The sequence below is a fragment of the Weizmannia sp. WK01 genome, assembly GCF_025905465.1.
GTDB classification, from domain to species: Bacteria; Bacillota; Bacilli; order Bacillales; family Bacillaceae_C; genus Weizmannia; species Weizmannia faecalis.
In genome coordinates, this window is record NZ_CP109616.1 from 1,958,343 (window position 1) to 2,072,084 (window position 113,742).

126 protein-coding genes, 1 pseudogene and 1 riboswitch (2 of these 128 running past the window's edge) are annotated in these 113,742 nt (G+C 49.2%); of the genes and pseudogenes, 16 read left to right on the forward strand and 111 right to left on the reverse strand.

What is annotated here, in order from left to right:
- The 22 genes from OF158_RS09215 to OF158_RS09320 form a co-directional block, all read right to left on the reverse strand.
- A protein-coding gene (locus OF158_RS09215) for a YpiF family protein (protein ID WP_014098170.1) crosses the window boundary here: on the reverse strand, positions 1–239 show its 5' portion. Its footprint begins 223 nt before the window's first position; the window shows 239 of its 462 coding nt (coding positions 1–239); it begins with the start codon at positions 237–239; its stop codon lies off the left edge, out of view.
- A gap of 45 nt (positions 240–284) precedes the next feature.
- Positions 285–830, reverse strand: coding sequence for a ReoY family proteolytic degradation factor (locus tag OF158_RS09220; RefSeq protein ID WP_014098169.1), 546 nt, complete (start codon positions 828–830; stop codon positions 285–287).
- Positions 831–965: 135 nt separating this feature from the next.
- A complete protein-coding gene (locus tag OF158_RS09225) occupies positions 966–2,231 on the reverse strand; it encodes a tetratricopeptide repeat protein (RefSeq protein WP_014098168.1) in 1,266 nt (421 codons plus the stop codon).
- A gap of 458 nt (positions 2,232–2,689) precedes the next feature.
- Positions 2,690–3,973, reverse strand: a complete 1,284-nt coding sequence (gene aroA, locus OF158_RS09230; protein WP_014098167.1) for a 3-phosphoshikimate 1-carboxyvinyltransferase — start codon at positions 3,971–3,973, stop codon at positions 2,690–2,692.
- A gap of 15 nt (positions 3,974–3,988) precedes the next feature.
- Positions 3,989–5,089, reverse strand: coding sequence for a prephenate dehydrogenase (locus OF158_RS09235; protein WP_014098166.1), 1,101 nt, complete (start codon positions 5,087–5,089; stop codon positions 3,989–3,991).
- A gap of 63 nt (positions 5,090–5,152) precedes the next feature.
- Positions 5,153–6,247 carry a histidinol-phosphate transaminase gene (gene hisC, locus OF158_RS09240; protein WP_014098165.1) on the reverse strand — a complete coding sequence of 365 codons (1,095 nt, stop codon included), beginning with the start codon at positions 6,245–6,247 and terminating at the stop codon, positions 5,153–5,155.
- Positions 6,248–6,338: 91 nt separating this feature from the next.
- Complete coding sequence (aroH, locus tag OF158_RS09245; RefSeq protein WP_014098164.1) at positions 6,339–6,701, reverse strand: chorismate mutase; 363 nt, start codon at positions 6,699–6,701, stop codon at positions 6,339–6,341.
- Complete coding sequence (gene aroB / locus OF158_RS09250; protein ID WP_014098163.1) at positions 6,698–7,780, reverse strand: 3-dehydroquinate synthase; 1,083 nt, start codon at positions 7,778–7,780, stop codon at positions 6,698–6,700. The genes aroH and aroB overlap by 4 nt, the downstream gene beginning before the upstream one ends.
- A complete protein-coding gene (gene aroC, locus OF158_RS09255; RefSeq protein WP_017550464.1) occupies positions 7,781–8,950 on the reverse strand; it encodes a chorismate synthase in 1,170 nt (389 codons plus the stop codon).
- Positions 8,951–9,032: 82 nt separating this feature from the next.
- Positions 9,033–9,821 (reverse strand): CheR family methyltransferase, encoded by a 789-nt coding sequence (locus OF158_RS09260; protein ID WP_035184690.1) that lies wholly within the window; start codon positions 9,819–9,821, stop codon positions 9,033–9,035.
- 104 nt (positions 9,822–9,925) lie between these two features.
- Positions 9,926–10,372 (reverse strand): nucleoside-diphosphate kinase, encoded by a 447-nt coding sequence (gene ndk / locus OF158_RS09265; RefSeq protein ID WP_014098160.1) that lies wholly within the window; start codon positions 10,370–10,372, stop codon positions 9,926–9,928.
- A 151-nt stretch (positions 10,373–10,523) separates the two neighbouring features.
- On the reverse strand, positions 10,524–11,486 hold the full coding sequence (gene hepT, locus OF158_RS09270) for a heptaprenyl diphosphate synthase component II (protein ID WP_014098159.1): 963 nt from the start codon (positions 11,484–11,486) through the stop codon (positions 10,524–10,526).
- A gap of 18 nt (positions 11,487–11,504) precedes the next feature.
- Positions 11,505–12,209, reverse strand: a complete 705-nt coding sequence (locus OF158_RS09275) for a demethylmenaquinone methyltransferase (protein WP_014098158.1) — start codon at positions 12,207–12,209, stop codon at positions 11,505–11,507.
- A gap of 2 nt (positions 12,210–12,211) precedes the next feature.
- Positions 12,212–13,021 carry a heptaprenyl diphosphate synthase component 1 gene (locus OF158_RS09280; RefSeq protein WP_035184688.1) on the reverse strand — a complete coding sequence of 270 codons (810 nt, stop codon included), beginning with the start codon at positions 13,019–13,021 and terminating at the stop codon, positions 12,212–12,214.
- Between the two features lie 96 nt (positions 13,022–13,117).
- On the reverse strand, positions 13,118–13,348 hold the full coding sequence (mtrB, locus tag OF158_RS09285) for a trp RNA-binding attenuation protein MtrB (protein WP_017550470.1): 231 nt from the start codon (positions 13,346–13,348) through the stop codon (positions 13,118–13,120).
- A 247-nt stretch (positions 13,349–13,595) separates the two neighbouring features.
- Positions 13,596–13,868, reverse strand: a complete 273-nt coding sequence (locus OF158_RS09290) for an HU family DNA-binding protein (RefSeq protein WP_013859513.1) — start codon at positions 13,866–13,868, stop codon at positions 13,596–13,598.
- A 290-nt stretch (positions 13,869–14,158) separates the two neighbouring features.
- Positions 14,159–15,637, reverse strand: coding sequence for a stage IV sporulation protein A (spoIVA, locus tag OF158_RS09295; RefSeq protein ID WP_014098155.1), 1,479 nt, complete (start codon positions 15,635–15,637; stop codon positions 14,159–14,161).
- A gap of 243 nt (positions 15,638–15,880) precedes the next feature.
- Positions 15,881–16,600, reverse strand: a complete 720-nt coding sequence (locus OF158_RS09300) for a hypothetical protein (protein WP_014098154.1) — start codon at positions 16,598–16,600, stop codon at positions 15,881–15,883.
- A gap of 18 nt (positions 16,601–16,618) precedes the next feature.
- Positions 16,619–16,825, reverse strand: a complete 207-nt coding sequence (locus OF158_RS09305; RefSeq protein WP_014098153.1) for a DUF2768 domain-containing protein — start codon at positions 16,823–16,825, stop codon at positions 16,619–16,621.
- 239 nt (positions 16,826–17,064) lie between these two features.
- The gene (locus tag OF158_RS09310) at positions 17,065–18,105 is read right to left on the reverse strand and encodes an NAD(P)H-dependent glycerol-3-phosphate dehydrogenase (protein WP_043052498.1); all 1,041 of its coding nucleotides are present in this window, start codon (positions 18,103–18,105) and stop codon (positions 17,065–17,067) included.
- Between the two features lie 20 nt (positions 18,106–18,125).
- Complete coding sequence (gene der, locus OF158_RS09315) at positions 18,126–19,436, reverse strand: ribosome biogenesis GTPase Der (protein ID WP_014098151.1); 1,311 nt, start codon at positions 19,434–19,436, stop codon at positions 18,126–18,128.
- Positions 19,437–19,524: 88 nt separating this feature from the next.
- Complete coding sequence (locus OF158_RS09320; RefSeq protein WP_017550473.1) at positions 19,525–20,121, reverse strand: YphA family membrane protein; 597 nt, start codon at positions 20,119–20,121, stop codon at positions 19,525–19,527.
- 100 nt (positions 20,122–20,221) lie between these two features.
- On the opposite strand from OF158_RS09320, the gene OF158_RS09325 reads away from it, so the two are divergent.
- Positions 20,222–20,350 carry a YpzI family protein gene (locus OF158_RS09325; RefSeq protein WP_014098149.1) on the forward strand — a complete coding sequence of 43 codons (129 nt, stop codon included), beginning with the start codon at positions 20,222–20,224 and terminating at the stop codon, positions 20,348–20,350.
- A 94-nt stretch (positions 20,351–20,444) separates the two neighbouring features.
- Here OF158_RS09325 and rpsA read toward each other — a convergent pair whose 3' ends face one another.
- From rpsA to OF158_RS09375, 10 genes are all read right to left on the reverse strand, one after another.
- Positions 20,445–21,581 carry a 30S ribosomal protein S1 gene (gene rpsA, locus OF158_RS09330; RefSeq protein WP_014098148.1) on the reverse strand — a complete coding sequence of 379 codons (1,137 nt, stop codon included), beginning with the start codon at positions 21,579–21,581 and terminating at the stop codon, positions 20,445–20,447.
- A gap of 112 nt (positions 21,582–21,693) precedes the next feature.
- Complete coding sequence (gene cmk / locus OF158_RS09335) at positions 21,694–22,398, reverse strand: (d)CMP kinase (protein WP_017550474.1); 705 nt, start codon at positions 22,396–22,398, stop codon at positions 21,694–21,696.
- Positions 22,399–22,519: 121 nt separating this feature from the next.
- Positions 22,520–23,164: a flagellar brake protein gene (locus tag OF158_RS09340; protein WP_014098146.1), complete on the reverse strand. Its 645-nt coding sequence runs from the start codon at positions 23,162–23,164 to the stop codon at positions 22,520–22,522.
- Positions 23,165–23,285: 121 nt separating this feature from the next.
- The gene (gene ypeB / locus OF158_RS09345) at positions 23,286–24,635 is read right to left on the reverse strand and encodes a germination protein YpeB (protein ID WP_035184684.1); all 1,350 of its coding nucleotides are present in this window, start codon (positions 24,633–24,635) and stop codon (positions 23,286–23,288) included.
- Between the two features lie 15 nt (positions 24,636–24,650).
- Complete coding sequence (gene sleB, locus OF158_RS09350; protein ID WP_014098143.1) at positions 24,651–25,445, reverse strand: spore cortex-lytic enzyme; 795 nt, start codon at positions 25,443–25,445, stop codon at positions 24,651–24,653.
- Positions 25,446–25,556: 111 nt separating this feature from the next.
- The gene (prsW, locus tag OF158_RS09355) at positions 25,557–26,237 is read right to left on the reverse strand and encodes a glutamic-type intramembrane protease PrsW (protein WP_035184682.1); all 681 of its coding nucleotides are present in this window, start codon (positions 26,235–26,237) and stop codon (positions 25,557–25,559) included.
- A gap of 105 nt (positions 26,238–26,342) precedes the next feature.
- On the reverse strand, positions 26,343–27,326 hold the full coding sequence (locus OF158_RS09360; protein WP_035184680.1) for a YpdA family putative bacillithiol disulfide reductase: 984 nt from the start codon (positions 27,324–27,326) through the stop codon (positions 26,343–26,345).
- 156 nt (positions 27,327–27,482) lie between these two features.
- The gene (locus OF158_RS09365) at positions 27,483–28,760 is read right to left on the reverse strand and encodes a Glu/Leu/Phe/Val family dehydrogenase (protein WP_035184678.1); all 1,278 of its coding nucleotides are present in this window, start codon (positions 28,758–28,760) and stop codon (positions 27,483–27,485) included.
- Between the two features lie 97 nt (positions 28,761–28,857).
- Entirely contained in the window at positions 28,858–29,403 is a 546-nt protein-coding gene (locus OF158_RS09370) for an adaptor protein MecA (RefSeq protein WP_017550477.1), read from the reverse strand.
- A 59-nt stretch (positions 29,404–29,462) separates the two neighbouring features.
- On the reverse strand, positions 29,463–30,242 hold the full coding sequence (locus OF158_RS09375) for a metallophosphoesterase (RefSeq protein WP_026683317.1): 780 nt from the start codon (positions 30,240–30,242) through the stop codon (positions 29,463–29,465).
- Between the two features lie 176 nt (positions 30,243–30,418).
- On the opposite strand from OF158_RS09375, the gene OF158_RS09380 reads away from it, so the two are divergent.
- Genes OF158_RS09380 through OF158_RS09390 form a run of 3 tightly spaced genes read left to right on the forward strand, consistent with a single transcriptional unit; the run spans position 30,419 to position 31,496 of the window.
- Positions 30,419–30,646 (forward strand): spore coat associated protein CotJA, encoded by a 228-nt coding sequence (locus OF158_RS09380; RefSeq protein ID WP_014098137.1) that lies wholly within the window; start codon positions 30,419–30,421, stop codon positions 30,644–30,646.
- Entirely contained in the window at positions 30,643–30,903 is a 261-nt protein-coding gene (locus OF158_RS09385; RefSeq protein WP_014098136.1) for a spore coat protein CotJB, read from the forward strand. The genes OF158_RS09380 and OF158_RS09385 overlap by 4 nt, the downstream gene beginning before the upstream one ends.
- A 23-nt stretch (positions 30,904–30,926) precedes the next feature.
- Positions 30,927–31,496, forward strand: a complete 570-nt coding sequence (locus OF158_RS09390; protein ID WP_014098135.1) for a manganese catalase family protein — start codon at positions 30,927–30,929, stop codon at positions 31,494–31,496.
- 64 nt (positions 31,497–31,560) lie between these two features.
- Here the strand turns inward: OF158_RS09390 and OF158_RS09395 are convergent, their stop codons facing one another.
- The 5 genes from OF158_RS09395 to OF158_RS09415 form a co-directional block, all read right to left on the reverse strand.
- Entirely contained in the window at positions 31,561–32,007 is a 447-nt protein-coding gene (locus tag OF158_RS09395; RefSeq protein ID WP_013859532.1) for a YpbF family protein, read from the reverse strand.
- Between the two features lie 130 nt (positions 32,008–32,137).
- Entirely contained in the window at positions 32,138–32,377 is a 240-nt protein-coding gene (locus tag OF158_RS09400; RefSeq protein WP_014098133.1) for a hypothetical protein, read from the reverse strand.
- Between the two features lie 24 nt (positions 32,378–32,401).
- Complete coding sequence (locus tag OF158_RS09405) at positions 32,402–32,980, reverse strand: CPBP family intramembrane glutamic endopeptidase (protein WP_035184675.1); 579 nt, start codon at positions 32,978–32,980, stop codon at positions 32,402–32,404.
- Positions 32,953–34,437, reverse strand: a complete 1,485-nt coding sequence (locus OF158_RS09410; protein WP_035184673.1) for a RecQ family ATP-dependent DNA helicase — start codon at positions 34,435–34,437, stop codon at positions 32,953–32,955. Before OF158_RS09410 ends, OF158_RS09405 begins: the two co-directional genes overlap by 28 nt.
- Complete coding sequence (locus OF158_RS09415; protein WP_035184671.1) at positions 34,409–35,485, reverse strand: YpbB family protein; 1,077 nt, start codon at positions 35,483–35,485, stop codon at positions 34,409–34,411. Before OF158_RS09415 ends, OF158_RS09410 begins: the two co-directional genes overlap by 29 nt.
- A 265-nt stretch (positions 35,486–35,750) precedes the next feature.
- On the opposite strand from OF158_RS09415, the gene OF158_RS09420 reads away from it, so the two are divergent.
- Positions 35,751–35,999, forward strand: a complete 249-nt coding sequence (locus OF158_RS09420) for a ferredoxin (RefSeq protein WP_014098129.1) — start codon at positions 35,751–35,753, stop codon at positions 35,997–35,999.
- A gap of 31 nt (positions 36,000–36,030) precedes the next feature.
- On the opposite strand, the gene OF158_RS09425 is transcribed toward OF158_RS09420, so the two are convergent.
- The 13 genes from OF158_RS09425 to OF158_RS09485 form a co-directional block, all read right to left on the reverse strand.
- Positions 36,031–36,609 (reverse strand): ECF transporter S component, encoded by a 579-nt coding sequence (locus OF158_RS09425; RefSeq protein WP_014098128.1) that lies wholly within the window; start codon positions 36,607–36,609, stop codon positions 36,031–36,033.
- A 147-nt stretch (positions 36,610–36,756) separates the two neighbouring features.
- Positions 36,757–36,892: riboswitch (FMN riboswitch) on the reverse strand.
- Positions 36,893–36,962: 70 nt separating this feature from the next.
- On the reverse strand, positions 36,963–37,679 hold the full coding sequence (locus OF158_RS09430; protein ID WP_014098127.1) for a peptidoglycan DD-metalloendopeptidase family protein: 717 nt from the start codon (positions 37,677–37,679) through the stop codon (positions 36,963–36,965).
- A 108-nt stretch (positions 37,680–37,787) separates the two neighbouring features.
- On the reverse strand, positions 37,788–39,557 hold the full coding sequence (locus OF158_RS09435) for an ATP-binding protein (RefSeq protein ID WP_035184669.1): 1,770 nt from the start codon (positions 39,555–39,557) through the stop codon (positions 37,788–37,790).
- Entirely contained in the window at positions 39,554–40,270 is a 717-nt protein-coding gene (locus OF158_RS09440; protein ID WP_014098125.1) for a response regulator transcription factor, read from the reverse strand. Before OF158_RS09440 ends, OF158_RS09435 begins: the two co-directional genes overlap by 4 nt.
- A gap of 150 nt (positions 40,271–40,420) precedes the next feature.
- Positions 40,421–41,620 carry a c-type cytochrome biogenesis protein CcsB gene (gene ccsB / locus OF158_RS09445; protein ID WP_026104515.1) on the reverse strand — a complete coding sequence of 400 codons (1,200 nt, stop codon included), beginning with the start codon at positions 41,618–41,620 and terminating at the stop codon, positions 40,421–40,423.
- A gap of 43 nt (positions 41,621–41,663) precedes the next feature.
- The gene (locus tag OF158_RS09450) at positions 41,664–43,304 is read right to left on the reverse strand and encodes a cytochrome c biogenesis protein ResB (protein WP_035184667.1); all 1,641 of its coding nucleotides are present in this window, start codon (positions 43,302–43,304) and stop codon (positions 41,664–41,666) included.
- A 15-nt stretch (positions 43,305–43,319) separates the two neighbouring features.
- Positions 43,320–43,859 (reverse strand): thiol-disulfide oxidoreductase ResA, encoded by a 540-nt coding sequence (resA, locus tag OF158_RS09455; RefSeq protein WP_035184665.1) that lies wholly within the window; start codon positions 43,857–43,859, stop codon positions 43,320–43,322.
- A gap of 117 nt (positions 43,860–43,976) precedes the next feature.
- On the reverse strand, positions 43,977–44,714 hold the full coding sequence (locus OF158_RS09460) for a pseudouridine synthase (protein WP_035184663.1): 738 nt from the start codon (positions 44,712–44,714) through the stop codon (positions 43,977–43,979).
- Between the two features lie 131 nt (positions 44,715–44,845).
- Complete coding sequence (locus OF158_RS09465; protein ID WP_019720473.1) at positions 44,846–45,379, reverse strand: spore maturation protein; 534 nt, start codon at positions 45,377–45,379, stop codon at positions 44,846–44,848.
- Entirely contained in the window at positions 45,379–45,969 is a 591-nt protein-coding gene (locus OF158_RS09470) for a nucleoside recognition domain-containing protein (protein WP_013859547.1), read from the reverse strand. The genes OF158_RS09465 and OF158_RS09470 overlap by 1 nt, the downstream gene beginning before the upstream one ends.
- Positions 45,962–47,242, reverse strand: coding sequence for a D-alanyl-D-alanine carboxypeptidase family protein (locus tag OF158_RS09475; protein WP_080666377.1), 1,281 nt, complete (start codon positions 47,240–47,242; stop codon positions 45,962–45,964). Before OF158_RS09475 ends, OF158_RS09470 begins: the two co-directional genes overlap by 8 nt.
- Positions 47,208–47,810, reverse strand: coding sequence for an SMC-Scp complex subunit ScpB (scpB, locus tag OF158_RS09480; protein WP_014098117.1), 603 nt, complete (start codon positions 47,808–47,810; stop codon positions 47,208–47,210). Before scpB ends, OF158_RS09475 begins: the two co-directional genes overlap by 35 nt.
- Position 47,811: 1 nt before the next feature.
- A complete protein-coding gene (locus OF158_RS09485) occupies positions 47,812–48,555 on the reverse strand; it encodes a segregation/condensation protein A (protein ID WP_017550482.1) in 744 nt (247 codons plus the stop codon).
- A gap of 156 nt (positions 48,556–48,711) precedes the next feature.
- Between OF158_RS09485 and OF158_RS09490 the strand changes: the two genes are divergently transcribed.
- The gene (locus OF158_RS09490; RefSeq protein ID WP_014098115.1) at positions 48,712–48,804 is read left to right on the forward strand and encodes a YjcZ family sporulation protein; all 93 of its coding nucleotides are present in this window, start codon (positions 48,712–48,714) and stop codon (positions 48,802–48,804) included.
- A gap of 70 nt (positions 48,805–48,874) precedes the next feature.
- On the opposite strand, the gene OF158_RS09495 is transcribed toward OF158_RS09490, so the two are convergent.
- From OF158_RS09495 to OF158_RS09570, 16 genes are all read right to left on the reverse strand, one after another.
- Positions 48,875–49,234 (reverse strand): GNAT family N-acetyltransferase, encoded by a 360-nt coding sequence (locus OF158_RS09495; RefSeq protein ID WP_014098114.1) that lies wholly within the window; start codon positions 49,232–49,234, stop codon positions 48,875–48,877.
- Positions 49,235–49,382: 148 nt separating this feature from the next.
- Positions 49,383–50,699, reverse strand: coding sequence for a diaminopimelate decarboxylase (gene lysA / locus OF158_RS09500; RefSeq protein ID WP_035184659.1), 1,317 nt, complete (start codon positions 50,697–50,699; stop codon positions 49,383–49,385).
- A 142-nt stretch (positions 50,700–50,841) separates the two neighbouring features.
- The gene (locus OF158_RS09505) at positions 50,842–52,320 is read right to left on the reverse strand and encodes a spore germination protein (protein ID WP_014098112.1); all 1,479 of its coding nucleotides are present in this window, start codon (positions 52,318–52,320) and stop codon (positions 50,842–50,844) included.
- Entirely contained in the window at positions 52,313–52,885 is a 573-nt protein-coding gene (locus OF158_RS09510; RefSeq protein WP_014098111.1) for a stage V sporulation protein SpoVABEA, read from the reverse strand. The genes OF158_RS09505 and OF158_RS09510 overlap by 8 nt, the downstream gene beginning before the upstream one ends.
- A 16-nt stretch (positions 52,886–52,901) precedes the next feature.
- Complete coding sequence (locus tag OF158_RS09515) at positions 52,902–53,327, reverse strand: stage V sporulation protein AB (protein WP_014098110.1); 426 nt, start codon at positions 53,325–53,327, stop codon at positions 52,902–52,904.
- Entirely contained in the window at positions 53,314–53,934 is a 621-nt protein-coding gene (locus OF158_RS09520) for a stage V sporulation protein AA (RefSeq protein WP_014098109.1), read from the reverse strand. The genes OF158_RS09515 and OF158_RS09520 overlap by 14 nt, the downstream gene beginning before the upstream one ends.
- Before the next feature lie 205 nt (positions 53,935–54,139).
- Positions 54,140–54,898 (reverse strand): RNA polymerase sporulation sigma factor SigF, encoded by a 759-nt coding sequence (gene sigF, locus OF158_RS09525; protein ID WP_014098108.1) that lies wholly within the window; start codon positions 54,896–54,898, stop codon positions 54,140–54,142.
- Positions 54,899–54,910: 12 nt separating this feature from the next.
- On the reverse strand, positions 54,911–55,354 hold the full coding sequence (spoIIAB, locus tag OF158_RS09530) for an anti-sigma F factor (RefSeq protein WP_014098107.1): 444 nt from the start codon (positions 55,352–55,354) through the stop codon (positions 54,911–54,913).
- Positions 55,355–55,705, reverse strand: coding sequence for an anti-sigma F factor antagonist (gene spoIIAA / locus OF158_RS09535; RefSeq protein ID WP_014098106.1), 351 nt, complete (start codon positions 55,703–55,705; stop codon positions 55,355–55,357). It abuts the gene before it with no gap.
- A 111-nt stretch (positions 55,706–55,816) separates the two neighbouring features.
- Positions 55,817–56,980: a D-alanyl-D-alanine carboxypeptidase family protein gene (locus OF158_RS09540; RefSeq protein ID WP_035184655.1), complete on the reverse strand. Its 1,164-nt coding sequence runs from the start codon at positions 56,978–56,980 to the stop codon at positions 55,817–55,819.
- Between the two features lie 273 nt (positions 56,981–57,253).
- Positions 57,254–58,147 (reverse strand): site-specific tyrosine recombinase XerD, encoded by an 894-nt coding sequence (xerD, locus tag OF158_RS09545; protein ID WP_035184653.1) that lies wholly within the window; start codon positions 58,145–58,147, stop codon positions 57,254–57,256.
- Between the two features lie 5 nt (positions 58,148–58,152).
- Positions 58,153–58,371 (reverse strand): YqzK family protein, encoded by a 219-nt coding sequence (locus OF158_RS09550; RefSeq protein WP_013859564.1) that lies wholly within the window; start codon positions 58,369–58,371, stop codon positions 58,153–58,155.
- Positions 58,372–58,514: 143 nt separating this feature from the next.
- On the reverse strand, positions 58,515–58,988 hold the full coding sequence (locus OF158_RS09555) for a ferric iron uptake transcriptional regulator (protein WP_035184651.1): 474 nt from the start codon (positions 58,986–58,988) through the stop codon (positions 58,515–58,517).
- Between the two features lie 109 nt (positions 58,989–59,097).
- Positions 59,098–59,742 carry a stage II sporulation protein M gene (gene spoIIM / locus OF158_RS09560; protein WP_014098103.1) on the reverse strand — a complete coding sequence of 215 codons (645 nt, stop codon included), beginning with the start codon at positions 59,740–59,742 and terminating at the stop codon, positions 59,098–59,100.
- 93 nt (positions 59,743–59,835) lie between these two features.
- Positions 59,836–61,011: an endonuclease Q family protein gene (locus OF158_RS09565; RefSeq protein WP_035184649.1), complete on the reverse strand. Its 1,176-nt coding sequence runs from the start codon at positions 61,009–61,011 to the stop codon at positions 59,836–59,838.
- Positions 61,008–61,556, reverse strand: coding sequence for an NUDIX hydrolase (locus OF158_RS09570; RefSeq protein ID WP_035184647.1), 549 nt, complete (start codon positions 61,554–61,556; stop codon positions 61,008–61,010). The genes OF158_RS09565 and OF158_RS09570 overlap by 4 nt, the downstream gene beginning before the upstream one ends.
- A gap of 85 nt (positions 61,557–61,641) precedes the next feature.
- Between OF158_RS09570 and mciZ the strand changes: the two genes are divergently transcribed.
- Complete coding sequence (gene mciZ, locus OF158_RS09575) at positions 61,642–61,773, forward strand: Z-ring formation inhibitor MciZ (protein WP_035184645.1); 132 nt, start codon at positions 61,642–61,644, stop codon at positions 61,771–61,773.
- Positions 61,774–61,842: 69 nt separating this feature from the next.
- Positions 61,843–62,754, forward strand: coding sequence for an aldo/keto reductase (locus OF158_RS09580; RefSeq protein WP_017550488.1), 912 nt, complete (start codon positions 61,843–61,845; stop codon positions 62,752–62,754).
- 205 nt (positions 62,755–62,959) lie between these two features.
- Here OF158_RS09580 and OF158_RS09585 read toward each other — a convergent pair whose 3' ends face one another.
- Positions 62,960–63,208 carry a YqkE family protein gene (locus OF158_RS09585; RefSeq protein ID WP_026104517.1) on the reverse strand — a complete coding sequence of 83 codons (249 nt, stop codon included), beginning with the start codon at positions 63,206–63,208 and terminating at the stop codon, positions 62,960–62,962.
- A gap of 329 nt (positions 63,209–63,537) precedes the next feature.
- Between OF158_RS09585 and OF158_RS09590 the strand changes: the two genes are divergently transcribed.
- The 4 genes from OF158_RS09590 (at position 63,538) to OF158_RS09605 (ending at position 67,996) form a co-directional block, all read left to right on the forward strand.
- Positions 63,538–64,188 (forward strand): 5-bromo-4-chloroindolyl phosphate hydrolysis family protein, encoded by a 651-nt coding sequence (locus OF158_RS09590; RefSeq protein ID WP_014098097.1) that lies wholly within the window; start codon positions 63,538–63,540, stop codon positions 64,186–64,188.
- The gene (locus OF158_RS09595) at positions 64,185–65,393 is read left to right on the forward strand and encodes a toxic anion resistance protein (RefSeq protein ID WP_035184640.1); all 1,209 of its coding nucleotides are present in this window, start codon (positions 64,185–64,187) and stop codon (positions 65,391–65,393) included. Before OF158_RS09590 ends, OF158_RS09595 begins: the two co-directional genes overlap by 4 nt.
- A gap of 198 nt (positions 65,394–65,591) precedes the next feature.
- Entirely contained in the window at positions 65,592–66,512 is a 921-nt protein-coding gene (locus OF158_RS09600; protein WP_017550494.1) for an alpha/beta hydrolase, read from the forward strand.
- A 74-nt stretch (positions 66,513–66,586) separates the two neighbouring features.
- Positions 66,587–67,996, forward strand: coding sequence for a glycoside hydrolase family 18 protein (locus OF158_RS09605; RefSeq protein ID WP_014098094.1), 1,410 nt, complete (start codon positions 66,587–66,589; stop codon positions 67,994–67,996).
- Between the two features lie 150 nt (positions 67,997–68,146).
- Here OF158_RS09605 and OF158_RS09610 read toward each other — a convergent pair whose 3' ends face one another.
- The 3 genes from OF158_RS09610 to OF158_RS09620 form a co-directional block, all read right to left on the reverse strand.
- Positions 68,147–68,488: a YolD-like family protein gene (locus tag OF158_RS09610; RefSeq protein WP_014098093.1), complete on the reverse strand. Its 342-nt coding sequence runs from the start codon at positions 68,486–68,488 to the stop codon at positions 68,147–68,149.
- Positions 68,485–69,720: a DNA polymerase IV gene (locus OF158_RS09615; protein ID WP_014098092.1), complete on the reverse strand. Its 1,236-nt coding sequence runs from the start codon at positions 69,718–69,720 to the stop codon at positions 68,485–68,487. Before OF158_RS09615 ends, OF158_RS09610 begins: the two co-directional genes overlap by 4 nt.
- Before the next feature lie 151 nt (positions 69,721–69,871).
- Complete coding sequence (locus OF158_RS09620) at positions 69,872–70,669, reverse strand: SDR family NAD(P)-dependent oxidoreductase (RefSeq protein ID WP_035184637.1); 798 nt, start codon at positions 70,667–70,669, stop codon at positions 69,872–69,874.
- A 500-nt stretch (positions 70,670–71,169) separates the two neighbouring features.
- Between OF158_RS09620 and proC the strand changes: the two genes are divergently transcribed.
- Entirely contained in the window at positions 71,170–71,997 is an 828-nt protein-coding gene (gene proC, locus OF158_RS09625) for a pyrroline-5-carboxylate reductase (protein WP_017550497.1), read from the forward strand.
- A gap of 41 nt (positions 71,998–72,038) precedes the next feature.
- Here proC and rnz read toward each other — a convergent pair whose 3' ends face one another.
- The gene (gene rnz / locus OF158_RS09630; RefSeq protein ID WP_014098089.1) at positions 72,039–72,956 is read right to left on the reverse strand and encodes a ribonuclease Z; all 918 of its coding nucleotides are present in this window, start codon (positions 72,954–72,956) and stop codon (positions 72,039–72,041) included.
- A 269-nt stretch (positions 72,957–73,225) separates the two neighbouring features.
- On the opposite strand from rnz, the gene zwf reads away from it, so the two are divergent.
- On the forward strand, positions 73,226–74,725 hold the full coding sequence (gene zwf / locus OF158_RS09635) for a glucose-6-phosphate dehydrogenase (RefSeq protein ID WP_014098088.1): 1,500 nt from the start codon (positions 73,226–73,228) through the stop codon (positions 74,723–74,725).
- A 70-nt stretch (positions 74,726–74,795) separates the two neighbouring features.
- Here zwf and OF158_RS09640 read toward each other — a convergent pair whose 3' ends face one another.
- The 4 genes from OF158_RS09640 to OF158_RS09655 form a co-directional block, all read right to left on the reverse strand.
- Positions 74,796–76,010, reverse strand: a complete 1,215-nt coding sequence (locus OF158_RS09640) for a DNA polymerase IV (RefSeq protein WP_014098087.1) — start codon at positions 76,008–76,010, stop codon at positions 74,796–74,798.
- 19 nt (positions 76,011–76,029) lie between these two features.
- Positions 76,030–76,557, reverse strand: coding sequence for a chemotaxis protein CheW (locus OF158_RS09645; protein ID WP_017550498.1), 528 nt, complete (start codon positions 76,555–76,557; stop codon positions 76,030–76,032).
- Between the two features lie 6 nt (positions 76,558–76,563).
- Positions 76,564–77,685 carry a M20/M25/M40 family metallo-hydrolase gene (locus OF158_RS09650; RefSeq protein ID WP_035184634.1) on the reverse strand — a complete coding sequence of 374 codons (1,122 nt, stop codon included), beginning with the start codon at positions 77,683–77,685 and terminating at the stop codon, positions 76,564–76,566.
- 375 nt (positions 77,686–78,060) lie between these two features.
- Positions 78,061–79,476 carry an ISLre2-like element ISBco6 family transposase gene (locus OF158_RS09655; RefSeq protein WP_048339812.1) on the reverse strand — a complete coding sequence of 472 codons (1,416 nt, stop codon included), beginning with the start codon at positions 79,474–79,476 and terminating at the stop codon, positions 78,061–78,063.
- A gap of 162 nt (positions 79,477–79,638) precedes the next feature.
- On the opposite strand from OF158_RS09655, the gene prli42 reads away from it, so the two are divergent.
- Complete coding sequence (prli42, locus tag OF158_RS09660) at positions 79,639–79,731, forward strand: stressosome-associated protein Prli42 (protein ID WP_017550500.1); 93 nt, start codon at positions 79,639–79,641, stop codon at positions 79,729–79,731.
- A gap of 30 nt (positions 79,732–79,761) precedes the next feature.
- Here the strand turns inward: prli42 and OF158_RS09665 are convergent, their stop codons facing one another.
- The 9 genes and pseudogenes from OF158_RS09665 to OF158_RS09705 form a co-directional block, all read right to left on the reverse strand.
- Positions 79,762–80,265, reverse strand: coding sequence for a L,D-transpeptidase (locus tag OF158_RS09665; RefSeq protein ID WP_026683295.1), 504 nt, complete (start codon positions 80,263–80,265; stop codon positions 79,762–79,764).
- Between the two features lie 165 nt (positions 80,266–80,430).
- Positions 80,431–80,868 carry a BrxA/BrxB family bacilliredoxin gene (locus OF158_RS09670; protein WP_035184628.1) on the reverse strand — a complete coding sequence of 146 codons (438 nt, stop codon included), beginning with the start codon at positions 80,866–80,868 and terminating at the stop codon, positions 80,431–80,433.
- Positions 80,869–81,134: 266 nt separating this feature from the next.
- A complete protein-coding gene (pfkB, locus tag OF158_RS09675) occupies positions 81,135–82,046 on the reverse strand; it encodes a 1-phosphofructokinase (protein WP_035184626.1) in 912 nt (303 codons plus the stop codon).
- Between the two features lie 215 nt (positions 82,047–82,261).
- Complete coding sequence (locus OF158_RS09680) at positions 82,262–83,539, reverse strand: dihydrolipoamide acetyltransferase family protein (protein WP_014098081.1); 1,278 nt, start codon at positions 83,537–83,539, stop codon at positions 82,262–82,264.
- A gap of 24 nt (positions 83,540–83,563) precedes the next feature.
- Positions 83,564–84,547, reverse strand: a complete 984-nt coding sequence (locus OF158_RS09685; protein ID WP_014098080.1) for an alpha-ketoacid dehydrogenase subunit beta — start codon at positions 84,545–84,547, stop codon at positions 83,564–83,566.
- Positions 84,548–84,558: 11 nt separating this feature from the next.
- Positions 84,559–85,548 carry a thiamine pyrophosphate-dependent dehydrogenase E1 component subunit alpha gene (locus OF158_RS09690; RefSeq protein WP_014098079.1) on the reverse strand — a complete coding sequence of 330 codons (990 nt, stop codon included), beginning with the start codon at positions 85,546–85,548 and terminating at the stop codon, positions 84,559–84,561.
- A gap of 23 nt (positions 85,549–85,571) precedes the next feature.
- Entirely contained in the window at positions 85,572–86,984 is a 1,413-nt protein-coding gene (gene lpdA, locus OF158_RS09695; protein ID WP_264302923.1) for a dihydrolipoyl dehydrogenase, read from the reverse strand.
- Positions 86,985–87,006: 22 nt separating this feature from the next.
- Positions 87,007–88,110: a Leu/Phe/Val dehydrogenase gene (locus tag OF158_RS09700; RefSeq protein ID WP_017550506.1), complete on the reverse strand. Its 1,104-nt coding sequence runs from the start codon at positions 88,108–88,110 to the stop codon at positions 87,007–87,009.
- Positions 88,111–88,380: 270 nt separating this feature from the next.
- Positions 88,381–90,446: pseudogene (locus OF158_RS09705) on the reverse strand (sigma 54-interacting transcriptional regulator).
- 133 nt (positions 90,447–90,579) lie between these two features.
- On the opposite strand from OF158_RS09705, the gene OF158_RS09710 reads away from it, so the two are divergent.
- Positions 90,580–90,822, forward strand: a complete 243-nt coding sequence (locus OF158_RS09710) for a DUF2627 domain-containing protein (protein WP_014098074.1) — start codon at positions 90,580–90,582, stop codon at positions 90,820–90,822.
- 9 nt (positions 90,823–90,831) lie between these two features.
- Here the strand turns inward: OF158_RS09710 and OF158_RS09715 are convergent, their stop codons facing one another.
- The 27 genes from OF158_RS09715 to OF158_RS09845 all read right to left on the reverse strand — a co-directional run.
- Positions 90,832–91,575, reverse strand: a complete 744-nt coding sequence (locus OF158_RS09715) for a glycerophosphodiester phosphodiesterase (RefSeq protein WP_014098073.1) — start codon at positions 91,573–91,575, stop codon at positions 90,832–90,834.
- A gap of 118 nt (positions 91,576–91,693) precedes the next feature.
- A complete protein-coding gene (gene spo0A / locus OF158_RS09720) occupies positions 91,694–92,479 on the reverse strand; it encodes a sporulation transcription factor Spo0A (protein ID WP_014098072.1) in 786 nt (261 codons plus the stop codon).
- Positions 92,480–92,644: 165 nt separating this feature from the next.
- Complete coding sequence (gene spoIVB / locus OF158_RS09725; protein WP_014098070.1) at positions 92,645–93,928, reverse strand: SpoIVB peptidase; 1,284 nt, start codon at positions 93,926–93,928, stop codon at positions 92,645–92,647.
- Positions 93,929–94,106: 178 nt separating this feature from the next.
- Positions 94,107–95,810, reverse strand: coding sequence for a DNA repair protein RecN (recN, locus tag OF158_RS09730; RefSeq protein WP_014098069.1), 1,704 nt, complete (start codon positions 95,808–95,810; stop codon positions 94,107–94,109).
- A gap of 17 nt (positions 95,811–95,827) precedes the next feature.
- Positions 95,828–96,277 (reverse strand): transcriptional regulator AhrC/ArgR, encoded by a 450-nt coding sequence (argR, locus tag OF158_RS09735; RefSeq protein WP_014098068.1) that lies wholly within the window; start codon positions 96,275–96,277, stop codon positions 95,828–95,830.
- Positions 96,278–96,446: 169 nt separating this feature from the next.
- Positions 96,447–97,271: a TlyA family RNA methyltransferase gene (locus tag OF158_RS09740; protein WP_014098067.1), complete on the reverse strand. Its 825-nt coding sequence runs from the start codon at positions 97,269–97,271 to the stop codon at positions 96,447–96,449.
- Positions 97,272–99,173: a 1-deoxy-D-xylulose-5-phosphate synthase gene (gene dxs, locus OF158_RS09745; protein WP_014098066.1), complete on the reverse strand. Its 1,902-nt coding sequence runs from the start codon at positions 99,171–99,173 to the stop codon at positions 97,272–97,274.
- Positions 99,174–99,321: 148 nt separating this feature from the next.
- A complete protein-coding gene (locus OF158_RS09750) occupies positions 99,322–100,191 on the reverse strand; it encodes a polyprenyl synthetase family protein (protein WP_017550507.1) in 870 nt (289 codons plus the stop codon).
- Positions 100,192–100,193: 2 nt separating this feature from the next.
- Complete coding sequence (locus tag OF158_RS09755) at positions 100,194–100,421, reverse strand: exodeoxyribonuclease VII small subunit (protein ID WP_013859605.1); 228 nt, start codon at positions 100,419–100,421, stop codon at positions 100,194–100,196.
- Positions 100,399–101,754, reverse strand: a complete 1,356-nt coding sequence (gene xseA, locus OF158_RS09760) for an exodeoxyribonuclease VII large subunit (RefSeq protein ID WP_017550508.1) — start codon at positions 101,752–101,754, stop codon at positions 100,399–100,401. The genes OF158_RS09755 and xseA overlap by 23 nt, the downstream gene beginning before the upstream one ends.
- A gap of 158 nt (positions 101,755–101,912) precedes the next feature.
- On the reverse strand, positions 101,913–102,764 hold the full coding sequence (folD, locus tag OF158_RS09765) for a bifunctional methylenetetrahydrofolate dehydrogenase/methenyltetrahydrofolate cyclohydrolase FolD (RefSeq protein WP_014098063.1): 852 nt from the start codon (positions 102,762–102,764) through the stop codon (positions 101,913–101,915).
- A 13-nt stretch (positions 102,765–102,777) separates the two neighbouring features.
- Positions 102,778–103,173: a transcription antitermination factor NusB gene (nusB, locus tag OF158_RS09770; RefSeq protein ID WP_026104520.1), complete on the reverse strand. Its 396-nt coding sequence runs from the start codon at positions 103,171–103,173 to the stop codon at positions 102,778–102,780.
- A gap of 106 nt (positions 103,174–103,279) precedes the next feature.
- Positions 103,280–103,690, reverse strand: a complete 411-nt coding sequence (locus OF158_RS09775) for an Asp23/Gls24 family envelope stress response protein (protein ID WP_014098061.1) — start codon at positions 103,688–103,690, stop codon at positions 103,280–103,282.
- 25 nt (positions 103,691–103,715) lie between these two features.
- Positions 103,716–105,065 (reverse strand): acetyl-CoA carboxylase biotin carboxylase subunit, encoded by a 1,350-nt coding sequence (accC, locus tag OF158_RS09780; protein ID WP_014098060.1) that lies wholly within the window; start codon positions 105,063–105,065, stop codon positions 103,716–103,718.
- A gap of 13 nt (positions 105,066–105,078) precedes the next feature.
- The gene (accB, locus tag OF158_RS09785) at positions 105,079–105,561 is read right to left on the reverse strand and encodes an acetyl-CoA carboxylase biotin carboxyl carrier protein (RefSeq protein WP_014098059.1); all 483 of its coding nucleotides are present in this window, start codon (positions 105,559–105,561) and stop codon (positions 105,079–105,081) included.
- A 323-nt stretch (positions 105,562–105,884) separates the two neighbouring features.
- Positions 105,885–106,427 (reverse strand): SpoIIIAH-like family protein, encoded by a 543-nt coding sequence (locus OF158_RS09790; protein WP_013859613.1) that lies wholly within the window; start codon positions 106,425–106,427, stop codon positions 105,885–105,887.
- Between the two features lie 12 nt (positions 106,428–106,439).
- On the reverse strand, positions 106,440–107,093 hold the full coding sequence (gene spoIIIAG / locus OF158_RS09795) for a stage III sporulation protein AG (protein WP_014098058.1): 654 nt from the start codon (positions 107,091–107,093) through the stop codon (positions 106,440–106,442).
- Complete coding sequence (gene spoIIIAF / locus OF158_RS09800; RefSeq protein WP_014098057.1) at positions 107,083–107,724, reverse strand: stage III sporulation protein AF; 642 nt, start codon at positions 107,722–107,724, stop codon at positions 107,083–107,085. The genes spoIIIAG and spoIIIAF overlap by 11 nt, the downstream gene beginning before the upstream one ends.
- A 12-nt stretch (positions 107,725–107,736) precedes the next feature.
- On the reverse strand, positions 107,737–108,933 hold the full coding sequence (gene spoIIIAE / locus OF158_RS09805; protein ID WP_014098056.1) for a stage III sporulation protein AE: 1,197 nt from the start codon (positions 108,931–108,933) through the stop codon (positions 107,737–107,739).
- Between the two features lie 4 nt (positions 108,934–108,937).
- Positions 108,938–109,327 (reverse strand): stage III sporulation protein AD, encoded by a 390-nt coding sequence (gene spoIIIAD, locus OF158_RS09810; RefSeq protein WP_014098055.1) that lies wholly within the window; start codon positions 109,325–109,327, stop codon positions 108,938–108,940.
- A gap of 34 nt (positions 109,328–109,361) precedes the next feature.
- Positions 109,362–109,565 carry a stage III sporulation protein AC gene (spoIIIAC, locus tag OF158_RS09815; RefSeq protein ID WP_013859618.1) on the reverse strand — a complete coding sequence of 68 codons (204 nt, stop codon included), beginning with the start codon at positions 109,563–109,565 and terminating at the stop codon, positions 109,362–109,364.
- A 31-nt stretch (positions 109,566–109,596) separates the two neighbouring features.
- Complete coding sequence (spoIIIAB, locus tag OF158_RS09820; protein WP_014098054.1) at positions 109,597–110,112, reverse strand: stage III sporulation protein SpoIIIAB; 516 nt, start codon at positions 110,110–110,112, stop codon at positions 109,597–109,599.
- Positions 110,105–111,031 carry a stage III sporulation protein AA gene (gene spoIIIAA / locus OF158_RS09825; RefSeq protein WP_017550511.1) on the reverse strand — a complete coding sequence of 309 codons (927 nt, stop codon included), beginning with the start codon at positions 111,029–111,031 and terminating at the stop codon, positions 110,105–110,107. Before spoIIIAA ends, spoIIIAB begins: the two co-directional genes overlap by 8 nt.
- A gap of 209 nt (positions 111,032–111,240) precedes the next feature.
- Positions 111,241–111,798: an elongation factor P gene (gene efp / locus OF158_RS09830; protein WP_017550512.1), complete on the reverse strand. Its 558-nt coding sequence runs from the start codon at positions 111,796–111,798 to the stop codon at positions 111,241–111,243.
- Positions 111,799–111,847: 49 nt separating this feature from the next.
- A complete protein-coding gene (locus OF158_RS09835; protein ID WP_017550513.1) occupies positions 111,848–112,909 on the reverse strand; it encodes a M24 family metallopeptidase in 1,062 nt (353 codons plus the stop codon).
- Positions 112,903–113,358 carry a type II 3-dehydroquinate dehydratase gene (aroQ, locus tag OF158_RS09840; protein ID WP_017550514.1) on the reverse strand — a complete coding sequence of 152 codons (456 nt, stop codon included), beginning with the start codon at positions 113,356–113,358 and terminating at the stop codon, positions 112,903–112,905. Before aroQ ends, OF158_RS09835 begins: the two co-directional genes overlap by 7 nt.
- Before the next feature lie 125 nt (positions 113,359–113,483).
- On the reverse strand, positions 113,484–113,742 hold the end of the coding sequence (locus OF158_RS09845) for a YqhR family membrane protein (protein ID WP_035184604.1). Its footprint extends 260 nt past the window's final position; the window shows 259 of its 519 coding nt (coding positions 261–519); its start codon lies off the right edge, out of view; its stop codon occupies positions 113,484–113,486.

A 113,742-nucleotide genomic window follows, 5' to 3' on the forward strand; every position in this document is an offset into this window, starting at 1 on the left:
ATGGCAGGCCCCGCACTGTCCGGGATCGTCTGCTGCAAATAAGGGAAAGCGGGCAGCAAAACAATCCGGCCTTTAAATTGCGACTCGAGGCAGCCTGCGATCATCTGGATCCATTCATATCCGGAAGCGAGCTGTCGGATATGGTCTCCGAATGAAACCGGGACAAGCGGCAGGACTGCCGTGTCAATAAAGTAACGTTCCTGTTGATACAATTCCATGTCTTTTGCACGCCAGCGCACAGATGATACCCCTTTCATTTTCCCCGCGGGCAGAAACCGGAAAGATTAATCATCCAGTTTTTTCATCTCCCCGCTTAATTCGACAAAACGGCCGTAATCTTTCTCATCGAGCGCTTTGTCGATTTCTTCCCGCAGTTTATTCCGTTTAAAGTCTTTCATGCTTTTTTCCAATAATTTTTCCGCCATTTGCCGGTCTGTCTCGTTTATATGGAGATCTTTCGGCATATACGGGTTTTCTTCAAGCACAGCCGCATACTGGTACGATAAATGGGATTTTTTGAAATTGAGCTGGATATAAATGTCTTCCTCACGGTTCAGCCGGATATCATGGAAAGACTTTTCCGCATCCGTTGTCATAATATTATCTTTATAAAAGCGGAACGGCACATTGTCCACGCAATGCGTCGACATGATAATGCCGCGCGGGCAAAGATGCGCTTCCTCGACGAAATGGACTTTTTCCATCAGCTGGTCGTGGCTCATTAAATAATTCAAAATCCAGACTGACTCCCGTCTTTTTAATTGGTAATGATTTAAAAACCAACGGATAAACTCCTTTTTCTCGTTGATTGAAACAGGGGTGAGAGCCATCGTAATCCCTCCTCTGCAAATTGAATGGCCGTGTTTACAGCGGGCAGCTTTTTTGATAAAACATTGGTTTACACCTTCATTATACCTTTTCCCGTCTAAACCGCCTACGAAAAAGTCCGGCAACGATGGCCGCAATTAATTTCCGTCTTCAAGCCTTTCAAGAAGTGCAATCCATTCATCATTTGCCGGATCTTCGCGCAAAAGCTTTTGGAAAATGCCGTAAGCCTCTTTCCTTCTCCCTTCTTCAATCAGGAAATAACCGTAATCCTCCAGAAACACCGTGTCGTTTTGTAAATCATTATATGCATATCCATAATACTTTAATGCCTGAGAATATTCTTCCAAATGCTTAAGCGATATGGCCAGATCCCAGTAAAGCCGAGGGTCGGTATCCCCTTCTTTTTCCATGCTGAGGGCCCGGTCACGGACTTCTTCGTACCGCTCCTTTTGAAGCAGCAGCTCGTTGTAGGAAAGGGCCGCATCCAAATAGCCGGGATCCAGTTCCAGCGCTTTTTTAAAATAATTTTCCGCTTTTTCCTCATCGCCTGCTTTTGTAGCCATTTTTCCAGCAAAATGATAAAGTTCTTTATCATACTCGTCTTCTTTTATGCCCTTTTCAGCAGCAGCAAGCGCTTCTTCCGGCATTTGTTCGTGCTCATATGCACGGCCAAGATACAGGTAAAGCGGATGGTAGCCGGGATCCGTTTCCCGCAATTCTTCAAACAGCTCTATCGCTTTTTCATAAAATCCTGCCTGGTACGCGGTTAAGGCATATCCAAATAATGTGTTCGCCTCAAAGCGGCCTTCCATCGCATGCTCATATTGGTGCAAGGCCTCTTCAAACGCGCCCGCTGCGCTCAGCACTTCTGCAAGGCGCCCGTGGATGTTTGTATCCGCAAATGTATCGATCCCTTTGCCCAAAAGCCACTCATATTCACGGGAAGCTTCCGCATATCGGGCACAGGAAGCGTAAAACTCGGCAAGCGCAAAATGGATGACAGGTTCTTCCGGCAAAAGCGATGCAGCTTCCATCAGTTTGTTTTCGCTGACCTCATACAGGCCCTGCATTTGATACAAATCCGCAAGCAAAAGCAGTGCACGCGGGTAATCGGGGTCCGTCTCCGGAATGCGGTCGAGGTATAATATGGCTTCTTCTTCATTGTCCATATCAATAAGCGTTTCCGCCATTAAGATCACAAGCTCGCCGTCATCCGGATAAGACGCAAGCAAATCTTTATATAATTGCTGTGCTTCATTCAGAAAACCGAGGCCCTCAAGTTGCCCGGCAAGCGCATATTTCTCTTCGTCCGTGCCGAGCGCGAGAAAATCTTCAAATGTTTTTTTCGCCTCCTCGAGCCGGCCTTCTTCCAAATGATCCAACAATTGTTCCATTAAGCTCATGAAAATCTTCCTTTAATCTTTGATGTGTTTCCTTTTGCTGAACCTTTTGCAACGTTAGCCGCGGGATTTTTGCAAAGCCAGAATCTTGCAAAGCCAAAATCCCCGGTTGCCGCTAAAAGCGCTCCCCCGGTCCCCTGGTAAAATGGCAATCGCCCTTTCCCTGGAGCCCACTTGCCTGCAGGAAAAACCGCGGGTGGCCTTTGGCTAAATCATAATGAATTTTGAAGGCCAGGGCAAATCATTTGCCTTTCCGGGTTCCCTGTTTAAGTATTTCTCCGCCGTGCATGAAAATCCCTTTTTTTCACAGCAAAAATAAAGCGGGGCACGGGATTTTGAATTTCCGCACCCCGCTTTTCCACGGGCATCATGATCAAGCTGTTCTCTGTTATCCTGAAAACAGGCGCCGGCTGATTTTCATTCTTTTGCTGGTGCCTGTTTTCAATAGGCGTCTAAAGCCGTTACAGAACGGATTTCAGATCATCAAAAAACTGCGGGTATGATACGGCGATTGCTTCCGCCCCTTTCAGGCAGACAGCATCCTTTGCCACAAGTGATGCAACGGCAAGCATCATCCCGATTCTATGATCCCCGTGGCTTTCCACCGTCCCGCCTGAAAGCCGGCAAGGGCCTTCAATGATCATGCCATCCGCTGTCGCTTCAATATGGGCGCCCAGTTTCTTTAATTCCCGGACAACCGTGTCAATCCGGTTTGTCTCTTTCACTTTCAGTTCTGCGGCATCTTTTATGACCGTCCTGCCTTCCGCCTGTGTAGCAAGAAGGGCAATGATTGGAATTTCATCAATGAGGCGCGGAATCAGCCCGCCGCCGATTTCAACGCCTTGTAAAGCAGCCGGACGGATCACCAACGTGCCTGTTTGCTCGCCGTCAGATGGGGCATGTGTTTCGATCACTTCCATATCCGCGCCCATTTGCTTTAAAACGTCAATGATCCCGGCACGGGTCGGATTGAGCCCGACATCCGGCAAGACGATTTCACTCCCGGGCACGAGCGAAGCAGCAGCCATAAAAAAGGCGGCGGATGAGATATCGCCGGGCACAACGATCTCCGTGCCATGGAAAACCGTGCCGCCCCGGACGGAAATCGTTCTCCCTTCCGTCCTGACCTCGCCGCCAAATGCCCGGATCATTCGTTCAGTATGGTCGCGGGTGGGCTGCGGCTCATGCACGATTGTAGTGCCGTCTGCCTGAAGACCGGCTAAAAGAAGCGCGGATTTTACCTGCGCGCTTGCAACAGGCAGCCGGTATTCGATTCCCTGAAGCGCCCCGCCCCTTATAGAAAGAGGGGTGAAATTGCCGCCCATTCTTCCGTCAATGTGCGCGCCCATTTCGCAAAGCGGTTTTGTGACGCGCTGCATTGGGCGCTTTGCAATCGATTCGTCGCCGGCAATGACCGAATGGAAGGGCCGGCCGGCAAGAAGACCGAGCATCAGGCGGGTCGTCGTACCGGAGTTTCCGGTATCGAGCACCGTTTCCGGCTCCGCCAAACCGTCCCATCCTTTTCCAGCAATCACCACCCGGGTGCCATCCCGTTCGATCGGCACGCTCATTTGCTGAAAACAATGAATGGTGCTCAAACAGTCGGCGCCGGGGAGAAAATTTTCTACCATCGTTTTTCCCCTGGCGACAGCGGCAAACATAACCGACCGGTGGGAAATCGATTTATCCCCCGGAACTTTAATCGTACCTTTTAACCCTGTTTGCGCGGGTGCCAATTTTTCCATTGCAGCCACCACCTTCTATTGGATATAGACTTCATGCGGGGTTTCTTTTTTTAAAAGATTCATGGCTAGATCGCGGTCGTTTTCCGAGCGAAAACTGATCCGGAGCACGCCGTATATATCTTCCCGCGCCTCAAGGATGCGGATATTCGTAATAGAGATTCCTTTTTCCGCCAGTTTATTGGTAATTTGAGAAACAACCCCCGGGACATCCGGAATATCGACAAATAAATCGTAAAAAGACGGGATTGCGCCCGATCCGCTGATTGGAAGGCAGTCGCGGTATTGTTTCGCTTCCGCATAAAAGCGGTGGAGAAGCTCATACTTGTTGTCTGCAAGCGCCTTTTTCACTTCCTGAAGATTTTTCGCCCATCTATCCAAAAGCCTGATCAGGTTTTCCCTGTTACCGCAAGAGATGTCCGCCCACATTTGCGGGCTTGAGGAGGCAATCCGTGTAATATCACGGAAACCCCCAGCAGCAAGCCTTTTTAAAAGGGGATATTCCGCATCTGCATCTTTCACAAGATGGACAAGTGACGCTGCGATAACATGCGGAAAATGGCTGATGACCGCAACCATTTCATCATGCATTTCCGGAGAAACGGTGATGAAATTTGCCTTTGTTCCTTTCAGCCACTGTTTCAATTCTTCCGTCCGCTGATCTTGTTCATGGAAAGGCGTAAGCAAATAAAAGGCATTTTCAAACAGGGACAGGCTGGCGGCCGTAACGCCGCTTTTATGGGAACCGGCCATCGGATGCCCGCCGATAAAAACGGTGTTGTTGCCGGCGAGCCGCTGCGCCTTTGCCATGATGCTTTCTTTCGTGCTGCCCGTATCGGTGATGATCACATTTTCCTTCAATTCCATTTGCCCGAGCTGCCCGATCAATTTTTCCGTTACAAGCACCGGCGTGGCCAATATAATTAAATCCGCGCCACGCACGCCGTCTTGGATCGTTTCCACGTAATCATCCACGACCATCAGGGCTTTTGCCATTTTCATTTCTTCCAATTTGGCATCATACCCTGTGACCTTGGCTTCCGGATGTTCCTTTTTAATCGCTAGTGCAATGGATCCCCCGATTAACCCGAGCCCGATCACAAACACATTTCCTTTCAAAGGTGCCACCTCTTTTTGTAAAAAGGCGGCCTTTTGCTGTCAAAAGGCCCGCCGTTGTCAAGTTCATTTGCGGCTTTCCAGAAAAGCCCCGATCGCCCCGAGTACGCCCCGGTTCTGTTCTTCCGACCCGATGGTCACCCGGACCGTCCCCGGCATCCCGAGCGCTTCCCCGGAGCGGACGATATATCCCCTGCCAAGCAAAAACCGGCAAACTTCCTCACTATCGCATTGAAAATCGATTAAAATAAAATTTGCCTGCGACGGGTAAAATGCAAGGCTGTTGCGGCGGCAAAACGCATAAAAGTGTTCGAGCCCCTGCCGGTTTTTGTCGCGGCAGCTCTGGATAAACGCCTGGTCCTCCAACGCCGCCTGGGCAGCCAGCTGGCCAAGGACATTGGTATTAAATGGCGGGCGCACCGGCTCGAGCTTTTGGATGATCGTTCGATCGGCAATCCCGTAGCCGACGCGTAAACCGGCCAGTCCGTAAATTTTCGAAAATGTCCGGCTGACAATCAAATGATGATACCGGCGGAATAATGTCAGCGCCTGTTCGTAATCTTTTGCGACCACGTATTCGCTGTACGCTTCATCGATAAAAACGAGCACGTCTTCCGGCACGCGGTCAAGAAAAGCGGTCAACTCCTGTTCGGTCGTATACGTCCCCGTCGGATTGTTCGGGCTGCAAATCCAGACAACCGCCGTGTTTTCATCAATTTGCCCGAGCATCGCCTCCAGGTCATGCCGCCCGTCTTTTAAGGGTACTTCACGGACTTCGGCGCCCTCGATGATGGCATTATGTTTGTATTGGGAAAATGTCGGTGCGGCCATCACCGTATTTTTGCCTGGTTCGAGGAGTGACCTGGAAACGATTTGGATCAGTTCGTCCGTCCCGTTTGTAAAAATCAGTTCGGTTGGATCAACGCCGAGATGTGCGGCCATTTTCTGTCTCAGTTGTAAGGCGTGCCCGTCCGGATAACGGGTAAAAGCAGGCTGAAAGTTTTTCAAAGCCTCATCCACTTTCGGGGAATAGCCGAACGGATTTTCATTGGATGCCAGTTTCACGATTGAATCGAGCCTGTATTGTTTTTTCACTTCATCAATGGTCTTTCCGGGCACATATGCATGCAAATCCGTAATTTTTGTTCTCCATTTCATCATCTTTAGCGAGAGTCCCCTGCTTCCATGCAAGAGCGCAAGCCAGGGGGTGATCGCATTCTCTCCTTTCGGTTCGTGACACGTTAGCATTCTCTTATTTTGTTAAATCCGGACGAAGCACGGCTGCACGGCGCAAATACACATGTTTTATGTCCTCCTGCCCAATGTCCGTGTCGACATGGATCAGGATACGGATGCAGCGGACAAGGCTTCCTTCAACCGGAATTTCTTGCATATTCATAATCGGGACATACTTCCAGCCGCTGAATTGGCGCATGACTTTCGAAGGAAAAGCCGAACGGATATCGGCTGTTGCCGAGAACAAAAGGGAAGCAACGCGGTCCGGCTTGATCCCGTTTTTTTCGATCAAGGCATTCATCAGCTCAGAAGTAGCAGCAAGGACTTCGCTTTCGTGATCGCGCTCGACCGTAGTCGCTCCGCGTATTCCGCGTATCATGTATGCAAATCCCCCTTTTGCTGCAGCAGAAACAGACGGCTCAGCCGGTCTTTGTCCACTTCAGCCAGCACCGGTTTGCCGACAGACTCAAGCAGGACGAAGTGAATATTGCCGGCAATTGTTTTTTTATCGCGTTTCATATAAGCATAGATTTCGTCAAATGCTGCGCCAGCCGGAATTTTCCAATCATAGCCGAGCGTTTCGATCCAGCTGAGAAATTGCGGCAAATCAAATTGAAGGCCGGTCTGTTCCCTGCTGATCAAAAGCGCGTAGACGATACCGGTCATGACCGCTTCGCCATGGGTGATTTTCCCGAACCCGCCGTGCGCCTCAAGGGCATGCCCAAGCGTATGCCCGAAATTCAAAAAGGCACGCACACCCGTTTCTTTTTCATCTTTGCGGACAATATCTGCCTTTACTTTGATCCCTTTTTTCAACAAGTCCGGAAGATGCGGGGATAAAAGATGCCCGCCGTCCGGAATCTTTGTTTGCAATTCTTTAAGGAACTCCTTATCCGAAAGAAGCGCATGCTTTACAAGTTCGGCAAATCCGCTTAACAGCTGCTTTTTGGGGAGCGTGCGCAGGAAATCTGTGTCATACAATACAAATTCCGGCTGGTAAAAAGCGCCGACGAGGTTTTTTCCAAGCGGGTGATTGATCGCTACTTTGCCGCCGACCGCGCTGTCATGGGCCAAAATGGTTGTCGGGATTTGAATAAACGCAATGCCGCGCATATAGGTTGCCGCCACAAAACCGGCAAGATCGCCGACCGCGCCCCCGCCAAAGGCAAGAATGCATGATTTCCGGTCTAAATGATGTTCCACGGCAAACGTCAAAGCTTCTTGGTAGACTTCAAACGTTTTGGCATCTTCCCCAGCTGGCACGGTCAGTACACACTGTTCCGCGCTTTCCGGAAGCTGTGAAAGCAGTTTGTCCAAGTGAAGCGGCCGGACATTTTGATCTGTTATGACCATGCAGCGCGTATATTTGCGGACGAGCGGACCTAGCTCCTGGAGCGCGCCGCTTGCTATGTATACCGGGTACTGTTTTGTTTCTGTATCAATGATGATCGTTTCCATTTAAAACAACCTTCCGTATTCTCTTTGCTCCGCAACCGTTTTTTTCAGCACATCCATCCTGTCGCTGTAAAACTGGGCAGTGATCGCTTCCGCCAGCTCCCAGGCGACAACGGCCTCACAGACGACGCTCGCTGCCGGCACCGCACAGCTGTCGGAACGTTCGATGCTCGCTGCAAAAGGTTCCTTCGTTTCGATATCAACGCTTTGAAGCGGCTTATACAATGTCGGGATCGGCTTCATGACGCCTCTTACGACAATCGGCATGCCGGTTGTCATACCGCCTTCAAAGCCGCCGAGCCGGTTTGTTTTGCGCGTATAGCCCGTTTCTTCCGACCAGGCGATTTCATCATGGACTTCGCTCCCGGGCCGGTGTGCCATTTCAAAGCCAAGCCCGAATTCCACCCCTTTAAACGCATTGATGCTGATGATGGCGCGTGCCAGCTTTGCATCCAGCTTCCGGTCGTAATGAACATAACTGCCGACACCGGCCGGCATCCCGGTTGCGATCACTTCGACAATGCCGCCGATCGAGTCGCCGTTTTTCTTTGCCGTGTCGATCGCTTCCATCATTTTTTGCGCCGCCCCGTCATCCAAACAGCGTACCGGTGAACCGTCCGCTTTTTCCTGCAAGGAAGCAAGGGAATCATATGGCACCTTTTCCGCGCGTACACCCCCGATTTCAAGCACGTGCGAGGCCACTTCAATGCCAAGCTCTTTCAGCAGTTTTTTCGCGACAGCCCCAGCGGCCACACGAACGGTGGTCTCGCGTGCGGAAGAGCGCTCGAGCACATTGCGCAAATCCCTGTGCCCGTATTTGATCCCGCCGGCAAGATCGGCATGCCCCGGGCGCGGACGGGTCACACGCCGTTTCACATCGTCCGCATCATCTGGAAGGGGCTCAATGCCCATGATCTTATTCCAGTGCACCCAGTCCCTGTTTTCAACCGTGAGCGCAACCGGCGAACCGAGCGTCAATCCGTGGCGAACGCCGGCAGAAATGATTGCCCTGTCCTTTTCTATCTGCATTCTCCGTCCCCGGCCGTAACCTTTCTGCCTTCTGGCAAGGTCAGTGTTAATTTCTTCAGCTGTCAGCGGCATGCCCGCTGGAAGGCCTTCAATAATGGTGGTCAGCGCCGGGCCGTGCGACTCGCCTGCTGTCAAATATCTCATTCTGCATCCCCCTTCATCACTTTAAAGCATTACATATCTATTACTATACCACAATCGCTATAAATCGAATAGATGGAGCACTTTATATTTTTCTATAGAAAAAGGTGTCTACAATTTCAAATCCATACGCAGCCGGATTGAAAATCTGCTCCGTGCTGCCGACAAATAATATGCCGTTTGCCGACAGCGTTTTGCTGAAATTCCGGTAAACAGACACTTTGGCTTCTTCTGTAAAATAAATCAGCACGTTCCGGCAAATAATCAGATCCGCTGCCGGATAAGGGTCGTGCAGCAAATTATGTTGTTTGAACACCACCGCCCGCCTGATTTCGTCCGCAATTCGATAGAACGGACCTCCGCTGCTTTTTTGAAAATATTTTTGTTTCATTTCGCGCGGCACTTCCAGGATGGAACGTTCGGAATAAACGCCGGCTTCTGCTTTCTGCAGGGCTTTTTGATCAATATCGGTCGCCAGGATCTGAATCTTATTAAGCGGTAAATACTTGGACAAGATCATCGCCATCGTATACGGTTCTTCGCCCGTAGAAGAAGCGGCACTCCAGATTTTCAGTTTTTCTCCTTTTTCTTTCAGCAGCCCGGGCAAAATGTTCCGTTCGAGCACATCCCATCTTGACTTATTTCTATAAAATTCTGAAACATTAATCGTCATTCTGTCCAAAAATTCTTCCAGCAAATGTTCGTTTTTGTCCAATCCGTGAAAAAATTCACTGAAAGATGAAAAACCTCTTTTTTCATATAATGTCGTCAGCCTTCTTTTCATTTGCGCTTCTTTATACAAAGATAAATCGATCCCCGTTTTCTTTTTGACTTGCGCAATGAACCGGCCGTAATCATCCAGTTCTGTTTTCATTATGCAATCCCCGTATTTTTATTCAGATTTGTTGGTTCATACCGTTTATTTTAACATAAAAAAAGATTGGCGCGGAGAGGATCGCCAATCTTTTTTTGCATGATTTAATAAATCGAAGCATCCGCCGGCCGACTGTATGAGATCAGCTCATCTTCCCGGAAAAACAGGGAAATTTCACGTTTCGCGCTTTCTGGTGAGTCGGAACCGTGAATAATGTTTTTGCTGACAATCACGCCGTAATCGCCGCGGATCGTCCCCGGGGCGGCTTCGGCCGGATTCGTTTTGCCCATCATTTGCCGTGCGGTAGCGATGATGTTTTCGCCTTCCCAAACCATGGCAAAGACCGGACCGGAAGTAATAAATGCCACGAGATCATTGAAAAAAGGGCGTTCTTTATGCTCAGCGTAATGCTTTTTTGCAAGTTCATCCGAAATTTGCATCAATTTTGCCCCCGCAAGCCGAAACCCTTTCTTTTCAAAGCGGGAAACGATTTCGCCGATCAGCTGGCGGCTGACCCCATCCGGTTTTACCATTAAAAAAGTCCTTTCCATCTTCATCCACTCCATTCGCATTTCTACTATGTAAGACATCTTGGCCATAGAAAATCGTACCATGGTGGCGGGAAAATCTCAATATGTTTGAAGTAAGCGCTTCAAAACCGGGCCGCCAACGCAGGGCACTGCCCGGCAGCCCTGCTTTCTTTTAAAACTTTCTTTTTCCCATATAACGCGCCAAATCTGCCAGCATTTTTTTAAAACGGGTATCCGGAAGCTGCTCAAGCGTACCGAGCGCTTTCTCTAGATAGCAGTTGCTCACTGCATAAGACCGTTCGATCGCGCCGGACTGTTTGACCAGTCTGACAACGTCTTCAAGCTCCGCTTTTGGCATGTGCTCATGGACATATTCCAGCTTTTTTCTGATTTTTGGGTCTTCCCTTGCAAAAAGCACCGGAAGCGTTACATTGCCCTGGCGCAAATCTTCGCCTGCCGGTTTTCCAAGCTGCTTCTCCGTGCCGGTAAAATCCAGGATATCATCAATAATTTGATAGCTCATCCCGACATTGTAGCCAAACCGGTACAATTGGCGGTGGATGTTTTCGTCGGCGCCCGATGCAATCGCCCCGAGCTGGCAGCTAGCTGCAATCAGCAACGCCGTTTTCCGCTTGATCCGCCTTAAGTAACAGCGCAAATTTTGATGAAACCGGTATTTATCCTTAATTTGCTCAATTTCGCCGACGCACACTTCAACAAGTGTATCCGCCAGAATTTGGTGGGCGGAGAGATCCTCCACTTTTGTAATATATTCAAGCGCGGTTGCGAGAATATAATCGCCTGTATACATGGCAATCCGGTTGTCCCATTTGGCTTTTACGGTCGGTTTTCCCCGGCGCAATTCGGCATCATCAATGACATCATCGTGCACGAGCGATGCCATATGGATCAATTCCAGTGCAACAGCGACATTTTTGACACGTTCGATTTCGTAATCTCCGAATTTCGCGCCGAGCAGTACAAATACGGGGCGGATCCTTTTTCCTCCCGCTTTCAGCAAACTTTCAGATGCCTGCTGTATCAAAGCAGCGTTTGATGCGACAGCGTTGGCCAGCTCTTGTTCAATAAGCTCAATATCCGTTTTTAAAAACGAGTACAGCATTTGTACCTTCATTCCGTCTCCATCCGATCATCATTTCTCTTTCAAGGCAATATGTGCAGCTGCGGCCCCGCCGGCAAACGGCTTGTACAAAATCCGGCCAAAACCCGCATCGGAAAAAGCAGCCGCCAGTTCTTCCATTCCCGGAAACTGCAGTGCCGATTCCTGAAGCCAGGAATATTCCCGGTAGCTTTTTGCGAGCCATTGTCCGAGAAGCGGCATGATCCGGCGGAAATAAAAGTAATAAAGCTGCCTGTACCCGGGAATCACCGGCTGGGAGGTTTCCAGGCAGGCCGCCATGCCGCCGGGCTTCAGCACCCTGTACATTTCCTGCAAAACCTGTTTGTAGTCCGGGACATTCCTGAGTCCGAACCCGACCGTCACATAATCAAACGTTGCATCTTCAAATGGCAGTTCCATTGCATTTCCGTAACGGAGCGCGACATTTTTTAAGCCAAGCGTGTCCACTTTCCGCTTCCCGACTTCAAGCATGCTTTCACTGAAATCGAGCCCTGTCACACTGCCGGATTCGCCCACTGCCTGTGCGAGGGCAATCGTCCAGTCCGCCGTCCCGCAGCACAGATCGAGTGCGTTGCTCCCTTCTCTTACCGCCATTTTCCGCATCAGGTCTTTCCGCCACCGTTTATGCTGGCTGAAGCTGATCACCGAGTTCATCCTGTCGTAGTTTTGCGAAATTTTTTCGAAAACGGCGTGTACCCGCTCTTCTTTTGGCATCATGGTTACCCTTCCTCCGCATATAATCTCGTTGCATCGCCATACCGCCCCATCAGCAGGCGGATCCGCTCTGAAAGCATTTCATTTCCGCATGACATGGCCGCAGCCTGCAACGCACGGATGCTTTCTTTCAAATACTTCTCACAAATATAAAACAGTTTTCGCTTTTTCTCATGCGGCAGCTGCTCAAAAGGGCGCCCGTCACCCGGGTAGGCCATTTTGTTCAGGGCTTCAAACAGGATGGAGCGCTTCCCGTTTTCGGCCTGCTCCTTTTCCCTTAACAGCCGGTTAAACAAAAGCAGTTCCTCGCTTAAGCGGATGAGCGGCTGTGAACCGAAAAACTGCATAAATTTTGTAATAATCGCGGATTCGGTTTTTTTCAAATGCCCGACGAACGTCTCCGCGTCGGAATTGTCAAATTGGTAAAGCATCACTTTATATTCATTTACGGATTTGATTCCTTCCGCCAGTATGCCGACAAGCCGGACGTTGTGCACGCCCGCAAGCAGTTTGTAGTAAAGGCTGCTGAAATAATCCCCCGCCAGAACGGTAAGCTGGCGGCTTTTTTGATTTTCTTTTGCATTGGTTACTTTTTCATGGGTGTCAAGGGCAATCTGGATCAGCATGGCAGTCGCAACAAACTGCTTTACTTCATGTTCCGTATACGGCTGCCCCGCAAGGCTGCTTATCAAAAGCAGGATCCGGTCTTCATCTATGTATGGGGCGTCAATAAACTGATTTAAATAGTCGTGTGCCACTTCTTCTTCAATCGCCTGTTTGATTGCGGCAATTTGCTGCTCCCTCTGGTATGACATAACCCTTTCCCCGTTTCTTCGTTGATCTGGCCTAAAAATAAGCTGTAGTTTATTATATCACATATGTAAAACGGCCGTTAACAAATTGATTTCGGTTTATTTTTTCGCTTCGCTTTGCAAACTCCCGATGCCGGTCATGATTTGCGCTTCACCGCGAATCTTGATCATGGAAGTATGTTCGGTAAACTGTGCGACCAGCACTTCGCCATCATCCAGCATTTCCGTATGGTTCAGCTTCGTATCGGTACCCCTTGACAGCCCAATGACGCTCACCCCGTCCTGCAACGCTTTCACGACGATATAATCCGCCTGCGCCTCTGCTTTCATTTTCGGGCCTCCTTTTTATTCGTTTAAAAAACTTTTCATATATTCATCTTACCACAGCGCCGTTTGCAGTCAAAGCGCCGGAAACGCCGCGCTCAGGCTTTCCCCGGCTGTACCGGGATTTCGCAGGCATTTGCCCCGGGAAAACGGGTGCCAAACGTATGCGCGTTTCCCTTTTTTGGGCCCTGCTGTATTAAAAAAAAAGGCTGCCCAGGCAGCCTTTTTTCCGCTCAAAGCCAACCATATGTAATTACTTCACTGCGTCTTTAAGCGCTTTCCCCGGCTTGAATGCAGGCACTTTGCTTGCCGCAATGTCGATTTCCTCGCCGGTTTGCGGGTTTCTTCCTTTACGGGCAGCGCGTTCGCGCACTTCGAAATTACCAAACCCAATCAGTTGGACTTTATCTCCGTTTGCCAATGCATTTTGAATTGTATCAAAAATAGCGTCAACTGCTTTTGTCGTATCTTTTTTGGAAAGTTCGGTAGCTTCTGCCACTGCATTGATTAAATCCGTTTTATTCATTCCATTCACCTCCTCCAAAAGAAACGTAGAAGTCATTTCCAGTTTCTTCTCTTCAGTGTATACGGTTTTCCCTCATCATAAACGTTTAAAACCGGATGGAATCAGGCTTTTCAGCACCAATTCTGTTAAAAGATTATCATAATCGCAAGAGAGGTGCAAGAACTATTCGCTAACAAAGGAAAACTTTTCAATTTTTTTCGGATTTAAAGTACTTTTCCCGAAAAAATTCTAACTTGCGGCCAAAGATGCTCGTCCCACGTATACAAAAAAGGGATACCGCGGTATCCCTCTTACAAAATAATGGCGATCAGGCCGCCTGACCCTTCGTTAATGATCCGTTCGAGCGTTTCTTTTAACTTATAGCGGGCATTTTCCGGCATAAGCGATAATTTTGCCTGGATGCCTTCCCTGACAATGGAACTTAAGTTGCGCCCGAAAATATCCGAATTCCAGATGGACAGCGGGTCATCTTCAAAATCCTGCATCAGGTACCGCACAAGCTCCTCGCTCTGCTTTTCCGTCCCGATGATCGGGGCAAATTCCGATTCGACATCGACTTTGATCATATGGATGGACGGCGCCACTGCCTTCAGCCGGACGCCGAAACGGGATCCTTGGCGGATGATTTCCGGCTCATCCAGGCTCATATCCTGCAGGGAAGGTGAGGCAATCCCGTAGCCGGTTTGTTTCACCATTTTCAGGGCATCGGAAATTTGGTCGTATTCCGATTTTGCATGGGCGAAATCCTGCATCAGCTCGAGCAGATGATCCTTGCCGCGGATTTCAACGCCGACGATTTCCTTTAAGACCTGGTCGTACAGTTCATCCGGCGCCTCGAGGTCGATTTCCGCCACCCCTTGCCCCATTTCAATGCCAGCAAGGCTTGCAGATTCAATAAATTCATATTCGTTAAAAGCCTGGACAACGCGGTCCACATCGCGTAGCCGCTTAATGTCTTTTACTGACTCTTTCACGGCGTCCTGATAATTTTCACGCAGCCAGTGGTTTTCTTTTAACACCATGACCCAGCTCGGCAGGTTCACATTGACTTCCAGTACCGGAAATTCGTACAGCGCTTCCCGCAGCACATTCAGCACATCGGCTTCACGCATGCTTTCCACTGACATGGCGAGCACCGGAAGATCATACTTTTCCTGCAATTCCGCCCTCAGCATTTCCGTCTCCGAATGATGCGGCTTTGCCGAATTGACAACAATGATAAACGGTTTGCCGACTTCTTTTAACTCGGCAACAACCCTTTCTTCCGCTTCCACGTAATCCTCACGCGGAATTTCGCCGATCGTGCCGTCTGTCGTGATCACAACCCCAATGCTTGAATGTTCCTGAATGACCTTTCTCGTGCCGATTTCCGCCGCTTCGTGGAAAGAAATCGGTTCTTCATACCACGGCGTATGGATCATGCGCGGGCCGTTTTCATCTTCATATCCTTTCGCGCCCGGAACCGTGTAGCCGACACAGTCGACAAGCCGGATGTTCACATCAAGCCCTTCGTCGACATGGACAGCAACCGCCTGGTTCGGCACAAATTTCGGTTCTGTCGTCATAATCGTTCTCCCAGCCGCGCTTTGCGGGAGTTCATCCTGCGCCCGGTTTCTGTCCGCTTCGTTTGTAATGTTCGGAAGCACAACGAGTTCCATGAATTTTTTAATAAAAGTGGATTTCCCCGTTCTGACGGCGCCCACGACCCCCAAATAAATATCGCCGCCCGTACGTTCTGCAATATCTTTAAAAATATCAACTTTTTCCAATTTGTTTCCCTCCCCACATTCGTTCCCGGGACACCATCATTCGCGCTGATGATAGGACATTATATGTGTATGATGTTGTCCGACCGCCTTATGTCTATAAAATGATTTTTTATAGATTTTCAAAAAGTTGCTGTACAGGATTTGCCCCTGTTTATTTTTTCAAAATTTTTCCTTACGAAGAGACGCAGGACCAAAAAATAAACCCTTTCTCTAACAATATATTGGGATGAGAAAGGGTTATGACTATTTTGCCATAAATACCGGTTCATTTTTTTGATTTACGGTGCAGGGAAGGGAATAAGCCGGTACAAACGGGGAGCCTTCAGTTAACAGCACGCGGATATCTTCCCCGGGTTTAAACGCCCGCTTGCCCGTTTTGAGCGCTTTTGCCAGATCAGCCCGGTAATCGACATAAATGCCGCCTCTCCCGGTAATGACAAACGGCAGTTTCCGGCCGGTATACGGAGACACCACGTACGGATCTGTTTTGTAACCGAGCTTTTTAAAATCTAAAGCGTATACATTTCTTGCAATCTCTTTTTTAAATGGCGGATAGCCCTGGGACGCAATCCGGATTTGCAAGTCTCTTATTTTCTCGGGTATTCTCGTATCAAACACTTTGACCGTCGGATGATGTTCCGGATCAAGGAGCACATATTGCAACGTGCCGCCGTTGTCATACGCATTTGCCGGCGGATCGGGCAGGTAGTTTTTCGGGCTTTTCAGCTTGTTGAAATCAATCGGGTATTTTAAATAGACCGGCGTATTTTGCGGCTTTGTCTTGATCGGAAGCAGGCCGCTATTGTCTTTCCGGTATTCATCTACAGCTTTTTGCACCATTTGAAGCTGCATGTCATCCGGCAGCCCGCTTTCTTTTTCCTGTGCCCCCGGATAAAGGCAGCCGCCTAAACTGATGCAGGCGCAAACAGCTACAAGCAATAGCAGCATATTTTTGAAGTGCAAAACGATCTCCCCCTCCGGTTAATTTGCCGGCCCGCTCAGCACGATATAAGCCATAATCAGGCCGCCCAGCGCCAGGCAGGCATACGCAATCACAGCAGCCGCCCATTTGAACAGTTTTTGTTTCAGCCTGTATCGGCTTGCAACAATCAATACCATCGCCAAACAGAGCAGGCCCATGCCAAAAAGCGAAATCCACATATTCGCCATCCCCCGGGACAAAACCATCTCCCCTTTCTCCCTTGTAAAATTCGTAAACTTTTCGGACTTCGGACATTATATCATAAGCTTTTGAAATGTTTCAATTTACGGCATAAAAAAGGCCGGGGCGAACGTCTGCCCCGGAGAAAAGGTTGACTATACCCAGCCTGCGCAGTTTAAAGCGAATTCTTTTTCCTTGCAGTTTATGCAACATGCATCCATCCGGTATCGTCCGAAAGCCTACCGGGACTTTTTTGCCAAGATGCCTAGTACTGTTCCCCCAGCATATCCATCAAACCTTCCATTTCATGTTTTTTCAGCCGGCCCATTAAATTGTCGACTGCTTCTTTCGGATCAAGTCCTTCAAATAAGACATGGTAAAGGGCATCGGTAATCGGCATTTTCACTTCGTACCGGCTGGAGAGCTGGTAAGCCGCCTTTGTTGTCCGGACGCCTTCCACGACCATTCCCATTTGTTCCAGCACATCATCGAGCTTTTTGCCTTTGCCGAGCATATTGCCGGCCCGCCAGTTCCGCGAGTGGACACTCGTACACGTCACGATCAGGTCGCCAATTCCGGCAAGCCCGAGAAAAGTGAGCGGATTTGCACCCATTTTAGTGCCGAGCCGGGCGATTTCCGCAAGCCCTCTTGTCATTAAAGCCGCTTTCGCATTGTCCCCGTAGCCGAGGCCGTCCAAAATGCCGGCTGCAAGCGCAATAATATTTTTCAGGGAACCGCCCAATTCGACGCCAATGATGTCGGGATTCGTATAGACGCGAAAATTCGAGTTCATAAAAATGTCCTGCGCTTTTTTGGCAGCTGCCATTTTTTTCGATGAAACGGTTACGGTCGTCGGATGGCGCAGGCTGACTTCTTCAGCATGGCTCGGCCCCGATAAAACCGTGAGATCCCGCAGCAACGATTCCGGCATTTCTTCTTCAATCATTTCCGAAATGCGCATCAGGGAACCCGGTTCAATCCCTTTCGTGACATGGATGATGGAAAGCGGGCTTTTCCGCACCGCTTTTACTTGCCTGCATACATCACGCACCGCTTTTGTAGGGACCGCCAGTACAGCGGTATCAATGTCGTCTAACGCTTCTTCAAGTGAAAAGATGCCGGTAATGGCAGATTGCAGCTGAATGCCCGGCAAATAAAACGCGTTTGTATGGGATGTATTGATTTCATCGATCTGGCCTTTTTTGTTTCCCCACAACCTGACCTGAAAGCCGTTATCAGCCAAAACAATCGACAAGGCAGTGCCCCAGCTCCCCGCGCCGAGCACTGCAATCGTTTTTTTGGACAAATGAAACACCCTCTTTATGTTTATTTACGCGCACGGGCGATGATGTGGATCGGCGTTCCGGTAAAACCAAACGCATCACGGATCCGATTTTCCAAAAACCGTTCGTACGAAAAATGCATCAATTCGGGATCATTGACAAACACAACGATCGTCGGCGGTTTGACGGAGACTTGCGTTGCATAAAAAATTTTCAGCCGCCGCCCTTTGTCCGTCGGCGTCGGATTCATCGCAACCGCATCCGTTATAACTTCATTCAGCACGCTGGACTTCACGCGCATCGCATGGTTCTCGCTGACCGTCTTAAGCAGCGGGAACAGCTGGTCCAGCCTCTTTTTCGTTTTTGCCGATACGTAAATGACCGGCGCATAATCAAGAAACTGAAAATGGTCCCGGATTTTCTGTGTAAACTGATTCATCGTTTTTTCATCTTTTTGAACGGCATCCCATTTGTTGACGACAATGATCACGCCGCGGCCCGCTTCATGGGCGTAGCCGGCAATCCGCTTATCCTGTTCGCGGATCCCTTCCTCGCCGTTTAAAACGACACAGACGACATCGGAACGCTCAATCGCCCTCAATGCGCGCAGCACACTGTATTTTTCCGTGTTTTCATACACTTTTCCTTTTTTGCGCATCCCTGCTGTATCAATCATAACATAAGTTTGATCTTCATAAGTATAGACGGTATCCACTGCGTCTCTTGTCGTCCCTTCTATGTCGCTAACAATGACGCGCTCTTCGCCGAGAATCGCATTAAACAGCGAAGATTTTCCGACGTTCGGCCTCCCGATGAAACAAAATTTAATGACATCTTCCCCGTACTCCTCGTCCGCTTTTTCCGGAAAATGTTTGACAACTGCATCGAGCAGGTCGCCAAGGCCGAGGCCGTGTGCGCCTGATATCGGGAAAGGATCGCCAAAACCGAGGGCGTAAAAATCATAAATCTGGGTGCGCATCTCGGGATTGTCGACCTTGTTCACTGCCAGAACGACCGGCTTTTTTGACCGGTACAATATTTTGGCGACCATTTCATCCGCAGAAGTCACGCCTTCTCTGCCGCTTGTGATAAAAATGATCACATCCGCTTCCTGGATGGCGATTTCAGCCTGCTGCCGGATCTGCTCGAGGAACGGTTCATCCCCGATATCAATGCCGCCTGTATCAATCACGTTAAATTCGTGTGTCAGCCATTCAGCCGGACTGTATATGCGGTCCCTTGTCACTCCCGGAACATCTTCCACAATCGAAACGCGCTCTCCTACAATTCGGTTAAAAATGGTAGATTTGCCTACATTCGGGCGTCCGACAATTGCCACAACCGGTTTTGCCATACGATTCACCCTTTCTGTTCCGTTTTCGCAAAACAAATCAACTTTAGTAGTTTATCAATATTTTCTTGTTCAAGCAATATGCCGTAATTCATCCTGGCTTTTCCTTTTTTGCCGCTCTTTCTGAGATGAGATTCAAGGCGGTATCGATGAAATGCCAGCCGCACGCGTAGAGGAGAAAAAGCCCGGCGATATCGAGATATGCCGCAGATCCTGCCGTAATATGGAAATCCCATTTTGCAAGCACGAGCGCATACAGGATTTCCCCTTGTGCCGTACCGGTGAGTGCAGCGGCAACAGCATCCATTTTTGAGCGAAAAAGCAAATGGACAAGGATAAACAAAAACAGGCTATAGCAAATAGTACGCCAGGCAAACATCCAGACCGGATCGTACAGTTCAAATAACAACAGGCCTGCATAACCTGTCATCACGATGAAGACGCCGGCGAGCCGGACCAAAAGTGCCCATTTCGAAAATCTGCCGAAGTACCCATAACCGGCAGCCATAATGACGATGAGCGCCCAGCTCATATCAAGACGGCCCACCGCCGCTTGATGCGGAAAGGCAATCAAAAGCAGCAAAGCAACCAGTGCTGCCGGAAACCGCAAAGGGTGATCCCTTTCCAGCAAAAATGTCGCCCAAATCCATACCGCCCACATCACCCCCAAAAAAAATGCTCCTTCCACGGTGCACCCTCCTTTATCTCCATTATGGGAAAGATTGCACCGGGTTAACCGCAAGTTTTTCGCTTTTTTCAGGCATACTACAAGCGGGGGTGAATGGGCAATGGGAAAAGACCGCCAGGAGAAAAAACTGCGCCAAAGCGGGCGTGTAGAAAGCGACCGTGACCAAGCGCTCCATTACGGAGGGGCAACCCGCCTCGAAAGCGCTGACGCAGCACGCAAACGGCAGTAAAGAAAACGGTTTATAGAAAAGACAAAGCGCAAAAAAGCTGAGCGGCACCGGCAACCCGGGCGCCGCTCAGCTTTTCCATTCCATCCGGACATTTTTACTGTTTAAATTTCTTCAACTGGTCCCCAATCATATCCCCGAGCTGGAACCCGGTATTTTCTTCAGGCAGGTCATAATCAGAAGCTTCTGTATCGGCCTGTTCCAGTTCTTTCATGCTTAAGGACAAGCGGTGTGCCTGTTCGTTGACATCGAGCACTTTCACCTGCACTTCCTGTCCTTCCCTTAACACTTCATGCGGGGTGGACACATGCTTATGGGAAATTTGTGAAATATGAACAAGCCCTTCAACGCCCGGGAATACTTCTACAAACGCCCCGAACGAAACTAGGCGTTTTACCGTTCCTGTAAGGACAGTCCCTTTCGGCGCTTTCTGTTCAATGCCTTCCCAAGGGCCCGGAAGCGTATCCTTGATGGACAAGGAAATCCGCCCGTTGTCCCGGTCCACCGACAACACTTTCACTTTGACTTGCTCTCCTTCTTGGACGACATCGGACGGCGTTTCCACCCGTTCGTGCGCAAGCTGGGAAATATGGACAAGGCCGTCAATTCCGCCGATATCGACAAAAGCGCCGAAACTCGTCAGCCTTTGCACGGTCCCTTCCAGCACCTGGCCTGCTTCGAGATGGTCAAGGATATCCTGGCGTTTTTCTTCTTTTTCTTTTTCCACAACAGCTCGGTGTGATAAAATCAACCGGTTTTTGTCTTCGTCCAGTTCAACGATCAAAAAGGGCAATGTCTTCCCTTTATAGTCGGAGAAGTCTTCAACAAAGTGGTCCTCGACAAGGGACGCAGGAACAAAGCCGCGGACACCCAAATCGACAACAAGGCCGCCTTTTACCACTTCATTGACTTCCGCTTCAATGATTTCCTGGTTTTCAAATTTTTCCTTCAGCTCATCCCAGGCTTTTTCAGCATCATATTTCCGTTTGGAAAGAATGACGGCGTCTTCTTCCACTTTCGTAACGACGAGATTCAGCTCGTCCCCTTCTTTCACGGCATCTGATGCGGTTTCAATATGGAGATTGGAAAGCTCGCTGATCGGAATAATCCCGTCCACTTTGCTGCCTTCAATGGAAACGAGCACTTGCTTTTCCTCCACTTTGACAACCGATGCTTTCACTTTATCCCCTACAGAAAGGGACCGTACTTCTATTTCATTCATTTCGTCTGACATATGTACTTCCTCCTTATCCGGCGCTTCAACTACCATTGAATATACCCGTTCTTTTCAAATTAATTCGTATAATTCAAAAAGAAACGCTTTCCTATCAAATTTCTAACATCTTTTACTTTTTGTCAAGTAAAGAAGCCGATTGCTGCTGTGCCATTTTTTCTTTTGCCATCGCAAGAATCTTTCCGGCAACTTCATCAATATCCATGCTTGTCGTGTCCAGTTCTACGGCGTCCGCCGCTTTAGAGAGCGGTGAAACTTCCCGTTCGGAATCCAGCCTGTCCCTTTCCTCAATCTCCTGTTTTAAACGGCTGAGGTCTGAAGGGATCCCTTTTGCAACATTTTCGGCATGGCGCCGCTTTGCGCGCTCATCGGCGCTGGCTAGCAAAAAAATTTTCAATTCGGCATCCGGCAGTACTTTTGTCCCGATATCCCGGCCGTCCATGACAACGCCGCCACCGCGGGCGAGCATCCGCTGCCGCTTGACCATTTCTTCACGGACAACGGCATGCTTTGAAACAGCCGAAACTGCTCTCGTCACTTCCCTTTCCCTGATCTTGCCGGTTACGTCTTCACCGTCGACAAAAACGACCTGGCCGTTTTCCCCCGGCTCCAGGCGGATATTTGTCTTGTACAAAAGTTCGGCAAGCGCATTGCCGTCTTCAAGGTCCGTTCCGTACTGCAGCGCTTTATAAGTAAGCGACCGGTACATTGCCCCTGTATCAATGTAAATATATTGCAACTGCTCGGCAACTTTTTTCGCCGCCGTGCTTTTCCCTGCAGCAGCAGGACCGTCGATGGCAATATTGATTTTTTTCATACAACGATTTCACCCTATTCTCTCTTGTTGCATATACCCGTTTTTTGGGCAGATAAAAGGATACACCCTTTTTATAGTGTACCATAAAATGGTGAATCCTCCTATCCATGAAATGCAAGTTTTATCCGGAAAGCCCCTTTTTACGGAGCAAAAGCTGCTGCTCGAAGCAAAAACGCAGGATATACTGCCTCTCTTTCGCGCTTGTATTTTTAAACTGGAGCGAGGCCCCTGTTTTTCCGCCGGTTTCAAACAGCCTAACGACGGAAAAATGCAGCTGTAAGTATTGGTAACCTTCTTTTAGCGGCAGGACAAGAAGCGCTTTTCCTGTTTCATGCTCCCTTGGGCGGATATCATCAGGCAAATAGACCGCACAGCCGCCCGAACTGATGTCTTTTGTAACTGCCGTTGTTTTCAAATTGGATTCCGGAAAGGTGAGGGCAATATCGAGTGCGGCGTCTACCCTGACATACTGCCGTCGCTGGATTTTGCGCACATCTTCCGGATCAGGAGCGGATAAAATGAGCATCGGGATATTGCCGAGTTCCCTGCCGGTTACTTTTGATGAAAACCGGTAAGGAATCTGGCCGTCCGAAACGAAATCAACGAGCAGCCCCTGGCCGAGCAGCAAAAATACGGTCCGGTTTGTTTCCATGTCGATCGGGTAATCAATATAAATTTTATCCTCTTTTATATCCGCAATTTTACATCTATATCTTTTACCTGTATCTTTATCTTCCAGTGTGAGTTCCAGCCCGACTTTTAACATCTTCCCAAACCCCTTTTATAGATTCCAATCTTATTATGACACAGGCTGGGCAGTTTTGTATTCTTTTTTCGCGTTTCATTTCATTTTTTGCCAAAAGGCCCGGCTGTACGCCGGGCAATGCTCATATGGACTTGCCGTATGCTCTTTCCGTGTTTTTCAGCTTTTCCACTTTTTCTTCGTTGCCGTTTTCCGCGTTGATATAAATCCGGTACGTTTCATCATGCAACACGCCGAGAAATTCATAACAAAGCACTTCCCGGTTCATGTCGCCGGTCATGATCGCAAGGCGGCTTTCCATAATGTCAAGCTTCGGATTCACACGGGACCTTGCTTCTTTTTCGCTGATGGCGGGCTTTGGAATATCCCTTTTTTGATGGCTTTTCAGAAAATCATCCGCTACAAACCCGATCACCTGGCCGTTGTCAAGCGCCACTTTTAATTTGACCGTTTCCGGATAAATGCGGACATTCCCCTGTTTCGCAGCGAAAGAAAAAACACCGACGTTGTCATATTGTGTGCTTTCAAACATGTCCATTTTCTCAAAATGGTGCCGGTTTAAAAAATCCGCCGCTTTCTTTTGGGCCTCGTTTAAACTGATTTTTTGCTTTCCCACCGGACGCTTGTTGAAAAACCAGACCGGGTATCCCCCTTTCCGCGTCACATCTGCGGTTGTTTCATTGCCGTTTTTGTCTTTTATACGGACGGTGTAAAAAGAAAAACGGGCGCCTTTTTGATTCGGTTTGGCTTCCGCCTGGCGGGCCGTTTTGAGTCCGGCGTATTGTTTTACAGTGGCGACCGCCTGTTTTTTGCTGATCATTTTTCCTTCCAGGTGCTCATAATGGTCATCGCGGTTTTGGAAACTCGTAAAAGACGGGCTGTTCAAATCGGCATTGTCATAGCCTTTGACCGTCCTTTCGACCGTCTTAAAGCCGTCGATGATCGTGTTATCCTTCGTTTCTTTTCCTTGGGCAAGGGCGCGTTCCACGTCCATCCAGCGGAGATTGTGCTTTAAAACATTATTTTGCACGCCCCGGAGCTGGTCCTGGATATCCGCGCTCTGGCCGTACAGTTTTTTCAGTGAAGCATACTCTTTATCGGATAGAGGTTCTTTATCCAAATCGCGCACCGCCGTCCGGTAGCTGAAATTCCCGATATTAGTCAGAAATTCTTCCGTTTTATGAAAAGGCAGAAGCGATAACGGAAGTTGGCCGACATCCGCATGCGCTTCTGATGTCAGGCGCCATACTTCAGCCAGTGCCGGTGAAAGGGACTTGCGTGAGTTCATGGCGAGGGTGTTTCCGATTTCATCATGCAAAAGGTCCATTCTGTATGCAAGGTCATGAAAAGCCCTTTGATACGTGCTTTCTGCATTTAACAAGACCGCCTCTTTTTCACGGTGCTCTTTATATGCCCAGGCAGCAGTCCCGCAAAGCCCGAGGGCAAGCACAACAATCATTGCCCGTTTCAGCATATTCATTTCCCCCTCTTATTTACAAAAAATATGTTTGCCGATTCGTTTGATTTGCGGCCTTGACCAGATCCACTTGCTTGTTGCGGTCGCCGGATTAAAATAATACAGCGCATTACCGGACGGATCCCAGCCATTGATCGCATCGAGGACGGCTTTTTTTGCCGTATCATTCGGCGCAAGCCAGATCTGCCCGTCGGAAACACAGGTAAACGCACCCGGTTCGAAAATCACCCCCGAGATGGTGTTTGGAAAAGACGGGCTGTCAATACGGTTTAAAATAACAGCCGCCACGGCCACCTGCCCTTCATACGGTTCGCCGCGCGCCTCCCCGTAAACCGCTTGCGACAAAAGGCGAATATCGTTTTGCGAAAATCCGTTCGGCACATTGGTAGCGGTTTGGACGGGTTTTTTGGCTGCCGTTTTCGGTGCCTGCTTTTTTGTGCCGCCGTAATACGTGAATTTTTTCCCGCTTGCAACCATGGACTTTACGTATGCCGCATCGTATTTTGACGCTTTGACGAGTTTCGCTTTGACGCCCGGGCCGGCGAGGCCGTCAACAGGCATTCCGTATGCCTTCTGGAAATTTCTTAAAGCCCAGTAAGTGCTGTAACCAAACACCCCGTCAATCGTTCCTTTATAGTAACCGATGTACTGCAGCCTCGCCTGCAGTTCAATCACATCATCCCCGACCGCTCCTTTTTGAATCACCTGATTCGAAAACGCCCGGGCCGTCCCGCTTGTGCCAAAAGAAAACAAGGCCAATACGGCACAAAGCAGCAACATGTATTTTAAGCGATTTTTTCCAATCATACCGCACCCCCCAAAAACTTTAAGCATTATCCGTAGTTTCTGGAGAAGGCGGCAATTTTATGCAAGACATAAAAAAACAACCGGCGATTGATCCGGTTGTTTTGCCCATTATCATAATTGTTGTGTCCCTGCCGCATCCTGCGCAAAATGTTTGGCAGAAAGGCTGTGCGCCTGCTTTGCTTTTTTCAGGCCGAGCCACCAAAGCCCGAGCATAAACGGTACCATAAAATACAGCCATTTTTGCTGGGTGAGCATGATCCAGTCGTAAAAACCGTGCAGGATCACCGGCACCATAAAAGAAAAAAGGAACCAGCACTTTTTGCGCGGGGAGAATCTGGATTTTCCCATATAAAAGCCCATCATGACACCGAAAATGGCATGGCTTGATACAGGAAGAAGCGCACGCCCGAACGCCAGGTCAACGCCGCCCGAAAAAAGCGATAAAATATTTTCGAGCGTGGCAAATCCGAGCGAGACGCTGACGCCGTAAACGATGCCGTCAAAAGGTTCATCAAATTCCCGGTTAAAAAACACAATAGCGGCCAAACACAGCCACTTGCAAAGTTCCTCCGGCAAAGCGGAATGGAGGAAAGCATGCCAGATGCTGCCCGAAAAGAGATGCTCCCGTTCGAGGATAAACTGCAAAAACATGACCGGCAGCGTGATAAGCGCACCGTATAAAAACGCTTTTGCAACAACAAGTATCGGCTCAGGCTCAAACTGGTCCCGCAAATAAAAATAGCATAGCAGGGCAAGTCCGGGGGCGATGCCGGCTGACAAAAGGACAAGCATATCGAAACCTCGCTTTTTGTAAAAATCAAATGATCCGTGCAGAGTTTTGTTTTCATCGTAACATGAAAAAGCCGGAAAAGAAATACTGCCCCCCCGAAAAAACCTTTAATTTCCTTTTTGCAAGAGAGCCTCCCGTTTTTTGATCTCAGCGGCAATCACACCGCCATGGAAACGCCCGTTTTCAATAAAAATCTCATTGGCATTGTTTCCAGCAGCAAGCACGCCCGCAATAAAAATTCCTTCAACATTCGTTTCCATTGTCTCTTCTTTGTAATGTGGGCGGCCTGTTTCCGGATCGACGCCCACTCCCATTTTCCGCAAAAACGAATGATCCGGATGATAACCGACCATCGCAAATACAAAATCATTCCGGATCTCTTTCACTTCTCCGCCCGCTTCGTATACAACGCTCTGTTCTTTAATTTCTTTCACGTGCGCCTGAAATTCCATTTTCACTTTCCCGTGGCGGATAAGCGAATCAAATTCCGGCAATATCCACGGTTTAATGCTTTCGGAATAATGATCGCCGCGGTACAGCACGGTCACGCGGGCGCCCGCCTTGTGAAGTTCAATGGCGGCGTCCACAGCAGAGTTTTTTCCGCCGATCACGCAAACATCGGTGTCAAAAAACGGATGGGCTTCTTTAAAATAATGGTACACTTTGTTTAAATCTTCCCCCGGGACATCCAGCCTGTTCGGATTGTCGTAATAGCCGGTTGCGATGACCACATAAGGCGTCTCATATTGGCCTTTTGTCGTCGTAACGATAAAGGTTCCGCGTTTCTTTTCGACACGGAGCGCTTCTTCAAACCGGTGGATGCGAAGGGCCTTCAGTTTCGCCACTTCGCGGTAGTATGTAAGCGCCTGGTTGCGCTTCGGCTTTAAATTTTCGGTAATAAACGGCACATCGCCGATTGCAAGCCGGTCGCTTGAACTGAAAAAAGTCTGGTGCGTCGGATAACGGTAAATCGCATTGACGACATTTCCTTTTTCCAGTATAAGCGGATGTTTCCCGATTTCCTGCAGGCTGATTGCAGCAGCCAATCCGCAAGGGCCGCCGCCAATAATGATACAATCTTCTTTTCGCATGTTTGTCCACTCATCCTTTTTTCGTATCTTCCTTTTCGTTTTCATCCATTTATTTAAAAATCTCCCACCGTGAACACGACAGGAGATTTCAGCCTTCTTCTTCTAAAACCTGTAAAGCCCCGTTTGCCGCCCGGCTGGAGCCGGCTTTCGGAAACTCTAAATCCAGCCTCTGAACCGCGAAGCTTCCGCCACTCTTCTTACACCGATCATATAAGCGGCAAGCCGCATGTTCACCCGGCGTGAGCGGGAAGTATTGTAGACCGTATTAAACGACTGGACAAGCACTTTTTCAAGTTTTTCTTCCACTTCTTCCTCCGTCCAGTAATACCCCTGGTTATTCTGTACCCATTCAAAATACGAAACCGTGACGCCCCCGGCAGATGCAAGCACATCCGGAACGAGCAGAATGCCGCGGTTGGTTAAAATTTCGGTTGCTTCAAGCGTTGTCGGGCCGTTTGCTGCTTCCACCACAATTTTCGCCCGGATATTATGGGCGTTTTCTTCTGTAATTTGGTTTTCAATGGCGGCCGGAACGAGAATATCGCAATCCAGTTCAAGCAATTCCTTGTTCGTAATCGTATTTTTAAACAGGGTTGTAACCGTCCCGAAACTGTCGCGGCGGTCGAGCAAATAGTCAATATCAAGGCCTTCCGGATCATGCAGCGCGCCGTATGCGTCGGATATGCCAATCACTTTTGCGCCCGCATCATGCATAAATTTTGCAAGGAAACTTCCGGCATTGCCGAACCCCTGAATGACAACCCTGGCGCCTTTTAAATCAATCCCTTTTTTTCTGGCCGCCTCGCGAATGCAGATGGTTACCCCTTTGGCCGTAGCGGATTCGCGGCCGTGCGAACCGCCAAGCACAAGCGGTTTTCCTGTGATAAAGCCCGGCGAATTAAATTCGTCGATCCGGCTGTATTCATCCATCATCCAGGCCATTATTTGCGAATTTGTAAACACGTCCGGTGCCGGAATGTCTTTCGTCGGACCGACAATCTGGCTGATCGCCCGGACATAGCCGCGGCTCAAATTCTCGAGCTCGCGGAAAGACATTTTCCGCGGATCGCAGATGATGCCGCCTTTTCCTCCCCCATACGGCAGATTCACAATGCCGCATTTTAGCGTCATCCATATAGACAAGGCTTTCACTTCATTTTCCGTCACATCCGGATGAAACCGGACGCCTCCTTTTGTCGGGCCGACAGCATCATTGTGCTGCGCGCGGTACCCCGTAAAAATCTTAACCGTACCATCATCCATTCTGACGGGAATTTTAACCGTTAACATACGGACCGGCTCTTTTAAAAGTTCGTATACTTCTTCAGGGTATCCAAGCTTTTCAAGAGCTTCGTGAATAATTGTCTGTGTCGATTTCAGCACATCTCGACTTGCTTCCATTGTTTGATGATCTGCGCCCTTTTCGGCTGCCATTATCGCAAACCTCCTAGATACGAAAGAAATATCTGCTATCAAATTTAGTATACAACTTTCCCCAGCAGATGAAAACCTGAAAAAACATGGCGGACGGTTACGGGAAATGCTTCAGGAGTTCCGCAAGCGCATTTTCCTCAAACACCGCGATCCCGTATTCCCGGACCATAAACGGGGAAATCCGGGCGCGCTCGCCGTATTCAAGAATAAGCGGCGCATTTTGTGTTCCCGGTTTTTGCAGCAAATAATACTGGTCTTCGAATATATAAAGGCTGCACGCGGAAATCCGGCCGATCTGGTTTAAAAAGCCCGCAAGCGCAATCACTTCCTCAATCGATGGAAAAAAGTAGGCTTCTTCCTGTTCCAGCGTTTCCGGATCCGCCCATTCGCCCGGATCCGCGTCGTCCGCTTCGCCCACTGTCAGAATAAACACCAATTCCTGGACATTAAATGAATAGATTTCAATGGTCAGCATATCGCTTTCGCCGACATGGTAAGCCTGATCCGCCAACTCCAGCATTTCTTCAAATAAATGATTCCAAATGGGCGAGTCGAGATCGTTTTCCATAATACCGCGTTCCGATAACTCTTCAAACGTAATGGAGTATTTAATTTTATTGGATGAAATCCGTTCCAGCTTCATTGATTTCCGCCCCCTGCATACGGATCTTACCTTATCGTATGCGGAAGGGGAAAGATGGTTCATGATGGCCGCCTGCTGCTTTCGATCGTAATTAAATGGGCTTCCGGTTTTGCACAAAGCCTGAGTGGAACAAGTGTCGTGCCGTAACCGTTGCTTATGAGGTGGATGACATTGCGCACTTTTCTCACCCCGCCGCGCCTGTAACGGCTAAGGCCGAGAATACGAATCTGCCCGCCGTGCGTATGGCCGCTCAGCATCACATCGATATTGTCCCATTCATGAAGCTGGTGGATCATTTTCGGGTTATGGCTGATTAAAATCCGGAGATCGTCCGGCTGCACCGATTGAAGTGCTTCATCGAGATTTTCGTTTTCCGTCGTCAAATCATCCACGCCGATCAGCGCAATTCGTTTTTTCCCGTTTACATATACAAAATCCGCCGCGTTGCGCAGCGTGCGGACGCCGGTTCTGGCAAAAACGGTCGCGAGCGCTTCGCCGTCCGCTTCATAATCATTATTTCCCCACACAAAAAATACCGGGCCAATTTTTTTCAGCAACCGCAAATTTTCCTCTGTTCTGGAAAGCGGAACCCCCTTTTCCAGCAAATCTCCCCCGATTATTGCAAATCGTGCTTCTCCTGTTGCCTCTTCGACCAGCCTGGGATCAATTTTGCGCCGGTGGATATCAGAAATAAAGAAAAAAGTGCACGGCTCCTCTCCGGCCGGATACTCATCAAGCAAAAACCGGTGCCGGATGAGCCGATTTAACGATGCTTCATAATGCATATACATCAATAAAACAATGCCAAGCAAAAAGGCAATCGATAAAAATGCAAACATACACGAGTGCTCCTGTTCCGCCGGGTGCTGGCCGGCACAAACGAAATTTTCTGCAATCCCTATCCGTATTATATCTTAATCATGGCAGATAGAAAGCATTCCGGCATTGTTTTTGACATAGCGGGAGAGAACCGCACATAAAATGAAAAAGACTTTTAAATGTCAGGAGGACTGAGATGAAAAACCATTATAAAACGTATCATCCCTTTATCGGACCGTTTGACCCCTGCCCGCCGATAACCGAAAAAGTTTACTCCACCCCGCCGAATTTGTATTTAGGGTTTCAGCCCCCGAACCTTCCGCAATTTGCACCGCAGGAAGCGTTAAGGCGCGGGACGCTTTGGAGGCCGCTTTATGACCCGTATTACAGCCCTTATGAACGGGCAAAGGAGGAAAACGATTGAAGCAGCTGCCAAAAGAGTATTACACAAGGCTTGAAGAACTGCAGGCCCTTGATTTTGCACTTGTGGAACTGAACCTTTATTTGGATACCCATCCCGATGACCAGGCAGCGATCGAACAGTATAACACTTTTGTCCATGCCAGGAAAAAAGTCAAAAGAGCATTTGAAAAACAGTTCGGGCCGCTGACAAATTTCGGGCACAGCTATTCGCCAACGCCTTTCCAGTGGAAAGAGCCGCCGTGGCCATGGCAGGTATAAGCAAATAAAGGAGGAAACCGTACATGTGGATCTATGAGAAAAAATTGCAATATCCCGTCCGGGTCTCAAGCTGTAACCCGAGACTTGCGAAACTTTTAATCGAGCAGTACGGCGGAGCGGACGGAGAGCTTGCGGCAGCGCTCCGGTATTTGAACCAGCGCTACACCATCCCAGATAAAGTGATGGGGCTTTTAAATGATATCGGCACGGAAGAACTGGCCCATCTTGAAATGATTGCGACGATGGTCTTAAAATTAACAAAAGATGCCACACCGGATCAATTGATTGCTGCCGGCCTTGACGCGCATTATGTGGACCATGATAAAGCGCTCCATTATCATAATGCCGCAGGAGCCCCGTGGACAGCTACCTATATCCAGGCAAAAGGGGATCCGATTGCCGATATTTATGAAGACATTGCCGCCGAGGAAAAAGCGCGGGCTACGTATCAATGGATCATCAATTTAAGTGACGACCCTGACCTAAATGACGGGCTCCGCTTTTTAAGGGAGCGGGAGATTGTCCACTCGCAGCGGTTCCGCGAAGCCGCGCAAATTTTAATGGAAGAAAGAGACAGAAAAAAAATTTTTTAGAAGATGCCGGGGCATCTTCTTTTTTTCGGCGGCTTTTAGTCTCCGTACCTGTTCCGGTGAATGGCTACTTGTTCTCGTGGTATAAATTAATATCAAACTCTTTTTGCATCATTTCGAATACAAGGTGGCGATCCTTCCAGCTTTCCCCTTTCCATAAATCTTTGCTTTTATCAATAATTTCGCAGCGGAGCGCATGGAATTCTTTTTCAGCCTTTTCCCGCTTGTCAAACAAGATTTTACTCATGCCCCAAAACGCGGCGGCCAAGAGCAGGAAAAACAGCTGAAACGGGCTTTCTGAAATGCCGGAGAAAACGGAGAACATGGAATCGGCATTTTCAAAAGAACGGTAAACATAGTAAGCCCATGCGCATGTGTAGAGCATGCTTGTCCAAAGAAAAACAAGATGCCGCATCCGAAGCCGGTCAAATTTTTTTTTGCGTTTGACGACACCCTGTAACATCTGCTTTGTCGCCGCATCTGTCCCTTTTAGCCCGGTGATGGACGGCTCCATATTGATCCCTCCCTCACTCTACTATATGCGGCAAGGGACAGATCCATGACAAGCAGGCAGCTGCCCTGTCCTGAAATTTCGCCGGCAGATTCTCCTCTTTTTGGGGCGCCATTTATCGCGGGATGGGCATCTATCTGAAAAACAAAAACGTATAACAGATGTAAACGGCAATTGGCACTAAAATAAAAATGACAGCCAATAGGTTCACAAGCGGCAACCGGGAGCGGGATTCCTTTTCGGTACTTTTCCGCTTTTCTGCCCGCGAAACGGCCGCCGCCGTTTGTTTCTCCGTTTTTTCCTTTGCTTTGCCGGCCGGTTCAAGCTTTTGCCGCCGTTTTTCCATTTCAATGATATATTTTTCGTCTGACATGGCTTCCCCTTCCCCACATCCGGACTAAATCCCCTGTTTTTTGATGCGGATACCTAGTAAACAATCGATTGTAAAATGCATGATGATGACCGCCGGAAGATTTTCATGAGAAAGCACATAAACGGCACCAATCCAAAAACTCAAAAGCAGCACATTCGCGATTAAATACCAGTGGCCAAAATACCGGATATGCATGAGTGCAAAAATAAGGCTTGCTGCCGGCAATCCAAAATGCGTCTGGATGGCGCCCCGAAACAAGAGCTCTTCCGCCACCGCGATCAGCGCCGTTAAAGCAATAATAGACGGAACCGAACGGGTTTTAAAAATCCGCTCATTCACGCCCCCGTCATCATAATACGCTTTCGGGAGCCATTTCATGAGCAAAGTATCCGCAAAAACGACAGCAACTCCGTTTAATAAACCGTATGCACATTTCGCAAATGACATACGAAAGTGCTGAAAAAATGCTTTGCCATCCGGAAATAACAGAAATCCGAGCAAAGCGGCAGCAAACAGGAGAATCAGCTGTGTCAAAATTAAGTGAAAAGTAAGTTCCCGGTCTGTGAGTTCCTTGATCAAATCCGCCTGTTTTCTTCGTGCCATTTTTGTTCCCCTTTTCTGAATAGGTCCTGCAAAAGCAATTCCCATGCAGGAACGGTTTCGAGGGTGCCCCCGCTTTTTTGATTGCTTTCATATAAGGCTGTTTCAAGGCCGCAAATGTCACAGCACGCTTCATTGCCAGCAGCGGGCGGTTCACCGAAATACCGTAAAATTTCCGAGCGGCGGCATGACGAAGACCGGACCATCTGCACCATTTCCTTTAACTTCCGGCGCTTGTACGCCATCCGCTCGTTCCGGATGGCTGCAACCTCCCGGGTCCATGCTTCTTCCGGCAGGTTAAGCACTCTGTGGTGCAGCAGAAACCGGAGTTGCGGTTCCGTGCATCCAAGCGCCGCCCCGGCTTCCTTCAAATCTCCTTTCCATCTGCTGAAAGCGGCCAATTGTGCATCAGTCGGAAGCTCAGCCTCGATCAGCTGAAGCGGGAGCCGTTCATCCCCTTCCGTATACAAAAGGACGGCAATGCTCGGAAGCCCGTCCCGCCCGGCTCTGCCGATTTCCTGCAGATAGGCTTCCATCTGCAACGGCAGGTGAAAATGGATGACAAAGCGGATATCTGCTTTGTCCACCCCCATGCCAAACGCGCTTGTCGCACAAATGATCTTGATCTGTCCGTAAATAAACTGCTGCTGGATCAAAATTCTTTGCTCCTGGTCGATGCCGCTGTGATAGGCGGCCGCTTCGGCGATTCCCTCCTGCCTTAACCGCGCCGCCATTTCCTCAGCCGCCTTTTTGCTTGAAAAATAGATGATGCCGGGCTTCTGCAAGTTTTTCGCATAGGCAACTAGTTTTTCCTCTTTTTCGCGGTATGAAGGAATCCGGTCTATTTTAATGGCGATATTGGGCCTGTTGACAGAATAAATAAACCGGTTTGGGTCTTTTAAGCCAAGATACTTGCAAATATCGTCCCTCACCTGTTCTGTTGCTGTGGCGGTCAGAGCTAGGGTAAGCGGTGTGCCCAATTGTTTCCGGACTTCGCCAAGGTTTAAGTATTCCGGCCTGAAATCATGACCCCACTGGGAAATACAATGCGCTTCATCGACTGCAAAGAGCGCAGTCCGGATGGTTTTTAATTTTCCGAGGACATAGCGGTTGTGCAGCATCTCCGGCGAGACAAAGATGAATTTGAAAGCGCCCAGATGTGCAAGGGCCGCTTCCCGCTCCGGACCGGTTAAAAACGAATTTAACGCAACCACACTTTTTTCGCCGCGCATTTTCATCTGCTCTGTCTGGTCCTGCATGAGCGATAAAAGCGGGGAAACGATGATGCAGGACCCGTCCAGCAAATAGGCAGGCAACTGGTAGCATAAAGATTTTCCGGTACCGGTCGCAAGCATCGCCAGTGTATCTTTGCCGTCCAGCAGTGAACGGATGACTTCTTCCTGCCCCGGCCGGAATGCGCTGAACCCGAACTTACTTTTCAAAAAACTTAAAAGATCCACTGCGGCCCATCCTTTCTGCCAATACAAGGCGAATATGGAAATACGGGATGTCCCCTACTTTTTCTTTAATCGGTTTTAATTTCTTCGTATTTAAATCAGCGGCTGCCTGGATGATCTTTTGTTCTTCATCCTTTGGCACATACCGGTTCAGTGGAAAATCCGGGACCGTTAACGCGATTTCAATCAAATGGTCTTCAATCGTGCTTTGTTTTAACCCTCTCAGCGTGCTGATTTCCGCAATCGTTTTCCCTTGCTTCAAGAAGCCGAATGTCACCGCGGCAGACCGGGTCAGTGGCAAGGCCTTTTGCACATCGTGAAGCATTTGGTATAAATACCGGAATGTTTCAGGATCTCCAAGGATGCGCCGGACGATAAAATGAAGCAAATGCAAAAATCGGTACCAGTACTCTACAGGATCAAGGTGCAGGGCGGAGGCAGCCTGCGTGATCGTATATCCGATCCGGCCCGCACCCGTCAACCGAAGGACAAAAATTTCAGGCTTTTCCGGCGGGCTGCCGGAAAACAGGCTGTAAAATTCACGGTACAGATGCTCCGCTAACGCAATCCTGCTTTTTGCATGCTGTTTCAGCCAGTTTTTTGCCCAAGCCTGAAGAGCCGGGTCCCTTTGAACCGGATAATATACTTTATTTCCATACACTAAGTTGGATACGGCCTGGGTAATGAGATTCAACCTTTTCCAAAACAGATTTGCCGAATCCTGGTATTTCAAGCCGTCCAGGTAAGGAAACCGTTCTTCCATCCTGCCGGTTGCCAAAAGCAGGGCAGCACCTTTTTCTGTGACCACGCAGGCATCCGGGCCGCTTTTTTGCAGCAACCCGGCTTTTAATAGGGCCTCTACTTCGCGTGTGAAAGCCTCACGGGAAATAAATGGAAACGTTTGAAAGAGCCTGCCAATCTTGAAAAAATGGGAATCCTGGATCGTCTGTGCTGATTTTTTGCCGTTTAATAGATGAAAAACAGCATAAGGGGTGCGTTCTCCATTCAGGTTGCTGAAGCAATCCAGCAATACAGCCTGTAAAAAAGGCATCTGAATCCTCTCCTGTTCTTTAGCTGAAAAAAGGGGGAAGTGCAAGGAAAAATCGGGGGTTGGTTCTATTTTAACATGGAAACAGGCGATTTGTTTACCATTTTTTTCATTGATTCGACAGGTTTCACGAACTCCGCCAGCCCGCTATTGAAATAAGAAAAAAAGAGTTTTAAAATGAAGGAGAAACACCGGCATGCCTTCGTGCACATGACGAGGCTGCCTGTTTTTCTTTTCTGCCATGATTGAACAACGAGGAGGAATCAAAATGGCAAAGTTTACAATCGTGGACAAAGATACATGCATCGCTTGCGGCGCTTGTTCCGCCAGCGCTCCTGATATTTTCGACTATGACGATGAAGGGCTTTCTTTCGTGATTTTGGATGATAATAAAGGCACTGCGGAAGTCCCGGAAATATTGGAAGATGACCTGATGGATGCCTTTGAAGGATGCCCGACAGAATCGATTAAAGTTTCCGACAAGCCTTTTGATGGCGATCCGTTAAAATACGAATGAAAAAAAGCAGGCCGTTTGAGCCTGCTTTTTTTCATATTCTTTTTCCCCCAATGGCGGATGCTTTGTCAATCCAATTTTTCATTTTTGTAAACATGAGCATAAACAAAGCCGTCACGATGAGGCCTTTCACAAGATTAAAAGGCAGCACGCCCGCCACAATATACGCTTTTACATTCCCGACCGAAAAGTTCATGAAGTACAGGTAAGCCGGTAAAATGACGAAATAATTTAAAATGCTCATACATACCGACATGGATACCGTGCCAGTGACTAGACCTACAGTCATGCCTTTTTTTGTCCGCATCCGTTTGTAAATGAGATATGTCGGCAGGACGAACAGCATCCCTGCAAAAAAGTTTGCCACATTCCCGATCGGTACCCCTGCTTCACTGCCGAGTGATAAATAATTCAGGATATTTTTGATTAGTTCCGCTACAACAGAAGCCATCGGCCCGTAAAGAAGGGCTGCCACCAATACCGGAATGTCGCTGAAGTCCACTGTTAAAAACGATGGAAAAGGCGGAACCGGAAATTTAATAAACATCAGCATAAAAGCCAGAGCACTGAGCAACGCGACCGCAACGAATTGCTTTACATCCCATTTCTTCATTTAAACTTCCTCTCTCCTTGTGACCGATTTATCATCAAAGGAAGAAAGGTGCCGCGGACCAAAATGAAAAGCCCCTGACAAAATGTCGGGGGCTTTGTAATAGGCGAGTCCAAATAAGCGTTTAATACGTCATTAAACACTGGCAACCTTTATCTTCTCCCATCCAGACTATACTGTCGGTTTTGGAATTTCACCAAATCCTGCCGGAAATCCGGCTCGCGGACTGAAAGGCAACTGCCTTATCACCGCCGGTCGGGAATCTCACCCAGCCCCGAAGATAAATCGTATGAAATTTTGATTACAAGCTTATTATACATGCCGGCTGCCATTTTGTGAAGCATTCCGCACCACTTTCATTCATTTTTTATTTTCAGCACCTGGCCGGCCATAATCCGGTCCGACCGCAATTTGTTCCAGCTTTTCAGCCTTCCCACGCTCGTATGAAAATGGAGGGCAATGTTCCAGAGCGTGTCGCCTTTTTTCACAGTGTAAGCTGCAGGCTGAGGGACGGTGGAAGCAGCAAAAACCCCGTAAGGATCATGGGTCTTGGCGGAAACCGTCTGGCCCGGCGCGCCTGGTCCGAAGATCAAAAACGGGTCAATGGCGTTTTTCTTATCCGGCGTCCATGGCCCGTTATGCACTTCAAAATGAAGATGGATACCAGTTGAATGGCCGGTCGAACCCATATAGCCGACCACCTTTCCTTTTTCAACATGCTGCCCCGCTCTCACTGCCCTTCCGGCAAGATGGGCGTAAACCGTTTCATAACCGGACGGATGGCGGATAAAAACAACATGGCCGTAGGATGCGGACAGATAGGAACGGGTAACGGTACCTTCTTGGGCGCTGAATACTTTTGCGCGGTATCTTCCGGCAATATCAAGCCCTTTATGTGTGCCGTATCTTGTGTTAAATGTGTCGGAGATCGTCCCTGCCGCCGGAAAAATCCAGTCTTTTGTCGCTTCATGGATAACCGACCCGGATGCGGCTACGTCATTTGCCGAACAGGCAAACCCCAGGCATGCAGCTGTCAATGAAACGAAAAGGCATATTTTGATGTATGCCGGCAATTGATCCACCCCATTTTCATTTTTTCAATTCCGTTTCAAGCAAAGCCATCTTCTAAGATGCGCAAAAAACGGGAAAATATACAAAAAAAGGCAGACCCGGCGCAGAGGTCAGCCTTTTTTTGGAAGGAAAAATGAAAAGGTGGTCCCTTCCCCTAATTTGCTTTTGACAAAGATCCGGCCACCATGCCCTTCGACAATGTTTTTGGCAATCGCAAGGCCCAGCCCTGTTCCCGATTTGCCGCGCGTCCTTGCTTTATCCGCTTTGTAAAAGCGTTCAAATACAAACGGCAAATCCTCATCCGGTATACCGGATCCGTTGTCTTCGACGTGTACATATACGCCGCCGGGTGCTTCTTCCTCTTTTACTTTGACGTAACCGTTCGGGGAAGTATGCCGGAGGGCGTTATCAATTAAATTCGTCAGCACCTGTTCAATTCTGTCGGCATCGATTTCAAGGGTGAGATCGCTGTCCGAAGTCTCGCAAACGAGGTCGATTCCTTTTTCTTTCGCGATGCCGTTAAATTTATGTGTCACTCTTTCAATGAAACTGTTAAATGAGACCGGCTCCATTCTGAACGAAAAATGCCCTGCTTCCATTCTTGCCAGATCGAGCAGCTCATTGACAAGCCGGCCGATCCTTAGCGTTTCATCGTAAATGATTTTGGCAAATTCTTTCTTTTCTTCTTCACTTGCCGCAATATCATCAATGATCGCTTCGCTGTATCCCTGCAACATGGCAACCGGCGTCCGCAATTCGTGCGAAACGTTTGCGATAAAATCATCGCGCAGCTTGTCCAGCTTCCGTTCTTCCGTCATATCGCGGATAATGGTGACAACGCCGCGGATCCGGGACAAATTATAAAGCGGGCTTGCAATCATAACATAGTACCGGCCGTTGATTTCAATTTCATCCGTCTGTTCTTTCTCCGTTTCGACCACTTTCGCAAGCAATGCGGACAACCCTTCAGGAAGCGGGGCGTCTTTTGCAGCCTGGTTATGATACCAGTTTTGAAGAAACATCTCAGCCGGCGGGTTCATGATTAAAATGGCACCGTCCCGGTTAAAGGTCAAAACACCGTCGGCCATGCTGCTTAAAATATTCCGCAGCTGCTCTTTTTCCTGCTTTAAGGCGTCCATATTAAATTTAAGCTGTCGCCCCATCGTATTAAAAGCGGTGGCCAGTTCCCCGATTTCATCACGGGTTAAAATCGGCACCTTTTTGTCAAAACGCCCTTTTGCCACTTCAAAAGCCGCTTCCCGCATTTTATGCAATGGCCCGCCAATCCTTTTTGAAAGGAAGAAAGCAAAGCCGGTCGTTAAAATAATGGCAATGCCTGCACCGAGCAAAATGATTTTTGTCGTTTGCCGCGTCATTTCCTGAAGCACTTCCAATGACTGGTAAACAAATACCGCGCCCGGTTCTTCCCCCTTCACATGAAGCGGGACGGCCGTCACAATCACATGATGGTACTTATTGCGGGAAGACCCGCCAGAAGGGGTTAACTCTTTGCTCACTTTCTTCTTTTCGCTAAACACTTGGGACAGCTGCTTGTCCTTTAAAATCGACGCGTACGGGATCCCTTTGTATGATTTGGAACCGGACGGATAAAAGATATCATTTTTGCGGTAAACGATCATGACTTTCTCGTTTTGGTCCAGAACGCCGAGGGCAATTTCTTTCCCGATCTTTCCGCTTGGGTGCTCCTCCATAATCCTCGAGATTTTTTGCGCCGTATTAGACAAATCCTGCTCAATCTGATTGATATGGTATTCTTCAAAAAACTTGAGCAACAGTACCGTCAGGATGAGCAGAACGCAGGCAACCATCAGCAGAATGGTCATCCACAGTTTCCCGACAACCGTCCGCCAAATTCTCATTCCGGCGCAACCTCAAATTTATACCCGACGCCCCAGACGGTAACGATCATTTTAGCCGCGTTTTCGCTCACTTTATTCAATTTTTCCCGCAAGCGTTTGACATGCGTATCCACCGTACGGAGATCACCGAAAAATTCATAATGCCATACTTCTTTTAAAAGCTGTTCGCGGTCAAACACTTTATCCGGAGATTTGGCGAGAAAATAAAGCAGCTCATACTCTTTCGGGGTCAGATTGACTTCCTTTCCGTCCGCTGTGACGCGGTGAGCATCATTGTCGATGGTAATATGCGGGAAAACGACAATGTCTTTTGCTTTTGTATCCGCGTTTAAGAAACCCGTTTGCAACGACCGGCGGAGCAGGGCTTTCACCCGCAGTACCACTTCGCGCGGGCTGAAAGGTTTTACAATATAATCATCCGCGCCAACTTCAAATCCTTCCACCCTGTTGGCTTCTTCGCCTTTAGCCGTCAGCATGATCACGGGCGTCATTTTCTTTTCGTGCAATTCCTGGCACACTTCAATGCCGTCTTTGCCCGGCATCATAATATCGAGCAAAATGCAGCTGTAGTCTTTTTCAAGCGCCATTTTCAAAGCGGTATCGCCGTCTTCCGCTTCATCTATCGTGTAATTTTCCCTTTCCAAATACATTCGTAACAGGCGCCGGATCCTTTCTTCATCATCAACCACTAAAATTTTTACATCCTCATCCATGGCTATTCCTCCTCAGTCAATATCAGCCGCCTGCTGCGAGCAAGATTCATCCAGCCGGTAAAATCCTTGCGGGCTTCCCGGGGCCATGCAAGCCGCCCGCATCCCCGGGTGGGGCTCCCGGGGATGCGCAGGATTCAAAAGCTTACAAAATCAGGCATACGAATGCAGCCCAGCAATGACAAGATTTACTGCAATCAGGTTAAACAGAATAATGGCAAAGCCAATGACGGCCAGCCAGGCGGATTTTTCACCTTGCCAGCCTTTTGACATGCGCAAATGGAGAAAAGCGGCATAAAACAGCCACGTAACCAGTGCCCACACTTCTTTCGGGTCCCAGCTCCAAAATTTGCTCCAGGCAATTTGTGCCCAGATCATCGCAAAGATTAACGCGCCGAGCGTAAACACCGGAAACCCGATCAATACCGAACGGTAGCCGATCTCATCCATTAAATCCGCATTTATATTTTTGGTGAGCGGTTTTAACAGCGCGCCGATCCGCTTTCTGGCCGCCAACCGGACCAGCACGTAAAGAATGATGCCGCTCAAAACAGACCAGAGCACCGTGTTCAGTTTGACGGCATTGATAAAGGCCGGCACATAAAACCACGGCGTCATTCTCCCAGCTGTTAAAAGTTCCCCGCCATGCGGCCCGATAACAGCCGGCATATGGTAGACGAGGGCATTTTCCCCCGTGTTTTTTGCCCCGTTACGGTCAATCCAGCTGAAATCCGCTTTGTAATGAAACAAGCCGAAAGCGGATTTTGCGACAATAAAACCGGCGATGCAGATTAAACAAAGCATAACAAATTCCAGCCAGAAAGTCTGCCGGTTTGATTTTTGCTGATCAGTGCTTTTCACAAGGTAAATCAGCCCGGCAGCAAAACTGACAGCAAGAATGGCCTCCCCGGCGGCCGCCGTTGTCACATGAATCTGCAGCCAGTAGCTCCTGAGAGACGGCACGAGCGGATTGATGTCTTTCGGGAACATGCTTGCATAGGCAATCAAAAGAAGTGCAACCGGCAAAGCAAACAGCCCGAGCACCGCACTCCTGTAAAGAAAATAAATGACCATAAAGGCTCCAACAAGCATCATACCAAAAAAAGTAGTGAATTCAAATAAATTACTTACAGGGGCATGCCCGGATGCGATCCACCTTGTAATAAAATAACCGGCCTGGCAAATAAACCCCGCAACCGTTGCGAAGATCGCAAAATTTCCCCACTTCGTTTTTTGCGGCCCAGTGCTTCCCTGTCCCTTTTTCGGTGTGCGGATCGCGCCGCCAAACAGTAAAGTGCCGATTAAATACAAAAGAAATGCGGCGAACAACAACCGGCTGCTCGTTTCGACCAGATTTTCCAATTTTCCCCCTCCTCATCCGATTGCTCCTGTCTGTTTAAGCCGTATGGGCCTGTTGCGGATTCTTCCGTTCTTTTCTGTCAACAAGCGCCGGCATGCCGGATGCGCTGAGCACCCATTCCAGCTCCCTTTTTAGCCCGTACCAGTTTTTATTTGTATGGGCTGCCAAAAGCACGGCGCCTTTCTCCCGCTTCAGCCAGAAACGGCGGTGATTCCAGTACGCGCCTTGAATAACCCCGATCATAAAGATCGCGCCCCCAACGGCCAGTACCCAGAGCGTCTCGTCTTTTCTTACGGCCAAAGCAGAAACATTCCGCGTTTCAAGCCCGGCAAAAGCCAGCTTGTAGTCATTTTTTCCGAGCGGTTCCACAGTCTGACGGATGGCAACAAAGCTTTTTTCCCCTTTCGGATGCTCCGGCGAAATTAAGCTAAAAAGAAAAGCAGGATTGTTTGGAATATACGAATCCGTTTGCGGCTCCCCGTTTTTGGCAAACCCTGTAAACGAAGGATAGTAGCCGAGCAGCTTGACTTTATAGCCGTTTCCGAGCGGGTACTCCGCCTTTGGATGGTACAGGTCAATTTTAAGTTTGCCGTATATTTTTTTATTCGACTTCTTCTCAAAAGCAAAAGACATCGCCTGGAATTCATCCAGCTTGTAATCCATTTGATACACGGCGTAATGTCCGAATTTCAAAGGCTTATTGACCTGGATGCGGTAGAATTTCACTTTTTTAAGCGGGGCGTCTTCCCCTAAAACGCGCTTTTTCCCCTGCTTGTAAAGCACGGCATCCGTCTCGAAATTTTTCGCAACATTGCCGACCCTATTCAGTGCCGATTCAAAATTTTGATTGTCTTTTTTGCTGTAAACTTGCAGCTTGAATTGCTTGTTCAGGAGCACATACTGCCCGTTTGTGCCGGGGAGCACCGCTTTTTCTCCTTCCCTCACCCAGACCAGTTCATCGACATACATGCCGGGAACAAAGCGGAGCATAGAGCCGCAAAGAAAGATGATCAATCCGATATGGTTGACGTACGGCCCCCAGCGGGAAAACCGATTTTTCTCGGCAAATAAGTTCCCGCCTTCTTCGCGGATTTTATAATGTTTCGCTTCAAGCCGGTGTTTGACCTGTGCATAAGCGGCGTCATCGATGGCCCCTTCCTTTTTCACGTACAGGCGCTGCCGCTTCAGAAACCCTTCATGGCGCGCTGCTTTCTGGTTTGAGAGGGCGCGGCGCAGCGGGATAAAGCGGTCAAGGCTGCAAATGACGAGCGAAACGCCGATCAGGGCGATGAAAAGCAGATACCACCAGGAATTGTACAGGTTATCAAATCCGAGCGTATACCAGAGCTTGCCGAACCAGCCGTACTGATTCTCGTAATACTCGGACGGGTCGACATTGGAAGGGATATAGTCGGCCTGGGGCAGCACAGTGCCGAGTGCTGACGCAATTAACGTCAGGACAATCAGCCAGACACCGGTTTTTACGGACGAAAAAAAATTCCAGATTTTATCCACCGGCGTTTTTTTATACACTTGCGACCTGCGCGCGCTTCCTTCATACCGCATATCATGGAGGACTGCCGCCTCCGCTTCTGCTGTCAGCGCTTTCCCGCACGACTCGCACAAAACGGTCCCGGGAGGATTCACATGTCCGCACTCACATTTTATATCCTTCATTGTCTCTCTCCTCGGTTATGGTTTGATCATATCCATCATGTCCTGAATGTCTTTTTTGGAGAGGTTTTGGTTTCCAATGATCACTTTTTTGACTTTCCCGTCCGGCCCGATCAAAAAGGTTGTCGGAAGGGGGTCGATGTGATACGCATGCTGGACATCACCGTTTTTATCAATCAGCACCGGGAACGTAAGCCCGTACTGTTTCACGAATTCGTCCACAAGAAAGCGCGTATTTTTTACGTGGACGGCAAGAATTTCCACGCCTTTTGGTTTATAGGACGAATAGAGTTCATTCATATAAGGCATTTCTTTCTTGCACGGCTCGCACCATGTCCCCCAAAAATTCAAAAGGACACCTTTCCCTTTATAATCAGATAACCGGTACGTTTTCCCATTCAAATCTTTCAGGATAAAATCAGGGGCCTTATCCCCCGCTGCAAGCGCTCCCCGCGACTCCTTCGTCGCATTTGCATACAGTGTGTAACCGACAGCCAATACCAAAACAGCGAGAATCGCGGCGCGGAAAATGAGACGTTTCTGTTTCGTTTGTGACATTGCTCCTCCCCCTGTCCAAAAGTGTCACACAACTCTCATACATTATAACATTTTTCTGTCCTTTTTCGCTGTTTTTTGAAGTTTTTGTGAACAAAATAAGCCCCTTAACTTGCGCTTTTATTTACGGGAGGCGCCGCCGTTTTCGGCAAGGGATCTTAACGTCTTGACTTCGTGCGGGGTGAGCTCCCTTTTTTCGCCCGCGTTTAATCCTTTTAATGTCAGCATGCCGTATGCTTCGCGCCGCAGTTTTTCAACCGGGTAGCCGAGATGTTCGAACATGCGCCTCACTTGCCTGTTTCTGCCTTCATGGATCGTAAGCTGGACGATCGCTTTCTTTTTTCGTTTGTCCATGGACAACAGTTTTGCCCTGGCAGGCGCAGTCATGCCGTCCTTTAGCCGGATCCCTTTTTCCAGCTGCTTTAATTCCTGCCTGGATGGAATGCCGGAAATCCTTGCAATATACGTTTTGTCGATTTCAAAACGCGGATGCATCAGAAGGTTTGCAAATTCACCGTCATTGGTGACTACTAAAAGGCCCGACGTGTCGTAGTCGAGCCGGCCGACCGGATAAACCCTTGCACCCGCATCGCGGAAATAATCGCTTACCGTTTTTCTCCCTTTGTCATCGCTGACAGTGGAAATCACCCTTCTTGGTTTATAAAAAAGGTAATATACTTTTTCTTCACGCTCAAGCGGAATGCCTTCCACTTCAATTTTATCCGACTGGGATACTTTTGTCCCCAGCGTTCTGACTGTCTCCCCGTTCACTTTTACTTTCCCTTCCAGTATCAGCTGTTCCGCTTTTCTCCGGGATGTGACACCGGCCTGTGCGATCACTTTTTGCAAACGTTCCATCCGTTACACCTCAATCTGTTTTGCTTAAACTATCCTTTAAGCATTATGGCATAACGTAAATAAAATGCAAAGCCGGACGAGCGAAACAAGCACCCTGAAATGACGGAGAAACCGTTTTTTCTTTTACCGCGTCAGAATAACAACAGCACCATGAAAATCGCAATCATAATCCCGAACAGATCGGCGAGCAGCCCGACTTTTAAGGCGTCCCCCATTTTCCGGATGCCGACTGCCCCGAAATAAACGGTTACAACATAAAGGGTGGTATCCGTGCTGCCCTGGATGACGGATGCCATTCTCCCGATGAGCGAGTCCGGCCCGTATGTTTTGATCAGATCCGCCATCAGGGCAAGAGCGGCATTGCCGGAAACCGGCCGGATCAAAGCAAGCGGCACGACTTCAGATGGGATACCGAGCAAATGCAGGGCCGGTTTTAAAAATCCGACAAAAAAATCGAGCGCCCCTGAGGCCCTGAAAATTGTGATCGAGACAAGCATGCCAACTAAAAAAGGAATGATGGAAAAGGCAATTTTAATGCCTTCTTTGCCGCCTTCCACAAATGTTTCGTAAGCCGGCACTTTTTTCCATGCGCTGTAAAGCAGGATAAATCCGACCATTGCCGGAATCAGCCAAATTGAAATCAGTGAGATCCATTTCAAAAACATCACTTCCTCCGTTTCGTCCGCCGGTGGTAAAAATAGCGGTCAATGCAAATGGCGGCAATGGTCGTTGCAAAAGTGGCGATGCAGGTCGGCGCCACAATCTCGGTCGGATGCGCGGAACCTGCATTCAGGCGGATAGCAATCACCGTTGCCGGAATAAGTGTGAGCCCGGATGTGTTTAAAGCAAGGAACGTGATCATTGAACGGCTTGCTTCCGGTTTCCTTCCGTTCAGTTCGTGCAGCTGCTCCATCGCTTTAATGCCGAGCGGAGTGGCGGCATTTCCGAGCCCAAACATATTGGCAATCATATTGGAGAGGATGTAGCCGAGTGCCGGATGGTTGTCCGGCACATCCGGAAACAATTTTTTTATCACCGGCCGGAACAGGCGGGAAAGTTTTGAAAGGAGGCCTGAAACTTCCGCAATCTTCATCATCCCGAGCCAGAAAACAAGAACGCTGATCAGGCCGATGCTGATCGAGACCGCATCGCGCGCGGATGTAAAAATCGCCTCGTTCACCGCCTGCATCTTGCCATTTACCGCCGCAAAAACGAGCCCGATCACGGCCATGCCGATCCAAATATAATTAACCATTGTTTTTCAGCCCCAATTGGATCCAAAATGTCTCTTTGAACTGTTCAAGCCATGTTTCTTTCTCTTTAACCGGCGTTTTCTGATAATAAATAGGCGTGCTCGCGATCACCTTTTCGTTTAAATAAACAATCGCCCTTCCGACGGTCTCCGGCACTTTTTCCGGGTCTTTCCACGAATTTTCAGGCTTTTTGATCCGGTATTCGACTTTTACGGCGTCTTCTTCTCCGGCTTTAAGCGGGTAGGTGATATCCCGTTTCACATAAACATGCTGTTTCAAATATTTCGTGCGGACGGCGGCAACCGGCCCCTCTTCCACAATCCGTTTCCTGTCATACTGGCTGAAGCCGTACTCATACATCGCAATATGGTCATCCCAGTCATCCGAATCGTTCAGGGTAACGGCGATGAGATTTTCGCCGCCTTTTGCCGCCGTTGTCACAAGTGTCCGTCTGGCCGCTTTCGTATAACCGGTTTTCCCGCCCGTACAGTACCGGTACTTTTCAGTCAGCAGCCGGTTTTTGTTCCGCCAGCCTTTGTAAAATTTCGTGCCGGTAATTTTCCGGAACTCTTTATTTTGCATCGCGTATTTCATTAACAGCGCCATATCGTAAGCGGTCGAATAATGGCGGCCACCCGGGTCTTCAAGGCCGTTCGGGTTGGCAAAATGGGTGTCATGCATGCCGATCTCCTTCGCTTTTTCGTTCATCATAAAAACAAAGCCTTCTATGCTGCCCCCGACATTTTCGGCAATGACATTGGCGGCGTCATTTCCCGACCGGAGCATGAGCCCGTAAACAAGATCCTTCATTTTCCATTTGTCTCCCGGTTTCAAATACAATGATGACCCCTCGGTACGTACGGCGCGGTTCGAAACGACAGCCTCCTTGTCCATTTTTCCCGATTCAATGGCCACTAGCGCCGTCATGATTTTCGTAATCGAGGCAATGCTTCTCGGTTCATATGCATCTTTTTCGTACAAAATCCGCCCTGTATCCTGGTCCATTAATATCGCGCTTTTTGCCTGCACAGACGGCGTATCAGCAGCAGCCGCTCCGGGCGGAAGGGCCGAAAAAACAAGCACTGCAAGCGCCGCATATAGGAAGTACCGTTTCATAAAGAAGCTCCTTTTTTCAGCTTTTCCAAACCGTGTTTTGTACAAGTTTATGCACGGAACAGGAAGAAATAACCGGAATATGTGTGAGACGAAAAAAGCCTGCACCAATTTGGGCAAGCTTTCTTCACGGCGAAAATCCGTTTTCGCCTTTTTCTTCATGGAATTTTTCAAAAAACAGATCTGCTTCTTCCTGCGAAAATTCGTCTTCCGGCTGTTCGGGAAACGGCGGCAGTTCTTTTAAACTTTTCAGCCCGAAATGGTCAAGAAATTCTTTGGTCGTACCGTAAAGGATTGCCCGCCCGGCGCCTTCCTGCCTGCCGACTTCCTGGATGAGCCCTTTTGCCATCAGCGTCTGCAGCGGCCTTTCTGTTTTCACACCGCGGATTTCTTCGATTTCAATTCTTGTAATCGGCTGTTTATAGGAGATGATCGCCAGTGTTTCAAGTGCCGCCTGCGATAATGTATTCGTATTCGGGGATTCGACCAGTTTTTTTAAATACGGCGCATGCTCTTTTTTGGTTGCCAACTGGTACGTGCCGGCCAGTTCAATGAGCGTAATGCCGCGATCCGGGTCGTTTTCATATTGTTCTTTTAAACGCTTTAAAATTTCAACTGCTTCAAACTCTTCAATTTCCATTACATGGGAAATTTGCTTCAGGGAAAGCCCCTCGTCCCCTGCAACAAACAACAGGCTTTCGAGGATGCCTTTCCAATGGACGATTTCCATATCAATCCCCCTCTTTCCTTACAACGGTAATGTCACCGAAATTTTCTTCCTGTACCGCCATAATTTGATGGCGCTTAATCAGTTCCAGGACAGCCAAAAAAGTTACGACAATTTGTTCTTTATCGTGAAAAGAGAATAAGTCGTAAAATTGGACGCTTCCCGGCGCCGTTTCCAGCTGTTTTAAAATTTCATCCATTCTTTCTTCGATCGAGATTTCCTGCCGTGTGATTTTGGTAAACAGCGGTTTTTGCAATTTTTTTCTGCGCAAAAGTTTATTTAACGCGCCGATCATATCATAGATCGTCACATTGGCGCCGATTTTTCTTCCATCTGCGTCCGACGCATACGCCGACAAATCGCTCGGCGGCTTGGTGAAGATTTCGCTGCGGCCGGCTTCAAGGCGTTTGAACGTGCTGGCTGCTTCCTTGTATTTTTTGTATTCGAGGAGGCGCTCGACAAGTTGTTCGCGCGGGTCTTCTTCCACCGTATAATCTTCATCCGGTTCATCTGGCTCCTGTTTTGGCAAAAGCATTTTGCTTTTGATCGCCAAAAGCGTGGCCGCCATCACAAGATATTCGCTTGCGACGTCCAGTTCAAGCTCTTTCATTGTATGGATGTAGTCCAAATACTGCTCGGTAATTTCAGCAACCGGAATATCGTAAATGTCGATTTCAAGCTGGTGGATCAGATGCAAAAGCAGATCGAGCGGTCCTTCAAACGCGCCGATTTTCACCTTATATTCCATAAAATTGTACACCGTTCCTTTTTCAAAGCGTCAAAATAAGTATAGCCTGAAACGTATGTATCTCCAATCAAAAGCGCGCAGATGGGCAGGAGTCCATACACGTTCCGGCGCGCCTACATAGTATACCATGTAATGACTGTTGAGGGAGGGGTTATCATGGCTGACGGTTTTGGCTGGGGCAGCGGATTTGCGTTAATTGTCGTGCTTTTTATTTTGTTGATCATTGTCGGCAGTGCGTATATCTGGTAACCGTAAAAAGGGCCTCCGGCATCATGCCGGCAGGTCCTTTTTGCCGTATCCGAAATAAAAGAAGACCCGGTCAGGACAGGTCTTCTTTTTCAGCACACTTATGGAAGAAGTCAACAATGTATTTATTCGGAACCACTTCTTTTCCTTCATACATTTGTTTTAAAGCCTTGACCATGCTTTTCCCGATTCCTTGGTCGCGATAAGACGGATTGACGGAAATATGCTGGATTTCCACTTTGTCCCCATCCAGTACAACCCCGATCAGGCCAACAATGTCATCATCCTCTTTCCATAAAAAAAGCTGCCACTTGTCTTCTGTTTCGTACAATTGCTTTGTTTGCTGCAGCTTTTTCAAATCTTTTTCATCTGGCATAAAGGACAACAGGCCCATTGCAATCTTATCGAAAGATTTTTTATACCGAATTAACATACTGAATCCCTCGTAATCATCCAATTTAATTCAAACGCTTTACTTATTAGTATATTCCTATTTCAGAGAAAGTAAACAAGGCACGTACAATATTTTCCAAAAGCAAGTCCGGAAAACAAGTGCCATCCGCTTTTCCGCCCCGGATTTGTCAAGAAAGCGGCACGCGCAGACGGAGATCATTGCGGATCAGGTCTTCGTACGTCTCCCGCTTTACGACAAGCTCATCTTTGCCGTTTTCGACAAACACAACCGGCGGGCGTGGGATCCGGTTATAGTTATTTGCCATCGAATAACCGTAAGCGCCAGTGCAAAATACGGCCAAAAGGTCATCGCTGCCTGTCTTCGGCAGCGGCAGATCCCAAATCAGCATATCCCCCGACTCGCAGCATTTCCCGGCAACGGATACGGTCTCTTCGCACTTATCAAGCGGACGGTTGGCCAGCACTGCTTCATATTTTGCGTCATAAAGTGCCGGGCGGATATTGTCGCTCATCCCCCCGTCAACCGCAATATATTTTCTGACATGCGGCACTTCCTTGCGGGACCCGACCGAATAAAGCGTCGTCCCGGCTTCGCCGACAAGCGAGCGGCCCGGTTCGATCCAGATCTCGGGAACCGGCAGGCGGCGGGAACCGGCCTGTTTCTTCACTTCTTTGACGATTTCTTCTACATAATAAGCAGGCGGAAGCGGATGGTCTTCTTCCGTATAGCGGATGCCGAAACCACCGCCAAGGTTAAGCACTTCCGGAAAATAACCGTACCTGGCATGCCACTCGTCCAGTTTATCCATAATTTTCTGCACAGCCAGGACAAAGCCGGCTGTTTCAAAAATTTGCGATCCGATATGGCAATGCACCCCGAGCAATTTTATCCAGCCGGATGAAAGCACCTGCTTCAGCGCCGCCTCCGCCTGCCCGTTTTGCAAGTCAAAACCGAATTTTGAATCTTCCTGGCCCGTTAAAATATAATCATGCGTATGGGCTTCAATGCCCGGTGTGACCCTTAAGAGCGCGGAAACTTTGCGGCCTTTTTCAGCGCACAAGTTTTCCAGCATGTCAAGCTCGTAAAAATTATCGGCAACGATGCAGCCGATTCCGGCATCAAGCGCCATTTCCAATTCTTCCCGGCTTTTATTGTTGCCGTGGAAATGAATGTGTTCAACAGGAAACCCGGCAGCAAGGGCAGTATACAGTTCCCCGCCTGAAACAACATCCAAAGACAGCCCCTCTTCATCTGCAAGCTGGATCATGGCAATGGCGGAAAAAGCCTTGCTGGCATAAGCAACCTGGGATTTGACGCCGAGTTTCCGGAATGTTTCCTTGAACGCTCTGGCCCTTTGCCGTATTAAAGCAACGTCATATACATAAAGAGGCGTTCCGTAACGGGCAGCGAGGCTTACCGTGTCAACACCGCCGATTTCGAGATGCCCCTTTCCATTTACCTTTACCGACCCGTTATGCTTCATGTTTTCAACCCCACCTAATATTCCGCCAATCGGGAGAGAAGCCTTCCCGGCATAAACCGGGGTAGGCTTCCCTCCCTTTCCTAGAGCTTTTGCGTTAATTTTCTACTAACTTTAACATAAAAACAGGCTTTCTGCAATAGTTTCAAGCTTCAGGCGGCTGGCGGAAGCGATCGACCGGGTGGACAATGCTCGGGCGGTACTTGGAGCCCGGAACCGGCCTTCTGAACAGGATTTGGAAAAATGCCTGCGGGTTAAACGGGATAAACGGCCAGAAATACGGCGTGTTCAACGGCCGGATGGACACGAGGAACAGCAGAAAAACGGTGCTGCCGATCACAAAGCCTTTGACTTTAAAAATTGCTACGATAATCAGTAAAATCATTCTCACAAGTTTATTCGCCACGCTCAGCTCATAACTTGGTGTGACAAAAGTGCCAATCGCCGCGGCGGATACATACAAAATGACTTCCGAAACAAACAGCCCGGCTTCAACCGCAATCTGCCCGACCAAAACGGCCGCAATCAAGCCCATGGCGGTGGCGAGCGGCGTCGGCGTATGGATGGCGGCAACCCGCATAAACTCAATGCCTAAATCGGCGATAAGAAGCTGAAGGACAAGCGGGACATGCGACTGCTTATTCGGCCCAATGTAATCCAGTTGCTCCGGCAAAAGCGACGGTTCCACCGCCACTAAATACCAAAGCGGCAGGAGAAAAAGAGAAACGGCAATCCCGAAAAACCGCACCCAGCGGATAAACGTGCCGACAGCTGCAGCCTGGCGGTATTCTTCGGCGTGCTGCATATGGTGAAAAACCGTTGTCGGCATAATCATCACGCTTGGTGAAGTGTCCACCAATACAAGCACATGCCCCTCCAGCAAATGGGTGGCCGCGACGTCCGCCCGTTCCGTATAGCGGATCAGCGGGAAAGGATTATAATTTTGTTTCAAAATAAATTCTTCTACCGTTTTATCTGCCATCGTAATTCCGTCAATATCAATCGCCTTCAGTTCTTTTCTGACCGTTTCGATGACTTCGGGATCTGCCACGCCTTCAATATAAGCAATCGATACATCCGTTTTCGAGCGTTCGCCAACTTTCATCATTTCAAAGCGCAGCCGCTCATCGCGGATCCGCCGCCGCGTCAAGGCCGTATTGATAACAATATTTTCAACATAACCGTCACGCGCCCCACGGACGACTTTTTCCGTATCCGGTTCCATCGGCGTCCTTCCCGGATAACTGCGAACATCGATAATAAATGCTTCTTGTTTTCCTTCGACATAAATGGCGATCAGCCCGGACAGCACTTCATCGACCATTTCATCATAGGTTTTGACTTTTTCGACCTGCATATGGACGATGTAATTTTCAACAAGCTCATGCACTTTCCCGGAAGAAAATTTGCCGTTATTTAATCTCAGCAGTTCTCTCATAATTTGGATAATCGAAATCGTTTCCGTGAGCCCGTTGACATAGTACAGCTGGATTTCTGTATCAAGGACCTGGATTTTTCTGACACCAATATCATAACTGATGCCAAGTCCGACTTTATTTTTAAAAAATGCTTCCACTTCTGCCGGATTGGATGAAATCAGCCTTTTCCTGCCTGTTTCAGCCATGCTTGAACCCGCTCCTTTCCAAGATCAGGCGTACCGCTTTTTCTGTGATCGGGGCGCCGATATGATAATCGTCTTTTTTCGACATTTTGCCGACATCCCCGATGCCGACAATAATGGGCACGTCCAGCCGGTCAAGACTGTAAACCGTGTCCCCGTTGATTTTTTTCAAATCCATTTCCGGAATGCCGAATTTGTCCACCCCGTACGGCGTGATTTCACCGGTATTGTCAATGCACACATCCACCCTTGACCATTCGGCCTGATGGGTTTTCGATGCGACCGCAATCACGCCGAGCACTTCGATGCGCGGATGCCCGGCCACAAAAGTGAGCGCCTCTTCGCCGGGTCCCGGGCCGATCACCCCTGAATCATCGAACATGGCAAAAACAGGGTCTCCGGCCGCCTTGAGGATCAGGTCCGCGATCTGCTCCCCACAAAGCCGGGTTGGATTTCCGTATGATTGTGAAATACAGCGCCCGCCCATTTTTTTCGCGACGCATTCGATTGCTTTTTTCGCATACTCATCCCCGTCCGTGACAAGGATCACCCGCCGTTTTTCCCCCATGCCGGTTGTTCCTTTCTTAATGATTTACATAATAAAGCCATTGAAATAAAGCGCCAGCCACCTTCCCGAGCACGATCGCCATCAATGCGCCGGCAAGACGCCCGTCCATTCCAATTCTTTTGGAAAAAATTGGGATGACATTGACCACTTCTGTGAGCGCCGCAGCAAGCATGCCGACAAACAGGCCGCAAAACAACCCGACAGGCGCCGCAACGATTGCTGAAAGCCGGCCGCCTGCGTCACCAAGCCCCCACCATGTCCCGGACAGCACCCCGAATACAACTGCCCATTCGTATGATTGGATGAACCGTTCTGTCCTGGACAGCTGGACAAGCCGCGGCACAATGCCAAGCACCGTTAAAAAAGCCACATACCCGCAGCCGACCACAAGCCCGCCGCCGAGCCCGCAAAACACGGTGAAGATTTGCTTAAGGATGGTCAAAATGTTTCATGTTCTCCTTATTCTCATTCAACAGGATATAATGGTCGATGTCCTGCTGATAGTTGAAAATTTCAACTTCAAGCGGGCTCGGTTCTTCATTAAATTTCTTTTTAAATGCATGGTTAAAAAAAATTACCATACCCGCCCCGAGGCCGAGCGAATAGGGAATTTGAAACATAAGCGGCGTATTGTCGCGGATGCCTGTAATCAGATAATAAATTTTTTCCTGGGCAGCCCGCATGCCGACATCTTCGTGAAAATTGATAATCCCAAGCGCAGAGCCTAAAAAAAGCAAAATCCAAATCAATATAAAAAACAAAAGCGGCAGGTACCTCTTTTTTGCGGCTACTTCCACAATCGTTGCCGCCGGACCGACCGGAGACACGGCAGCGTCCGGAATCTTTTTCTTGATACAGGAAATAATTTTCATCATATCAATGACAACGGTGTTCCCGTCGGCCTTGGAAATGGTTTGGACGGGGGTGTCCAAAAGGGTTTCCTGTATACCGGACGGCGCGTGAATCTGGGCAATATGGGATAATCTTACAGTAAAGCCCGGATTGACGCGAATACGGTGGCGGAGCCGCAAATAAATCGTTTCATCCACTGCCTTCACCCCCTGCTTTCATACGTTGTGTTTGTAGTATGTGATATTGGAAGATTTTCATGCACCAGTTTCATGCTGTATGTATCGTATGATCAGGCGATTCGCCGGACTTTTGCACGCTTCCTGTACTTTTTTCCATTGCCGGATGATTTTCGGCTTCTGTTGGACGCCACATCCGGGAATAAAAAAGCAAAAAAGCGCACGTTTACAACTCCATGCGCTCTTTCATTACTTCAAGTATTTTCTTTTCAAGCCGTGAAACCTGCACTTGCGAAATGCCAAGCCGTTCGGCCACTTCGGACTGTGTCTGGTCTTTGTAATAGCGGAGGTACACAATCAGCCTTTCGCGCTCCTCAAGCCCTCTGATCGCTTCCTGGAGGGCAATCTGGTCAAACCACTTTTGGTCGTTCTGGTCTGAAATCTGGTCGAGAAGCGTGATCGGGTCGCCATCGTTTTCATATACCGTCTCATGGATCGATGACGGGGCTTTGCCTGCCTCCTGCGCCATGACGACTTCCTCGACCGGCATCCCGAGTTCTGATGCGATTTCGTGCACGGTCGGCGATCTCCCCAGCTTTTTCGTTAACTCATCGCGGGTTTTGCGGATCCGGTTGCCCGTTTCTTTCAAAGAACGGCTTACTTTCACCGTTCCGTCGTCGCGCAAAAACCGCTGGATTTCCCCGATGATCATGGGGACTGCATAGGTGGAAAATTTGACGTCATACGAAAGATCAAATTTATCGACCGATTTTAACAGCCCGATACAGCCGATTTGAAATAAGTCATCCGGTTCATATCCGCGATTCAAAAAGCGCTGGACAACCGACCAGACAAGGCGCATATTTTTTTCAACAATCAGGTCGCGTGCCCCCTGGTCCCCTTCCTGGCTGCGCCTGATCAGGTTTTTCACTTCCTCATCTTTTAACCGGGTTTTCTTTTCTGCCTTTTTCAGTTCTGCATCCATCGGCACGACTCCTTAATTGCATAAGGCGTTTTTCAAGGCCAAATGCTTTTTTAGACGAATGATGGTGCCTGATTCTGGCTGCGACTTGATTTCTACATCGTCCATAAAGTTTTCCATGATCGTAAAGCCCATTCCGGATCTTTCCAGGTCAGGCTTTGTTGTAAATAGCGGCTGCCTGGCTTCTTCAATATCCGCTATGCCTTTTCCTTCATCGCGGACGGTAATTTCAACCGTGCCGTCGTCATAAATGGCAGCCGATACATAAACCATTCCGTCCGGGTTTTCTTCATATCCGTGAATAATCGCGTTTGTTACCGCTTCGGATACGACCGTTTTGATTTCGGTCAATTCATCAAGCGTCGGGTCAAGCTGGGCAACAAAAGCGGCAACCGCCACGCGGGCGAAAGATTCATTCCGGCTGAGCGCGGAAAACTGCAATTGCATTTTATTTTTCATTCAGGCAACCCCCAATCTGTGCAGCGCGTATTGTTCCGATTCATCAAGGCGGATGATTTTAAAGAGGCCGGACAGTTCAAACAGCCTTTTTACGGCCGGAGAAATGGCGCAGACGATCATTTCCCCGTTTTTCTGCTTGATCTGTTTGTATCTTCCCAATATCACACCTAAACCGGAGCTATCCATAAAGGAAAGCTGCTCCAGATTTAATACAAGATGGCGGATGCCGTTTTCTTCAATTGCTTTTGTCACACTTGCACGCAAACTTTCAGCCGTATGATGGTCCAATTCCCCCTGCAACCGGATGCACAGGACATCTTTTTTCACTTCCAGGTCAATTGCCAGACTCACAATTAAAGCCTCCTTCGCTGTTAATAGTGAGTCATTTCGACCTTGCTTCCCGTTTTTCCTTCCGGGAGACAAAAGAAGCTTTAAAAAAACAGAAACCAAGCGGATTCGACATCAATCTTTCTGGACAAACATGCCCGCTGCACGTTTAAACAGCTGCCACCAGCCTGCACGTTTCACCGTTTTGTCGGCAACAAGCGTTGTTTTTGAAAGCACCTTTCCGTCTTGGCTGATAGTCAGTGTTCCAATTTCATCGCCTTTTTGGACAGGGGCCTGCACATTTTTTTTGAGCTTCACGGTTTTTTTCAAATTTGACAATTTGACACCTTTTTTCGTCAGCACCGATACCGGTTCGCTCGTCACCGCCCGGACATGCCGCATGCTCCCTTTTGACACTTTGACCTGGTCAAGCGCCGCGCCTTTTTTGTACAGCGGGTGGGAGGTATACTGGCTGAACGCATAGTCAAGCATTTTTGAAACCTGGGCGTTCCGCACTTTTGTTGATGGCGCCCCGAAAACGACGGCGATCACACGCATGCCGTTTTTCTTTGCCGTTGCGGTCAGGCAGAATTTTGCTTCATTTGTAAAGCCGGTTTTCAGGCCGTCAACGCCCGGATAATTGCGGACCAGTTTATTGGTATTGACGAGCCAGAACTTTTTATCGGAGCCTTCCCTTAAGTAATCTTCATATTTGCCGGTGAAATGTGTAATGCCGTGATGTTTCAGCAATTGCTTCGCCATGACGGCCATGTCATAAGCTGAACTGTAGTGACCTTTGACAGGGAGCCCGGTCACATTTTCAAAATGGGTGTTTTTCAAACCAAGCGCTTTTGCCCGTTCATTCATTTTGTCGACAAAAGCTTCTTCGCTTCCGCCAATTCTTTCCGCCATCGCAACGGCCGCGTCATTTGCCGAACCGATCGCAATCCCTTTCAGCATTTGTTCAACCGTCATTTCTTCGCCGGGCTCGAGAAAAATTTGCGATCCGCCCATGGATGCCGCATACTCACTCGTCCGTACTTTTTCATCCATTTTGATTTCGCCTTTGTCGAGCGCTTCCATAATTAAAAGCATGGTCATGATTTTCGTCATGGAAGCAGGCGGCAATTCTTCATGGCTGTTCTTGCTGTACAGCACTTCGCCCGTGGCCTGTTCAATTAAAATGGCGGATTTCGCTTCCGGCGCCAGTTCATTTTTCTTTTCAGCTGCGAACGCTTCAGGCACAAGGACGCCGGCTGCAAGCATGAAGCAGGTAACCAAACCAATGATTTTCTTCATGATGACCCTCCAACTTGTAAAATCATAAAACGTGAAAACAAAACCTCCGTACACGCTGGGAGATATGCATAAAATCATTTTTTCCAGTTGCGCCATTTTTATACTGGATAAATTCCCTTTCTTCTAATCCGCGGGATGCCGGCTGCCGGACAAATAAAAAACGCACGGTTTTTACGCCGTGCGCCTTAAAGATCTGTTTTTAATTTGCCCCTGTGTTCGCGAAAAACGGGTCCCCGCCAAACCCGCCGCGCCCGAAAAAAAATGCGGCCGGGTTTAAGCCCTTGGATGGAATTTCGCATAAACATCCTTTAACCTCGTTTTGGAAACATGGGTGTAAATTTGCGTTGTGGAAATGTCGGCATGGCCGAGCATTTCCTGAACCGCCCGCAAGTCTGCCCCGTTTTCAATCAGATGAGTGGCAAATGAATGCCTCAGTGTGTGCGGGGTAATGTCTTTCTCAATATTGGCTTTTTTCGCAAGCGCCTTTAATATTTTCCAAAAGCCTTGCCGTGAGAGACGGGCACCGTGATGGTTCAAAAACAGGGCATCCGTTCTATTCGTTTTTGAAACCAGTTTGGGCCGTCCTTCTTTTAAATACCGGTCAAGCGCAGCCGACGCCGTGCGGCCGATCGGGATAATCCTTTCCTTGTCCCCTTTTCCGATACATTTAATAAATCCCATTGATAAATGCAGATCGTCAAGATTAAGGCCGGTCATCTCACTGACGCGCATGCCGGTCGCATACAACAGTTCAAGCATCGCACCATCCCGCATATGAAGAGGGGTATCCCCTTTTGGCGCAGCAAGGAGCGCTTCCACTTCCTGAACGCTCAGCACTTTCGGAAGCGTCCGCTCAGGCTTCGGGGTTTCAATATGGACAGTCGGATCCTGGCACGCAAATTTTTCCCGCAACAAAAACTGATGAAAAGACCGGATGGAGGCGACATGCCTGGCAATCGTCTTCGAGGACTTTCCCTGCTGTTTTAAAAAGTTCAGAAAGTGGAGGATGTGAAACCGCGTCACTTCATTCCAGGATGTAACAAGCTCCACTTTTTGCAGGTAGCGGAGATAACTGTGCAGATCGCGTTTATAGGACGCGATCGTATTTTCAGCAAGCCCTTTTTCAACGATCATAAAATGCATGAAATCTTTGATTTGATCTTCCATTCCAATTACTCCCCATCCATATAAAAGAGCAGCAGCCGTTCTGCCCAGGCAGGCTTATGATCCCCGGCACTCACCTTTACAGCCGCGCCTTTTGGTTTTTCATAACGGTGGTAGCTTTCATATTCCTGATTTACCCAAAGCAGGGCAAAGTAGAACAGCAATGTACAGCATAAAAATAAAATGAAGACTTTAAGCGCATGAAGCAAAAGTTTCAGCCACGGCATATCCCGCCCGCCTTTCTGTATCGCTTTACATACAAGCTATGACAGACTTCCGCCGTTTTATACATCCTTTTATGTAAAAATTCAACCGGCTGAAAATGCGGTGTTATAACAAAAACCTTTTCGTCTTGCGAAAAGGCCGGCTATTATTCGTTTTTTTCGTTTTCGTTTCCCTTTTCTTTTTGCTGGCACCGGTAACAAATCCCGTGAAATGTCAGGCGATGGTCTTTTATAATAAAATTCCAGCGGCTTTCCACAACTTTTTCGACATTTTCCAGTAAATCTTCCTGAATTTCGTCCACCGCGCCGCATTCAATGCAGACAAGATGATGGTGAAAATGTGCGGCGCCTTCCTGCCTCAAATCATAACGGTACACCCCGTCGCCGAAATTGATTTTGTCCACCACTTTCAGTTCGGACAGCAGTTCCAGCGTGCGATAAACGGTGGCCAGGCCGATTTCAGGGGATTTTTCTTTCACAAGGAGGTATACATCTTCCGCACTTAAATGGTCTGTTTCATGTTCCAGCAAAACGCGCACGGTTGCTTCCCGTTGCGGCGTCAGTTTGTAGCTGGCCGAATGCAATTGCTTCTTAATTCTATCAATACGAGCTTCTTCCATGATTCCTCCCCCTTGCCGCTGTCTCTGATATTATAGCAGATTAAGGGGAATAGTCAAAATGAAATGATTATAAACAGTTAAAAACAACATTTATTATTTAAGAATGATTTTAATGGATCATCTTCATCACGGCCTGCATCAGCTGCGGAGAAAGATAAGCCTCGATGCAGGCGGCCGCGAGAGATGCGATGAAAACAGCGAGAAGCGCCGTGCAATACCTTAAAAACAATTGAAAAAAAGCAAAGTGGGCAGCCTGTTTCATAAAAATTTTCCGGATCAGGTTCAAGGAAAACATGACAGCCATCACCGAGGTGAAAATAAACAAAGGAATGATCAGCAAATTTTGCGGAAGAACGGTTACAAACGAAAGCAAAAAACCGCCCCATTTCATCTGGTTGACAAGAAAACCGATCGAAAACCCGACGACAAGCCCCTTTAAAAATAAGAGAACAAGAATGAGCGGCAGGCCGATGATCGAAATACCGAGCAGCCAGATGAGGCCGAGAAATTTCAAATTGTGCAGGAAACTTGAACGGAACAGGTCCTCAGGCGCGGCGAGTTTGCCGGTTGAGACTTGTCCGAAAAATTGCTTTAAGTAAAAAAACAAGTCTTCTTTCTGTGCGATCGACAGGCTGTTGACGATGACGGCGCCAAAAATGACGCCCATCAGGAACAACGCGATGACAAATGCATAAATAGAGGAGTTTTCCCGGATATGGCGGCTGACAGGATTTTGCAGGGCAATTTGCTTCATGAGCGGTGTCCCCTCCTTCAAAAGATTGGCACTTGCTATTAATCTATGAAAGGACATAGCCGTTTATGAAAAAAGTCCAAAACCGGAGCGAAACTATTCCGGCTTTGGACTTTTTACCTTGCCATATTTTCCGCCCCCGCCGGCCTCAAACGCCAATCCCCCGGAACGCTGTTTCAAGATCAGTTCCGAAAGCGGCGGTTTTACAACGCTTTTCAAGGCGGATTCGGGCACCCGGTGCAAAATATTCATCTCCGTCCCGAAATGGTCCAGCAGCTTGCCCATCGTTTTCGGGCCGAGCCCCGGCAAAAAATCAAGCGGCACCTGGTGGATGTAGGGTGGCCGGGCAGGATGCGTTTTTGCGTCTGTCAGCTCTTCTATTCTTTCCGAGACACCTTTTGTTTTCAGGCGCGACCCGCAATGCGGGCATGGGCCGTTTGAAACAGGGTTCCGGCATTTGGCGCAAGTCGTTGTATAATATTTCCCAAGTTTCGGGTTTAAGCCGTAATTGGCGGCAATCCGGTTTTCCCCTTCGCCGCGCAAAGCTTTTAACAGCCCTGTAAACCCCGGCGATTCCAGCATCAATTTTTGGTACTCCCTTGCCATTTTGCCGAGGGAATGGGCGTCTGAATTGGTCACGAACGGATAGCGGTGCAACTCGCTAATTTGATCGGCCATGCCGGTATCAGAACTTAATCCCAATTCCACAGCATCTATCAGATCCGGGTCCAGCACTTCTGTTAGCGACCGTTCCACACCTTTTCCATAAAGGCTCTTAAAGGGGGTAAATACATGGGCGGGAATAAACATCCCGGAGAGTTCTTTCGTTTTTTCCTGCACTTTCCGGGCCTCTGCGCGGACCCGCTGTGTGCTTAAATGCGGATTGGACACGCGCCCGCCATACCATGCGGAAAACTTGCCGAGTGTGTCCATATCCGGAAAATAGCTGAGCAGATGGACCGGCCCACGGCAGTTTTCATCATACACTTCCATTTCAATCCCGGGAATCAGCGTGACTTCCCCCTGGTAGAGGAGGCCGCCTTCATCAAGCTGCACCAGTTCACCGGCTGCAAGAAGCGCCTTCATCTCTTCCCTGACTTCCGGGACATGGCAGTCGATCACCCCGACGAGATCGAGCCCTTTCGGCTGTTTGGCCGCCTTTAATATATTTTCAAGCGTCAGGCTTTTTGCCCCCGTAATTTTGACGGGCCGCCCCGTTTTTGTGCGCCCGATGTGGATGTGCAAATCTGCAAAGTACGGATTGACACTCATTTTCGCGCCTCTTCAAGCATCCAGTGCTGGAGGGCAACCAATGTTTTGGCGTCGCATATTTTCCCCGACCGGATCATTTCCCTGACTTCATCCATGCCCAGTTCCAAAATATCGACAAATTCATCATCATCGCCCGCTTTTGGATTGGAAAGTTTTTCAAGGCCGGTTCCGGCATAAAGATGGATATATTCATCCGCAAAGCCCGGTGAAGTATAAAAAGCGGTTACCGGTTCTAATTTCGCGCAGGCATAACCGGTTTCTTCCTCCAGTTCGCGTTTTGCCGCTTCAAGCGGGTCTTCCCCCGGCTCGAGCTTCCCCGCCGGAATTTCAATGAGCGCGCGTTCAGCCGCTTTCCGGTATTGTTCCACCATCACCACTTTATGCTCATTTGTGACCGCAAGCACACAGACGGCGCCGGGGTGCTTAATAATCTCACGTTTCGACGTTTTTCCGTCCGGCAGTTCAACTTCCAAGACTTGCACGTGCAAAATTTTGCCGTTGAAAATTTCTTCCGTCTTCAATGTTTTCTCTTCGTATTTATGCATGTTACCCGGCTCCTTTTGTTCTTCATCTAAAACTGACGCATATATTTTACCATAAAAAACAGACCGTTCCGGGAGGGAAAGCTTGATGATCATCATCGTCCATCCGAAAGGCATCCTTATGAAAGGAAAAGCATGGGAAATTCGCGACCGGCTGAAAACATACCGCAAACAATATAAAACGGTCGCCGAATGGGTTGCAAAAACAGCTTCTTCATAAAGGTTCTGTCCTCATATTTGTATTTTTCCCCGCCCCTTCTATACAATAAAAAAAAGGAGGCAGGAAAACATGGAAAAAAACCGGTTGGGAAATTCAGATTTATATGTTTCAAAGCTCGGGCTCGGCTGCATGTCGCTCGGTACGGATCCGAAAAAAGCACGGATCATCATTGAATCCGCACTTGAAGCAGGCATCAACTATTTTGACACGGCCGATCTTTATGACCACGGGGTGAATGAAAAACTGGTCGCAGAAGCGCTTAAAACTGTGCGCGATGAAGTCGTCATTGCCACAAAAGCCGGAAACCGCTGGAATGAAGACGGCAAAACGTGGCGCTGGGATGCTTCCAAAGCTTACATAAAAGAAGCGGCAAAACAAAGCCTGAAACGACTCGGCACGGACTATATCGATTTGTACCAGCTGCACGGCGGCACGATCGAAGACCCGATAGACGAAACGATCGAAGCGTTTGAGGAATTAAAGGCAGAAGGCATCATCCGCGCTTACGGCATTTCTTCCATCCGCCCGAACGTGATCCGCGAATATGTGAAAAAGTCATCCATTGCAAGCGTCATGATGCAGTACAGCCTGCTTGACCGGCGGCCGGAAGAGACCATCACGACGCTTTTAGGCGAAAACGGCATCAGCATTGTCGCAAGAGGCCCGGTCGCAAAAGGGATTTTAAGCGGGCTGCCGGAAAAGATTCCAGCAGACGGTTATCTTGATACCGGTTATGAAGAAATTGTCGCCCTTCTTGAGAAAATCAAAAATACGCTTTTAACCGGCGGGCGGACGATGCTTGAACTTGCACTTCAATATGATCTCGCCTGCCCTCCAGTTGCCGCCGTGGTTGCCGGCGCCAGTTCCCCGGACCAGGTGCGCGCCAATGCAAAAGCCGTAAACGCTGCGCCACTTACACCGGAGGAGCACCGGCTTCTGCGCGAGCTCACCAAACAAAACCGATACGAAGCGCATCGGTAATCTGTTTTCAGCAAAGAATGCACCGCGTTCTTTGCTTTTTTGTTTATTTTTTCACCTTGTTCCAACAGCCCTTTCCCGGTTATGCCGGAAACCATCCCGTTTTCCCCCGTGCAAAGGAAGGATTTAAACGGCAAATGGAAATCAGGGCGTAATCAATCGTACAGGCAGTTGTGTCAAGGCGACTGCCTGTGCCATTGCCATCTTTTTAGCCTTTATATCGTTTCCAGTCCAAATCGGATTCTTCCAGCAGTTCCGCAAACGATTTGTTCCGCTCGCGCTGCTTCCGTTCTTCTCTTTTTCGTTCTTCTTCCGCCCTCTTTTTTTCTACTTCCACTGCCGCAAGTTCCTGCTTTGCCTGTTTCAATTTTTCGAGCACATCTTTTTGCAGCGCATCCTTCAGCTGCACTTTCTCATCCTGTTTTCCTTTTTGTTGTGCCTGTCTCTTTTTTGCCATTTGCTGCCGTTTGCAAAAAGCCCGCATGCCTCGAGTGCAGCCGGGGGCATCTTACAAACGGCCTTCACCGCCCTTCTTCTATCATCTTTTTTCATTATAATATATTTACCAATGCTTCATCATCCCTCAGGAGGTCCGTTCATGAGCGACCCGGCTCCCAGACTGAAAAATATTTTCCGGAAGCTGCTTTCTCTCTTTAAATCCATGCGCGATCTCTGGTATAGTAGCGTTAAAGAAGAAATTTGCAAGGTTTTCGAATCTTTTCAGGGCTGCTTTTCGTATAAGACGTATGGCCGAATCAACCAAGATCGTGATCAGGGGTGTCGATTATGAAATTTTTTATGGGTACGGTGATTCGCACCGTAATAACCATTTCTAGCGTTATCCTTCTCTTTCTCGTCATTTATTTTTCATCCGGCCATCTGTTCTGGCTGTCGCTTTTGCTTTCGCTTGTCGGCGGCTTTCTGATCAACCGGCTTGTGAAGTGGCAAATGTTGCGGGGTTTTCTGAAAGCGCAGCAGCTAACGCGGAAAGATTATCAATATATCCGGAAAAACCTGAAAGAAGCGGACGAAAAAATCAGGCGATTGCAAAAAACCTTTTTATCCGTTCGTTCCATTAGCACGTTCAAACTTTTTTACGATATGAATAAAGTAATCAGGAAAATACAGGCACTGGTCAAAAGAGAGCCGAAACGTTTCTATCAGGCTGAATCTTTTTATTTTTACCATTTGGATTCCATGACGGAGCTTGCGGAAAAATATGCCCTCCTGCAATCCCAGCCTGTAAAAAACAAAGAAATGGCCGTGCAAATCCGGGAAACGGAAGAAACGTTAAAACAATTGGGACGCGAAACAGAGAAAGATCTGTACCATATGCTGTCAACGGATATGGATGAGCTCGATTACGAACTGGCATACGCCAGGCACACCATCGAACGCAAATCCCCTTCCCGGCATGAAAGGAGTGCAAAAAAATGAACGCAGACAAAGAACTTTGGCAGGAACCAACAGGCGGCGGGCTGGATGATCTGCTTGCCGATCCGTTCGGCACGCGTGACGCCATGCTGCCGGATGAGGGACAGAAAGCGGAGCCTGTCACTGAAACGAAACCATCACGCCTTGTGGACATGCTGCCGGAGGAAAACCGGCAAAAAGCATACGAACTCGCAAAGCAAATTGACCCTTCAAACCACCAGGCCGTCATTTTATATGGCACACAGGCGCAATCGAAGCTGCTAAATTTCTCACATGCCATGCTTGACCAAGTCCAGAAAAAAGATATCGGGGAAATCGGCGATATTTTAAATGATTTGATGAAAAAACTTGAGCAGGTGAATCCCGAAGAACTTGTCCCAGAAAAGAAAAACTTCTTTTCCCGCATGTTCGGCAAAATTTCCAATTCGGTGCAGGAACTGCTTTCAAAATACCAGAAAACAAGCGCGCAGATCGATCGCATCAGCGTGAAGCTCGATCTCTCGAAAAAGACGTTGCTGAAAGATATCCAGCTGCTCGAACAGCTGTATGAAAAAAACAAAGATTATTTCCATGCGCTTAATATTTATATTGCAGCCGGCGAGCTTAAGCTTGAGGAACTGAACACAAAAACGATTCCTGAAATGAAGAAAAAAGCAGAAGCAACCGGCGACCAGATGGCCTTCCAGGAAGTCAACGACATGATCCAGTTTGCCGACCGGCTTGAAAAACGGCTGCACGACTTAAAATTAAGCCGGCAAATCACGATCCAGAGCGCGCCGCAAATCCGACTGATTCAAAACACAAATCAGACGCTGGCTGAAAAAATCCAGTCCTCTATTATGACGGCGATCCCGCTATGGAAAAACCAGATCGCGATTGCCCTGACGCTCATCCGCCAGCGCCATGCGGTCGAAGCGCAAAAACAAGTGTCCAAAACGACCAATGAACTTCTGTTGCGCAATGCCGAAATGCTGAAATCGAACACGATCGAAACGGCGCAGGAAAATGAGCGCGGCCTTGTCGACATTGAAACGTTGAAAAAAACGCAGGAAAGCCTGATTTCAACGCTCGAAGAAACGCTGCGCATCCAGCAGGAAGGAAGAGCCCGGCGGTTCCAGGCCGAACAGGAACTGGCGACGATGGAAAACGAACTGAAACAAAAACTGATGAACTTGAAAGGGCCGGGGCCGGGTGCCGGGGCGTCCTGACCAAAACGGGCAAAACGGCAACAGGCCGGGCCGGCGGACGGAAAGCCTGCTGCCGCTTTCAAACATAGATCCATCCGGAAAAGCGGCAGGAGCCTGAAAATAAAACCGGCGCAACCGGAAACTTGCGCCGGTTTTTTCTTTCCGCTTATTAAACCGCATCCGGCATCCTTTTTTACTTCAACATGCGGAGGGATTTTGATGAAAAAATGGTTCTCCCTGGCCGGCACGGCGGCGCTTGCTGCAGGCGGGCTCGGCTTTTACATGTCAGAGCGGGTGATGCATATCCGAAAAAAAGACGACAGCCACGTCATAAGCCGGGAAGTGGCCGCGAAAAGGCTGGATCTTAAAGCGTACGAATCATTGCCGAAAGAAGAAGTTTTGATTCCGTCCCCATTCGGTTACAAGCTCAAATCGGTTTTTGTGAAACCGTTCCCCGAGTCAAAAAAATGGATGATTTTTTGCCATGGCGTGACGGAAAACAAAATGAATTCTGTTAAATATATGAACCTGTTCCTGAAGCGGGGCTTTAACGCTGTCCTCTACGACCACCGCCGCCACGGGGAATCCGGCGGCAGTACAACGAGCTACGGATACTATGAAAAGCATGACTTAAAAGCGGTGGCAGATGAACTTCTCAGGCGCGAAGGGGACGGTATCTTTTTCGGGATTCACGGCGAATCAATGGGCGCCGCCACGCTCCTGCTGTATGCCGGCGAGCTTTGCGGCCGCGCCGATTTTTACATCGCCGACTGCCCGTTTTCCTCGTTCCGGGCGCAATTGATCCGGGAATTTACGCGGGAAACGCGGCTGCCCGGAAAATGGTTTTTTCCGCTTGCCGATTTTTTTGTCCGCATCCGCGACGGCTACTCGCTCCGCCGTGTGTCGCCGATTGATGTAGTCGGCCGGATCAAACAGCCGGTCCTCTTTATCCACAGCGCCAAGGACGACTACATTCTGCCCGGGATGACCAAAGCGCTTTATGAAAAGAAAAAAGGGCCGAAACAGCTGTTTATTGCCGAAAACGGCGCCCACGCCCAGTCGCTCAACTTAAACCGCGAACAGTATGAACAGGTGATTGATGAATTTCTTGAAAAAATGGCGGCGTCCCGTAAGCTTTAATGCCATTTTTTGCGAACGTCCGCCCATGTTGCTGAATATGGTATAGGAGCCTATCAAAACAGGGAGTGTCCATGATGGAAATCTATACCGTACAGCAAGGCGATACCCTTTGGCGGATTGCAAACCGCCTCGATGCCGATCTTGCCCAGCTCTTTTTGGCAAACGGGCTGACTGCATCATCCCCGCTCGTCCCCGGCCAGGCGCTTGCCGTTCCTGACCGGTTCTTTCAGTACATCGTCCAGGAAGGGGACCAGCTCGGCACAATCGCCGCACGCCTCGGCGTTTTGGCACAAGCGCTTATAAACGCCAACCAGCTCCGCAATCCCGCCTCGCTTTTTCCGGGGCAGGTGCTTTTTATCCCCTACCGGAACCATACGGTAAAACAGGGCGAAACTTTGTATGGCATTGCCCGTACTTACGGGGCGGACATGGGGGCCATTATGCAGGCGAACCGGCTTCCCGGCACTGCTCTTTCCGCCGGCCAGGTGCTGCGTATACCCGCACCCCGCCGCCCTGTGAAAGAAGTCAATGCCTATACAACCGGGTTCGGCGCTGCGGGCACCGCTGAAGTTTACCAGCTCGGGCCGTATTTTACGTACTTGTCCCCTTTCCGTCATACGTTCCGCGAAGATGGCAGCCTGACGCCGCTCAACGACCGCTCCGTCCTTCAGGCAGCGGAAGCAAACGGTGTCCTTCCGCTTTTAATCCTGGCCAATTTCACCTCGGAAGGATTCAGCTCCGATCTGGCTGCCCGGCTGCTTCGCAATGAAGCATTGCAGGAAACTTTGATCAGCAATCTTCTCGCCACGATACGGCAAAAAGGGTACCGGGGCGTCAATTTTGATTTTGAATATGTGTATCCGGAAGACCGCGACCGTTATACGGCGTTTCTCAGGCGCGTCGCCCGCCGGTTCCGCCCGGAAGGCCTGCTCGTCTCGACTGCGCTTGCGCCGAAAATTTCCGGCACGCAGCCGGGCCTGCTTTACGAAGCCCACGATTACGGCGCACACGGGGCCATCGTTGATTTTGTCATTTTGATGACGTATGAATGGGGATGGGCCGGCGGCAGGCCGCGGGCCATCGCCCCGATTCCTGAAGTGAGGCGTGTCCTTGATTATGCCGTTACCGTCATTCCGCGGAATAAGATTATGATGGGGGCGCCGCTTTACGGACGTGACTGGAGAATCCCGTGGCGCGCAGGCACAACGGCGCGCACGATCAGCCCGCATGAAGCCCTTTCCTTGGCGGCACGGTACGGGGCTGACATCCGCTACCACCCGACCGACCAGGCGCCTTATTTCCGTTACACTGATGCATCAGGCCAGCAGCATGAAGTCTGGTTTGAAGATGCGCGCAGCATGCGGGCAAAAATCAATTTGCTAAACGAATACGGGCTGCGCGGAATCAGCTACTGGGTGCTCGGCAACCCGTTTCCCGAAAACTGGGTCGTGCAGCAGGCACTCATTCAGGCAAGAAAACGGTAATCCGCAACAAAGCGTACGGATGCCCTAAGATTGATTTCATGAATGCTGCTTCTTGCTGCAACAGGATGCGTCCAAACCGCCAGTGCTGCATTTTTCTGCATCGCCCGTACGAAAATCCATCCGGCAGGCTTTTTCAGGCTTGCCGGTTTTTCATGCCCGTTCCACTTCTGTCACCGCGGAAAGTTTGATCGATATCCGCTCCCCTGTCTCCCCTGCCAGCTCCAGCTTTTTTTCGAGCGGCCGGAATTTTGTAATGGTACCGGTGGCGGTAAGAAAATTTCCCGCTTCAAAGAAACGGACCGTAACCGGCACGCGCAGCCGGCAGGCAGATATGAGCATACGGTTCATCTCTTCAAGCTGCTGCTCATCGAGTTCGGGTTTTGTCTGTTTCTCCTGTTCTTTCTGCCATTTTAAAAGTGCCTGCTTATGCTCGGGCAAAAACATGCGTGACCCTTCCCAAAGTTTGTTACCGCGCTGCAAATGGCCGCTCATTTATAATGCCCTCCTATCTTTTTGGCACGTTCAAGCGCCTGGCCGGCATCAAGCAGCGACACGGCGCGGATGACGGCGCCGGAACCGTATTTCTGCTTGATGCGGTCGACCGCATACCCAATCTTTCTTTCCCCTTCCCTGTTTTCAAACAGATCAAGCTGCCGGATATCATCCCGCGACAGGCGCGACAGCCCGACGCTGATACGGCGGACCGGATTTCCGTCCCAAAACGAAAGAAACAGCCGGCACGCCGCCCGGTAAACGTCCATTGTCCCGTTTGTCGGCGCCAGAAGCGTCATCTGGCGGTGAAAGCCGGACGGATGGGCATAATCCGCCCCCTGGCAGCCGACCGAAACACAAGCGCCCATGACGCCTGAAGTACGCGCCCGGAAACAGACTTCCTCGCAAAGTTCAAGAAGGGCAACTTTGATTTCATGCTCAAAATCGGCGTAGTCGCGCGGCAGCGTCATCGCATGCCCGATCGCTTTCTGTCCGACGTGCGATTCTTTCGAGACGGGCGACTCATCAATCCCGTTTGCCGTCTCCCACAGTACCTGGCCGCCAATCCCCCACCGTTTTTTTAAAACAGAAAGTGGAAAGCAGGCAAGCGCACCGATTGTATAAATGCCGAGCCGCTTCAGATGCTGCTCCATCCGGCTACCGACACCGAACATCCTGCCAACCGGCAAAGGCCACAAATGCGTTTTGAGATGATGGTGATCCAGTTCAAAAATGCCGGTTTTGTTTTTCTTCGCAAAATGGTCGCACGCCATTTTGGCCAGCACTTTGTTTGGCCCGATCCCGCAGCGGGCATACACGCCGGTTTCTTCCATGATGTCCCGCTGGATTTGCGCGGCGATCTCGCGCGGTTCCCCGAACAGCCGCCTGCTACCCGTTACATCCATGAACTGCTCGTCAACGGAATACGGTTCAACCATGTCCGTATAGCGGGCAAGAATCGAAGAAATCTGCACCGATACATCGAGATAGCGCTGCATGCGCGGCCGAACAATGACGGCATCCGGGCAGAGCTGCTGCGCTTCCCACAGGCGGAGCGCATTCTTCACGCCGCGCTTTTTCGCGAGCGGGCAGGCAGCGAGCACCACCCCGGACCGGCGCGCCGGATCCCCCGATACGATCACGGGTTTATCCCTGTACGCCGGATGATCGGCTTTTTCCACACTTGCATAAAAAGACTGCATATCGACGAGAAAAATCACACGCTGGCTCATCTTTCAACCCCTCTTACCTTAGAAACTAAGCAACCAACACGAACTATAGTTCTTATTCTATTTCTCATTATAAACGAATATACGTTCTTTCGCCAATTATTTTTTCAGGCAGAGGGGCTATATTTTTCCAAAACGCGCATCACACCGGCTGCTATTTTTTAAAGAAAGCCTGCCGTCCGAGCCTTTCCACAAGCCCGGGGAAAAGCGCATGGATGGCAGCGGATGCATTCATCCATTTTGGCGCATTGATTTCACGCCGGTTTACAAGCATCGTATCCGTTATTTTTTCTGCAAGTTTGCCGGGATCCAGCATCCATTTTTCAATATTTTTCCGGTAGGTGCCGGACCGGTCGGCGATGTCGAAAAAACCGGTTGCAACCGGGCCGGGATGAACGGCTGTCACATAGACACCAAAGCGCGCCATTTCCATGCGGAGGCTGTCCGTAAAACCGCGCACTGCAAATTTGCTGGCCGCATAGACGCTTGATTTTGGGGTCGCCATTTTGGCCGACTGGGAAGCGATATTGATAATATGGCCGGCACGATTTTTTTGCATATGCGGGACGACCGCTTTGGTGCAGGCAATGAGCCCGATGACATTGACATCAAACATCCCCCTGACATCCTCCATGCGGATATCCTGCACTTCATCAAAAACGCCGAAACCGGCATTGTTCACGAGCACATCAATCTGGCCACAGCGGTTGTAAATCGATTCAAAAACAGCAGGAATTTTGCCGTGCTCCGCTACATCGCAGCGAACGGTCAGACACGAAACCTGGTAAGCTGCTTCGATCTCCGCCTTGATTTTTTCAAGCTTGTTGAGGCTTCTGGCGAGCAGCACAAGGTTAGCCTCGTTTTTGGCGGCGGCAAAGGCGATTTTTTCCCCGAGGCCGCCGGAAGCGCCGGTAATCACGATCGTTTTCTTCCGGATCCGTTTATTTTCCATATTTCCATCTTCTCCCTCTATCTTGAAAATTTTCATTCCTCCGCTGGTGCCATTTGCCGCGGCATGGATGCCTATGCTGAAAAATGGTGCCGGCCGATTTTCATGCTTCCTCCCGTGCCACGTTCATTGCGGCATGCACGCCTAGTACCATTTTAAAATGGCCGGGCACGGATTTTTTTATCTGAAAATTCACGGAATCGCCCTTGACAACTCCCCGATTTTTCTTCATAATAAGTAATACCATTTTGATAAGCGATCGGCTGTGACCAGGACCAGTAAGCCGGGCATGATGCAAGAGAGCGGGGTTCTCAGGCTGGAAAACTCCGCCATCCGCTGCCCGGCCGAACCTGCCTGTGAGCTGTTTGGCAAAACCAAACCGGATGAAAACCGTTAACCAAATGAGATGCAGGATGGATTCCTGCAATAAAGGTGGTACCGCGGAACATGCCCTTTCGTCCTTTACGGATGAAGGGGTTTTTTGCTTGAAAGGAGGCATTTGCATGAAAATATCATTTATTGGTGCCGGGTCGATGGCCGAGGCGATGATCAGCGGCATGCTTGAAAAAAGAATCGTAAAAGCCGGGGACATTCGCGCCCATAACCGCACGAACAAGAAAAGGCTCCGCACGTTGGAACAGAAATACGGCATCCGGGCTGCAGACGGCCTCGACCAGCTTTTCGAAGGCCCGGACGCGGTCATCTTAGCCGTAAAACCGAAAGATGCCCCAGATGTGCTCGAATCGGTCCGTCCGCTCATATCTCCGGACACCCTGCTGGTTTCGGTAGCGGCCGGCATCACCATTCCGTTTATCGAAAACAAGATTGGCCGGCATATTCCCGTTGCGCGCGCAATGCCGAACACATCGGCGAAAGTCGGGCTGTCGGCAACCGGCATTGCCTTTAACATCGCTGCGACAAAACAGCACCGGCACCGGGCGTTTGCCATATTTTCGGCTGTCGGCATGACTACGGCCGTAAAAGAAGAACAGCTCGATGCTGTAACAGGGCTTTCGGGAAGCGGGCCGGCGTATATTTATTATATCGCCGAAGCGCTCCAGCAGTCAGCTGCAGAAATCGGGCTCGACGCACAAACGGCAAAACAATTTATCCTCCAGACGATCATCGGCGCAGCAGAAATGCTGAAAACTTCAGCAGAACCGCCGGAAGCGCTCCGGAAAGCCGTCACAAGCCCGAACGGCACCACAGAAGCCGCGATCCGCGTCCTTGACGAACGCGAGGTCAAACAAGCTTTCATTGACTGTGTAAAAGCAGCTGCAAAGCGAGCAAATGAGTTATCGAACGCAGGGAAAGAACCCGCAAGAGAATAACCGGCAATAAAAAAAGCGGCAGGCAAGCCGCTTTTTTTGCTTTACAAAACAGGCACTTCCATCAAATCATGGACAAGCAGACTGTCCGGGAATAAAGCTTGCGCTTCCTGCTCAAGCGCCGGCCAGTCTTCTTTTCCGTACCTGGCACTAATATGGGTAAGAAGCAGCCGTTTTGCCCCCGCCTGCTTTGCCGTTTGCGCCGCGTCCGCCGTCGTCGAGTGAAAATAATCATGCGCCATTTGCCCGCTCTCCTTGTTAAACGTTGCTTCGTGAACGAGAAGATCGGCATTGGCTGCGAGCCGGATTTCCGCCTCATTCGGCCTTGTATCGCCAAGGATGGCAATGATCTTCCCCTTTTTCGCCGGGCCGAGATAATCTTTTCCGCTGATCACGCGGCCGTCTTCCAATGTTACCGTCCGGCCTTCTTTCAGCAGCCGGTAAACCGGGCCCGGGCGGATCCCTTCTTTTTTCAATCGATCCGCATCCAGCGCGCCCGGTTTGTCTTTTTCGGTAATCCGGTAGCCGAAGCTTTCGATCCCATGGTCAAGCCGCAGCGCACAAACCGTAAAGCGGTCGTCTTCAAATACCGTTCCTTCTTCAATTTCGATGATCTCCAAAGGATATTTCAGACGGGTTTCGCTCACTTTCAGGGAAACTTCCACAAACGCTTTTATGCCTTTCGGGCCGTAAACGGTAAGCGGGCCATCCCCGCCCTGGAACGACCGGCTCCCAAGAAAGCCGGGAAGCCCGAAAATATGGTCGCCGTGCAAGTGGGTGATAAAAATTTTTTCAACTTTGCGCGGTTTGATCGCAGTGTGCAAAATCTGGTGCTGTGTCGCTTCCCCACAGTCAAAAAGCCAGATGGCATTTCGTTCTTCCAGCAATTTGAGCGCAATGGACGTGACGTTTCTTGCTTTGGCAGGTACGCCCGCGCCAGTTCCCAAAAATAAAATTTCCAAATGATGTTCCCCCCTTTCCTGCCGGATCCCGGCCGCACATATAGAACTATCTTATCATAATTTTACGGAAAGGAAACTATTGCATATCATTTGCGTATTTGCCCGTGAAAGTCTAGAATATAGTGACAATGAAATGGGGCCGGAAAACGGAAAAAAATGATTTTTCCCTGCTTTTGAAATGAAATGGCTGCAACAAGGCAAACTATAACCGTATCATGAGACAGGCCGGCCTTAAATCGTGATTTTTTGAACAAAGAGAGGTAAGAAAGATGCAGACAACTGAGACACCGAAATCGTTATTTATGCTTTTTGGCGCAACAGGTGATCTGGCGAAGCGTAAGCTGTTTCCTTCCCTGTACAATTTGTACCGGAAAGGCAGGCTGTCAGAGCATTTCGCTGTGATCGGCACGGCAAGAAGGGAATGGACGGACGAAATCTTCCGTGCGCATATAAAAGATTCCGTTCTGAGCGCGAGAGAACATGCTGAACAGCTTGAAGCGTTTGCCGCTCATTTTTACTATCAGCCGCATGATGTGACAGACAGCAACTCGTACATACAGTTGAAGCAATTGGCGGATGAACTGGATGAAAAGTACCAGCTGGAAGGCAACCGGATCTTCTATTTGGCGATGGCCCCGGAATATTTCGGGACGATTTCGGACCATCTGAAAAGTGACGGGCTTACCGCTACAAACGGGTTTAAACGGCTTGTCATCGAAAAACCTTTCGGGCATAGCCTCGAATCAGCGAAACAGCTGAACAGCCAGATCCGGAAATCTTTTTCAGAAGACCAGATTTACCGAATCGACCATTATTTAGGTAAAGCGATGGTACAAAATATCGAGGTCATCCGGTTTGCCAACGCCCTGTTCGAGCCGCTTTGGAACAATCGTTATATTTCCAACATCCAGATTACATCAAGCGAGATGCTTGGCGTGGAAGAACGGGCGCGGTATTACGAAGCGAGCGGGGCGCTCAGGGATATGGTGCAAAACCATATGCTGCAAATGGTGGCGCTCCTTGCAATGGAACCGCCGATCAGCCTGACAACAAACGAAATCCGGAGCGAAAAAGTGCGGGTGCTGCGTGCCTTGCGCACCATTGAAGGAAAAGATGTGCCGGCATACTTCGTGCGCGGCCAGTACGGTCCGGGCGAAATTGGCGGCAAAAAAGTCCAGGGTTACCGGGAAGAGCTGAATGTAGCGCCGGATTCCAGGACCGAAACGTTTGTCGCCGGGAAACTGATGATTGATAATTTCAGATGGGCGGGCGTGCCGTTTTACATCCGCACCGGCAAACGGATGGCGGCGAAATCGACGAAAATTGTCGTGCAGTTTAAAGATATCCCGATGAATTTGTACTACAATACAAATCATGAACTGAACCCGAATCTGCTTGTCATCCATATCCAGCCGGAAGAAGGGATTTCGCTTCATCTGAACGCCAAAAAACCGGGCCAGCATATGGAAACCACCCCTGTGCAGCTCAGCTTTGCAAGCAGCAGCAAAAACGGTATCAATACGCCCGAAGCCTATGAAAAATTGATTCATGACTGCCTGATGGGCGACGCAACCAACTTTACCCATTGGGATGAAGTCGCCTTATCGTGGAGCTTTGTCGATAATATTTCAAAAGTGTGGGAAAACAAGCCGATTTCATTCCCAAATTACAAATCCGGTTCGATGGGGCCGAAAGCAGCCGATGAACTGCTGGAAAAAGACGGCTTCTTCTGGTGGCCGGTGGAAGATCTGGAAGTTGGGAACTGCTGAACCTGTTAAAAAAGGAACACGCCATCTTTGCGCGTGTTCCTTTTTTATGGGACGTGCCGGAAGCCGGTAATTAACCGCGGGGATCCGGCGGCCGCTTTCCCGCTTCTCTCCCGGTTTGGATAATCTGCTCCCCAAATTTCTTGCGGAGCCGGCTGATTGCCTCATACAGCGGCTCTTTTTTGGCTGCTTCTTCATATGAAAACAGACTCAGCTGTTCTGCTTCCGCCTTCCGGTCCGTTAAACCGGAGGCGGTAATGCCCAAAAGGCGTACGGGCTGCCCGTTCCAGTTCCGGATAAAAAGCGTGCGGGCGGCTTGAAACAACGCATCGCCGCTTTCAACCGGCCCTCCGCTTTTTTTGCTCCTCGTCACCGTTTTCCGGTCCGCGTAACGGATCATGATGCCCACATTGGTTGCCGCAACCTCTTTTTTTCTCATCCGCTCCGCCGTTTCATCCGCAAGCTTTTTCAAGACGGCATCGATTTGGTGTTCATCCCCCGTATCCTTAGATAGCGTCACCATCCGTCCAACGCTTTTGGTGACGTTTACGGATTCGGGATCAACAGGACGCGGGTCTCTTCCATTCGCCCTTTCTTTCAAACGGATGCCACGGATGCCGAGAAGCTGCTTTAAAAGAAAATCATCCGCATGCGCCAGATCGCCGATCGTAAAAAGACCACAGCCGTTAAGCTTTTCCGCCGTTTTGCCGCCTACACCGTGCATCTCGATCAACGGCCGCGGCCATAATAAACGGGGAATATCCCGCTTTCTTAAAATGGTGATGCCCATCGGCTTTTTCATATCCGACGCTGTTTTCGCCAAAAATTTATTCGGGGCGATCCCGATGCTTGACGGCAAATCGAGTTCCGCAAGAATTTGCTGCTGGATCGATTCGGCAATGGCAGGCGGCGTCCCCAGTTCCTCGAGGCCGGTAATGTCCACATAACCTTCATCGATCGAAACCGGTTCGACCAAAGGCGAATACGCGCGGAGAATTGAAAACATTTCGGCGGATGCTTTTTTATACAGATCAAAACGGGGTGGCACGATTAAAAGATCCGGGCAGCGTTTTTTTGCTTCCCACACCGGCATGGTCGTTTTTACACCGAATTTTCTCGCTTCATAACTGCACGTCACAATGATGCCTTTTCGTTCTTTCGGATTCCCGGCAACGGCCAGCGGCTTCCCTTTAAGCGCAGGGTTTTCCGCCATTTCAACCGAAGCGAAAAAACTGTTCATATCGACATGCAAAATGACACGGCCGTTTTTCGGATAAAATGCTTTCATCTTTACCCACTCCGGTACTTCACAAATTTCCGGCCGCTTCTTTCATATAAGCGGCAATGTCTGCAATCCCTTCAAGCGACGCCGTAAACAAATCGACATCCATAATGGTAATCAGCCTGTCCTTCAAACTGGCGACAGCCGTAAAATAATTTGTCCGCCCGTAGCCGGCAAGGCCGATCTGTTTTTTCTCTTCTTCCTGTATTTCCACAATGTCGTTTGCCTCTTTGACGAGCAGGCCGACCGGAATGGCTTCTGTCCGGACGACGATCATGCGGGCGTCCTCTATGGAGGAAAGCGGTGTCTGGTAAAAACAATGTTCGACGTCAATAATCGGGATCAGTTCATCCCTCACCTTCATGATGCCCCGTACAAATGCAGGCAGTTTTGGGACGGGATTGGCTGCTTGCGCCTTTTCAACAGAAATGACCGATCCAATATGAATGCCGTACTCCTCTTCCCTCGTTTTAAAAATGATATATTTATTGAGCGCTTCCAACTGATCGCTTCCTTTCTTAAAAAGGAAGCGGTTATCCCGCTTCCGCCTCAAATCCTGTTACTCCCCGCCGGCCACTTCCGCAATGGCAACCGCCATCTCAGCCAGTTTGACCAGTTCTTTAACCGGAATTCTTTCTTTTGTCGTATGGATTTCTTCATACCCTGTGCCGAGATTGACCGTCGGGATGTTAAATCCTGCAATGACGTTGGCGTCGCTTCCGCCCCCGCTTTGCTCCAGCTTGCTCTCGCGGCCGATTTTTGCTGCTGCTTTTTTGGCCACTTCCACCACTTGGTCGCCGTCTGAGAATTTAAATCCCGGGTACACGACGTTCACTTCGACTTCCGCTTTTCCGCCCATTTCCAGTGCCGTCTGTTCAAAAGCGGTTTTCATTTTGGCAACCTGTGTTTCCATTTTTTCCGGAACGAGTGAACGGGCTTCCGCCAGAATATCGACGCGGTCGCAAACGATATTGGTTGCCTGACCGCCTTCAAAGCGCCCGATATTCGCGGTCGTTTCACTGTCAATGCGGCCGAGCGGCATTTTTGCGATCGCTTTTGCGGCAATGGTGATCGCGGAGACCCCTTTTTCCGGCGCCACACCGGCATGGGCGGTTTTGCCTAAAATGGTTGCTTTGATTTTGGCCTGCGTCGGGGCAGCCGTCACAATCGTGCCAACCGGGCCGTCGCTGTCAAGGGCAAAGCCGTATTTTGCTTTTAACAGCGACGGATCGAGCGCGCGCGAACCGACCAGACCGGACTCTTCGCCGACAGTAATGACAAACTGGATATCCCCGTGGCGGATCTGGTCTTCTTTCAATACCCGGATCATTTCCAACATCGCGGAGAGCCCGGCTTTGTCGTCAGATCCGAGGATTGTCGTGCCGTCTGATTGGATCCAGCCGTCTTTGATGGACGGTTTGATGCCTTTCCCCGGAACGACGGTATCCATATGGGAAGTAAAATAAATCGGCGTCGCTTCAGGAACATTGCCTTTCAATGTGCAGATCAGATTGCCAAAGCCGTGCCCCGTTTTTGCTTTTGTATCATCCTCATATACTTCAAGGCCAAGGCCTTCAAATTTTTGTTTTAAGACCTTGCCAATTTCTTCTTCATGTCCGGTTTCCGAATCCACCTGAACCAGTTCAAAAAATTCTTTTACTAACCGTTCTTCATTCACCATGGAAAAACCTCCAATATGTATATGTACTTTAATAGTATAACGCGAATGATTTTACTTGTACAACCGGCGGCTTCAGGCGTATGTGTCAAGTTTTTCTCGACAAGGTTTAAATATCGGGTATTCCAAGACACTCTTTTTGTACACTTTCGGCTACCGTGCTTTACTTGCTCGGTGTAATTTTCGGAAAAGATGTAATATTTCCGTATAAAGATGGATAACGGGGATGTTGAGGCGCGCGAAATTCACTCGCTTTCCGCGGGCGGCCGGCGAGCCTCCTCGCTCGTACCTCGCTGCGGGGTCTCTCCTGGCTCGCTTTTCCCGCAGGAGTCTCGTAAATTTCGCGCGCCTCAACGATCAGTCCCCACTGAGCCAGGCTTAAAACGAAAGCTCTAATATTTTGCTTAAATGTCCCATTGCCGATGAACTGCTTGAATGCAGGGCAACTGATCCGTGCTTTACGCCCACTGACGGGCGTACAGGCTGCTTGAGTAGTTGAGACATCCTGATGGATTGTTTCAAGTTCCGTTGCTTTCTCTCGCTTCTTGAACGGTGTTTCAGATAGGCTTCTCTCAATGTCCCATTGAGCATGCCTTGTTTGATTTTCACCATGGCTTCTGCGCCAAGTTCACTCCAATGCATGCCCCTTTTTTTCATCCTGAAGGAGATATGCCTTTGGTTCGATTCCATAGCTCCTAGGCCTCTCGCACCTTCCGGCACGTTTTTCACCCTGTCCCTCCAGTCAAAAATGCGGTCCCAGTTTTTCAAGATATACGAACGGAATTCCTTGATTTTCTTGAGAGCCTTTTTATCCGTCAAGGTGCTTTCGTGCGTATCCAAATATAACGTGAATTGGTCCAGGTTATGCGTTCTAATCGCTTTTCTAATTTGCTCCTTGATCTCGCTCTTTCCGCCCCCAAATGTCCTTATGATGGCTTGTGCAACGTGGTAGGTATCCAGCTGGTTGAGCACCGGAAATTCCGACTGTGAGAATGCTGTTTGAAACCGTTCAGCTGTGTACCCAGCACCTCCATCACTGTTTGTAATGACTTGCGCTTTTTCGAGGGAATAGGTGTTGGCAGCTGTGGCTTGGACTTCATCCCAAAATGTCTGAATGTCTTCCGTCGTCATGATGACTGTGGGCTGACGCAGGGAGACCCTTTTTCCATTGGTTTCCCATCCCTCATAGAGAATGGCGTGGTGGACTTCCATACTCTGTTTCTTTTTTAGTCCCCGAACGAATACACCATCTGCTTCAGAAAACAGGTAGTCTACCTTCTTCCCCTCAGGCAGGGAAACAGCTATTTCTAGCTCTTCTACAAGTGCCTTATCGGCTTCCGCCTGAGTTTTCCCTACGTGTTTTACCATGTTCCCTACAGTTGTGTGACTAAGACTCACTGCTGTCCACTCTTTTAAAATATCAGCTACTTCCCGATAGGTGTTCTCACTTGCCAACTCTGCCACCTTTAATTCCACTAACGGGCTGTATCGTTGGTGTGGTACCAGCCCTAACCATTCATCCAGAGGATAATGGGAATTTCCTCTCTTGTCATGCATTAATGAGCGTTTAAAGGTCACACTTCCAAATAGAAACTGAATGTTTCTGTTATCACTCCGGCAGTACACCCAGCCCTCCTCTAACTTCTCCTGTTTAATTATTTTATCTAACTCTTCAAATATTTCCCCAACCCATTGTGTAAAAGCCTTCTGCATCAGAAGTTTAAGCTGTTCTTCAAATTCGATAAGACTCTTTGTATCCTTTAATAATCCAGCAATTATTGATATAATATCCATGGGAAGACCTCTCTCTCTAGATGTTCATCTTGAAGTGTACAATTAGATGATAGAGCGTCTTCCCATTTTTTTCCACTCATATGCCCCGTCGAGTAAAATTTTACACATACCTTCAGGCTAGAATAAAAATGATTACCGTCCGTTTAAGAGGTGAAGTCTGCTTTGTCGAAAAAAACGCAGAAAATTGTCGTGTACTTAATGCTCATTGCCATGCTGGCAGGAACAGTTCTTTCCGGCCTTTCAATGCTGTTTTAAAAAAGGAACGGGAAAGTCCGCGTTCCTTTTTTAAATGGCGCCTTTTGCTTTCGCCAGTTCAGTCATCGGCCGGGTTGACCGGGTGATGTAAATTTTTGTTCCGACCGGCACTTCTTCGTACAGCTTTTCGAGCGCCGCTTTCGGCAGGCGGATGCAGCCGTTTGAAATATACCGGCCGATTGAAGCAGGATTGTTTGTGCCGTGCAGGCCGTAAATCCGGCCGTCCGTGCCGCGCGCATCAAAACCGATCCAGCGCGAGCCGAGCGGATTGCGCGGGTCACCGCCAGGAATATTCTTTTTCCGGTAATACGGATTTTTCGCCTTGACTTTGACCGTAAAAAACCCTTCCGGCGTCAGGTCATTTGTTTTCCCGGTCGCAACCGGCGTTTCGAGCCGGATTTTCCCGCCGCGGATCCAAGCAAGCCGGTTTGTTGTTTTATTGACAATAATGAGCGGATCCCCCGGGGCAACGTGTCCGTCTGCCGGCCATACCGATAACCCGAAAACAAGCATCCATGCCACCCATATATGCATAAGCCATTCACCTGCTGCTGGTTGTATTTTTCTTTAGTATGCATCCCGCATGCCGGTTCATACATGCGGAAGATGCGCTTACGCAGAAGGCACACTTTGCACCCGGGTCACGCCCCTGTAAAAAAGCCTGCCCCTTTCCAAAACGGAAGGGACAGGCTTTATGCATTACAGTTCTTCACAATATTCTTCAAACAATGCTTGCAGCTCGGCCACGACAGCCGCCGGGTCATGCCCTTCGATCTGGTGCCGTTCAATCATTTTCACAATCTTGCCGTCTTTTAAAAGAGCGAAAGACGGGGAGGACGGCGGATAACCGGTAAAATAGCTGCGTGCCCTCGCCGTTGCTTCTTTATCCTGGCCGGCAAAGACGGTTACAAGCTGGTCCGGACGCTTATCATAATGGATGGCGTGCGCCGCAGCCGGCCGTGCAATGCCCCCTGCGCAGCCGCACACAGAGTTGACCAGGACAAGCATCGTCCCTTTTTTGGAAAACGCTTCGTCTACTTCTTCCGGCGTCCTCAGTTCCCGGTAGCCGGCTTCTACTGCCTCTTCACGGGACATGCGCACGACATCATTCATATAAAGATTAAAATTGACAGACATGCCACTCATCCTTTCATTCTGCTTTAAAGCTAATCATAGCAGGTTTTCACGCTGCTTTTCAAATATTCTGTTTGCAGCCGTCCCTTTTCTTTTATTTTACGCGTAAAAACGAAAAAATAGCCGGAAAGCGTTTATTTTTCCAAAAAACGGGGTAAAATGACAGTACATCTAGATCCATACCCCTAAACTCCCTAGATGCTTTGGATGGCGCCTTATGCGCTGTCCCTTTTTTATGCAAAAAAACCGGGGCATCCCGGTTTTTCGTTTTATAAAGATTGGACATGGACCTGTTCGAGAAGCGATGTTGCTTCTTGCTTTGTGCACAGTTCCATGGAAAATGCCGTTGCAGAACCGCAGGCAACCCCGAGCGCAAACGATTCTTTGTACGATTTTCCTTTTGCCATCCCGCTTACAAACCCGGCCACGACCGAATCGCCGGCGCCGGCAGAATTTTTTACCTTCCCTTTCGGCGCTTGCGCAAAATAAGATACTTCCTTATTCAAAAAGAGCGCACCCTTTTCTGCCATCGAAACGATCACATTTTCAACGCCCATATCAAGCAGGCGGCTGCCATATTGTTTCGCTTCTTCAGGCGTTTCGACTTTCACGCCGAAAATTTCGCCGATTTCATGATGGTTCGGCTTGATTAAGAACGGGCCCGTTTTGATGACATGGCCGAGCGATTCGCCGGAAACATCTGCGATCACGCGGATTTGTTTTTCACGGCATTTTTGAATGAGGCTGGCATAAATGGATGGCGGGAGCGAACTTGGGATGCTGCCGGAAAACAAAATGACATCGTCTTTCCCTAGGCTGTCAATTTTGGCAAGCAGCCGGTCCAGCTCAGCTTCCGAAATGGAAGGCCCCGTTCCGTTGATTTCCGTCTCTACACCGGATTTTAATTTTATATTGATCCGCGTGTCGCCTGAAACTTGGACAAAATCCGTTAAAATGCCTTCTGCTTTAAGAAAATTTTCAATGTAGCTGCCGGTGAAACCGCCGAGAAAGCCGAGTGCCGTAGAATCAACGCCCAGCCTTTTCATGACGCGCGAGACGTTGATGCCTTTTCCGCCCGGAAATTTGGTGTCCATCACGGAACGGTTCAATCCGCCAAGTTCAAAATGTTCCACCTGGACGATGTAGTCAACAGACGGATTCAGTGTTACCGTATAAATCATTTTTTACACAACCTTTGCTTTGGAGATCATTTTTAGTATTCCCCTTTTTGATGGCAATCGTTCCCCGCCTGCGCGATTGCAAGCGGTGTATCCGGTCGTTATTTTACCTTCAAAAACAGTAAAAATCAATTAAAATCGTTCAAAAACAATCAGTTTTGATAAATCGCCACATTTTCCAAAATAGAAAAGCCCGCTTCATCAGCGGGCATTTTTCATTAATAGAGCGGTGCCGTTTCCGGTGTCACCGTCTCTAAAATCTCTTTGACGCGCTTCAAGAAGCGGCCGGAGACAAGTCCGTCCAAAATGCGGTGGTCAATCGACAGACAAAGGTTCACGATATCGCGCGCCGCAAACATTCCCTCTTCCATGATGACAGGGCGTTTGACAATCGACTCGACCTGGAGAATGGCAGCCTGCGGATAGTTGATAATCCCCATCGACTGCACCGAACCAAATGACCCGGTATTATTGACGGTAAAGGTGCCACCCTCCATGTCTTCCGGGGCGAGTTTCCCGGCGCGGGCTTTTTGCGCCAGGACAGCAATTTCACGGGCAATGCCTTTGATCGATTTTTCATCGGCATGCTTTATGACCGGCACGTACAGCTTGTCTTCGGCGGCAACCGCGATCGAGATGTTGACATCATGTTTCTGGATAATGGCATCCCCGGCCCACGTTGAATTGAGCGCAGGAAACTCTTTCAATGCCCGGGCGACCGCTTTGACAAAAAAGGCAAAGTATGTGAGGTTAAAGCCTTCACGCCGCTTAAACTCTTCTTTTACGGCATCCCGGTAGCGGACAAGGTTCGTAACGTCCGCTTCGACCATCATCCACGCATGCGGAATTTCCTGTTTGCTGCGTGCCATATTGTTCGCGATCGCTTTACGCACGCCGGTAACCGGAATCACCGTATCTTCTTTTCCAGCTTCCCGTACAGGCAAAGGCCGGGAAGCAGGCGGCGTTTCACGGGCAGGTGCCGGTTTTGCCGGTTCCGGTTTTGAAGGTGCCGGTTTTGAAGGAGTCGGTTCCGCCTCATTCCCCCTGCTTTCAATGATTTTTAACAGGTCTTTGCGCGTGATCCGGCCTTCCCTTCCCGTTCCTTTCACCTGGTTCAAGTCAATGCCGTATTCCTGGGACAGTTTTAAAACGGCCGGGGAATAGCGGACTTTTTTCCCTTTTTCCGCTTCCGGCTGTGGCGCTGCAGCATCCGAACCCGGACCCGGTTCTGCTTCAGGCTGGACATTTGTTTCGGCTGCGGTTTTGACCGTGCAAATGACTTCCCCGACAGCAACGGTTTCGTCTTCCGAAGCGATCAGTTCCACGATTTCCCCTTCAAACGAAGAAGGCACTTCGGCATTGACTTTGTCTGTTAATACTTCACAAAGCGGATCGTATTTATGGACATGATCACCCGGGGATACAAGCCACTTGCTGATGGTTCCTTCCGTCACACTTTCTCCGAGCTGCGGCATCGTAATATTTTCTATCGCCAATTGGCACCCTCCTATCCTGCAATTCTAAAATTCGGCCAGTTCCCGCATTGCTTTTTCGACTTTTTCGGGATTGACCATAAAATATTTTTCCATCGTCGGCGCATACGGCATTGCCGGAACATCCGGACCGGCCAGACGCATGATCGGGGCGTCCAGGTCAAACAGGCAGTTTTCCGCAATGATCGCGGCAACTTCGCCGATAATGCTTCCTTCTTTATTGTCTTCCGTGATAAGCAGCACTTTCCCGGTTTTTGCAGCTGCCTCGATGATTGCCTCTTTGTCGAGCGGATAAACGGTGCGCAAATCGAGAATATGTGCTTCGATCCCGTCCTCTCTAAGCTTTTCCGCAGCCTGGAGGGCAAAATGGACGCAAAGCCCGTACGTGATCACCGTAATATCCGTTCCTTCCCTTTTTACTTCGGCCTTGCCGATCGGGAGCACATAATCTTCATCCGGCACTTCACCCTTAATCAGGCGGTACGCGCGCTTATGTTCGAAAAAGAGAACCGGATCATCGTCCCGGATTGCGGCTTTCAGCAACCCTTTTACATCATAAGGCGTGGACGGCATGACAATTTTCAGCCCCGGCTGGTTTGCAAACACCGATTCAAGCGACTGGGAGTGATACAGTGCCCCGTGGACACCACCTCCGTACGGTGCACGCACGACAAGCGGGCATTGCCAGTCATTATTGGTGCGGTAGCGGATTTTCGCCGCTTCCGAAATAATCTGATTGACAGCCGGCAGAATAAAATCGGCAAACTGGATCTCGGCAACCGGCCGCATCCCGTACATCGCAGCCCCTACGCCGACCCCGGCAATCGCCGATTCAGCGAGCGGCGTATCGATCACTCTTTCGGCGCCGAACTGCTCGTATAATCCGGCCGTCGCCTTAAATACCCCGCCTTTTTTTCCAACATCTTCGCCGAGCACAAATACTTTTTCGTCCCGTTCCATTTCTTCCCGCAATGCTTTTGTAATTGCGTCAATATATGAAATGACAGCCATCGTTCTCCTCCTTACTCCCCGTAAACAAACCGGAGCGCATCTTCCGGTTTAGCATACGGCGCTTTTTCGGCGTAATCGGTTGCCTCATTGACGGTTTGGATGACGCGCGCATCGATTTCTTTTTCTTTTTCCCCGTCAAGAAGGCCCGCCTCTTTTAAGTACCGGCTAAATAAAACAACCGGATCTTTTTCTTTTGCCGTCTTCACTTCTTCCTGCGCACGGTAGCGGTCATCATCATCGGAAGAATGCGGTGTAAAGCGGTAAACAAGCGTTTCGATTAAAGTCGGCCCTTCCCCGCGCCGGGCACGGTCCGCCGCTTCTTTGACCACTTCATAGACAGCGAGCGGATCGTTTCCGTCAACTGTCACACCCGGCATGCCGTAGCCGATCGCACGGTCGGAAACGCGCGGGTTCCCGAGCTGCTTTTCAATCGGGACACTGATGGCATACTGGTTATTTTCGCACATGAAAATGACCGGCAGCTTGTGGACCGCGGCAAAATTCGCCCCTTCATGGAAATCGCCCTGGTTGGATGATCCTTCCCCGAAAGTGACAAAGGTAACAAAATCCTTTTTCTCCATTTTGCCTGCGAGCGCAATTCCGGCCGCATGCGGTACCTGTGTCGTTACAGGGGAAGACTGGGTGACGATTCTGTTTTTCTTCTGCCCGTAGTGGCCTGGCATTTGCCGGCCGCCCGAATTCGGGTCTTCCGCTTTGGCAAACCCGGAAAGCATAATGTCGCGTGCGGTCATGCCGAAAGCGAGCACAATCCCGAGATCGCGGTAATACGGCAATACATAATCTTTTGTCCTGTCGAGCGCAAAAGCGGCGCCAACCTGGGCAGCTTCCTGGCCCTGGCAGGAGACAACAAACGGAATTTTGCCGGACCGGTTTAAAAGCCACATCCGTTCATCCACCTTGCGCGCAAGCAGCATCATTTCGTACATTTCCAATACTTCCCGGTCGCTTAAACCTAAGTCTTTATGCCGATTTTTATTCATTGTTATCACTCCTTATCCAAAAGCTACGCATGGATTTCAAGCCCATCTACTGCGAGTGCCGCCTCCCCAATCGCTTCGCTTAGCGTCGGGTGCGGATGGATATTCATGGCCACCTCCCACGGCGCCGCATCCAAAACGCGTGCAAGCCCGGCTTCTGAAATCATATCTGTTGCATGCGGCCCGATGATATGTACGCCTAACAGATCGTCGGTTTTTGCGTCTGCCACGATTTTAACAAAGCCGTCCGTTTCCCCGTAGACAAGCGCTTTGCCGACTGCCTGGAACGAAAACCGGCCAATTTTTACATCATATCCTTTTTCTTTTGCTTTCTCTTCCGTCAGGCCGACACTGGCAATTTCAGGATTGGAATACACACATTTCGGCACCATGGTGTCATCGAGCGGGTCCACGCTTTTCCCGGCGATGCGGTCAGCCGCAATGATGCCTTCCCTTGCTGCTACATGGGCAAGCTGCAACCCGCCGATGCAGTCCCCGATCGCATAAATATGGGATTCTTTTGTCTGGTAAACTTCATTGACCTGAATAACGCCGTTTTCGATTTCAATATCCGTATTTTCGAGGCCGATGTTTTCCGTGTTGGCCAGCCGGCCGACCGATAATAAAAGCTTATCTGCCTCAAACGTTTTTCCGTTTTCCGTGCCGATCCGCACCTTGCCGTCCCCTGTCTGGAGGGAAGCTGCATTGAATGCGGTACCGGTGAAGATGGCAACCCCTTTTTTCTTCATAAGGCGCGTAATTTCTTTTGAAATGTCGCTGTCTTCTCCCGGCAAAAGGCGCGGGGAAGCCTCAATGATCGTCACCTTTACGCCAAAGTCGGCAAGCATCGAGGCCCATTCCACACCGATCGCCCCGCCGCCTGCAATCAGGATGGATGCAGGGAGTTCTTCCATTTCAAGCGCTTCGTCAGATGTCATCACATATTCCCCGTCGACTGCAAACCCGGGAAGCACACGCGGGCGCGAGCCGGTCGCAATGATTAAATTTTTCGGGAGGAGCATCTCATTGTCTGTACCCGCACCCTCGATTGAAACCGTTCCTGCTACGGGCGAAAAAATGGAGGGGCCGAGGATTCTGCCGGTGCCTTCATACACATCAATTTTCCCTTTTTTCATCAAGGATTGAACGCCGCGGTGCAATTGCGTCACAACTGCGTTTTTCCGTTCCCGGATTTTTGCAAAATTCAAGGCGGCATCACGGACATCCACGCCGAAATCGGCGCTTTTTCGGACCAGCCGGTATACTTCCGCGCTTCTTAACAGGGCTTTTGTCGGAATGCAGCCTTTATGGAGGCAGGTGCCGCCAAGTTTTGATTTTTCAACAATTGCTGTTTTTAACCCGTTTTTTGCTGCGCGGATGGCGGCCACATAGCCGCCTGTTCCGCCGCCCAAAACAACGACATCGTATTCTTTTGCCAATGTTGTTCCTCCTTCACTTGCGTTACCGCGGAAGCCGTTTTTCGAGCACGTGTTTATTGTGCGGCAAAAATTGTGAACGCGCACGGGAAACTTTTGCAATCCGTTCTTCCGCCATCCGGTCTGCCGCCAAATAGGACGGAATCCCGTCGCGTTTTGAAATGTCGATCACTTTCTGTACATTATAGTAGACTTGCTCGACTTTTTTCATCGCTCTTTCCCGGTTGTAACCGTGCAGTTCGTCAGCCACATTGATAACCCCGCCGGCATTGATGACATAATCGGGTGCATAAAGAATGCCCATTTCATGCAGCCGGTCGCCGTGCTTCGGTTCTTTCAACTGGTTATTTGCAGACCCCGCAATCACTTTTGCTTTCAGCTGCGGAAGCGTTTCATCATTCAAAATGGCCCCGAGCGCGCATGGGGCAAAAATATCACAGTCCTGGGCGTAAATGTCATCCGGGTCCACTGCTTTTGCCCCGAAAGCCTCAACAGCCCGTTTTACCGCCTCCGTTGAAATATCGGTCACAATAAGGCGGGCGCCTTCTTCGTGCAAATAGCGGCACAGTTCAAATGCAACATGGCCGACGCCCTGGACGGCGACGGTTTTCCCCTCAAGCGAATCACTTCCGAACGCCTCTTTTGCCGCTGCTTTCATGCCGACATAGCAGCCATACGCCGTGACAGGTGAAGGATTTCCGGATGAACCGTACGTTTGCGAAACGCCTGTCACAAAATCGGTTTCCTCGTGGATGATGTCCATATCTTCAACAGTGGTGCCGACATCTTCAGCTGTAATATAGCGGCCCCCGAGCCCCTGGATGAACCGGCCGAACGCCCGGAACATTTCTTCATTTTTGTCTTTGCGCGGGTCGCCGATGATGACGGTTTTCCCTCCGCCAAGATTGAGACCGGCGGCAGCGTTTTTATACGTCATCCCCCGCGCAAGCCGCAACGCATCTTCAATGGCGGCTTCTTCCGTTGCGTAAGTCCACATTCTCGTGCCCCCGAGCGCTGGCCCGAGTGTTGTATCATGTATGGCGATCACCGCTTTTAATCCAGATGCGTCATCATGGCAAAACAACAGTTGTTCATAATCGTATTTTCGCATATAATCAAAAATTTCCATTGGACTTCCTCCTTTTCCGCAAGCAAAGCTGTCAGAAAGCTGTACAGGCATTTTTGCGGCTGTAACGGACAGCCCGATGCCTCTTTTGAAAACGGCACACCGCTTTTTCCGAAACCCCGGGCCAGCCTTCACTGTTGAAAATGCAAAAAGAATGCCACTTTCGCATTGTTTTCCTGTTTCCGCTTTTCATGCAGAAATGGCGAAAAGAGCGGGGCTTAAAAAAATAAACTTCCGTTTACCAGTTTGCTACTTTTTGCACGAATATGCAAATTATTGCATGCTGATTTTTGCAAGCCGGTATTTTTCCAATTTATAGTACAGGCTTCTTAGTGAAATGCCAAGCTGTTTGGCCGTATTCGTTTTGTTCCCGGCATTTTCTTCGAGCGCTTTTTGGATCAGCTGCTTTTCAAAAGCGGACAGCATTTCATCGAGGTTGCCTTTTTCGGGTACCCCGTCCGCTTCTTGCTTTTCCGCGCGTTTCCCCGGGGATAAACCAAGCCCGTCAAGATGGTCCGCATCAATCGATTTTTCATGGAAACCCATAAAAATGATGGCCCGCCCGAGCACATTTTCCAATTCACGGACGTTTCCCGGCCAGTCGTAGCGGTACAGAATGGAAAGCGCTCTGCTTGTGATGCCTTCTACATTCCGGCCGTAATCCTGATTGATTTTTTGGATGAGACGCCTGGCCAGTAACGGAATCTCCTGTTTTCTCGCCCTGAGCGGCGGAATCCGATTGGCATGCGGTCGAGCCGGTAATATAAGTCTTCCCGGAAATTTCCTTCTGCAACAGCTTTTTCAAGGTCGGCATGCGTGGCACAAATAATCCGGACATCCACCGGTACCGGCTTTGTGCCGCCGACTTTCACAATCTCTTTTTCCTGCAGGACGCGCAAAAGTTTTGCCTGCATATGGGCGCTCAGTTCACCGATTTCGTCCAAAAACAGGCTGCCATGGTCGGCTTCTTCAAACAACCCCTTTTTGCCGCCTTTTTTCGCGCCTGAAAAAGCGCCTTCCTCATAGCCGAACAGCTCGCTTTCAAGCAGCGACTCGGCAATGGCCGCACAGTTGACACGGACAAATTTATGGTTTTTCCGGCTGGATGCCTGGTGGATGGCATGCGCAAACAGCTCTTTACCGGTGCCGGATTCGCCGCGCAGCAAAATCGTCACAGGTGTCTGTGCCGCCAGTTTGGCCTGTTCCACGGCGATATCCATTTCATCGGAAGCATGGATAATGTCCTCAAATGTATATTTTGCCGTGGCAGCCTGCATCATTTGCCTTCTCGCCCGGCGCAATTCCGTTGTTAATGTCTCGATTTCAGAGACGTCATGAATCACGCCGACGCTTCCCTTTAGCATGCCGTTGACGATGACCGGCGCAACATTGACAATCACTTCTTTTTTTAACGGACCGACCCGCATTTTCACGCCGCGTACCGGTTTTTTCGTTTGCAGCACTTTAAAATGCATGCTTTCGCCTTCGGAAATATCCGCTGTTGCCGGTTTGCCGATGACTTCCTCTTCGCTTAACCCGGTGATTCTTGTATAAGCCGGATTGATGAGGATGCCGCGCCCTTTTTCATCGACAACGGAAATCGCATCATCGCTTGAGTGGATAATGGCCTGCAGCATCATCTTGATTTCTTTTAAATTCGTAATCTCCTCAGCCTGTTTCACAGCTTCCGTAATATCCCGGAAAACGGAAATGGCCCCGGCGACTTTCCCGCCATCAAACATCGGAATGTGGGAGGCGAGTATTTTGACCCCGTTTTGCAGTTCAATTTCCACGTTTGTTTCCCTTTTCTTTGTTTCAAGGACATGGGCAAGCCGGCTTTTCGGGATCACGCTTGAGATCGGCTTGCCAAGCACTTCCCGGGCCGAAACGCCGTTGATCTTTTCCGCGGCCCTGTTCATAAAAATGATCCGGCCGTTTTTGTCAATCACCGTCATGCCTTCTGCCGTCGACTGAAGGATGAGCGCATGTTTTTTTGTTTCGCTTTCCAACTTCCGGATTAAGGCTTCTTTTTCCTCCAGCAATTTCGCAATCAAATAGGCGACACTGCCGGGGATGACAATCCGGCCCGTGCAATCGGCAGCGATTTCACGAAAAACTTGCTCATCCCCGGTTACCTCAATGATAATATCGACATCGGGACCTGAAAAAACGCGCCAGTTGTTTCCGGTCTTTACGCCCATGTTTTTGGCAAGCCGGATCCCCTCCGCCTGCGGATTGATATCAACGATGCCGGCCACACGGAACCGTGCGCTCTCGGACAATATTTTTAAAATCGCTTTTCCGCCTTTCCCCCCGCCAACGATTAAAACATTTTGCATCGCTGCTCCCCCTTTTCGTGCTGGTCTCCGCTATTCTATTTTATTTGAAAGGGCTTACATTTACAATGGGCTGCATTGCCTGCGTCCAATCCCGGGTGTTATAATGATGGAAACGGTTTAAAGGGGGGCCGGGATGGGCAGGTTGGTGGCACTTTTTGTATTGGCGGTGCCGGTCATCGCCGCTGCTTATGGGATCAAATGGATGCGGGATATGGTTTTCGGGATTCCGGACCGCCCGTTTTCTTCGCTGACGCTCCAGTTTCTGACCGGGCTTTTGCTCTCTGCCGGCGGCATTGCCTTTACCGCCGGATTTATCCTGCACCGGGACAGAAAGCACCAAAAGGTACAGAAACGTTTCAGCAAACCATCAAAATAAAGCATCCGGCTATTGCCCGGATGCTTTTTCCCGTTCTGCTTTTCTTTCCTGTACCGCCATTTCCGGGAAATCCGTGATGATTGCCGTGCAACCGATTTTAAACAGCCTTCTCATATCTTTCGCTTTATTCACTGTGTACGGCCTGACTGCAACACCGTGGTTCATGGCGGCACGGATGATCCATTCGGCCGTTGTCAAAAGGCGCGGATGGATCGCTTTTGCTCGGATCGATTTCGCGTAGACCCACGGCATAAACATCACTTCCGAATACAGCGGGGCAATCTCCACTTCGGGTGCCAGACGGTAGCATTGAATGATGGAATAGTGGTTAAAGGAAGAAAAAATGACCCTTTCTTCCAAATGGTATGCCCGGATTAACGAAACGGCTTTTTCCTCGATCAGCGGATAATCCACTTTTGCCGTCTTCAGTTCAATATTGCAGAGAAGCTGGTTTTGGGCGAGCCATTCAAAGACTTCTTCAAGTGCCGGGATGCTTAGCGGTTTGCCGGTTTCGAACCGGTCAATCACATCAAGCGACCGTAATTGAGCAAATGTTAAATCTTTCACATACCCTTTGCCTTCTGTCGTACGGTTGACCGTTTCATCATGAATGACGACCAGTTCGCCGTCTTTTGACAACTGAATATCCAGTTCAATCCCGTCCGCTCCGGCCTTTTCCGCTTCGAAAAAAGCTTCCATTGTGTTTTCCGGACGTGTGCCTGCCGATCCCCGGTGGGCAAAAATAAGCGTCACTTGATACACACCCTTTATTTATTTCGTTCATCATTATATATTCCCCGAACAAGAAAAGCGTAACCTTTTACGCACGGAATCCGGCCGGTACAACTCACTGCACCGGCCCCTTTCCCTTTCAGGAAGCTTTGTGTTCGAGGCGGAGTTTATCAGCGACCATGGCAATGAACTCGGAGTTTGTCGGCTTTGCTTTGGTCATGGAAACCGTATAACCGAATAGGGTGGAAATGGATTCGATATTTCCCCTGCTCCATGCCACTTCTATCGCATGGCGGATGGCGCGCTCAACACGGCTGGCAGTGGTATTGTATTTCTTTGCAATTTCGGGGTATAACACTTTTGTAATCGAGCCAAGCAATTCAATATCATTGTACACCATTGCAATCGCTTCGCGTAAATACATATAGCCTTTAATATGGGCCGGCACGCCGATTTCATGGATAATGCTCGTAATGCTTGCATCGAGATTGACAGGCTTCGATTCCGGTTTGGAAGCTGCCATGCCGGGTGATGATTTCAGGACGGAGCCTTTTTTGCTTGTCTGTCGGATTTGTGAAACAAGCATGTCCATATCAAACGGTTTCAGCACAAAATAGGATGCGCCCAGTTCCACCGCTTTTTTCGTTACATCTTCCTGGCCGAAAGCCGTCAGCATGATGACGTTCGGCATCCGGGAATAAGCCGATTCTTTTAGTTTCTCGAGCACGCCGAGACCGTCCAGATGCGGCATAATAATATCCAGCAGCAAAATGTCCGGGTCCGCCTCTTTTAACTGTTCAAGGCATTCCGTCCCGCTGTATGCCGTTCCGCAAATTTCCATGTCTTCCTGCTGGGATATATAATCTTCTAATAAACGAACAAGTTCACGGTTGTCATCAACAATAAACACTCTGATTTTTTTCACTGCCACTGTCCTCCTCAAAAAAATAGCCGTATCTCTGTACAAGAATATGTTTCGACAATGGCGGAAAATTTCCTGCTTTTTTATTCATTATTTTTTGTTGAAAACCGGGACGCTGGAAAATCGCCCGGACAAAACGTCCGCACGCATTAATAATAGATAAGTGCATCATTCTTTAAAAGCGGAAGGGGACTTGCCCCCTCCGTAAATGCCTGCTTCATGGAGCATCCATTCGATATGGACGCCATAGCCGGATGTCGGGTCGTTGACAAACACATGTGTCACGGCACCGACAAGCCGCCCGTTTTGAATGATCGGGCTCCCGCTCATTCCCTGAACAATGCCGCCCGTTTTTTTCAGCAATTCCGGGTCGGTAATTTTGATGACCATTCCTTTTGTTGCCGGAAATTTTTGCGGAATGGTGCTGACAATTTTAATCGAATAGGCTTCCACTTTTTTCCCGTCGACAACCGTTAAAATTTTTGCCGGCCCTGTCTTTACCTGGTCTGACAGTGCAATCGGCATCGGTTTTGCATATGTGCTGTCTTTTGCACCCGGATCCAGCTGTCCAAAAATGCCGAATGGGCTGTTTTTCGTTATATTCCCGATCCGGCCTTCTTCGGTAAAACGCGCCAATTTTTCCCCTGGGCTCCCGTTTTTGCCTTTTTCAATCGACGTCACGACCGAATTGACAATCCTGCCCTTTTCGACGACGATCGGTTTTTTTGTGTCCATATCGGATATGACATGCCCGAGGGCGCCATATTTTTTCGTTTTCGGATCAATAAACGTCATCGTGCCGATTCCAGCGGCCGAATCTCGTATATAAAGCCCGAGTTTATACGACTGCCCGCTTTTATCTTTTAACGGCTTTATCGTTTTCCGGATGGTTTGTCCATCCCTTTTAATGACGGCATCCAGCGGTTTTCCTTCTTCCCCTGCCTGCTGGACAATTGGGGCAATATCGGACATATTTTCGATTTTTTTCCCGTTCATTTCAAGGATCATGTCCCCAACTTCAATTCCGGCCTGTTCACCGGGAGAAAACTTCCCTTTGTCCGTCTGCACAAGATGATGGCCGACGATAAGGACGCCGAGCGTATTCAGCTTGACGCCGATCGACTGCCCGCCGGGGATCATCTTAATATTTGGATGCACTTCTACTTCCGTTTTTTTGACCGGGATGCCCGCCAGTTTAAGAAACATTTCTTCCTTGCCGGCTGACTTCCCTTTTATGGAAACCGTATGTTGATGCGCATGAATTTCCGCACTGTTTCCGCTTGCCATTACAGCGGCAGCAGAAGTTTTATGAAATTCGATTTGCTGGCCTTCCAGTAAGCGAACTTGCTTCGGAAAGTGAAGATATTGTTGAAAAGGCTGCGAAAAAACGCATAATAAAAGTGAAACAAGGAGAAATCCGCCTGTCAGCTTCCTTATTTTTTCAAAGTTCAAACATTCCACTCTCCTCGCTTCCGGTTCACCCTGTTGTTTAGCCTTTGTTTGTTTTGGCTATGATTTTAATTTAGCCTTGAAGCGTTTTAAATATAACAGCGCCTGCGGGAAAAATGCTGCCCAATCTGGATAGAAAGGGTCCGGCTCCACCATTTTTCCAAATAGGCGGACCGGACCCTTATTTTATCGCTTCGGCCAGTTCGAGCAGCTCTTTCGCATGCTGTCTTGTCAACTCTGTCATTTCAACGCCTGAAATCATACGGCCGATTTCTTTAATTTTTTCTTCCTGACCTAAAGGCTTGACTTTTGTCCGCGTTCTCTCCTTTTCAGTCTCTTTCATGATCAACAGATGTGTATCCGCCATGGCGGCAACCTGCGGCAGATGGGTAATGCAGAGGACTTGCGAATGGACCGAAATGCGGTAAATTTTCTCCGCAATCGCCTGCGCAACGCGGCCGCTTACGCCGGTATCCACTTCGTCGAAAATGACGGAAGTGATCCCCTGGTGCCGGGAAAATATCGTTTTTAATGCCAGCATAATCCGCGACAATTCTCCGCCCGAAGCGGTTTTTGCGAGCGGTTTTAGCGGTTCGCCCGGATTGGTGGAAATGTAAAATTCAACCTGGTCGAGCCCGTCGCGCCGGAACGGAATGTCATCCGCCTCATAATAATCATCAGCAGCGGCAAGAAAACGGACTTCAAACTTTGTTTTATCCATATACAGCTGCTTTAATTCGGAATGGATATTTTTAGTCAGCTTTTCCGCCCATTTTTTGCGTAAATCGCTGAGCTGCTTGGCTTCCAAATACAGATCGCGTTTTACCGTTTGCAGTTCTTTTTCTAGAAGCTCCACATGATGGTCACGGTTTACGATCGATTCGATTTCTTCTTCAATTTTGGACCCGTATTCCAGAATTTCTTCGATCGAGCTACCATATTTTCGTTTTAACTGGTTGATCTCATTCAGCCGCGCTTCAATTACGTTAAGCCGTTCCGGGTCAAATTCAAGTCCGTCAAGCCGGGAACGGATTGAGCGGGACATGTCTTCGAGCGTATAAAAACAACTTTGGACGGATTCCAAAATGTCAGAGAGCTCGCCATCCACTTCAGCCGCGGTTTCAAGATGGCTCATGGCAAGGCTGAGCCAGTCGAGGCCATGCTGTTCCCCGGCAAGCGCTTCATACCCCGTATTCAATGATTCAAACAGCCGTTCAAAATTGACGAGTTTTCGTTTTTCTTCCGCTAATTCCTCGTCTTCATGCAGCCTCAGTCCGGCGTTTTGGATTTCCTCATGCTGGAATTGGATGAGGTCAAGGCGCTGGGCGAGCTGCTGGTCGTTTTCATTCATTCTTTTTAACCGCCCGTAAACGGCTTCGTATTTTTTATACAATTTTTCGTAATCAAGGAGAGCCGTTTCAATCTCACTTTGCCCGTACTGGTCAAGCAGTGGCAGATGGTACGTTTCGTTCAGCAGTTCCTGCGTTTCGTGCTGGCTGTGGATATCAATTAAAGTCGACCCGATTTCGCGCAGCACCGAAATCGTCACAAGTTTTCCGTTGATGCGGCAAACGCTTTTCCCTGTTTTCGATATATCGCGCCGCAAAATGACCATGCCTTCCTCAATCTCAATGCCGAATTCGCGGGCGCGATCCATGCACGGATGACCGTCCTCGACCAGAAATAAGCCCTCAATCTCAGCACGGTTTTCCCCGTGCCGGACGAACTCCGATGACCCTCTCCCGCCTGTTAGAAGCTGGATGGCATCGATAATAATCGATTTGCCGGCACCGGTCTCCCCTGTCAGGACGGTCAGCCCGGCTTCAAATGAAAGCGTTAATGCATCAATAATGGCAAAATTTTTAATCGATAATTCCTGCAGCAATCAAACATCACCACTTTCTACAGCAAGTCCAAAAACCGTTGCGAAACCGTTTCGGTCTCATCCTGGTTTTTGCAAATGATCAGGCATGTATCATCTCCGCACAAGGAGCCGATAATTTCTTCCCAATCCAAAATATCAATCAAAGCGCCGATTGCATGCGCGTTACCGGGCAATGTTTTCAATACGATCAGGTGCCCGGCTGTATCAATGCTGACAAATGCATCTGTCAGCGCCCGTTTCAGTTTCTGCATCGGGTTGAAGCGCTGGTCGGCAGGCAAGCTGTATTTGTACCTGCCGTTATTGAGCGGCACTTTGACAAGATGAAGTTCTTTTATATCCCTTGAAATGGTGGCCTGCGTCACATTAAAGCCGGCATTGCGCAAATGCTCGACAAGCTCGTCCTGTGTTTCGATATCATAATTGGTAATCATTTCCCTGATTTTGATCAAGCGCTGTCCTTTATTCATATCCTCACCTCAAGGATGCTCTTTTGTAAATATGCATCTACTTGTATGTTAGCGCATTTACGGGCAAATGTACAAGCAGCTTTTTTCCGTAAACGGGCTTTTTTTCGGGTGCGAAACGCCCTTATACAAAGCAGCCTACCGGTTATCCAATAGGCTGCCAAATCTTTGTCTATCCCTTCCTGAGCGTGGCATGGGCTTCTTCCACCACGTCATTTACGGTTACGCGCAACCGGTTGGCGCCGCCTTCTGTTTCGCTGGCGGGCTTTACGAGGTGGATTAAAAATTCAATATTTCCTTCCCCGCCTGTAATCGGCGAGAAGGAGAGGTTTTCCACCGAAAAGTTTTCACGCAAGGCAAGCTGGATGATTTTTTCGATCACTTCGCGATGGACATTTTTATCTTTTACAATCCCCTTTTTGCCCACCTGCTCGCGCCCCGCTTCAAACTGCGGCTTAATCAGGGCGACCACATCGCTTAAAGGTGCAAGGAGCGTTTTTAATACCGGGAGGATCAAGGACAGGGAAATAAAGGACACGTCAATCGAGGCAAATTCCGGAATGCCCTTTGTGAAATCCTGCGGGGTAACATAGCGGAAATTTGTCCTTTCCATAACAACAACCCGCTCGTCCTGGCGCAGCTTCCATGCAAGCTGGTTATAACCGACATCGAGGGCATAAGACATTTTGGCACCGTGCTGGAGGGCACAGTCGGTAAATCCACCGGTCGAAGCGCCAATATCGAGAACAATTTTGTCTTTTACATTAAGTCCAAATACTTTCAACGCTTTTTCCAGTTTCAGTCCGCCCCGGGAAACGTACGGAAGGGGATCCCCTTTTACGATGAGCGGGGCATCAGCAGCAATTTTTTCACCCGGTTTATCAAGGCGGGTCTCATTTGAAAAGACAAGCCCCGCCATGACCGCCCTTTTTGCTTTTTCTCTTGTTTCGATTAATCCGCGTTCTACGAGGAGAACGTCCACCCGTTCTTTTTTCATTTAAAATGAAGCCTTTCTTTGCTGTTTTTGAGGCAATATCTGCCGGACTTCCCGGATCAGCCGGTCCTTTGTCAGCCCGATTTCCTGCCATAATTCTTTTACGCTGCCGTGCTCGACAAAGCGGTCGGGAATGCCAATACGGCGAATGATCCGATCAGAGAAGCCACGATCACCCGCAAATTCCAACACTGCGCTGCCAAACCCGCCTGCAAGCACGGCCTCTTCCACGGTTAATACCGGCATTCCGGTGCGGAAAACGGCTTCGAGCATTGCTTCATCAAGCGGTTTGATAAAGCGCGCATTGACCACTTTAACCGATATCCCTTGCTTTTGCAAAAATTTCGCTGCTTCCATGGCCATCGGAATCGTCGTCCCAAAGGTAAGGATGCACACGTCATTTCCTTCTTTCAAGACTTCCCAGGTGCCAAGCGGGATTTCTTTTAATTCTTCATCAAGCGCTACGCCGAGGCCATTGCCGCGCGGAAACCGCATCGCGATCGGCCCGCCGTCATATTTTAAAGCCGTGTATACCATATGCTGGCCTTCATTTTCGTCTTTTGGCATCATTAACACCATATTGGGCAGGCTGCGTAAAAAAGCAATATCAAATACGCCCTGATGGGTTTCGCCGTCCGCGCCGACAAGGCCCGCCCTGTCGATCCCGATGAAAACATTTAAGTTTTGCCGGCAAATGTCGTGGACAACCTGGTCATACGCCCGCTGCAGGAATGTCGAATAAATGGCCAAAAACGGTTTCATGCCCTGGGTGGCAAGCCCTGCAGCAAAAGTGGCGGCATGCTGCTCGGCAATCCCGACATCATATACCCTTTCCGGAAGCTCCTGCTGGAACCGTTCCAGCTTCGAACCAACTGTCATTGCCGGCGTAATCGCGACAATGCGCGCATCTTCCTTTGCAAGGCTGAGGACGGTATCGCTAACAAGTTTGCTCCAGGCAGGAGGGGCATCCGCCGGTTTGATAAAATCGCCGGTTTCAATTTTATACTGCCCGGTGCCGTGCCAGGCGCCTTTCGTATCGTTTTCGGCCGGTTCATATCCTTTTCCTTTTTTGGTAACGACATGCAAAAGAACCGGGCCTTTCGTCTTTTTGGCATACTGAATATTTTCGAGCAATGCATCAAAATGATGGCCGTCAACAGGGCCTAAATAAGTGAAACCGAGTTCTTCAAAAAAAATCCCGGAGACAAGCAAATATTTCAATGAGTCTTTCAGCCGTTCTGCAGTGGCCGCAAGCTTTCCGCCGACAGCCGGAATTTTTTTCAGCAGGAATTCCAGTTCATCTTTTGCGCGCCGGTATTTATTCGCCGTTCGCAGTTTGCCGAGCACCTGGTGAAGCGCGCCGACGTTCGGGGCAATCGACATCTCATTGTCATTCAGCACAACGATGATATCCCGTTTTTCATGGCCGATATGGTTGAGCGCTTCAAATGCCATGCCGCCGGTCAGCGCGCCGTCTCCGATCACCGGGACAATATACGATTTTTCTCCTTTTAAATCGCGGGCGACCGCCATGCCCATCGCGGCGGACAAGGAAGTGGAACTGTGCCCGGTTTCCCAGACATCATGAATGCTTTCATTCCGTTTCGGAAACCCTGAAAGCCCGTGGTATTGGCGCAGTGAGCCGAACTCTCCAGCCCGGCCGGTTAAAATTTTATGCACATATGACTGGTGTCCCACGTCCCAAAGAATTTTATCATTCGGGCTGTCAAAGCATTTATGCAGGGCAAGCGTCAATTCCACGACACCAAGATTCGGCCCGATATGCCCGCCGGTCTTCGACAATGTTTCAATCAAAAAGCGGCGGATTTCCGCGCTCAGTTGTTTCAAAGCGGGGATGTCCATTTGTTTCAAAAAGGACGGGTCCTTGATCGATTCAAGATCCAATGCGGATCACTCGCTTTCCTCATCAATATACGGCATCACTTACATCTATTATAAACAATCAACGCGTTTAGACAAGAAATACCTCATTTAAACAAACGCCGCCGGTTTTGCTGTTCCGGCCGTTCGGTTTGCGCCAAATGAACGGCCGTTAATGGTCCCGCGTTTCGATCATCCCCGTCAGTTCCATTAAGGCGCCGGTTTCAGCGCCGGTTTCAGCGAGGCACTGCTTTGCAAGGCGAGTATGGCGCCTGAGTTCTTGTTTGGCACCCTCAAGCGTTAAAAGAGCCGGATATGTACTTTTATGGCGGGATTCATCGCTGCCGACCCGCTTGCCGATTTTTTCCTGTTCCCCCTCGATATCCAATATGTCATCCCGGATTTGAAAAGCGAGGCCGAGATGATCGGCAAATTGCCCGAATTTTTCCAGCTGCTCTGTTGACGCGCCGCCAATCATCGCGCCGGCAAGCACGCTGAAACGAAGCAGTTTGCCGGTTTTGTGGGCATGGATATATTGTAGTTCCTCGAGGGTCAGTGTTTTATTTTCGCCTTCCATATCCGCCACCTGCCCGGCGACCATGCCTTCCGGACCCGCAGATTTTGCAAGGAGCGCAATCAGTTTTACCTTCAAAGCGTCATCCAACCCCGGATCTTCGGCAATCAGTCCGAAACTGTGCGTCAAAAGGCCGTCGCCGGCAAGAATCGCCACCGCTTCGCCAAATACTTTATGGTTGGTCGGCTTTCCTCTCCGCAAATCATCATCGTCCATTGCCGGGAGGTCATCATGGATCAGAGAATAAGTGTGGAGCATCTCGACTGCACACGCGGTCTGCATGCCCCGACCAGCCGGTTTACCGAGCGCGGATACGGTTGACAACAAAAGAAGGGGGCGGATCCTTTTCCCCCCGGCCTGGAGGGAATAATGCATCGCGTCTTTTAATACAGCAGGCGCACGAAGATCCGCGATATATTGTGCCAGGTGTTTTTCAATTTCTTTCACATCATACGCAGGCTTCTGCACGGTTATTCCTCCTCCCGGATCTCAAAATCCTGCTCTTCGCCATCCTCCGACATGATTTTTGCCAGCTGTTCCTCTACATTTTTCAGTTTTCCGTGGAGTAATTTGGACAGCTCCATTCCCTGTTTGTAAATGGAAATGGCTTCTTCGAGGGGCACATCCCCTTCTTCCAGTTTCCGCACAATGTCTTCCAGTTGCACCATCGCTTCTTCAAAAGTTAATGAATCGGCCATCTTTTTTCCCCCTTTCAATTTTATCTACCGTGCACAAAAGGCCGCCGTCCGTCAACCGGACCCGGATCGTTTCACCCGTTTTGGCCTGGCTTGTTTTTTTCAGGATCGTTCCGTCTTCCGCCATAGCCAGACTGTAGCCCCTTTCCATTACTTTCAACGGGCTCAGCGCTTCAAGGGCGGAAATATTTTTGGCAAAACGATGCTGCTTCTCCCGCAAGACCGCTTGCATTTGCTTCACGAGGTTTGCTTCAAGGCTCGTGAAATTCCGCCGCGCCTGCAGCAGTTTCTGTTCAGGACGGTTGCGCAAAAGCCGGCCGTGCAGATTGCGGGTTTGTTCCTCCGCTGTACCGATTAAGCGCCCCGCTTCCCTGTGCAGGCGATCTGTAAGGCGATCAGCCTGCTCGATTTGCTGGCGGATGAGCCGGTAAGGATTTGTCAAAACGGGCGACCGTTCAAGGTAAGCAAGCCGGCTTTTTTCATAGCGTACTTTCTCCCGCATGTTTCGTATAAGCCGCGTCTTTAAATGCAAGATTTTTTCCCGTACGTCATCAATATGGGGAACAGCAAGTTCAGCTGCAGCAGTCGGCGTCGGTGCCCGTAAGTCTGCCGCAAAATCGGCGATCGTAAAATCCGTCTCATGGCCGACAGCAGAAATCACCGGAATATTTGACGCAAAGATCGCCCGGGCCGTTATTTCTTCATTAAAAGCCCACAGCTCTTCGATGGAACCGCCGCCCCTTCCGACGATCAGCACATCCGCTTTGCCGATCCGGTTTGCCTGTTCAATTGCCTTTACAATCGAAGGGGCTGCATTTTCCCCTTGGACAAGGGCCGGATGTAAAATGATTTCAGCAACCGGATATCTTCTCCTGATGGTGGTGATGATATCGCGGACAGCAGCCCCTGTCGGCGATGTGATCACCCCGATCACTTTCGGATAAGCCGGGATGGGCCGGCGGTTTTGAAACAGGCCCTCTTTCTCCAGTTTTTCTTTTAGCTGTTCAAAAGCAAGATAAAGTGCGCCGATTCCGTCAGGCTGCATGCTTTTCACATACAGCTGGTAACTGCCGCCTGCTTCATAAACAGATACGGAACCCGTAACGAGCACTTTCATACCGTTTTCCGGCATAAACTTCAACGTCCGGTTTGCAGAAGCAAACATGACCGAAAGCAGTCTCGCTTTTTCATCTTTTAATGTAAAGTACATATGGCCGCTTGAATGCCGTTTGAAATTGGAAATTTCCCCTTTTACATGGATATCGTTTAAATAAGGGTCCGCGTCAAATTTCCGTTTGATATATTTTGTCAGCGTGTGTACGGATAAATATTGCATCGCTTTCCACCACCTTTCTCATGCATGAAGAAAGCTGCCTTCCCGCCGGAAGTCAGCTTTCTTTTAATGCCGCCCGCTCCCAGCACAAATGTCTCCCGGCACACTTCCGGACGATAAGCGGTTTTCCGGAAAAATGCCGTGACGGCAGGGCAGCCTGTTTAACGGTACAAGCGTTTTGCGGCTTTTACTGTATTGGAAAGCAGCATGGTAATCGTCATTGGCCCTACGCCGCCCGGGACAGGGGTAATATAGGAAGCTTTCTCCTTTACTTCATCAAAGTCAACATCCCCGCACAGCTTCCCGGACGCGTCACGGTTCATCCCGACATCAATGACGGCAGCACCCGCTTTGACAAAATCCGCTTTGATGAATTTTGCTTTGCCGACAGCACTGACCAAAATATCCGCCTGGCGGGTGAAAGATTTTAAATCGGCCGTTTTCGAATGGCAGTATGTGACGGTCGCATTTTCATTGAGGAACAGCTGGCCGCATGGTTTGCCGACAATATTGCTGCGGCCGATTACGACAACATGCTTCCCTTCGATCCGGATGCCCTTTGACTTCACCATTTTTAAAATTCCGTGGGGGGTGCAGGGTAAAAAGGTATCCTGGCCCGTCATCATCCTCCCGATATTTATCGGATGGAAACCGTCCACATCTTTCTCCGGGCTGATCGCTTCCACGATTTTTTGCGCATTGATATGCGGCGGCAAAGGAAGCTGGACGAGAATCCCGTGAATGTCAGGATCTTCATTTAAGGTTGCGATATGTCCGAGCAGTGCCTGTTCCGACACGTCTTCGGGAAGCTCGATTAAAACGGATTTCATTCCGAGCGCGCGGCACGCTTTTTCTTTGTTTTTGACGTATGTACGTGAAGCCGGATCGTTTCCGACTAATATGACAGCAAGCCCCGGGATAATCCCCTGTTGCGTTAACTGCTCCGCTTCCGCCTTTATCTCTTTTCTGAGTGCTTCGGCCAGTTGTTTTCCGTCAATGATTTCCGCTCCCATTATCCATCCCCCGTTATTTAGATTCAATCGAGTCTTTCATTTGATTCAAAACGCCATTAATAAATTTGGCAGATTTTTCATCTGCAAACCGTTTGGCAATCTCGAGTGCTTCGTTGATCGCCACATTGGCGGGCACATCCTCTGCGTACATCAGTTCGTAAGCGGCAAGGCGCAAAATATTGAGTTCCACTTTTGCAAGCCTGTCAAGCGTCCAATTTTCAAGATGCTGGCTGATCATGGCGTCGATTTCCGCGAGATGTGTTGCCGTTCCGTTTACCAATTTCTCAAGATAATCATCACTTTCCTGCCCGTCCAGCGCATTCCGGATCGCATCTTCCGGGCTCGCTTCATTCATATCCATCTGGAATAAAGCCTGAAGCGCTTTTTCGCGGGCGGTTCTTCTTTTCATCATTCGGCAGTAACTCCTTTAAAAAGCTCAAATTCGCATGCTTTTATTGTAACAGAAAGGTGGGACCAAAAAAAGGCCAGGACGCTTTGCCCGGACCCTTTTTCTCTTACTCTTCCGCCTGAAATTCAGGCTCCGCTTTCTGCGTATCAAATTGAATGCCGACAATATGAATATTCACTTCCGACGCTTCCAGGGCAGTCATATTGAGCAAAGCCTGGCGGATATTATCCTGGACTTCCTGGGCAACTGCCGGAATGGAAACGCCAAAATTCATGGTGCAATAGACATCGACTTTAATGCCATCATCACTCAGTTCCACTTTTACGCCTTTCCCGTGGTTTTTCCTGCCAAGGCGCTCCACGACGCCGCTTGCGAAATTGCCACGCATTTGGGCAACCCCTTCGACTTCGGAAGCGGCAATGCCCGCAATCACTTCAATCACTTCAGGAGCAATTTCCACTTTTCCCAAGCCGTCTTCATCATGATGCATTTCCAACATTTGGTTGTCTTCTGCCATCTTCAACACCTCCTATAATTACACGTTATTTCATTACATCATATTTTTCAAGGAATTTCGTGTTGAAATCCCCTTCGACAAAAACTTCATGTTCGAGGAGGCGCTGATGGAACGGAATCGTCGTGTGGACGCCTTCCACGGCATATTCGCTGAGCGCGCGTCTCATGCGAGCAATCGCCTCATCGCGCGTCGCTCCGTAGGCAATGAGCTTGGCAATCATGGAATCATAATACGGCGGAATGCTGTAACCCGGATATACGGCCGATTCCACGCGGATGCCGATCCCGCCCGGCGGCAGGTAAAAGTTAATTTTGCCCGCAGACGGCATAAAATTCTTTTCCGGATTTTCGGCATTGATCCGGCATTCAATTGCCCAGCCGTTCCATGTGACTTCATCCTGCTTTAAGGATAACGGTTCCCCGGATGCCACAAGGATCTGTTCTTTGACAAGATCCACGCCAGTGACCATTTCTGTAACCGGGTGTTCCACCTGGATGCGGGTATTCATTTCCATAAAGTAAAACTTCTGGTTGCGGTGGTCAAAAATAAACTCGATGGTGCCGGCCCCCGTATAGTCAACCGCTTTTGCCGCTTTCACGGCAGCCTGCCCCATTTCTTCGCGCATTTCGCTCGATAGTGCCGGGGACGGGGATTCTTCAAGCAGTTTTTGCAGCCGCCGCTGGATGGTGCAATCCCGTTCGCCCAGGTGGATCACATTGCCGAATTTATCAGCCATGACCTGGATTTCAACATGGCGGAAGTCTTCAATGTATTTTTCAAGATAAACACCCGGGTTGCCGAAAGCAGTCGCGGCTTCCTGCTGGGTGATGTGGATGCCTTTTACAAGCTCTTCTTCATTCAAAGCTACGCGGATCCCTTTGCCACCGCCGCCGGCCGTTGCCTTAATAATCACCGGATAGCCGATTTTTTTTGCGACGACTTTTGCTTCTTCTGCGTCTTTTACAAGCCCGTCCGAACCCGGGACAATCGGCACGCCCGCTTTTTTCATCGTTTCGCGCGCCACATCTTTTGCGCCCATTTTCGCAATGGCTTCCGGGCTTGGCCCGATAAACTCAATATTGCATTCTCGGCAAAGCTCGGCAAAATCGGCATTTTCAGCAAGAAATCCGTAACCGGGATGGATCGCGTCACAGCCTGTTAAAGTTGCTGCGCTGATGATGTTGGCAAAATTTAAATAACTGTCTTTCGATGCTTTCGGGCCGATGCAGTACGCTTCATCCGCAAGCTGGACATGCAGTGCATCTTTGTCCGCTTCCGAATAAACGGCCACGGCTTCAATCCCGAGGTCGCGGCAGGCACGGATAATCCGAACCGCAATTTCGCCGCGGTTTGCAATCAAAACTTTTTTAATCATGAAAGTCCGCTCCTTACTTTGTCTTTACCAAAAATAATGGCTGGCCGAATTCAACAAGCTGGCCGTCTTTGACGAGGATATCTACAATTTCCCCTTCCACTTCCGCTTCGATTTCGTTAAACAGCTTCATCGCTTCAATCATGCATACAACCGTATTCGGGCTGACTTTGGAGCCGATTTGCACATACGGTTCTTCTTCCGGGGAACCCGCCTGGTAAAAGGTGCCAACCATCGGCGACACGATTTTATGCAGATTTTCGTCGGCTGCTTGCGCCGGAGCTTCAGGCTGCGGGTTTTCTGCAAGCTGGCGGGGCTGCGCAGGCATTTGCGGGGGTGCGGAAACCTGAGCCACTTCACGCACCGGGCGTTCAATGACTTGGACGCCGGTGTTTTTCTTCATTTTGATGACGGTCCCGTCGTTTTCAAATTCAAATTCATCGAGGTTTGAACGGTCCACAAGCTCGATCAAAGCCTGGATTTCCTCTACTTTCAGCATATATGACACTCCTTCGTTTTTTCAGCTTCTAAAATTGTTAACAATTTATGAATAAATAACTATCCATATCATACGATAACCGGAGGCGAAAATTCAATCATTTGTATAAAAAACGGATTCCCGGCACATTGCAAAAATGCCCTTCCCCGCTTGGCGCAAAAAGGAGGAAGCGTTTTACGGAAATTTAAAATCACGCGCAAATCTATTTTTCAATCATTTTTCAATCATTTTTTAAATATAGAAAAAAAGCCCGGCAAAAAAGCAATCTCCCTTGTTTTCCGCACAGAAAAAAGGGCTGTAACCGCCCCCTATTCTGGCTTTCCTTAATTTGTCTGGAATTCCACGGCCAGTTTTGGCGTATTGCCCAATTCCTGGTTCACAAGCTTGACGATTTCATTTGCAGCCGCTTTATCGTGCTTTTTCGATTTGACGGTCACGACCACTTCATCGCCGTCTGCCTGAACGAGCGCATCCTCATATCCTTTTGCTTTGATCAGGCTTTCTAAAACCTGTTCTTTATTCGCCGTCTCCGTTAATTTTTTCATTTCATCCATTGCCTTGCTTTTTTCATCCGGCGTCAGGTCGGTCGATGCGAGTTTATTGGTCAGTTCTTCCTGCTTTTTGCTCATTTCATCCTGCCGCTCAAGGCGGAGCGTCTCAAACACTTCATCACTGGCAGACTTTGTTGTCAATTTGATTTTTTGCGAACCGGAAGCCTTTTCCTTCGTTGCCGCAGATTCCTTTTCTTTTTCTTGCCGGGTAACCTGATTCGTCGTTTTTGGTTCCGCCGTCACATAGTACACGGACAAAACCACAACAAGGCTTAACATGGTCAACAGCCAGACCGTTTGTTTTTTCAAAAGCATACCCATTCCTCCTCATTCTTTTTTTGGCATGACGGAAACACGGTAACTTGCGATATCAAGGGCGCTTGCAACAGCTTCTTTTACCGATTTTTGGATGGAGACGTCGCCGCCACCCTCGCAAACGACTAACACCCCTGTGATCTCCGGCTTCCTGGTTTCCGTTACAAGCGGCACTTCCTTGTCCCCGTTTTGGACGATGACGACTTTATCATCTTTTGAAATGCTGTCAATTTTCCGTTCCCCGCCGTTTTTATCTGTTTCGGTTGTCGTTTCATTCCGGATGGTGGCGTTTTTTTCGTACACTTTGCTTTCTGATGTGGCCACATTCACTTGGACGTTTACGGAACCGACGCCCTTGATTTGTTCCAGAATGCTTTTCAGTTCTTTCTCATATTGGTTTTCGTACGTGGAGATCGATTTTGATTTTTTGGAAGTGCCTGCACCGAATGCGGCTGTCCCTTTTCCGCCTGCCGTTTTTACGGGTGAAGATGCAGTCAGCGCTTCGTTTTTTTCGCTTGAAGTCCCGAAAAGGTCGTTGATAAACATCATCCCGAGACCGGAGATCAATAGTACGGTTAACAACACAAGCTTTTTCTTTTTATCCGGCGGGCCGGATGGCAGCCATTTTTCTTTCAGTTTTTTGAACGGTCCCTGGTTACGATCCATTTTCGTTTTCAAGCCCCCCTTCGAAACGGAGATCAATTTTTTCTTTATTGATTTTCCAGCGATTTGACAACATGGCAATGATCGATTGCTGCTCCCGTGTGCTTTGTTTTTCTGTTTGTTTATCCGTCCCGATTTCAACCGGTTTAATGGCAGCAACAGTCTCTTTTTCGTTTTGCGCTTCCAGATAGACGTGGATTTTTTTTACGTTTGACGCTTTTAAAGCGGTAAGATCCCCGCTTTTGGCCCCGTCTTTCCACTCGACCGTGATTTTTGAAATCGATTTTCCAAACGCTTCCTCTACCTCCCCTTCCACATCCTGCTTCAGTTGGACAGCCATTTGTTGTAATGTATATTCCTGCTGCATGTCATTTATTTCTTTTTTCTTCGTTTCAAGCGCATTTTCTTCCGCAGACGGGCTTGAAGTACTGGAATCCCCGAATTTTTCTATCCATATGGCAGGATCTGTGGAAAAGAGCCGGAATACGGGTGTGACGATGATGGCAATGAGCAAAAGCCCGGTCACAAGCTTTGTATATTTCCGCATCCCGGAGTCAGGCAGAAGCATGTCCGTTATGGTCGCCAAAAGGATAAAAATGATGATATTCAGCACCCATTTTGTCAAAACGTCCACAGGTCTCCCCCCTTAACGCATCATCATCGTAAGATTGCCCGCCGTAACGATGATCGTAATGCTGAGAAAAAACATGATGGTCACAATCGCGAGGGCGGCAAATACGTACAGCATGTTTTTGCTGATGATATCAAGACAGCTGATGACCGGCCCCCCGCCGAGCGGCTGCAAAAGGGCGGAAGCGAGCTTGAACATGAACGACATGGCGAAAATTTTGATAGCCGGAAACGCCGCAATGAGCAGCACAATGGCGACACCTGCAATGCCGAGCGTATTTTTCAAAAGGACGGAAGCGCTGATCACCGTATCGGCGGCATCCGTCAGCATCCGCCCGACAACCGGGACAAAATTGCCGGTCACAAATTTTGCGGTCCTGACCGCAAGCCCATCCATCACCGCCGTTGCCGTCCCCTGAACGGACAAGACGCCTAAAAACACAGCCATAAAAGCGCCGAGTATGCCGATCCCGAGATTGCGCAACAGACCGGCCAGCTGTGTTGCTTTGTGCTGTTCCGAGAGGGTGCTGACGACGCCTAAGAGCGTTGAAAGCAGCAGAAGCGGCAGCACGATGATCTCGACCAGCATGCCGCTTGTGCCGGAGAGAAAAATAATGACCGGGTGAAAAAAGGCTGCCGATCCGGCGCCGCCCGATGTGGAAAGCAGCGCCAGCAAGAGCGGCATCAGCGCCAGGATAAAACCTTTCATTGTCCGGATCGCCTCAAGCGCATATTGAAGGGCGACATGAAAACTGTTCAGGGCAATAATGACGAGCACCATGAAAACAACCGCATACGCAATTTTGCTGATCGTCCCTTGCTGGAACGAATGATGCAGGTTTTCCAGCAGGATGCTCAGAATCGTAAGAATGATGAGGGAGCCTAATAGTTTTGCATTGATCAGCAGCTCCTGAAAAATATACGAAAGCAGCCCTTTCAGCCAGGCTTGCAAAGAAAAATGCTTTTCGCCTTTCATAAAATCCATAAGGCTCCCTTTCTGGCTTTCCGGCAAGTATCCGCCGTATTTGCTGACAATTTCATCCCAGTAGTTTTTCAGTTCTGATAAGTCCAATTGATTCAGTTGTTCATCGACCATTTTTTCCGGAATGTTCTCCTGTTTGTCCGTATTTTCCGAAGCGGCGGATGCCGGCTGTGCGAAGAAACAGAAGGCAAACAGAATGAAAAGCGCGATGCACATTTTTTTGCGCCCCATATTCTCAACTCCCTGCACGCGGAACGAGATTGACAATCGTTTCAATCAGCACGGTAAGAATGGGGATGGCCATTGTTAAAATTATGATTTTGCCGGCCAGCTCCACCTTTGCCGCAAGTGCCCCCTGCCCGGCATCTTTTGTAATATTGGATGCAAAATCGGCGATATAAGCGACGCCGATAATTTTCAGGATCGTTTCGATATACATCGTGTCGACATTCCCTTTTTGGGCAATTTTTTGCAGCAGGCGGATGATCTCATATATCTTGTCCACCAGAAATAGAAAGATAAAACAGCCGGCAAAAAGCGTCAGCAAAAAGGCAAAATTCGGTTTCTGCTCTTTTAATATGAGCGCAAGGAAAGTCGTGATGAGCGCCACACCCGCAATTTGCAAAATTTCAATGGGAAATCCCCCCTTTTTTCCCGGCTTACTGAAAAAGAAAGACCGTTTTGATTTTGGAAAACAAATCCCCTACGATGGATGCCACTAAAAACAAAATGTAAAGAAAACCGAGAAGCGTAACCCATTGCGCATATTCTTTTTTGCCAACCTGGTCAAGAATCGTGTGGAGAAATGCGACGACAATCCCGACCCCGGCAATTTTAAAAATGATATCCACATCAATGCCCATTGCTTTTCCCCCAATATGATCCGTGCATCTCTCAGATCAGTAAAATAGCGATCAGTAAACCCGTGAGGACGCCAAGGCTTTTTGCCATTTTTTCATAGCGGAGCTGCCTTTCGTGCGCTTCTTTTTCTTCCCGTTCCAAATGCGAAAGGGCCAGGAGCAGCTGCTTTTGCTCGGTATAGCGGTCATGTTTGCCCAGGTTTTCCCCGAGTTGCCGCAATACTTCATACTCATTTTCTTTCAGGGCCGTCAGTTCCCAAATCCCGTCAAGGCTTTTTTCCCATGCTTCTTTTACCGTTGTTTCCAATGTTGTCAACTGGCCGGCAAAGGAACGGAAGAAGGCGGCAGCCGGATCCGGAAGCTGGTCTGACAGTTTTCTTGCCGCTTCATGCAGCGGGGTATGCCCGTACATGATTTCCACCTCCAGTGCTTGAAGCGCGCTTTGAAAAATTCTTAGCTGGCGGGGGCGTTCGCTTAACCGTTTCGCTGCCTCAAAGCCGATGAAACTGGTGGCGAACACAATCAGTGCTGCTCCAAAAAGTTTAAGCACGGGAAACACCTTCACCGGTACGAATGATGTTCCCTTCCGCATCCCGGACTGCTGTTACCCTTCCCGGCCGGCTCCCCCGCGACAGTTCGAGAAAACGGTCAAACGCATACGATTCGAGGATTTTCTTTAAAATCGGGCGCTTATTTATATCCCGGAAGTTTTCCCCGTGCGTTGTCATGACGAGCGAAATGCCCGCATTTACCGCCTCCATAATTGCCGCCGCATCTTCTTCGCGGCCGATCTCATCCACGATGATGACATCCGGGCTCATCGACCGGATCAGCATCATCATCCCTTCCGCTTTCGGGCAGGCATCCAGCACATCGACCCTTGGCCCGAAATGGAGTTGCGGGATGCCGTGGACGCAGCCGGCAATTTCAGACCGTTCGTCGACAATTCCCACTTTGGCGGGCGAAATGCCGCGTTCCGGGATGCCGGTTGAAATCAGCCGTGCGATATCCCTTAAAAATGTCGTTTTCCCGGTCTGGGGCGCCCCGATGATCATCGCGGACAACCAGTGCCCGTTGTGAAGGGCAGAAAGATAAGGATCTGCAGTCCCGATTTTTTCCCGGGCAATCCGGATATTAAAAGATGAAAAATAGCGGATCGCCTTTACTTGTCCATTTTCAAGAATGACTTTCCCCGCGAATCCGACACGGTGCCCGCCGCTGATCGTGACATATCCCTTTTTCAGCTCTTCTTCAAGGGCGTAAAAGGAGAAATTCGCAAGCCGGCTGATCAGCTGCTCGGCATCGCTCTCCGTTGGCATGTAGCGCAAAAAATGCGGGATTCCTTTTGAAGTAATTTCAAGCGGGCGGTTTACGCGGATGCGGATTTCTTCCACATCTTCGAGTATATCCCCCAACTTTTCCAGCTGGTTGGATAAGGATTTCGGCAAAATGCCCAGCAAATCTTCCATTCTTCATCCCTGCTTTCAAAACATACAGTTTGGTTCATGGATAGTACAATCTATTCGCCGGGTTTGAAAACTATGACAAGGAAGCAGTGGCAGGCTCTGAAAGTTTAAGTTGTTTATAATATGATTATGTAAACTTATTTTTTTCCTATCTTGCCGGAAAAGCAAAAAAGCTTGACGCCGTTTGGGACGCCAAGCTTTTTTCAAAGCAATCAGGCACGGGACACGTATGAACCGTCCGTTGTATTGATGATCAATTTATCGCCTTCATTTACAAAGAAAGGCACTTGTACCGTCAGGCCGGTTTCAAGCGTGGCCGGTTTGGACCCGCCTGTTGCCGTATCGCCCTTTACCCCCGGTTCCGTATGGGTAACTGTCAGCGTGACCGTATTCGGGAGTTCAATGCCGAGCGTTTCTCCTTGGTACATGATCATTTGCACTTCCATGTTTTCCAGCAAGTATTGCAGCTCGTCTTTAATTTGGGCGCTGCTCAGCTCGATTTGTTCATACGTTTCCGTATCCATAAATACGTGCTGGTCGCCGTTTGCATATAAATACTGCATTCTCCGGTTGTCGATCTGTGCCCTTTCGACTTTTTCGCCGGCACGGAACGTTTTTTCCTGGATGGCGCCGGTACGCAAATTGCGAAGCTTCGAGCGCACAAAAGCGGCGCCCTTTCCCGGTTTAACATGCTGGAAATCGAGGACGCGCCAGATGCCGCCATCCACTTCAATCGTTAAGCCGGTGCGAAAATCGTTTACTGAAATCATATTTTTCCTCCTACATGTTCATTCGATCCCCTGTTAAGGGCTGTAACTATTATAATATAATCAGTTCTTTTGCGGAATGCGTCAGCAATTCATTCGAATTTTCGGTCATCACCGTATCGTCTTCAATCCGGACGCCGCCGACACCCGGCACATAAATACCCGGTTCGATGGTGACAACCATGCCCGGTTCCAAAGTATAAGCCGAGCGCATGGAAAGATTCGGGCCTTCGTGGATTTCAAGGCCGATCCCGTGCCCGAGGGAGTGGCCGAACGCTTCACCATAACCTTTCTGGGCAATATAATCGCGGGAAATGGCGTCTGCTTCAACACCGGACATGCCCGGTTTAATGTTTTCGACGGCAAGCAGCTGCGATTCCAGCACAATATTGTAAATTTCCTTCAATTGCTCGGAAGGCTCCCCGACGGCAACCGTCCTTGTTATATCCGAACAATAGCCTTTATAGAGCGCACCGTAATCCATCGTGACCAAATCGCCTTTTTCGATCACTTTGTCCGTCGCCACCCCGTGCGGCATGGCAGAGCGGAGGCCGGATGCGACGATGGTATCAAATGAAGAAGCGGTCGCGCCGCATTTCCTCATGAAAAATTCGAGTTCATTGGAAACTTCCAATTCCGTGACGCCCGGTTTTAAGAAGTCAAGGATATGTTTAAAAGCAGCATCTGCAATATCCGCAGCTTCTTTTAATATCTTAATTTCCGCATCTGTTTTGATCAAGCGCAAATTTTCAACAAGCCCGGAAACCGGAACCAGTTCTGCATCGAGCAGCCCTTCATACGTTTTAAAAAGCGCATAGCTCATATGGTCCTGCTCAAACCCGAGCCGTTTGATCCCCATTGCTTCTACCTGTTTGGCCACTTCCTGTTCCACCGGTCCCTGATGCTGGACGATTTCGTAGCCTTCACACTCTTTTGATGCCTGCTCGACATAACGGAAATCCGTAATAAATTTTGCCGCTTCCCCGGATATAAGGACAATCCCGGTCGTTCCCGTAAAATTGGACATATAGCGGCGGTTATACGGGCTTGTGATGAGCAAGCCGTCAATAGCGGCCTGCGGAAATGCTTCTCTCAGTTTCTCCAATTTTAACATCTTTCTTCCTCTCCCTTTTCTGCCTCAAGCAAGGCCATGAGGGCAAGCTCATAGCCGTACAGCCCAAGGCCTGCAATTTGCCCGCGCGCAACAGCCGCCGTTACAGAATGGTGGCGGAATTCCTCGCGGGCATGGATGTTCGAAATATGTACTTCAATCACCGGTAGGCGGATGGCACTGATCGCGTCCCGCAAAGCATAGCTGTAATGCGTGAACGCGCCTGGATTGAAAATAATCCCGGCAAAGCCTTCATCCCCGGCAGCATGGAGCTTGTCAATCAGGGCGCCTTCATGGTTGGATTGGAAAAAACCGATGGCAACGCCGTGCTCTCGGGCCGCCGCTTCCATGCGTGCCATCAGGGTTTTTATCGAATCTTTCCCGTAAATGCCGGGTTCCCTTTGCCCAAGCAAATTCAGATTCGGGCCGTTTAATACGAGGTATTTTTTCATTTCAAGCACCTTTTTCCCATATTTAACGTGCCCATTTTACCATAAATTGAAGAAAATTTCTATTTTTTACTTTCCGCCTGCATGTATCTGCCTGAATCCTGGGCGTTCCTCCCGCCCGGATCGATTTACGGGAGCGGGTTCGACTGTCTCTCCAGTTTTCTCTTAAAAACCCGGCTTCTTTCATACTCAAACGAAATCGAATAACCGATAAACACCCCATAGAGAATGTAAATGCAACAGCAAGTGATAATCGTATTGGCATCGAGTTTTAAAAAAGGCTTCATGCCGGGAAAAATCGGATTCAGCACAATCAGGACGACCGCGCACAGGCAAAGCCCGTAGATCGCGCCCACCCACATCGATTTCAATTTTTTAAAGAAAAGA

Bases quoted from the DNA above. Each gene is read 5' to 3' on its own strand.
- OF158_RS09220 (WP_014098169.1), bottom strand. From the start codon at position 830: ATGGCTCTCACCCCTGTTTCAATCAACGAGAAAAAGGAGTTTATCCGT.
- OF158_RS09225 (WP_014098168.1), bottom strand. From the start codon at position 2,231: ATGAGCTTAATGGAACAATTGTTGGATCATTTGGAAGAAGGCCGGCTC.
- aroA (WP_014098167.1), bottom strand. From the start codon at position 3,973: ATGGAAAAATTGGCACCCGCGCAAACAGGGTTAAAAGGTACGATTAAA.
- hisC (WP_014098165.1), bottom strand. From the start codon at position 6,247: ATGATGAAATGGAGAACAAAAATTACGGATTTGCATGCATATGTGCCC.
- aroH (WP_014098164.1), bottom strand. From the start codon at position 6,701: ATGATACGCGGAATACGCGGAGCGACTACGGTCGAGCGCGATCACGAA.
- aroB (WP_014098163.1), bottom strand. From the start codon at position 7,780: ATGGAAACGATCATCATTGATACAGAAACAAAACAGTACCCGGTATAC.
- aroC (WP_017550464.1), bottom strand. From the start codon at position 8,950: ATGAGATATTTGACAGCAGGCGAGTCGCACGGCCCGGCGCTGACCACC.
- OF158_RS09260 (WP_035184690.1), bottom strand. From the start codon at position 9,821: ATGAAAACAGAACTGGATGATTACGGCCGGTTCATTGCGCAAGTCAAA.
- ndk (WP_014098160.1), bottom strand. From the start codon at position 10,372: ATGGAAAGGACTTTTTTAATGGTAAAACCGGATGGGGTCAGCCGCCAG.
- hepT (WP_014098159.1), bottom strand. From the start codon at position 11,486: ATGAAGGTACAAATGCTGTACTCGTTTTTAAAAACGGATATTGAGCTT.
- OF158_RS09275 (WP_014098158.1), bottom strand. From the start codon at position 12,209: ATGATGCCAAAAGAAGAGCGGGTACACGCCGTTTTCGAAAAAATTTCG.
- OF158_RS09280 (WP_035184688.1), bottom strand. From the start codon at position 13,021: ATGTCATACCAGAGGGAGCAGCAAATTGCCGCAATCAAACAGGCGATT.
- mtrB (WP_017550470.1), bottom strand. From the start codon at position 13,348: ATGAAAGCAGAGGCGCAGGCGGATTATATCGTCGTGAAAGCGTTGCAG.
- OF158_RS09290 (WP_013859513.1), bottom strand. From the start codon at position 13,868: ATGAATAAAACGGATTTAATCAATGCAGTGGCAGAAGCTACCGAACTT.
- OF158_RS09305 (WP_014098153.1), bottom strand. From the start codon at position 16,825: ATGGTTTTGTCCCGGGGGATGGCGAATATGTGGATTTCGCTTTTTGGC.
- der (WP_014098151.1), bottom strand. From the start codon at position 19,436: ATGGCAAAACCGGTTGTGGCAATTGTCGGACGCCCGAATGTAGGCAAA.
- OF158_RS09325 (WP_014098149.1), top strand. From the start codon at position 20,222: ATGGGAAAAGACCGCCAGGAGAAAAAACTGCGCCAAAGCGGGCGTGTA.
- rpsA (WP_014098148.1), bottom strand. From the start codon at position 21,581: ATGTCAGACGAAATGAATGAAATAGAAGTACGGTCCCTTTCTGTAGGG.
- cmk (WP_017550474.1), bottom strand. From the start codon at position 22,398: ATGAAAAAAATCAATATTGCCATCGACGGTCCTGCTGCTGCAGGGAAA.
- OF158_RS09340 (WP_014098146.1), bottom strand. From the start codon at position 23,164: ATGTTAAAAGTCGGGCTGGAACTCACACTGGAAGATAAAGATACAGGT.
- ypeB (WP_035184684.1), bottom strand. From the start codon at position 24,635: ATGCTGAAACGGGCAATGATTGTTGTGCTTGCCCTCGGGCTTTGCGGG.
- sleB (WP_014098143.1), bottom strand. From the start codon at position 25,445: ATGATTGGAAAAAATCGCTTAAAATACATGTTGCTGCTTTGTGCCGTA.
- prsW (WP_035184682.1), bottom strand. From the start codon at position 26,237: ATGCTTGTCCTTTTGTCAGCCGGCATCGCCCCCGGACTTGCCCTGCTA.
- OF158_RS09360 (WP_035184680.1), bottom strand. From the start codon at position 27,326: ATGCGAAAAGAAGATTGTATCATTATTGGCGGCGGCCCTTGCGGATTG.
- OF158_RS09365 (WP_035184678.1), bottom strand. From the start codon at position 28,760: ATGGCAGCCGAAAAGGGCGCAGATCATCAAACAATGGAAGCAAGTCGA.
- OF158_RS09370 (WP_017550477.1), bottom strand. From the start codon at position 29,403: ATGAAGCTGGAACGGATTTCATCCAATAAAATTAAATACTCCATTACG.
- OF158_RS09375 (WP_026683317.1), bottom strand. From the start codon at position 30,242: ATGTTTGCATTTTTATCGATTGCCTTTTTGCTTGGCATTGTTTTATTG.
- OF158_RS09380 (WP_014098137.1), top strand. From the start codon at position 30,419: ATGAAAAACCATTATAAAACGTATCATCCCTTTATCGGACCGTTTGAC.
- OF158_RS09390 (WP_014098135.1), top strand. From the start codon at position 30,927: ATGTGGATCTATGAGAAAAAATTGCAATATCCCGTCCGGGTCTCAAGC.
- OF158_RS09395 (WP_013859532.1), bottom strand. From the start codon at position 32,007: ATGGAGCCGTCCATCACCGGGCTAAAAGGGACAGATGCGGCGACAAAG.
- OF158_RS09400 (WP_014098133.1), bottom strand. From the start codon at position 32,377: ATGTCAGACGAAAAATATATCATTGAAATGGAAAAACGGCGGCAAAAG.
- OF158_RS09405 (WP_035184675.1), bottom strand. From the start codon at position 32,980: ATGGCACGAAGAAAACAGGCGGATTTGATCAAGGAACTCACAGACCGG.
- OF158_RS09415 (WP_035184671.1), bottom strand. From the start codon at position 35,485: ATGCCTTTTTTACAGGCTGTATTGCTGGATTGCTTCAGCAACCTGAAT.
- OF158_RS09420 (WP_014098129.1), top strand. From the start codon at position 35,751: ATGGCAAAGTTTACAATCGTGGACAAAGATACATGCATCGCTTGCGGC.
- OF158_RS09425 (WP_014098128.1), bottom strand. From the start codon at position 36,609: ATGAAGAAATGGGATGTAAAGCAATTCGTTGCGGTCGCGTTGCTCAGT.
- OF158_RS09435 (WP_035184669.1), bottom strand. From the start codon at position 39,557: ATGAGAATTTGGCGGACGGTTGTCGGGAAACTGTGGATGACCATTCTG.
- OF158_RS09440 (WP_014098125.1), bottom strand. From the start codon at position 40,270: ATGGATGAGGATGTAAAAATTTTAGTGGTTGATGATGAAGAAAGGATC.
- OF158_RS09450 (WP_035184667.1), bottom strand. From the start codon at position 43,304: ATGAAGGATATAAAATGTGAGTGCGGACATGTGAATCCTCCCGGGACC.
- resA (WP_035184665.1), bottom strand. From the start codon at position 43,859: ATGTCACAAACGAAACAGAAACGTCTCATTTTCCGCGCCGCGATTCTC.
- OF158_RS09460 (WP_035184663.1), bottom strand. From the start codon at position 44,714: ATGGAACGTTTGCAAAAAGTGATCGCACAGGCCGGTGTCACATCCCGG.
- OF158_RS09465 (WP_019720473.1), bottom strand. From the start codon at position 45,379: ATGTTTTTGAAATGGATCTCACTGATTTCAATTTGGCTGATTCCGGCA.
- OF158_RS09470 (WP_013859547.1), bottom strand. From the start codon at position 45,969: ATGGTTAATTATATTTGGATCGGCATGGCCGTGATCGGGCTCGTTTTT.
- OF158_RS09475 (WP_080666377.1), bottom strand. From the start codon at position 47,242: ATGAAGAAAAAGGCGAAAACGGATTTTCGCCGTGAAGAAAGCTTGCCC.
- scpB (WP_014098117.1), bottom strand. From the start codon at position 47,810: ATGGAAATCGTCCATTGGAAAGGCATCCTCGAAAGCCTGTTGTTTGTT.
- OF158_RS09485 (WP_017550482.1), bottom strand. From the start codon at position 48,555: ATGGAATATAAGGTGAAAATCGGCGCGTTTGAAGGACCGCTCGATCTG.
- OF158_RS09490 (WP_014098115.1), top strand. From the start codon at position 48,712: ATGGCTGACGGTTTTGGCTGGGGCAGCGGATTTGCGTTAATTGTCGTG.
- OF158_RS09495 (WP_014098114.1), bottom strand. From the start codon at position 49,234: ATGTTAATTCGGTATAAAAAATCTTTCGATAAGATTGCAATGGGCCTG.
- lysA (WP_035184659.1), bottom strand. From the start codon at position 50,699: ATGAAGCATAACGGGTCGGTAAAGGTAAATGGAAAGGGGCATCTCGAA.
- OF158_RS09505 (WP_014098112.1), bottom strand. From the start codon at position 52,320: ATGGCTGAAACAGGCAGGAAAAGGCTGATTTCATCCAATCCGGCAGAA.
- OF158_RS09510 (WP_014098111.1), bottom strand. From the start codon at position 52,885: ATGGGGGAAAAACGGCGGGTGATCCTTGTCACGGACGGGGATGAGTAT.
- sigF (WP_014098108.1), bottom strand. From the start codon at position 54,898: ATGGATGCAGAACTGAAAAAGGCAGAAAAGAAAACCCGGTTAAAAGAT.
- spoIIAB (WP_014098107.1), bottom strand. From the start codon at position 55,354: ATGAAAAATAAAATGCAATTGCAGTTTTCCGCGCTCAGCCGGAATGAA.
- OF158_RS09540 (WP_035184655.1), bottom strand. From the start codon at position 56,980: ATGAAGAAAATCATTGGTTTGGTTACCTGCTTCATGCTTGCAGCCGGC.
- xerD (WP_035184653.1), bottom strand. From the start codon at position 58,147: ATGGAAGATCAAATCAAAGATTTCATGCATTTTATGATCGTTGAAAAA.
- OF158_RS09550 (WP_013859564.1), bottom strand. From the start codon at position 58,371: ATGCCGTGGCTGAAACTTTTGCTTCATGCGCTTAAAGTCTTCATTTTA.
- OF158_RS09555 (WP_035184651.1), bottom strand. From the start codon at position 58,988: ATGGAAGAAGCTCGTATTGATAGAATTAAGAAGCAATTGCATTCGGCC.
- spoIIM (WP_014098103.1), bottom strand. From the start codon at position 59,742: ATGAAGCAAATTGCCCTGCAAAATCCTGTCAGCCGCCATATCCGGGAA.
- OF158_RS09565 (WP_035184649.1), bottom strand. From the start codon at position 61,011: ATGAGTGTCAATCCGTACTTTGCAGATTTGCACATCCACATCGGGCGC.
- OF158_RS09570 (WP_035184647.1), bottom strand. From the start codon at position 61,556: ATGCATAAATACGAAGAGAAAACATTGAAGACGGAAGAAATTTTCAAC.
- mciZ (WP_035184645.1), top strand. From the start codon at position 61,642: ATGATCATCATCGTCCATCCGAAAGGCATCCTTATGAAAGGAAAAGCA.
- OF158_RS09580 (WP_017550488.1), top strand. From the start codon at position 61,843: ATGGAAAAAAACCGGTTGGGAAATTCAGATTTATATGTTTCAAAGCTC.
- OF158_RS09585 (WP_026104517.1), bottom strand. From the start codon at position 63,208: ATGGCAAAAAAGAGACAGGCACAACAAAAAGGAAAACAGGATGAGAAA.
- OF158_RS09590 (WP_014098097.1), top strand. From the start codon at position 63,538: ATGAAATTTTTTATGGGTACGGTGATTCGCACCGTAATAACCATTTCT.
- OF158_RS09595 (WP_035184640.1), top strand. From the start codon at position 64,185: ATGAACGCAGACAAAGAACTTTGGCAGGAACCAACAGGCGGCGGGCTG.
- OF158_RS09600 (WP_017550494.1), top strand. From the start codon at position 65,592: ATGAAAAAATGGTTCTCCCTGGCCGGCACGGCGGCGCTTGCTGCAGGC.
- OF158_RS09605 (WP_014098094.1), top strand. From the start codon at position 66,587: ATGGAAATCTATACCGTACAGCAAGGCGATACCCTTTGGCGGATTGCA.
- OF158_RS09610 (WP_014098093.1), bottom strand. From the start codon at position 68,488: ATGAGCGGCCATTTGCAGCGCGGTAACAAACTTTGGGAAGGGTCACGC.
- OF158_RS09615 (WP_014098092.1), bottom strand. From the start codon at position 69,720: ATGAGCCAGCGTGTGATTTTTCTCGTCGATATGCAGTCTTTTTATGCA.
- OF158_RS09620 (WP_035184637.1), bottom strand. From the start codon at position 70,669: ATGGAAAATAAACGGATCCGGAAGAAAACGATCGTGATTACCGGCGCT.
- proC (WP_017550497.1), top strand. From the start codon at position 71,170: ATGAAAATATCATTTATTGGTGCCGGGTCGATGGCCGAGGCGATGATC.
- zwf (WP_014098088.1), top strand. From the start codon at position 73,226: ATGCAGACAACTGAGACACCGAAATCGTTATTTATGCTTTTTGGCGCA.
- OF158_RS09640 (WP_014098087.1), bottom strand. From the start codon at position 76,010: ATGAAAGCATTTTATCCGAAAAACGGCCGTGTCATTTTGCATGTCGAT.
- OF158_RS09650 (WP_035184634.1), bottom strand. From the start codon at position 77,685: ATGGTGAATGAAGAACGGTTAGTAAAAGAATTTTTTGAACTGGTTCAG.
- OF158_RS09655 (WP_048339812.1), bottom strand. From the start codon at position 79,476: ATGGATATTATATCAATAATTGCTGGATTATTAAAGGATACAAAGAGT.
- OF158_RS09665 (WP_026683295.1), bottom strand. From the start codon at position 80,265: ATGCATATATGGGTGGCATGGATGCTTGTTTTCGGGTTATCGGTATGG.
- OF158_RS09670 (WP_035184628.1), bottom strand. From the start codon at position 80,868: ATGTCTGTCAATTTTAATCTTTATATGAATGATGTCGTGCGCATGTCC.
- pfkB (WP_035184626.1), bottom strand. From the start codon at position 82,046: ATGATTTATACGGTAACACTGAATCCGTCTGTTGACTACATCGTCCAG.
- OF158_RS09685 (WP_014098080.1), bottom strand. From the start codon at position 84,547: ATGGCTGTCATTTCATATATTGACGCAATTACAAAAGCATTGCGGGAA.
- OF158_RS09690 (WP_014098079.1), bottom strand. From the start codon at position 85,548: ATGAATAAAAATCGGCATAAAGACTTAGGTTTAAGCGACCGGGAAGTA.
- OF158_RS09700 (WP_017550506.1), bottom strand. From the start codon at position 88,110: ATGGAAATTTTTGATTATATGCGAAAATACGATTATGAACAACTGTTG.
- OF158_RS09710 (WP_014098074.1), top strand. From the start codon at position 90,580: ATGGGCAGGTTGGTGGCACTTTTTGTATTGGCGGTGCCGGTCATCGCC.
- argR (WP_014098068.1), bottom strand. From the start codon at position 96,277: ATGAATAAAGGACAGCGCTTGATCAAAATCAGGGAAATGATTACCAAT.
- OF158_RS09740 (WP_014098067.1), bottom strand. From the start codon at position 97,271: ATGAAAAAAGAACGGGTGGACGTTCTCCTCGTAGAACGCGGATTAATC.
- OF158_RS09755 (WP_013859605.1), bottom strand. From the start codon at position 100,421: ATGGCCGATTCATTAACTTTTGAAGAAGCGATGGTGCAACTGGAAGAC.
- xseA (WP_017550508.1), bottom strand. From the start codon at position 101,754: ATGCAATATTTATCCGTACACACGCTGACAAAATATATCAAACGGAAA.
- folD (WP_014098063.1), bottom strand. From the start codon at position 102,764: ATGGGAGCGGAAATCATTGACGGAAAACAACTGGCCGAAGCACTCAGA.
- nusB (WP_026104520.1), bottom strand. From the start codon at position 103,173: ATGAAAAGAAGAACCGCCCGCGAAAAAGCGCTTCAGGCTTTATTCCAG.
- OF158_RS09775 (WP_014098061.1), bottom strand. From the start codon at position 103,690: ATGGCAGAAGACAACCAAATGTTGGAAATGCATCATGATGAAGACGGC.
- accC (WP_014098060.1), bottom strand. From the start codon at position 105,065: ATGATTAAAAAAGTTTTGATTGCAAACCGCGGCGAAATTGCGGTTCGG.
- accB (WP_014098059.1), bottom strand. From the start codon at position 105,561: ATGCTGAAAGTAGAGGAAATCCAGGCTTTGATCGAGCTTGTGGACCGT.
- OF158_RS09790 (WP_013859613.1), bottom strand. From the start codon at position 106,427: ATGCTTTTGAAAAAACAAACGGTCTGGCTGTTGACCATGTTAAGCCTT.
- spoIIIAG (WP_014098058.1), bottom strand. From the start codon at position 107,093: ATGGATCGTAACCAGGGACCGTTCAAAAAACTGAAAGAAAAATGGCTG.
- spoIIIAE (WP_014098056.1), bottom strand. From the start codon at position 108,933: ATGGGGCGCAAAAAAATGTGCATCGCGCTTTTCATTCTGTTTGCCTTC.
- spoIIIAC (WP_013859618.1), bottom strand. From the start codon at position 109,565: ATGGGCATTGATGTGGATATCATTTTTAAAATTGCCGGGGTCGGGATT.
- spoIIIAA (WP_017550511.1), bottom strand. From the start codon at position 111,031: ATGGAAGATTTGCTGGGCATTTTGCCGAAATCCTTATCCAACCAGCTG.
- efp (WP_017550512.1), bottom strand. From the start codon at position 111,798: ATGATTTCAGTAAACGATTTTCGCACCGGCTTAACGATTGAAGTGGAT.
- OF158_RS09835 (WP_017550513.1), bottom strand. From the start codon at position 112,909: ATGTTAAAATTGGAGAAACTGAGAGAAGCATTTCCGCAGGCCGCTATT.
- aroQ (WP_017550514.1), bottom strand. From the start codon at position 113,358: ATGAAAAAATACCTCGTATTAAACGGCCCGAATCTGAATTTGCTTGGG.